Annotated in this window: 109 protein-coding genes (2 of these 109 only partly in view); 43 read left to right on the top strand and 66 right to left on the bottom strand. The window is 59.3% G+C overall.

All coding sequences use genetic code 11. The features are described 5' to 3' along the window. The 3 genes in view from QP965_RS01330 to dut are tightly spaced (at most 48 nt apart) and all read right to left on the bottom strand, a layout consistent with a single transcriptional unit that may run on beyond the window. Positions 1-494, bottom strand: the 5' portion of a protein-coding gene (locus QP965_RS01330) for a DUF3159 domain-containing protein (RefSeq protein ID WP_502869225.1). 229 nt of this gene lie to the left of the window's left edge; 494 of the gene's 723 nt are visible here — the first part of the coding sequence; the start codon lies at positions 492-494; its stop codon lies off the left edge, out of view. 17 nt (positions 495-511) lie between these two features. Further along, positions 512-1,459: a DUF3710 domain-containing protein gene (locus QP965_RS01325; protein WP_284843878.1), complete on the bottom strand. Its 948-nt coding sequence runs from the start codon at positions 1,457-1,459 to the stop codon at positions 512-514. A 48-nt stretch (positions 1,460-1,507) separates the two neighbouring features. Then, entirely contained in the window at positions 1,508-1,981 is a 474-nt protein-coding gene (gene dut, locus QP965_RS01320; RefSeq protein ID WP_200435696.1) for a dUTP diphosphatase, read from the bottom strand. Positions 1,982-2,045: 64 nt separating this feature from the next. Here dut and QP965_RS01315 point away from each other — a divergent pair, with 64 nt between their 5' ends. Next, entirely contained in the window at positions 2,046-2,582 is a 537-nt protein-coding gene (locus QP965_RS01315) for a DUF3093 domain-containing protein (protein ID WP_479953223.1), read from the top strand. Positions 2,583-2,694: 112 nt separating this feature from the next. Here QP965_RS01315 and QP965_RS01310 read toward each other — a convergent pair whose 3' ends face one another. Both QP965_RS01310 and QP965_RS01305 read right to left on the bottom strand, forming a co-directional pair. Continuing rightward, positions 2,695-2,985 carry a DUF4193 domain-containing protein gene (locus QP965_RS01310; RefSeq protein ID WP_005325023.1) on the bottom strand — a complete coding sequence of 97 codons (291 nt, stop codon included), beginning with the start codon at positions 2,983-2,985 and terminating at the stop codon, positions 2,695-2,697. Positions 2,986-3,097: 112 nt separating this feature from the next. Next, complete coding sequence (locus QP965_RS01305; RefSeq protein ID WP_239277567.1) at positions 3,098-3,985, bottom strand: inositol monophosphatase family protein; 888 nt, start codon at positions 3,983-3,985, stop codon at positions 3,098-3,100. Between QP965_RS01305 and ppgK the strand changes: the two genes are divergently transcribed. Together ppgK and QP965_RS01295 are read left to right on the top strand one after the other, a co-directional pair. Further along, positions 3,984-4,742, top strand: a complete 759-nt coding sequence (ppgK, locus tag QP965_RS01300; RefSeq protein ID WP_239277565.1) for a polyphosphate--glucose phosphotransferase — start codon at positions 3,984-3,986, stop codon at positions 4,740-4,742. The two genes, QP965_RS01305 and ppgK, sit on opposite strands and share 2 nt — an antisense overlap. A 200-nt stretch (positions 4,743-4,942) precedes the next feature. Then, positions 4,943-6,415 (top strand): RNA polymerase sigma factor, encoded by a 1,473-nt coding sequence (locus tag QP965_RS01295; RefSeq protein ID WP_239454579.1) that lies wholly within the window; start codon positions 4,943-4,945, stop codon positions 6,413-6,415. Between the two features lie 90 nt (positions 6,416-6,505). Here QP965_RS01295 and QP965_RS01290 read toward each other — a convergent pair whose 3' ends face one another. After that, positions 6,506-8,272 (bottom strand): DEAD/DEAH box helicase, encoded by a 1,767-nt coding sequence (locus QP965_RS01290; RefSeq protein ID WP_225746858.1) that lies wholly within the window; start codon positions 8,270-8,272, stop codon positions 6,506-6,508. Continuing rightward, the gene (locus QP965_RS01285) at positions 8,269-8,520 is read right to left on the bottom strand and encodes a DUF3039 domain-containing protein (protein ID WP_005325062.1); all 252 of its coding nucleotides are present in this window, start codon (positions 8,518-8,520) and stop codon (positions 8,269-8,271) included. Before QP965_RS01285 ends, QP965_RS01290 begins: the two co-directional genes overlap by 4 nt. Before the next feature lie 137 nt (positions 8,521-8,657). On the opposite strand from QP965_RS01285, the gene QP965_RS01280 reads away from it, so the two are divergent. The 9 genes from QP965_RS01280 (at position 8,658) to galE (ending at position 18,321) form a co-directional block, all read left to right on the top strand. After that, on the top strand, positions 8,658-9,032 hold the full coding sequence (locus QP965_RS01280) for a DUF3099 domain-containing protein (RefSeq protein ID WP_284765907.1): 375 nt from the start codon (positions 8,658-8,660) through the stop codon (positions 9,030-9,032). Positions 9,033-9,047: 15 nt separating this feature from the next. Next, positions 9,048-10,619, top strand: coding sequence for a DUF7782 domain-containing protein (locus QP965_RS01275; RefSeq protein WP_284843877.1), 1,572 nt, complete (start codon positions 9,048-9,050; stop codon positions 10,617-10,619). Between the two features lie 42 nt (positions 10,620-10,661). Further along, a complete protein-coding gene (gene dtd / locus QP965_RS01270; RefSeq protein WP_239277560.1) occupies positions 10,662-11,105 on the top strand; it encodes a D-aminoacyl-tRNA deacylase in 444 nt (147 codons plus the stop codon). 358 nt (positions 11,106-11,463) lie between these two features. Further along, positions 11,464-12,879 (top strand): SLC5/6 family protein, encoded by a 1,416-nt coding sequence (locus tag QP965_RS01265; RefSeq protein ID WP_239277558.1) that lies wholly within the window; start codon positions 11,464-11,466, stop codon positions 12,877-12,879. Between the two features lie 46 nt (positions 12,880-12,925). Next, a complete protein-coding gene (locus tag QP965_RS01260; RefSeq protein ID WP_284843876.1) occupies positions 12,926-14,299 on the top strand; it encodes an L-serine ammonia-lyase in 1,374 nt (457 codons plus the stop codon). A gap of 144 nt (positions 14,300-14,443) precedes the next feature. Then, entirely contained in the window at positions 14,444-15,235 is a 792-nt protein-coding gene (locus tag QP965_RS01255; protein ID WP_370658817.1) for a helix-turn-helix transcriptional regulator, read from the top strand. 182 nt (positions 15,236-15,417) lie between these two features. Further along, positions 15,418-16,431 (top strand): sigma-70 family RNA polymerase sigma factor, encoded by a 1,014-nt coding sequence (locus QP965_RS01250; RefSeq protein ID WP_005325073.1) that lies wholly within the window; start codon positions 15,418-15,420, stop codon positions 16,429-16,431. A 222-nt stretch (positions 16,432-16,653) separates the two neighbouring features. Further along, positions 16,654-17,331 carry a metal-dependent transcriptional regulator gene (locus tag QP965_RS01245; protein WP_239277554.1) on the top strand — a complete coding sequence of 226 codons (678 nt, stop codon included), beginning with the start codon at positions 16,654-16,656 and terminating at the stop codon, positions 17,329-17,331. A 3-nt stretch (positions 17,332-17,334) separates the two neighbouring features. Then, a complete protein-coding gene (gene galE, locus QP965_RS01240) occupies positions 17,335-18,321 on the top strand; it encodes a UDP-glucose 4-epimerase GalE (protein WP_284843875.1) in 987 nt (328 codons plus the stop codon). A gap of 12 nt (positions 18,322-18,333) precedes the next feature. Here the strand turns inward: galE and QP965_RS01235 are convergent, their stop codons facing one another. Then, positions 18,334-19,437, bottom strand: a complete 1,104-nt coding sequence (locus QP965_RS01235) for a DUF4192 domain-containing protein (protein WP_284843874.1) — start codon at positions 19,435-19,437, stop codon at positions 18,334-18,336. Between the two features lie 224 nt (positions 19,438-19,661). Here QP965_RS01235 and QP965_RS01230 point away from each other — a divergent pair, with 224 nt between their 5' ends. Together QP965_RS01230 and QP965_RS01225 are read left to right on the top strand one after the other, a co-directional pair. Beyond that, a complete protein-coding gene (locus tag QP965_RS01230) occupies positions 19,662-20,726 on the top strand; it encodes a PAC2 family protein (protein ID WP_284843873.1) in 1,065 nt (354 codons plus the stop codon). A 34-nt stretch (positions 20,727-20,760) separates the two neighbouring features. Then, on the top strand, positions 20,761-23,304 hold the full coding sequence (locus tag QP965_RS01225) for a DEAD/DEAH box helicase (protein ID WP_284843872.1): 2,544 nt from the start codon (positions 20,761-20,763) through the stop codon (positions 23,302-23,304). On the opposite strand, the gene QP965_RS01220 is transcribed toward QP965_RS01225, so the two are convergent. Continuing rightward, positions 23,301-24,248 (bottom strand): SulP family inorganic anion transporter, encoded by a 948-nt coding sequence (locus QP965_RS01220; protein ID WP_350309230.1) that lies wholly within the window; start codon positions 24,246-24,248, stop codon positions 23,301-23,303. The genes QP965_RS01225 and QP965_RS01220 overlap by 4 nt on opposite strands. Positions 24,249-24,259: 11 nt before the next feature. Continuing rightward, positions 24,260-24,388, bottom strand: coding sequence for a hypothetical protein (locus QP965_RS11510; protein WP_350309228.1), 129 nt, complete (start codon positions 24,386-24,388; stop codon positions 24,260-24,262). A gap of 225 nt (positions 24,389-24,613) precedes the next feature. On the opposite strand from QP965_RS11510, the gene QP965_RS01215 reads away from it, so the two are divergent. Next, positions 24,614-25,510, top strand: a complete 897-nt coding sequence (locus tag QP965_RS01215; RefSeq protein ID WP_284843871.1) for an NAD(P)/FAD-dependent oxidoreductase — start codon at positions 24,614-24,616, stop codon at positions 25,508-25,510. 108 nt (positions 25,511-25,618) lie between these two features. Here the strand turns inward: QP965_RS01215 and ahpD are convergent, their stop codons facing one another. Both ahpD and QP965_RS01205 read right to left on the bottom strand, forming a co-directional pair. After that, positions 25,619-26,143, bottom strand: coding sequence for an alkylhydroperoxidase, AhpD family (gene ahpD, locus QP965_RS01210; protein WP_284814138.1), 525 nt, complete (start codon positions 26,141-26,143; stop codon positions 25,619-25,621). A gap of 97 nt (positions 26,144-26,240) precedes the next feature. Further along, positions 26,241-26,834 carry a peroxiredoxin gene (locus tag QP965_RS01205; protein ID WP_023021385.1) on the bottom strand — a complete coding sequence of 198 codons (594 nt, stop codon included), beginning with the start codon at positions 26,832-26,834 and terminating at the stop codon, positions 26,241-26,243. A gap of 160 nt (positions 26,835-26,994) precedes the next feature. Between QP965_RS01205 and QP965_RS01200 the strand changes: the two genes are divergently transcribed. After that, positions 26,995-27,939, top strand: a complete 945-nt coding sequence (locus tag QP965_RS01200; protein ID WP_284843870.1) for a hydrogen peroxide-inducible genes activator — start codon at positions 26,995-26,997, stop codon at positions 27,937-27,939. 87 nt (positions 27,940-28,026) lie between these two features. On the opposite strand, the gene QP965_RS01195 is transcribed toward QP965_RS01200, so the two are convergent. After that, positions 28,027-28,935 (bottom strand): hypothetical protein, encoded by a 909-nt coding sequence (locus QP965_RS01195; protein WP_284843869.1) that lies wholly within the window; start codon positions 28,933-28,935, stop codon positions 28,027-28,029. A 106-nt stretch (positions 28,936-29,041) separates the two neighbouring features. Between QP965_RS01195 and hrpA the strand changes: the two genes are divergently transcribed. Then, positions 29,042-32,929 (top strand): ATP-dependent RNA helicase HrpA, encoded by a 3,888-nt coding sequence (gene hrpA, locus QP965_RS01190; protein ID WP_284843868.1) that lies wholly within the window; start codon positions 29,042-29,044, stop codon positions 32,927-32,929. Here hrpA and nrdR read toward each other — a convergent pair. Next, a complete protein-coding gene (gene nrdR, locus QP965_RS01185; RefSeq protein ID WP_005328590.1) occupies positions 32,926-33,384 on the bottom strand; it encodes a transcriptional regulator NrdR in 459 nt (152 codons plus the stop codon). The two genes, hrpA and nrdR, sit on opposite strands and share 4 nt — an antisense overlap. Positions 33,385-34,114: 730 nt before the next feature. Here nrdR and lexA point away from each other — a divergent pair. After that, a complete protein-coding gene (gene lexA / locus QP965_RS01180; RefSeq protein WP_239277543.1) occupies positions 34,115-34,819 on the top strand; it encodes a transcriptional repressor LexA in 705 nt (234 codons plus the stop codon). Between the two features lie 359 nt (positions 34,820-35,178). Further along, positions 35,179-35,961, top strand: a complete 783-nt coding sequence (gene sugR, locus QP965_RS01175; RefSeq protein WP_239277540.1) for a transcriptional regulator SugR — start codon at positions 35,179-35,181, stop codon at positions 35,959-35,961. Positions 35,962-35,982: 21 nt separating this feature from the next. Here sugR and ptsP read toward each other — a convergent pair whose 3' ends face one another. Continuing rightward, positions 35,983-37,671 (bottom strand): phosphoenolpyruvate--protein phosphotransferase, encoded by a 1,689-nt coding sequence (gene ptsP / locus QP965_RS01170; RefSeq protein ID WP_284843867.1) that lies wholly within the window; start codon positions 37,669-37,671, stop codon positions 35,983-35,985. Between the two features lie 198 nt (positions 37,672-37,869). Here ptsP and QP965_RS01165 point away from each other — a divergent pair, with 198 nt between their 5' ends. The 3 genes from QP965_RS01165 to QP965_RS01155 are packed head-to-tail and all read left to right on the top strand — an operon-like array spanning position 37,870 to position 41,296. Next, positions 37,870-38,835, top strand: coding sequence for a 1-phosphofructokinase family hexose kinase (locus tag QP965_RS01165; protein WP_284843866.1), 966 nt, complete (start codon positions 37,870-37,872; stop codon positions 38,833-38,835). 13 nt (positions 38,836-38,848) lie between these two features. Beyond that, complete coding sequence (locus QP965_RS01160) at positions 38,849-40,972, top strand: PTS fructose transporter subunit IIABC (RefSeq protein WP_284843865.1); 2,124 nt, start codon at positions 38,849-38,851, stop codon at positions 40,970-40,972. Positions 40,973-41,026: 54 nt separating this feature from the next. Further along, complete coding sequence (locus QP965_RS01155; RefSeq protein WP_005325102.1) at positions 41,027-41,296, top strand: HPr family phosphocarrier protein; 270 nt, start codon at positions 41,027-41,029, stop codon at positions 41,294-41,296. A gap of 68 nt (positions 41,297-41,364) precedes the next feature. Here QP965_RS01155 and QP965_RS01150 read toward each other — a convergent pair whose 3' ends face one another. From QP965_RS01150 to hflX, 3 genes are all read right to left on the bottom strand, one after another. Beyond that, positions 41,365-42,354: an HNH endonuclease signature motif containing protein gene (locus QP965_RS01150; protein WP_284843864.1), complete on the bottom strand. Its 990-nt coding sequence runs from the start codon at positions 42,352-42,354 to the stop codon at positions 41,365-41,367. Positions 42,355-42,485: 131 nt separating this feature from the next. After that, positions 42,486-43,766 (bottom strand): uracil-xanthine permease family protein, encoded by a 1,281-nt coding sequence (locus tag QP965_RS01145; RefSeq protein WP_284843863.1) that lies wholly within the window; start codon positions 43,764-43,766, stop codon positions 42,486-42,488. Between the two features lie 31 nt (positions 43,767-43,797). After that, on the bottom strand, positions 43,798-45,291 hold the full coding sequence (hflX, locus tag QP965_RS01140) for a GTPase HflX (protein WP_284843862.1): 1,494 nt from the start codon (positions 45,289-45,291) through the stop codon (positions 43,798-43,800). A 75-nt stretch (positions 45,292-45,366) separates the two neighbouring features. Here hflX and QP965_RS01135 point away from each other — a divergent pair, with 75 nt between their 5' ends. Next, the gene (locus tag QP965_RS01135) at positions 45,367-46,164 is read left to right on the top strand and encodes a hypothetical protein (RefSeq protein ID WP_284814122.1); all 798 of its coding nucleotides are present in this window, start codon (positions 45,367-45,369) and stop codon (positions 46,162-46,164) included. Positions 46,165-46,200: 36 nt separating this feature from the next. Then, on the top strand, positions 46,201-46,812 hold the full coding sequence (locus tag QP965_RS01130) for a hypothetical protein (protein ID WP_502869223.1): 612 nt from the start codon (positions 46,201-46,203) through the stop codon (positions 46,810-46,812). A 46-nt stretch (positions 46,813-46,858) separates the two neighbouring features. Here QP965_RS01130 and dapF read toward each other — a convergent pair whose 3' ends face one another. From dapF to QP965_RS01115, 3 genes are read right to left on the bottom strand one after another with little or no spacing between them, the layout of a single operon-like run. Continuing rightward, positions 46,859-47,719 carry a diaminopimelate epimerase gene (gene dapF, locus QP965_RS01125; protein WP_284843860.1) on the bottom strand — a complete coding sequence of 287 codons (861 nt, stop codon included), beginning with the start codon at positions 47,717-47,719 and terminating at the stop codon, positions 46,859-46,861. Positions 47,720-47,724: 5 nt separating this feature from the next. Next, positions 47,725-48,621 (bottom strand): tRNA (adenosine(37)-N6)-dimethylallyltransferase MiaA, encoded by an 897-nt coding sequence (miaA, locus tag QP965_RS01120; protein WP_284843859.1) that lies wholly within the window; start codon positions 48,619-48,621, stop codon positions 47,725-47,727. Next, the gene (locus tag QP965_RS01115) at positions 48,621-49,220 is read right to left on the bottom strand and encodes a hypothetical protein (protein ID WP_284843858.1); all 600 of its coding nucleotides are present in this window, start codon (positions 49,218-49,220) and stop codon (positions 48,621-48,623) included. Before QP965_RS01115 ends, miaA begins: the two co-directional genes overlap by 1 nt. A gap of 136 nt (positions 49,221-49,356) precedes the next feature. On the opposite strand from QP965_RS01115, the gene QP965_RS01110 reads away from it, so the two are divergent. Continuing rightward, on the top strand, positions 49,357-50,661 hold the full coding sequence (locus QP965_RS01110) for a DUF349 domain-containing protein (RefSeq protein WP_284843857.1): 1,305 nt from the start codon (positions 49,357-49,359) through the stop codon (positions 50,659-50,661). Beyond that, positions 50,661-51,791: a GNAT family N-acetyltransferase gene (locus tag QP965_RS01105; protein ID WP_284843856.1), complete on the top strand. Its 1,131-nt coding sequence runs from the start codon at positions 50,661-50,663 to the stop codon at positions 51,789-51,791. The genes QP965_RS01110 and QP965_RS01105 overlap by 1 nt, the downstream gene beginning before the upstream one ends. Before the next feature lie 11 nt (positions 51,792-51,802). Here the strand turns inward: QP965_RS01105 and QP965_RS01100 are convergent, their stop codons facing one another. The 5 genes from QP965_RS01100 to QP965_RS01080 all read right to left on the bottom strand — a co-directional run bounded on the left by QP965_RS01100 (position 51,803) and on the right by QP965_RS01080 (position 56,249). After that, a complete protein-coding gene (locus QP965_RS01100) occupies positions 51,803-52,432 on the bottom strand; it encodes an Rv2732c family membrane protein (RefSeq protein WP_284843855.1) in 630 nt (209 codons plus the stop codon). Between the two features lie 22 nt (positions 52,433-52,454). Continuing rightward, entirely contained in the window at positions 52,455-54,017 is a 1,563-nt protein-coding gene (miaB, locus tag QP965_RS01095) for a tRNA (N6-isopentenyl adenosine(37)-C2)-methylthiotransferase MiaB (protein ID WP_284843854.1), read from the bottom strand. A gap of 45 nt (positions 54,018-54,062) precedes the next feature. Further along, complete coding sequence (recX, locus tag QP965_RS01090) at positions 54,063-54,665, bottom strand: recombination regulator RecX (protein WP_284843853.1); 603 nt, start codon at positions 54,663-54,665, stop codon at positions 54,063-54,065. 49 nt (positions 54,666-54,714) lie between these two features. Continuing rightward, complete coding sequence (recA, locus tag QP965_RS01085) at positions 54,715-55,851, bottom strand: recombinase RecA (RefSeq protein WP_005328639.1); 1,137 nt, start codon at positions 55,849-55,851, stop codon at positions 54,715-54,717. A 182-nt stretch (positions 55,852-56,033) separates the two neighbouring features. Then, on the bottom strand, positions 56,034-56,249 hold the full coding sequence (locus QP965_RS01080) for a DUF3046 domain-containing protein (RefSeq protein WP_005325117.1): 216 nt from the start codon (positions 56,247-56,249) through the stop codon (positions 56,034-56,036). A gap of 163 nt (positions 56,250-56,412) precedes the next feature. Here QP965_RS01080 and QP965_RS01075 point away from each other — a divergent pair, with 163 nt between their 5' ends. From QP965_RS01075 to QP965_RS01065, 3 genes are read left to right on the top strand one after another with little or no spacing between them, the layout of a single operon-like run. Then, positions 56,413-56,976 carry a biotin transporter BioY gene (locus QP965_RS01075; RefSeq protein ID WP_284843852.1) on the top strand — a complete coding sequence of 188 codons (564 nt, stop codon included), beginning with the start codon at positions 56,413-56,415 and terminating at the stop codon, positions 56,974-56,976. Continuing rightward, on the top strand, positions 56,976-57,668 hold the full coding sequence (locus tag QP965_RS01070) for an energy-coupling factor ABC transporter ATP-binding protein (protein ID WP_284843851.1): 693 nt from the start codon (positions 56,976-56,978) through the stop codon (positions 57,666-57,668). The genes QP965_RS01075 and QP965_RS01070 overlap by 1 nt, the downstream gene beginning before the upstream one ends. A gap of 11 nt (positions 57,669-57,679) precedes the next feature. Then, positions 57,680-58,300 carry an energy-coupling factor transporter transmembrane component T family protein gene (locus tag QP965_RS01065; RefSeq protein ID WP_005325123.1) on the top strand — a complete coding sequence of 207 codons (621 nt, stop codon included), beginning with the start codon at positions 57,680-57,682 and terminating at the stop codon, positions 58,298-58,300. Between the two features lie 78 nt (positions 58,301-58,378). Here the strand turns inward: QP965_RS01065 and QP965_RS01060 are convergent, their stop codons facing one another. The 4 genes from QP965_RS01060 to pgsA all read right to left on the bottom strand — a co-directional run bounded on the left by QP965_RS01060 (position 58,379) and on the right by pgsA (position 60,900). After that, positions 58,379-59,239 (bottom strand): PspA/IM30 family protein, encoded by an 861-nt coding sequence (locus tag QP965_RS01060; RefSeq protein WP_284843850.1) that lies wholly within the window; start codon positions 59,237-59,239, stop codon positions 58,379-58,381. A 182-nt stretch (positions 59,240-59,421) separates the two neighbouring features. Continuing rightward, positions 59,422-59,784: a helix-turn-helix domain-containing protein gene (locus QP965_RS01055; RefSeq protein ID WP_284843849.1), complete on the bottom strand. Its 363-nt coding sequence runs from the start codon at positions 59,782-59,784 to the stop codon at positions 59,422-59,424. A gap of 26 nt (positions 59,785-59,810) precedes the next feature. Next, positions 59,811-60,308: a CinA family protein gene (locus tag QP965_RS01050; RefSeq protein ID WP_284843848.1), complete on the bottom strand. Its 498-nt coding sequence runs from the start codon at positions 60,306-60,308 to the stop codon at positions 59,811-59,813. Positions 60,309-60,315: 7 nt separating this feature from the next. Next, positions 60,316-60,900, bottom strand: coding sequence for a CDP-diacylglycerol--glycerol-3-phosphate 3-phosphatidyltransferase (gene pgsA, locus QP965_RS01045; protein ID WP_284843847.1), 585 nt, complete (start codon positions 60,898-60,900; stop codon positions 60,316-60,318). Positions 60,901-60,959: 59 nt separating this feature from the next. Here pgsA and QP965_RS01040 point away from each other — a divergent pair, with 59 nt between their 5' ends. Further along, complete coding sequence (locus tag QP965_RS01040; RefSeq protein WP_204608652.1) at positions 60,960-61,247, top strand: YciI family protein; 288 nt, start codon at positions 60,960-60,962, stop codon at positions 61,245-61,247. Here the strand turns inward: QP965_RS01040 and QP965_RS01035 are convergent. The 7 genes from QP965_RS01035 to dapB all read right to left on the bottom strand — a co-directional run bounded on the left by QP965_RS01035 (position 61,244) and on the right by dapB (position 71,369). Continuing rightward, complete coding sequence (locus QP965_RS01035) at positions 61,244-62,365, bottom strand: TerC family protein (RefSeq protein WP_284843846.1); 1,122 nt, start codon at positions 62,363-62,365, stop codon at positions 61,244-61,246. The two genes, QP965_RS01040 and QP965_RS01035, sit on opposite strands and share 4 nt — an antisense overlap. A 169-nt stretch (positions 62,366-62,534) precedes the next feature. After that, positions 62,535-65,849 (bottom strand): FtsK/SpoIIIE family DNA translocase, encoded by a 3,315-nt coding sequence (locus QP965_RS01030; protein WP_502869230.1) that lies wholly within the window; start codon positions 65,847-65,849, stop codon positions 62,535-62,537. Positions 65,850-66,066: 217 nt separating this feature from the next. Next, complete coding sequence (locus tag QP965_RS01025; protein WP_284843844.1) at positions 66,067-66,702, bottom strand: TIGR03085 family metal-binding protein; 636 nt, start codon at positions 66,700-66,702, stop codon at positions 66,067-66,069. A gap of 58 nt (positions 66,703-66,760) precedes the next feature. Continuing rightward, positions 66,761-68,905 carry a ribonuclease J gene (locus tag QP965_RS01020; RefSeq protein WP_284843843.1) on the bottom strand — a complete coding sequence of 715 codons (2,145 nt, stop codon included), beginning with the start codon at positions 68,903-68,905 and terminating at the stop codon, positions 66,761-66,763. Between the two features lie 2 nt (positions 68,906-68,907). Then, positions 68,908-69,816, bottom strand: a complete 909-nt coding sequence (gene dapA / locus QP965_RS01015; protein ID WP_284768118.1) for a 4-hydroxy-tetrahydrodipicolinate synthase — start codon at positions 69,814-69,816, stop codon at positions 68,908-68,910. Between the two features lie 56 nt (positions 69,817-69,872). Continuing rightward, entirely contained in the window at positions 69,873-70,619 is a 747-nt protein-coding gene (gene thyX, locus QP965_RS01010; protein ID WP_284843842.1) for an FAD-dependent thymidylate synthase, read from the bottom strand. Positions 70,620-70,622: 3 nt separating this feature from the next. After that, positions 70,623-71,369 carry a 4-hydroxy-tetrahydrodipicolinate reductase gene (gene dapB, locus QP965_RS01005; RefSeq protein ID WP_284843841.1) on the bottom strand — a complete coding sequence of 249 codons (747 nt, stop codon included), beginning with the start codon at positions 71,367-71,369 and terminating at the stop codon, positions 70,623-70,625. A gap of 140 nt (positions 71,370-71,509) precedes the next feature. On the opposite strand from dapB, the gene QP965_RS01000 reads away from it, so the two are divergent. Further along, positions 71,510-71,899, top strand: coding sequence for a VOC family protein (locus tag QP965_RS01000; protein ID WP_284843840.1), 390 nt, complete (start codon positions 71,510-71,512; stop codon positions 71,897-71,899). Between the two features lie 115 nt (positions 71,900-72,014). Then, entirely contained in the window at positions 72,015-72,713 is a 699-nt protein-coding gene (locus QP965_RS00995; protein WP_284843839.1) for an AMIN-like domain-containing (lipo)protein, read from the top strand. A gap of 96 nt (positions 72,714-72,809) precedes the next feature. On the opposite strand, the gene QP965_RS00990 is transcribed toward QP965_RS00995, so the two are convergent. From QP965_RS00990 to QP965_RS00975, 4 genes are all read right to left on the bottom strand, one after another. Then, positions 72,810-75,056 carry a polyribonucleotide nucleotidyltransferase gene (locus QP965_RS00990; RefSeq protein ID WP_284843838.1) on the bottom strand — a complete coding sequence of 749 codons (2,247 nt, stop codon included), beginning with the start codon at positions 75,054-75,056 and terminating at the stop codon, positions 72,810-72,812. Positions 75,057-75,199: 143 nt separating this feature from the next. Then, entirely contained in the window at positions 75,200-75,469 is a 270-nt protein-coding gene (rpsO, locus tag QP965_RS00985; protein WP_005278802.1) for a 30S ribosomal protein S15, read from the bottom strand. Between the two features lie 168 nt (positions 75,470-75,637). Beyond that, complete coding sequence (locus tag QP965_RS00980) at positions 75,638-76,570, bottom strand: nucleoside hydrolase (protein ID WP_284843837.1); 933 nt, start codon at positions 76,568-76,570, stop codon at positions 75,638-75,640. Further along, positions 76,571-77,593, bottom strand: a complete 1,023-nt coding sequence (locus QP965_RS00975; RefSeq protein WP_284843836.1) for a bifunctional riboflavin kinase/FAD synthetase — start codon at positions 77,591-77,593, stop codon at positions 76,571-76,573. Positions 77,594-77,616: 23 nt separating this feature from the next. On the opposite strand from QP965_RS00975, the gene truB reads away from it, so the two are divergent. Beyond that, positions 77,617-78,510 carry a tRNA pseudouridine(55) synthase TruB gene (gene truB, locus QP965_RS00970; protein WP_284843835.1) on the top strand — a complete coding sequence of 298 codons (894 nt, stop codon included), beginning with the start codon at positions 77,617-77,619 and terminating at the stop codon, positions 78,508-78,510. On the opposite strand, the gene QP965_RS00965 is transcribed toward truB, so the two are convergent. The 9 genes from QP965_RS00965 to rimP all read right to left on the bottom strand — a co-directional run bounded on the left by QP965_RS00965 (position 78,507) and on the right by rimP (position 88,033). Beyond that, entirely contained in the window at positions 78,507-79,181 is a 675-nt protein-coding gene (locus QP965_RS00965; RefSeq protein WP_284843834.1) for a 4'-phosphopantetheinyl transferase family protein, read from the bottom strand. The genes truB and QP965_RS00965 overlap by 4 nt on opposite strands. Continuing rightward, complete coding sequence (locus QP965_RS00960) at positions 79,178-79,990, bottom strand: metallophosphoesterase family protein (RefSeq protein ID WP_284843833.1); 813 nt, start codon at positions 79,988-79,990, stop codon at positions 79,178-79,180. Before QP965_RS00960 ends, QP965_RS00965 begins: the two co-directional genes overlap by 4 nt. 86 nt (positions 79,991-80,076) lie before the next feature. Then, positions 80,077-81,393 carry an MATE family efflux transporter gene (locus QP965_RS00955; RefSeq protein WP_284814077.1) on the bottom strand — a complete coding sequence of 439 codons (1,317 nt, stop codon included), beginning with the start codon at positions 81,391-81,393 and terminating at the stop codon, positions 80,077-80,079. 20 nt (positions 81,394-81,413) lie between these two features. Next, positions 81,414-82,376: a DHH family phosphoesterase gene (locus QP965_RS00950; protein WP_284843832.1), complete on the bottom strand. Its 963-nt coding sequence runs from the start codon at positions 82,374-82,376 to the stop codon at positions 81,414-81,416. Further along, on the bottom strand, positions 82,377-82,820 hold the full coding sequence (gene rbfA / locus QP965_RS00945) for a 30S ribosome-binding factor RbfA (protein WP_239194447.1): 444 nt from the start codon (positions 82,818-82,820) through the stop codon (positions 82,377-82,379). It abuts the gene before it with no gap. Between the two features lie 263 nt (positions 82,821-83,083). Next, positions 83,084-85,915 carry a translation initiation factor IF-2 gene (gene infB / locus QP965_RS00940; RefSeq protein ID WP_284843831.1) on the bottom strand — a complete coding sequence of 944 codons (2,832 nt, stop codon included), beginning with the start codon at positions 85,913-85,915 and terminating at the stop codon, positions 83,084-83,086. Between the two features lie 106 nt (positions 85,916-86,021). Further along, positions 86,022-86,369: a YlxR family protein gene (locus tag QP965_RS00935; RefSeq protein ID WP_284843830.1), complete on the bottom strand. Its 348-nt coding sequence runs from the start codon at positions 86,367-86,369 to the stop codon at positions 86,022-86,024. Between the two features lie 84 nt (positions 86,370-86,453). Next, positions 86,454-87,470 (bottom strand): transcription termination factor NusA, encoded by a 1,017-nt coding sequence (gene nusA / locus QP965_RS00930; protein ID WP_239277484.1) that lies wholly within the window; start codon positions 87,468-87,470, stop codon positions 86,454-86,456. Positions 87,471-87,493: 23 nt separating this feature from the next. Continuing rightward, the gene (gene rimP / locus QP965_RS00925; protein ID WP_284843829.1) at positions 87,494-88,033 is read right to left on the bottom strand and encodes a ribosome maturation factor RimP; all 540 of its coding nucleotides are present in this window, start codon (positions 88,031-88,033) and stop codon (positions 87,494-87,496) included. A gap of 38 nt (positions 88,034-88,071) precedes the next feature. On the opposite strand from rimP, the gene QP965_RS00920 reads away from it, so the two are divergent. Both QP965_RS00920 and QP965_RS00915 read left to right on the top strand, forming a co-directional pair. Then, entirely contained in the window at positions 88,072-88,923 is an 852-nt protein-coding gene (locus QP965_RS00920; protein WP_239277481.1) for a DUF4439 domain-containing protein, read from the top strand. Between the two features lie 168 nt (positions 88,924-89,091). After that, positions 89,092-89,421, top strand: coding sequence for a transglycosylase family protein (locus QP965_RS00915; RefSeq protein WP_239277479.1), 330 nt, complete (start codon positions 89,092-89,094; stop codon positions 89,419-89,421). Between the two features lie 120 nt (positions 89,422-89,541). Here QP965_RS00915 and QP965_RS00910 read toward each other — a convergent pair whose 3' ends face one another. Next, a complete protein-coding gene (locus QP965_RS00910) occupies positions 89,542-89,904 on the bottom strand; it encodes a DoxX family protein (RefSeq protein ID WP_034668463.1) in 363 nt (120 codons plus the stop codon). A 39-nt stretch (positions 89,905-89,943) separates the two neighbouring features. Continuing rightward, positions 89,944-91,713 (bottom strand): proline--tRNA ligase, encoded by a 1,770-nt coding sequence (locus tag QP965_RS00905; RefSeq protein ID WP_239277478.1) that lies wholly within the window; start codon positions 91,711-91,713, stop codon positions 89,944-89,946. Between the two features lie 31 nt (positions 91,714-91,744). Between QP965_RS00905 and yaaA the strand changes: the two genes are divergently transcribed. Continuing rightward, positions 91,745-92,467, top strand: coding sequence for a peroxide stress protein YaaA (gene yaaA, locus QP965_RS00900; protein ID WP_034668531.1), 723 nt, complete (start codon positions 91,745-91,747; stop codon positions 92,465-92,467). A gap of 16 nt (positions 92,468-92,483) precedes the next feature. Here yaaA and QP965_RS00895 read toward each other — a convergent pair whose 3' ends face one another. From QP965_RS00895 to QP965_RS00875, 5 genes are all read right to left on the bottom strand, one after another. After that, positions 92,484-93,797, bottom strand: a complete 1,314-nt coding sequence (locus tag QP965_RS00895) for a DUF4921 family protein (RefSeq protein WP_239277477.1) — start codon at positions 93,795-93,797, stop codon at positions 92,484-92,486. 27 nt (positions 93,798-93,824) lie between these two features. Next, positions 93,825-94,577 (bottom strand): ABC transporter permease, encoded by a 753-nt coding sequence (locus QP965_RS00890; RefSeq protein ID WP_005325189.1) that lies wholly within the window; start codon positions 94,575-94,577, stop codon positions 93,825-93,827. Positions 94,578-94,609: 32 nt separating this feature from the next. Then, positions 94,610-95,509, bottom strand: a complete 900-nt coding sequence (locus QP965_RS00885) for an ABC transporter ATP-binding protein (protein WP_040425320.1) — start codon at positions 95,507-95,509, stop codon at positions 94,610-94,612. Between the two features lie 66 nt (positions 95,510-95,575). After that, complete coding sequence (locus QP965_RS00880) at positions 95,576-96,319, bottom strand: response regulator (protein WP_239277475.1); 744 nt, start codon at positions 96,317-96,319, stop codon at positions 95,576-95,578. Beyond that, entirely contained in the window at positions 96,312-97,340 is a 1,029-nt protein-coding gene (locus QP965_RS00875; RefSeq protein ID WP_284843828.1) for a sensor histidine kinase, read from the bottom strand. The genes QP965_RS00880 and QP965_RS00875 overlap by 8 nt, the downstream gene beginning before the upstream one ends. 223 nt (positions 97,341-97,563) lie before the next feature. Here QP965_RS00875 and QP965_RS00870 point away from each other — a divergent pair, with 223 nt between their 5' ends. Then, a complete protein-coding gene (locus QP965_RS00870; protein ID WP_284814063.1) occupies positions 97,564-98,385 on the top strand; it encodes a PhzF family phenazine biosynthesis protein in 822 nt (273 codons plus the stop codon). Beyond that, a complete protein-coding gene (locus QP965_RS00865; RefSeq protein ID WP_284843827.1) occupies positions 98,386-99,741 on the top strand; it encodes a protein adenylyltransferase SelO in 1,356 nt (451 codons plus the stop codon). A gap of 85 nt (positions 99,742-99,826) precedes the next feature. On the opposite strand, the gene mqo is transcribed toward QP965_RS00865, so the two are convergent. Next, entirely contained in the window at positions 99,827-101,323 is a 1,497-nt protein-coding gene (mqo, locus tag QP965_RS00860; RefSeq protein WP_005325195.1) for a malate dehydrogenase (quinone), read from the bottom strand. A 264-nt stretch (positions 101,324-101,587) separates the two neighbouring features. Here mqo and QP965_RS00855 point away from each other — a divergent pair, with 264 nt between their 5' ends. The 4 genes from QP965_RS00855 to QP965_RS00840 all read left to right on the top strand — a co-directional run bounded on the left by QP965_RS00855 (position 101,588) and on the right by QP965_RS00840 (position 105,203). Then, positions 101,588-102,616: an alpha/beta hydrolase gene (locus QP965_RS00855; RefSeq protein WP_239277466.1), complete on the top strand. Its 1,029-nt coding sequence runs from the start codon at positions 101,588-101,590 to the stop codon at positions 102,614-102,616. A gap of 27 nt (positions 102,617-102,643) precedes the next feature. Then, the gene (mtr, locus tag QP965_RS00850; protein WP_284843826.1) at positions 102,644-104,047 is read left to right on the top strand and encodes a mycothione reductase; all 1,404 of its coding nucleotides are present in this window, start codon (positions 102,644-102,646) and stop codon (positions 104,045-104,047) included. Between the two features lie 316 nt (positions 104,048-104,363). Next, positions 104,364-104,756, top strand: a complete 393-nt coding sequence (locus QP965_RS00845) for a hypothetical protein (protein WP_005328705.1) — start codon at positions 104,364-104,366, stop codon at positions 104,754-104,756. Positions 104,757-104,804: 48 nt separating this feature from the next. Continuing rightward, positions 104,805-105,203 carry a hypothetical protein gene (locus tag QP965_RS00840; RefSeq protein ID WP_005328707.1) on the top strand — a complete coding sequence of 133 codons (399 nt, stop codon included), beginning with the start codon at positions 104,805-104,807 and terminating at the stop codon, positions 105,201-105,203. Between the two features lie 194 nt (positions 105,204-105,397). Here the strand turns inward: QP965_RS00840 and map are convergent, their stop codons facing one another. From map to dxr, 5 genes are all read right to left on the bottom strand, one after another. Further along, positions 105,398-106,267: a type I methionyl aminopeptidase gene (gene map / locus QP965_RS00835; RefSeq protein WP_005325202.1), complete on the bottom strand. Its 870-nt coding sequence runs from the start codon at positions 106,265-106,267 to the stop codon at positions 105,398-105,400. Positions 106,268-106,333: 66 nt separating this feature from the next. Continuing rightward, positions 106,334-108,187 (bottom strand): penicillin-binding transpeptidase domain-containing protein, encoded by a 1,854-nt coding sequence (locus tag QP965_RS00830; protein WP_284843825.1) that lies wholly within the window; start codon positions 108,185-108,187, stop codon positions 106,334-106,336. An 81-nt stretch (positions 108,188-108,268) separates the two neighbouring features. Continuing rightward, entirely contained in the window at positions 108,269-109,432 is a 1,164-nt protein-coding gene (ispG, locus tag QP965_RS00825) for a flavodoxin-dependent (E)-4-hydroxy-3-methylbut-2-enyl-diphosphate synthase (RefSeq protein WP_179386645.1), read from the bottom strand. Between the two features lie 109 nt (positions 109,433-109,541). Beyond that, complete coding sequence (locus tag QP965_RS00820) at positions 109,542-110,750, bottom strand: M50 family metallopeptidase (protein WP_284843824.1); 1,209 nt, start codon at positions 110,748-110,750, stop codon at positions 109,542-109,544. Between the two features lie 14 nt (positions 110,751-110,764). After that, positions 110,765-111,925, bottom strand: coding sequence for a 1-deoxy-D-xylulose-5-phosphate reductoisomerase (gene dxr, locus QP965_RS00815; RefSeq protein ID WP_284836270.1), 1,161 nt, complete (start codon positions 111,923-111,925; stop codon positions 110,765-110,767). 132 nt (positions 111,926-112,057) lie between these two features. On the opposite strand from dxr, the gene QP965_RS00810 reads away from it, so the two are divergent. Beyond that, positions 112,058-112,564 carry a DUF2631 domain-containing protein gene (locus QP965_RS00810; RefSeq protein ID WP_284814048.1) on the top strand — a complete coding sequence of 169 codons (507 nt, stop codon included), beginning with the start codon at positions 112,058-112,060 and terminating at the stop codon, positions 112,562-112,564. 188 nt (positions 112,565-112,752) lie between these two features. Here QP965_RS00810 and QP965_RS00805 read toward each other — a convergent pair whose 3' ends face one another. The 3 genes in view from QP965_RS00805 to rlmN are tightly spaced (at most 18 nt apart) and all read right to left on the bottom strand, a layout consistent with a single transcriptional unit that may run on beyond the window. Continuing rightward, the gene (locus QP965_RS00805; RefSeq protein ID WP_284843823.1) at positions 112,753-114,345 is read right to left on the bottom strand and encodes a hypothetical protein; all 1,593 of its coding nucleotides are present in this window, start codon (positions 114,343-114,345) and stop codon (positions 112,753-112,755) included. 5 nt (positions 114,346-114,350) lie between these two features. Further along, positions 114,351-115,181 carry an ABC transporter ATP-binding protein gene (locus tag QP965_RS00800; RefSeq protein ID WP_284814044.1) on the bottom strand — a complete coding sequence of 277 codons (831 nt, stop codon included), beginning with the start codon at positions 115,179-115,181 and terminating at the stop codon, positions 114,351-114,353. Positions 115,182-115,199: 18 nt separating this feature from the next. Further along, positions 115,200-115,343, bottom strand: the 3' end of a protein-coding gene (gene rlmN / locus QP965_RS00795) for a dual-specificity RNA methyltransferase RlmN (RefSeq protein WP_034668468.1). It continues 969 nt past the right edge of the window; the window shows 144 of its 1,113 coding nt (coding positions 970-1,113); its start codon lies off the right edge, out of view; it ends in the stop codon at positions 115,200-115,202.

Raw genomic sequence — 115,343 nt, 5'->3', positions numbered from 1 at the left:
GCCCACCCACCAGTAGCGATGGCATAGGCCCGGCGCGCCTGGGCAACCTTTTGCCACTGCATTTCCTCGCCATTAATCCCCTTCCAGATGACACCCACAGCGGGCCACCGAAAGAGGATTGATAGTACCGCGGCAATACACAGCGCCAACGACATCCAGATGCCGTACAAGAAATACCCTTTGGCATCACCGGTAAACCAGGCGATGGCTGCGCAAAGGGCCACTCCCAGCAGACCCGATATGGCTGGCTGCAGGGTCTCTTTACGGATTACCCTCCAGAGTGCAATAACAACGGCCACGCCGAGCGCCGCCGTCAAGGCTGGCCCCAGCCCAAAGAAGTTATTGATGGGAATCAGCACAATGACTGGCAAGGTGGCCGAGATGAGCCCTGATAAGCCTCCCATTTGCTCCAGCAGGGTCGGCTCGGCAGCAGACTCCTCGGAGTCCAGGTTCTTAGCGTCCGGGGAAGGTTGCGGCGAGGAAGAATGTGTCACGTGGTTTACTGCTTTGCCTAGTTCTTGGAATTAGGTGCAGATCCCTCATCGGGATTCTGCGGGGACGATCCATTCTCCCCCTGTTGTGGGCTGCCACCCAAATCGCGCAAGTGTTGTTCCGCCTCTGCTTCTGCCGCAGGGTCAGGGCCGCCCACGCCGTTTTCTGGGTGGTCTTGAGCATTAGCGGCTGCCTGCTGTTCTTGCTGGCGCTGGTCCATAGCCTGCTTGACCTGCTCTACGAGCTGCTCAGGCATGATGACCGGCAAAGCATTTCCCGCCAAGATGGGGTCTTCCCCGCGGTAGACGAAGGTACGGGCGGCAACCTCGCGGGCCATGTCAGCGAGGTCGGCTTCCATACCGGCCGGCGCGGCCAGGGTCATGCGCAGCATCCAGCGCGGACCATCTGCACCGATGACGCGGACCTGGCCGTTGTCGTTCTTGCCTACGACCTCGGCACCCCAAGGCCCTGGCTCGGTAGTTACGGTAAGACCATCGCGGCTCATGCCCTCCTTAATTTCCTCCACGGATTCTGCCCACTGGCCTGGCTTACGTGGGGCGGCAAAGGCTACGGGAGTAATTCGGCCTACCTTGGTCACGATGTGCAGCATTCGTGGGCCTTGTTCGCCCATTTCCACCTGTACCTGGGATTCCTTTGGCAGTGGGATGCGCAGGGACCCCAGGTCTAATACGCCAATGGAAAAGTCGCTGAAATCAAAGGTCTCGATATCGACGGAGTCGCCATCAAAGGGGCCGGTCTGGCCATTGATGGCATCATGAGCGAATTCGCGAGGTTCATTGCCAGAAGCCGCCGCGGCATCTGCCGCGGTGTCGCCTACTGGAGCATAGGTCTCCTGCGCCTCCGCATCCGCGGACGTGGGGTGCGCCGCCTTTTCGCTTTGGGCTGCAGGCTTGTCCTGAGCCTTCTTTTCTTCGTCGTTCTTCTTGCCAAAGGGCCAGATTCCCATGGGTGCTACGTCCTTTCTAAAAGTTTCGTTGAGTCTCTACTGCTTTAACTACACACCGGTAGAGCCATAACCACCGGCTCCGCGGACGGTGTCATCCAATTCTTCAACCTCAGCAAACCCCACCAGCTCTACGCGCTGGACCACGAGCTGAGCGATGCGCATGCCGCGTTCGATCTCAATGGGTGTATGCCGGTCGTGGTTGATGAGGCAGACCTTGATCTCCCCGCGGTAATCGGCATCTACCGTGCCCGGGGTATTGACAATGGAAAGCCCTTGCTTGGCGGCTAGTCCGGAGCGCGGGTGAATTAAGCCGACCGTTCCTAGTGGCAGCGCAATGGCAATCCCGGTGCCGACGAGGGCGCGCTCGCCGGGTTGCAGGGTAAGAGCTTCGGCTGCGTAAAGGTCTGCACCGGCGTCACCACGGTGGGCACGGTGCGGTAATGGAAGCTCCTTATCCAGGCGCTTGACTTTAACGTCCCCAAAGGGGCTTTCTGGCTGAGAATGCGGAATCGAGTCAGTCACCTGGCCAATCCTACCTTCCTTGGGAGGTTCATTCTGCGGCACGTGTGGTCTAGACTGACTAGACGTGTCTGATACATCTGCTACTTCCGCAACTCCGGCACCGTCAAGCGCCGCTTCGGCACAGGGCACGGTGACCCCTCAGGTGCTCTACCGCGAACGCCAATGGGTCCCTTGGTACTTTTGGCTTTTTGCAGCCGCCATCGTGGGGCTTACTTCCGCTACCGCCGGCCTTAACCGCTCCATGTGGTGGACCATTATTCCCGCGATCCTCCTTGGTGCTATCGCCGTATGGGTACTTATTACCTGGTCCAATACAGTCATCAAGGTAGAGCGGGACCCGGATGGAACGCGTTGGCTCACGGTCAAAGATGCCCAATTGCCTAACGACGTCGTCTCGCGGTCTATCACCGTTCCCAAATCTGCGCGGCGCAATGCGCTGGGTCCGCAGTTCGATCCCGCGGCGTTTTTGGTTTCCCACGCTTGGGTGGATGAGCACGCCATGATGGTGCTTAACGATCCAGAGGACGATACTCCTTATTGGCTCATCGCCTCGAAGGATCCGGAGGCTTTGCTCCACGCTTTCGTTCCGGAACAGCACTAATCTTTAATAGCTTTGCACACCACCGAAAGTTTGGTGGCTGCAATAGCAAACCCCGCATTCGGCAGGTGAAAAGTTGCCGAGTGCGGGGTTTCGTTTCTGGTGCGTATTCCTTTTAGGCGCAATCCTTGCAGATTGGCTGGCCGTCCTCTTCGTGGGAGTAGCGCTTATTGGACTGCACTAGGAAACACGAACCGCAGGTAAACTCATTTTCCTGACGTGGAACTACCTCAACATTAAGCTCCTCGCCCGTGAGGTCTACTGATGGCGGCTGGAAGGCTTCGACGATTTCTCCGTCATCGTCCATGCCGTTGTTATCGCTCTCAGCGGCTTTGAGTCCTTCTAGGGAGTCAGTTTCGAGTTCATCTTCCGCGCGCCGGCGCGGTGCGTCATAATCGGTGGCCATAATGCACGCCCCTAATGGTCAAGTTGCTTTAAGGAATGGGTATTTATCGATCGCGCATAGTAAAGCACAAATGGCTAGATGTCATCTCACCGCTCGCCGGCGTGGAAAACTATTACCCCCGCAGCGCGTCCGTGGCCCCGTGCGCTGCTAAAAGCTTTTCGAATGCGGGGGCCAAATCTGCCCCCGCGGCCCAGGTAAGTTCACCGTCAGCCGAGCCTTTATCAAAGCCTGGATGGCGCACCACCGCACCCGCTTCGCGGGCAATGATTGCCCCTGCGGCGAAGTCCCAGGCATTGATACCGTGCTCAAAGTAGGCATCAACGGTTCCCTCTGCCACACGGCACAGGTCGAGCGCAGCAGCGCCGATGCGGCGAATATCACGCACATTAGGCAGGAGCTTGGTAAGAAGCTCGGCTTGGGCTGCTCGCCGGTCAGCTTCGTATCCAAAGCCGGTAGCTACCAAGGCCAACGCAGGATCTTGTGTCTGGTTGCACCGCAGTGCGTGCTCAATTCCGTCTGATCCGGTGACCGTGGCGCCCTGCCCGGCTGCGGCCGCATAGGTGCGCCCGCGCGCCACGTTGAGCACCGAGCCAGCGACGAGGTGACCTTGGTATTCCGCACCAATGGATACGGCGTAGTCCGGCACCCCGTAGAGGAAATTCACGGTGCCATCAATCGGATCCACAATCCAGGTAACGCCACTGGTCGATTCCTCATTGGCGCCTTCTTCGCCGAAAATTCCGTCCCCGGGGCGCTGGGTGCGAATGGTGGTGGCAATGAACTCCTCTGTCGCGGTATCGACCTCCGTTACGGGATCTACGTCGCTGGACTTGGTGTGGGTATGCGCCGCAATGCCGTCACCGGCTACGAGTTCTGCACGCCGCGTAGTAATTAATTCCGCAGCGCGCGTGGCGGTGGAAACGGCAAAATCCCGCAATTGGAGAAAATCGATCTGCTCAGTCATGCCAACTATTGTGCCTTCTTCTAGACTGTCGGGCATGACTACTCTTTCTGGCCATTCCTTTGGCATCGATATCGGCGGCTCCGGCATTAAAGGCGCTGAGGTGGACCTCGCCACCGGCGAATTCGTGGGTGAACGCATGAAGATCGCCACCCCACAGCCGTCTACGCCGCATGATGTTGCCAAGGTGGTAGCTCACATCGTGCAGGAAAAGCAGTGGGACGGCCCCGTTGGCATCACCCTGCCGTCCGTGGTTCGCAACCAGGAAGTCGAGACTGCGGCAAATATTTCCAAGGACTGGATTGGGGTCAACGCCACAGAACTCTTTGCGGACTACCTGGATTCGGATTTTGCTGTGCTTAACGACGCCGACGCGGCGGGACTAGCCGAGGTTGCCTACGGAGAGGACATCGCCAAGCAAGGATCCGTAATCTTCCTAACCCTGGGCACCGGTATCGGTTCGGCCTTCTTCCTAGACGGCCAGTTGTTCCCGAATACCGAACTGGGGCACCTCACGGTGGGCGATGACGAGGCTGAGAAAATTGCGTCCTCGGCCGTAAAGGACCGCGAGGGACTCAAGTACAAGCAGTGGACTAAACGACTCAACAAGGTCCTCGCGGAATATGAAAAGCTCTTTAACCCGCAGGCCTTCCTCATTGGGGGTGGGATTTCCCGCAAGTTTGAAAAGTGGGGCCCACACCTTGATATTGAAACCCCCGTCATGCCTGCACAACTGCGCAATCGCGCGGGAATTGTCGGAGCTGCGATGGCGGCGGTAGACGGTTTGAAACCGTAGTATTTACGCACTGCAGGTGACCCTATCCACCGGCAGATTGGAAAGATCCTCTATACTGGGCGGTCGATCCTAAGTTAAATAGCTCTAGGGCGTGTCTGGCCTGCATAAGGCCACAACGCGTTAACATCACACTGATGCACGAGCGCCCGATTAGGGCGCTCTGAGCTGTTTCAATCAAGAAGTTAGTCGAAAGGGCGTACGTGGCAGCCACTGAATCTTCAGACCAGGCACTCGGCGAGGGCGAAAACGCCGCTGAGGCATCTACTCCTGCAAAGAAGACCGCCAAGAAGACGGCAAAGAAAACCGCGAAAAAGACGGCTAAGAAGACGGCCAAAAAGACCGCTAAGAAAACAGCCAAGAAGACTGCGAAGAAGACCGCAAAAAAGTCGGCCAAGAAGACCACTAAGAAGTCAGCCAAAAAGGCCACTAAGAAGACGGTCCGCAAATCCGCGGCAAAGAAGCAGGAATCCCCAGCCGAGTCCGAAAAGCAGGCACAGCCGGAAGCAGAAGAGGAGCTCGAGGAGGACGAGCACGACGAAGACGTCGACTTCGATCCCACCAATGCGGACATCGAAGACGATGATGACTTCGACGCCGGCGAAGACCTCGAGGACGATGACCTCGAAGAGGACTTGGACGACGACGATGAGGAAGAAGAGGAAGACACCTCTTCCGTCTGGGACGAGGAAGAGTCCGCTGCGCTGCGCCAAGCACGCAAGGATGCGCAGTTAACCGCCTCTGCTGACTCCGTCCGCGCCTACCTCAAGCAGATTGGTAAGGTCGCCCTGCTCAACGCCGAGCAAGAGGTTTCCCTAGCTAAGCGCATCGAGGCTGGCCTGTACGCACAGCACCGCATGGATGAGATGGAAAAGGCCCGCGCCGAAGGCGATAAGGCCGCCAAGCTCTCCCCCATGGAAAAGCGCGACCTGCGCAGCATCGCCCGCGATGGCCGCAAGGCCAAGAACCACCTACTGGAGGCCAACCTGCGTCTGGTGGTTTCCTTGGCCAAACGCTACACCGGCCGTGGCATGGCTTTCTTGGACCTCATTCAGGAAGGAAACTTGGGTCTTATCCGCGCGGTGGAGAAGTTCGACTACACCAAGGGCTATAAGTTCTCCACTTACGCCACCTGGTGGATCCGCCAGGCCATTACCCGCGCCATGGCTGACCAGGCTCGTACCATCCGCATCCCAGTGCACATGGTGGAGGTCATCAACAAGCTGGGCCGCATCCAGCGCGAACTCTTGCAGGACTTGGGCCGCGAGCCTACCCCGCAGGAGCTGGCGAAGGAGATGGATATCACCGAGGAAAAGGTGCTCGAAATCCAGCAATATGCCCGCGAGCCCATTTCCTTGGATCAGACCATCGGTGACGAAGGCGATTCCCAGTTGGGTGACTTCATCGAGGACTCCGAGGCCGTCATTGCGGTCGATGCCGTATCCTTCACCTTGCTACAGGATCAGCTCCAAGACGTGCTGACTACGCTGTCCGAGCGTGAAGCCGGCGTGGTTCGCCTCCGCTTTGGCTTGACCGACGGTATGCCGCGCACTTTAGACGAGATTGGCCAGGTCTACGGAGTTACCCGCGAGCGCATTCGCCAGATCGAGTCCAAGACGATGTCGAAGCTGCGCCACCCCTCTCGTTCGCAGGTTCTGCGCGATTACCTCGACTAATCGCTGCAGCTGCAGGAGCGCAGAAAGCCCGCACCAATTTTTTCGGTGCGGGCTTTCTGCGTAACTACTCTCTAGCTACCGTGGGCTGTTCTACCACTTGCGCAGGTATTCGATGCGCTCGCGCAGCTGCTCGGCATTGCACAGCGCGGTGGGCGGGCCGCCACAGGCCTTGCGCACCTCAGTATGGATAGCACCGTGCGGGCGGCCCGAGCGCTGGGCAGCGATGGAGACTACCGTGTTGAGTTCTTTGCGCAGCTGGCCTAGCTCATCGACGACTCCGGTGTCGCTGGACTCAGACTCCATAGACTTCTTCCGTGAGGCCGGCGCATAGTCCATGCCGTAGAGCTTGCGGCGGTGGGCTTCCTCCGCCTCAGCCGCGCGTCGCGCTTTTTCCTCCGCTTCGCGGCGATCCATTTCCTCGGATTGCTTCTTGCGCAGCAAATCTTTTACCTGGTCCGCATCAAGTAGCCCGGGAATGCCAAGGAAGTCCGCTTCCTCATCAGTGGTCATATCCCCAGTATTGAACTGAGAACCGTTGTAGAGCAGTCCCGAAAACTCTGCTTCGGCACCAAGCGACTCATATGACTTCTCCAGCATGTCTGGTTCGGTCTTCTTCTGATTCGCCTGCTCTAGCAGGTCGTCATCCCAACCTTCCTTGTCGGGCTTTTCTTCACCCAAGACGTGGTCGCGGGACTTTTCCATATTTTCGGCCAAGCCCAGCAGGACAGGAACCGATGGAAGGAAAACCGATGCCGTCTCGCCCGGCATGCGCGAGCGCACGAAGCGGCCGATGGCCTGGGCGAAAAAGAGAGGAGTCGACGCCGAGGTAGCATAAACGCCCACCGCAAGGCGCGGGACGTCGACGCCCTCGGACACCATGCGGACCGCCACCATCCACTCATCGGTGGACTCAGAAAATTCCTGAATGCGGTCCGAGGAGCCGGGATCATCAGACAAAATCACCGACACTGGCGTATTAGAAAGCTGTTTGAGGATCTTGGCATACGCGCGTGCGGTCGTCGTGTCCGAAGCCAGCACGAGGCCGCCTGCATCCGGCATATTGCGCCGCATTTGCATCAGGCGGGTATGCGCCGCCTGCAGCACCGCAGGAATCCACTCGCCCTTGGGGTCCAAAGCGGTGCGCCACGCTCGGGCGGTTTGCTCCGCATTCATAATGTCGCCCAAACGAGCTGCATGTTCCTCACCGGCCGAATCGCGCCAGCGGGCTTCGCCAGAGTAAGAAAGAAAGACAACGGGGCGCACGACGCCGTCGGCAAGCGCATCGCCATAGCCATAGGTATGGTCCGAGCGGGATACCTTGTGCCCCTCCCCATCGTCCACGTACTGGACGAATGGAATGGGCGAGTCGTCGGAGCGGAAAGGCGTACCGGTCAAAGCCAGGCGGTGATTGACATCGTCATAAGCTTCCTTGACGCCATCTCCCCAGCTCTTGGCGTCGCCTGCATGGTGAATCTCGTCAAGAATCACCAAAGTGCGCCGGGCAGAGGCCACAGCGCGGTGCTTAAAGGGGTGCATACCCACCTGCGCGTAAGTCACCACAATGCCGTCCATCGAGGGATTAACGGCGGAGGAATTGCTAAACGCCGGATCTAGAGCCAGACCTACGCGTGCGGCAGCGCTAGACCACTGGGTCTTGAGGTGTTCGGTAGGCACCACCACGATTACGCGCTCGACCGTACGGTCTTCCATGAGCTCGGTGGCAATGCGCAGGGCGAAGGTAGTCTTTCCGGCGCCTGGGGTCGCCACCGCCATGAAGTCTTGCGGCTTAGTAGCGAGGAATTTATCGAGGGCGGATTGCTGCCAGGCGCGAAGGTTAGTCTTCTTAAAAGTCCTCACTTGCGGCGCAGACCCTTATACACACGCTCACAATCGGGGCACACCGGAGAACCCGGCTTTGCCTGCTTGGTCACCGGGAATGTTTCGCCGCACAGCGCAACGACATACTTGCCGTTCACCGCGGAATCGAGGATGTGATCCTTTTTGACGTAGTGGAAGAACTTCGGCGTGTCATTATCCGTCGTCGAAGTGTCTTCACGAATATCTGGCCGTTCAATTGTCTTCGTAGTCGTAGTCACGCACTCCATTTTGCCGCATCGGCATCGAACTTTGCGAGTCAGGCGGCTACCCTTGGAGAACATGTACACGTCATGCACGCCAGCCACTGCGCCCCTCTCCCCTTATCGAGGGAACGCCGACGCGCACGAGGGGAGCCGAATCTAGGTTGTTTGGCAAAAAAGAGCGCTATCTCATCACAGATGCCAAGCTCACGCCTGGCCAGGACCGCAAGCGCCGCGAAATTCAGTACGGAATCTTCCAGTTTTTGCGCGTTCCTTCCCTGCTCATCGCCGGCTTTTTCCTCTATATGCATTGGTGGCTTCTAGCCGCCATCATTGTGGGCGTGACGTTTCCCCTCCCCTGGATAGCAGTGGTGATTGGCAACGGCCGAGGTGAAAAGAAGGATAAGCGCGAGAAAAACGTGTACAAGCCAGCCATGAACCGGCAGCTTTATAACCAAGCCCACGCCCCACAGGTATCCGGCGGCACCGCCCGACCTATTGAGGCACACCACGACATCATCGATCACGAAGAAAAGTAAAGGATTCCTGCTTTCATGACGACCGCTTTTGGCCCCGACTTTGATGCCACCGCGCTAGCCAAGCTGGCCGAAGAGCTTTCCGATGTCTTTACCGCCGCCGGTTTTACTACCGATGGCATAGCCGGGCACCTAGGGCCGGAAGTTACCGAGGCCCTCTTCCGCGGCGAACCCGCACCAGTTGCGCTCGCCGCGCACAGCGAATCTCAATTGGATCTATTGATCCGCTTCTTCCTCCTGCATGAACACCTACCGGCGACCCTTTTAGGCGAGGCGGTAGGTGCGCGCCTGGCTACCCAGTTGCTGGATGCCAATGTTGCGCTTGCCGACGCCCATGGCAAGGCCTACATTGCCCTCGATATCCGCCCCCACATCATCGTTGGCGCCAATCGTCTCGTCTTCTCCGACGTCGACGCCTCCTTGGTCGACCACGTACCCGGCCCAGACCATGTGCTTGGCGTTGGTGCGGCAAGCCTTTCGCTGCTGCAATCCACGCCAGTAAGCCCAGTGGGCAGCGTCTTAGATCTAGGCACTGGCTCAGGCGTCCAATTGCTGGGGCAGCTCGATTGCGCTGAAAAGATTACCGCCACCGACGTGCATGAGCGTGCATTGGAGTTGGCCGAGGCTACCATTGCCGCTACTGGCGATAGCGAGAAAGTGGAATTGCTGCAAGGTTCGTGGTTCGACCCCGTAGCCGGCCGCCGCTTTGACCGCCTTGTAGCTAACCCACCTTTTGTTGTTGGCCTTCCTGAAGTTGGACACGTCTACCGCGACTCCGGGTTAAATCTGGACGGTGCTAGCGAGCTGGTTGTCTCTCGGGCCACCGATCACCTAACCCCTGGCGGAACGGCTCACCTTCTGGCCGCTTGGGTACACACCAGCGGCGAAACCTGGCAGCAACGCGTTGCCTCCTGGCTGCCGGACAAGGGAATTGCCGCCTGGATCATCCAGCGCGACGTAGCCGATCCCGCACTCTATGTGTCTACCTGGCTCGAGGACGAATCTCTGGATGTACGCTCCCCTGAAGGCCAAGAGCGCTCTCGCGCCTGGCTGGAACATTTCCAGCAGCATGAGGTCAATGGCATTGGCTTTGGCTTTGTCGCTATCCAACGCATCGGCGACGATGAACCTGCCGATATCTTGGCCGAAGAAATGCCCCAGGCCTTTAGCGACCCACTTGGCCCTGAAGTAGAAGAATACTTTGCCCGTGTGGCGTGGTTGCGCGACCTAGTACCCGGGGAACTACAGGGAAAGCATTTCCACGTACGCCCGGGGCTGGCACGCGAAGATATCAGCACCCCAGACGGGGAATTGGGCCAGGGCTTTACACGGGCCGCTCAACGTCTTACTCGCACCGACGGTCCGCGCTGGAGCCACGAAGTAGATGAACACATCGCTGCCATTGTCGCCGGACTCAACCCACAGGGCTTGAACCTGGAAGAAACCATCGGCTTGTATGCGGCGGCGCACGGATTCGACGAAGAAGAACTCACCGCAGCCGCTCTACCTGCCGTCATCGATATGGTCCGACATGGACTGCTTATCCCAGCCGACCTCCTCTTGGATACCGATTCGCCGGACCTCAGCTAGATCCACACTGTCCCCCACTCGTTATATAAGGAGAAGTAAACCATGCGCGCAGTTTTGACTCGGGTATCAGAGGCCACAGTAACCGTCGATGGAGAAACCGTAGGAGCCATCGATTGCCCCGAAACCGGTGGTCTTCTCGCTCTAGTTGGGGTCTCGCGCGAGGATATGGATGATTGGCAGCCCCGCGCCGAGAAAATGGCACGCAAGATTGCCGAACTGCGCATTCTTGATGGCGAAGTGTCAGTCATTGATGCCGGAGCGCCCGTGCTTGTGGTGAGCCAATTTACTTTGTACGGCCGCACTGCCAAGGGACGGCGCCCTTCGTGGGCGGATGCTGCCCCAGGACCCGAGGCCGAACCGGTCATCGAGGAGATTATTGCGAACCTTAGGGAACGCGGCGTGTCAGTAGAAACAGGCCAATTCGGGGCTAAAATGCGCGTTTCCTCTGTGAACGAAGGACCTTTCACCGTCTTAGTAGAGACCTAGCCCGCACCCTCTATTTCCGCCCCACGAGAACTGAAAATCGTGTTAAGCAGGCCCTTTTACAAACGATTTCGTGACTTAAAACACTTTTCCAGATTTTATGTAGAGCAAGCCATAAAGCGCTACGGAATGCAAATCCTCAGAGAGTGATAAATACCCTACCCACAGTGCAATAATTTATTATCACCCTGCAAGATTTTGTTCTATACTGAAGGCACAGCGAAGCAAAAGGGCTGGATATGCAGGATGAGAGACAGTTTCTCAAAGTCCTACAAACGCAAAATTGAGTGAGAAAGATTTTCTCAATCATGGTTGCAGAAGCCCAAACGCTTCGGCCGACCAACTAGATGTAGGAAAGAAAATGTCCCACTCAATCAAGCGGCGTAACAAAGCCCAGCACCCAGAAAACCAGGCTGAGATGCCTGAGGACCTCAAGACCTCCAAGGCAGCTCCCTCCTCCAAAGAATCCGCACCAGCCCCTGGCATTGACACTCCGTTTGATGGCCAGAAGGGTGCACCGAAGTGGAATAAGGAAGACACCGTATGGATGCTCTCCTTGTTCGGAACCGCAATCGGCGCCGGTGTCCTCTTCCTCCCCATCAACGCCGGCATCGGCGGCATCATCCCACTGATCATCATGACGGTGGTAGCACTGCCCATGACCTACTGGGCCCACCGCGGAATGACTCGCTTGGTCCTGTCCAGCTCCAAGCCAGACGGTGACCTCACGGACGTCGTCGAGGAACACTTTGGCATGAAGGCCGGCGTTCTGATGAACATCCTGTACTTCCTGTCGGTCTACCCCATCCTGCTGGTCTACTCGGTAACCATCACCAACACGGTCAACTCCTTCTTGGAGCACCAGCTCGGAATCACCCCACCGGACCGCTGGCTTACCTCGCTACTGCTGGTAGGCGGCCTTATCCTAATTGTCCGCATGGGCAAGGACGTCGTAGTTCACGTCATGTCCTATTTGGTATACCCATTCATCGGCATCCTGGTTCTACTTTCCCTCTACCTCATCCCGAAGTGGAATACCGCACTCTTTGATTCCTTCGACCTCAACGTTGCTCGCGAGGCTTCTGGCCACAGCATGGGCGTTACCCTGATGCTGCTGGTTCCGGTTATGGTCTTCTCCTTCAACCACTCCCCGATGATTTCCTCCTTCGCCGTTGACCGCCGCCAGACCTACGGCAAGTTCGCCGAGGCCAAGTCCCGTAAGACCTTGCTCCGCGCAGAAATCCTCATGGTCGTCGTGGTCATGTTCTTCGTCTTCTCCTGCGCTCTGAGCCTCTCCCCGGCTGACATGGCAGACGCTAAGGCACAAAACATCACCATCCTGTCCTACCTGGCCAACCACTTCGATAACCCACTTATCCAGTGGATTGCCCCAATCATCGCCATGATTGCAGTTGCTAAGTCCTTCCTCGGCCACTACCTCGGCGCAGCCGAAGGCTTCGAAGGTCTCGTCATCAAGGGCAGCAAGAACGCAAGCAAGGACGACGCAGAGTCCGCCCACAAGCTCGATACCATCACCCTCATCTTCATGCTGGTCACCGCTTGGCTCGTCGCCTGGGCTGACCCATCCATCCTGGGCATGATTGAAACCCTGTGTGGCCCGACGATTGCCATCATGCTCTTCATCATCCCAATGGTCGCCATCCACAAGGTTCCAGCACTGAAGCGCTACAAGGGCAAGGCTTCCAACTACTTCGTCTTCTTCATGGGCCTCGTCGCCCTAGCAACCATCATCTACTCCATCGTCCAGGCCTTCTAGGCACCGCCGCAGACGAGAAAATCGCAGAGGATTCAAGGAAAGAACAATGTTCATCAGCATCTTCGATATGTTCAAGATTGGCATCGGCCCCTCAAGCTCACACACCCTTGGCCCAATGAAAGCCGGCAAAGCTTTCGTGGACGAGCTCAAGGAAAAAGACCTCTTTGACAAGGTCACTCGAGTTCAGGCAAATGTCTACGGCTCCCTCTCCCTCACGGGCATCGGCCACTCCACCGACAAGGCCATCCTCCTCGGTCTCGCTGGTGAAGAGCCAGAGACGGTTGATATCGACGGCATCTCCGAATTCATGAAGAATGTCCGCAGCAGCGAGAAGCTCATGCTGGGCGGCTCCCACGAGGTGAAGTTCCCTAAGGACGGCGGCTTCTTCTTCCACGACGAGTACCTCCCGATGCACGAGAACGGCATGTGTCTTATCGCCTTCGCCGGCGAGGAAGACATCCTGCACAAGACTTACTACTCGGTCGGCGGCGGTTTCATCGTCAAGCAGGAAGACTTTGCCACGCGCACAGACGCCAAGGTTGATATCCCCTTCCCGTACGCCAGCGCCGCAGAGATGCTCGAGCTATGCGAGAAGAACAACATGACCCTCCCGGAGCTAGGCCTTGCCAATGAGTTGGCACTTCGTTCCGAAGAAGAGGTCAACGAGCACCTGCGCAAGGTTCGCGATGTCATGTACACCGGCATCAAGCGCGGCTCCGCTACTGATGGCCCACTCCCAGGCTCCCTGCTTGTCCCCCGCCGCGCCGCTGCCCTCAGGCGCCGCCTGGAGCAGTCTGAACCGCACGATGGTCTGAACATCCTCAGCTGGGTCAATATGTTCGCACTGGCTATCTCTGAAGAGAATGCATCCTGCGGCCGCGTTGTCACCGCACCTACGAACGGCGCCTGCGGCGTTGTCCCGGCAGTACTGGCTTACTACGACAAGTTCGTTGAGCCCGTTACCACCGAGATGTTTGCTGATTACATCTTCGCCTGCAACCAGATTGCTTCCCTGTACAAGATGAACGCTTCCATCTCTGGCGCTGAGGTCGGCTGCCAGGGTGAGGTTGGTGTAGCGTGCTCCATGGCTGCTGGCGGTCTCGCCCAGCTCATGGGCGCTACCCCAGAGCAGGTTTGCATTGCAGCCGAGATTGGCATGGAGCACAAGCTAGGCCTGACCTGTGACCCAGTCCTTGGACAGGTTCAGGTACCCTGCATTGAGCGCAACGCTGTCGCTGCCGTTGACTCCATCACCAGCGCTCGCATGGCGCTGGAGCGCGAGAGCAAGCCATGCGTTTCTTTGGACGAAGTCATCTGGACCATGTATAAGACTGGTAAGGATATGAACGCCAAGTACAGGGAAACCTCACAAGGTGGCCTGGCCCTAGCAGTTCACCCGCCAGTTCCGGTGTGTGGATAGAGACCACCCTGTAAAGAAGCGATGAGCCGGGTGAGCACAGCGCTAAGCCGCTTGTGTTCATCCGGCTTTCTTGGCGCTACTCCCCCTTCCGCCTATTCGCTTCCGTGTGATATCTTCTCTATAACCTGACAGGAATTAAAGGACATGCTTCAGCTAATGAACTTCCCTAGCGGCAGTGCCTCCGAAGAAAATTTCCTCGAGCAGTACATTCCCCTCGTCGAATTCCTCGGTAAGGCAATGGGCCCAAACACCGAAATCGTACTCCACGATCTCGACGTTCCCGATAAATCCATCATGGCCATCGCCAACGGCCACATCTCCGGCCGGCAGCTAGGCGGCCCCGTGACCGACTTCGCACTGTGGTTTATGAAACAAGGCGATGCCGCAGCAATCCCCATGATGACCGGCTACCGCGCCGTCAATGCGGAAGGCAAGATTTGCCGCTCTTCAAGCTACTTCATCCGCGACGACTCCGGCCATATGCGCGGCATGCTGTGCATCAATGTTGATGTCTCCGAGTTGGTACACATTCGCGATGCTGCCGCCGCACTTATCGGCAACGCAGATGATCCCGCATTTGATAAGTCCAAGGCTTTCGGCGGCTACCCCGGCACGGAGGAGCAACCGCAGCGCCCCGTAGCGGTACCAGACCCAGTTCCAGAAGACGAGGCTGCAGAAGAGGAACCAAAGAAGGAAGAAGTCAGCGAGTCTTTGCGTTCTAACGTGGAGCACCTTCTCGATTCCATGTTGAACTCTGCGATTTCCAACCAGAGCACGCCAGTTCCTCGCATGCAGCGCGAAGAGCGCCTCGAGGTGGTTTCTGACCTCGAGGATGCAGGATTTTTCCTCCTTAAAGGAGGAATCGCCGCGGCAGCGACGCGCCTAGGCGTATCTGAACCGACTATCTACCGCTACCTCGTCCAGGTGCGTGGATAGTAGTTCCACATTCCTAGCTATTCGCAGCTCGTAACCGTTCCCCGTGGTACCTCTCCCCCGAAAAGGTGGAGTTGTACCACGGGGAACAACTGTTTTTAATATTTCTCTCCGCACCGGGAACTAAATCGCTTAAGACTCCGTTGTACTTTGTGAAACCGGCGACAAATTCAGGAGGCTTCACTATGACGAAGACATCTGCCACCACCGCCAAGGGCACTTCAAGTGCCACTACTGATGAAGAACAGGAAGTAGACCGCGGATCTCGCCGCAACCAAACCAACGATAATCCTTCAGCCGACCTCGTCCGCGTTTATCTCAACGGCATCGGCAAGACCGCACTGCTCAGCGCGGAAGATGAGGTAGAACTCGCTCAGGCCATCGAGGTTGGACTGTACGCGGAGTACAAGCTCAATAACGCAGAAAAGCTCACCCGCGCAGAAAAGCGCGACCTTAAGATCCTCGCCCGCGAAGGCAAGAAGGCACGCTCCCACCTGCTCGAAGCCAACCTGCGCCTCGTCGTCTCGCTGGCAAAGCGCTACACCGGCCGCGGTATGCCACTGCTGGATCTCATCCAAGAGGGCAACCTAGGCCTTATCCGCGCAATGGAGAAGTTCGATTACGCCAAGGGCTTCAAGTTCTCCACTTATGCCACTTGGTGGATCCGTCAGGCGATTACCCGCGGCATGGCTGACCAGTCCCGCACCATTCGCCTCCCAGTCCACTTGGTTGAGCAGGTTAACAAGCTTTCCCGCATTAAGCGCGAGATGTATCAATCCTTGGGCCGCGAAGCTACTAACGAGGAACTTTCGGAAGAATCCGGTATTGACGAGAACAAGATTGAAATGCTGCTGCGCCAGTCACGCGATCCGGTCTCTCTCGATATGCCGGTAGGCACCGATGAAGAAGCTCCTTTGGGCGATTTCATTGAAGATGCAGAAGCTACCGATGCTGAAACTGCGGTCGTCGCATCTATGCGCCACTCTGATATCCGCGGCGTGATTGACACCTTGGAAAAGCGCGAGCAGGATGTCATCCGCCTGCGTTATGGCCTCGATGATGGTGTTCCGCGCACCTTGGATCAGATTGGTCGCCGCTTCGGTCTTTCGCGCGAGCGTGTACGCCAGATTGAGCGCGAAGTTATGGCAAAGCTGCGCGATGGCAATCGCGCCGATCGCCTGCGCGAGTACGCTTTGTAATCCACGCCTACCGCATTCGGCAACTCATCCTCTCCCCGGGCCCATTTGGCAACGTACCGCCATGGGCTCGGGGTTTGGCGTTGATAAGGCATCGGCTTGGTTCTTAGCGGCGAGCCAAGCCTCGGGTAGGCTAATCTGGACTGCAGAGTCTAGAAAGCGCTTTCCCGTTCTTGGGCGGGACAATAGCCGCGTAACCGTATTCACACAGAAAGGTATGCCCACGTGAGGGACCTAGTTGATACAACGGAGATGTATCTGCGGACCATCTACGAGCTAGAGGAAGAAGGCATCACTCCCCTGCGCGCCCGCATTGCGGAGCGTTTGGAGCAGTCCGGGCCAACGGTTTCTCAGACCGTGGCTCGCATGGAGCGCGATGGCCTTTTGCACGTGCGCACCGACCGCAGTTTGGATCTCACGGACAAGGGCCGCGACTTAGCAACCGCAGTCATGCGCAAGCACCGTTTGGCAGAGCGTTTGCTTACCGACGTCCTGGGGCTCGACATTGCCAAGGTCCACGACGAGGCCTGCCGGTGGGAGCATGTGATGAGCGAAGAGGTGGAAAAGCGCATGGTCGCTGTTCTCGATGATCCGACGCGGTCGCCCTTTGGCAATCCTATTCCGGCGCTATCTGCACTTGGCTTCGATGTTCCACAGCCGGATCAGGGCACCCGCGCGGTCGATCTCCCCAATGGCGAGCAGGTCTCTGCGACCGTCATCCAGGTCAATGAAATCCTGCAGGTTGATGATGGCACCTTCCAAGAACTCACCGATGCTGGAATCCGAGTGGGCGCCAAGGTGTCTGTGGTCAATAACAGCGGCACGATTACACTGTCGACACCGGAAGGCAGAAGCGTCGTGCTTTCCGACGATTTGGCGCACGCAGTGCGCGTGGAGGTATAACCCATGAAGCTTCTCGTCACAGGTGGCGCGGGCTATGTAGGCAGCGTTTGCGCTGCTGTATTGGTCGAACAGGGCCATGACGTAACCATTATTGATAATTTCTCCACCGGCAATCGCGAGGCCGTTCCGGAAGCCGCCCGCGTCATCGAGGGCGACGTCGCGGACAAGGCTACCGATGTCCTGAGCGAAGGTGGCTTCGAAGGCGTCATTCACTTCGCTGCGCGCTCCTTGGTGGGCGAATCCGTGAAAAAGCCAGATGAGTACTGGCAGCACAACGTCGTTACTACCCTGACGCTGCTTAATGCCATGCGGGATAACGACGTCAAAAACCTCGTCTTTTCCTCCACCGCTGCAACCTACGGTGAGCCCGACCAGGTCCCGATTACGGAAGACATGCCAACCCAGCCCACCAATCCGTATGGTGCGACCAAGCTGGCCATCGACTACATGATCACGTCCTTTGCCCACGCCTACGGCCTAGGCGCTACCTCGCTGCGCTATTTCAATGTGGCTGGCGCCTACGGAAATATTGGCGAAAACCGCGAGGTAGAATCCCACCTCATCCCCATCGTGCTGCAAGTTGCTTTGGGCCACCGGGATAAGATTTTCATGTTCGGTGATGACTGGGATACCGCAGACGGCACCCCAGTGCGTGACTACATCCATATCCGCGATCTAGCTGACGCCCACGTGCTTGCTCTCGAGTCCAATGAACCTGGCACCCACCGCATTTACAACTTGGGTTCTGGCGATGGTTACTCCGTCAAGCAGGTCATCGAGATGTGTCGCAAGGTCACCGGCCACGATATTCCGGCTGAGGTGGCCCCGCGCCGCGCGGGCGACCCAGCTACGCTCATCGCTTCCTCTGAGAAGATTCAGCGGGAGCTCGGGTGGAATCCCACCCGTACGGACCTGGAAACCATCGTCACCGACGCGTGGAACTTCACCCGACAGCTCGGCGATAAGGCACATTCGGCGAAGCGGTCCTAGATGCCGCGCATGTTAGGCGGGGCTGTCAACGCGGAGCCCCGCCGCTTCGCGGGCTAGCTCGCAACCATGGCATAGGCTGGAGACCAACCGCTTTCCCATGCCGCTGCGATACCCCTGCGCTATGAGACGCCCCAAATTGTGATGGGGCGCCTCTTCTACTACTACGGAAAGCGCTGGACCGGCATAAATTCCGAATTCGTGGGACACCTGGCTAGCAGCATACAAAGCTAGGGCGTTATAGCGAATAGACCCCTGGAATGTACGCGCTACCGCCAATAACAGGTCTCCTGCTTCCTGCGGCGCGGAGACGAGCTCCGTAATGACTAGGTCGCGGGTCCAGGTGGTAGACATCCACATGGCTGCCACGCACAACAATTCTTCATTTTCTAGGGTTTCCTCCAGCGATTCGACCTCGCTGAGCACATAGCGCACATCGGCAATGAGGTGCTTGACCACCTGCACTGGTTCTGTGGTGCCGTACCCGTGCCCGGCGCGCAATTGGCGGGCAATCTCTTCGGCGCATCGCTCCATGGCCCTAATCTCTTCTTCCCCAAAGTATGGGTTCGGGTCCTTAAAGCGCTGGACCAAGTCATGACGGCTAAGTTCCGGAAGCATGCCATTATTCACGCAGGCGCGCATCGTGTGGCTCGTCGAGATGGCGGGTATGGTTCCTTCCATCCAATTCTGGAGCGGGCCCTCGCCGCTTTCTGTGGCGTGGCCAAAGATGAGGTCATAGGAGGTATCGGTGGATAGTTCTTCGGCCAGCCAGCAGGCATCGATGCCCATACCTGTTCGGTCGTGGAAATGGTAAAGAGACTGCAGAATATCCCAGAGCTCTCCTTCCTCGCGCTGAGAGAGGACGAAGCAGAAAATGATTTCGGGATTTCCGCAATGAAACGCCTCCATCACCTCGTGCAGGGCACCAGGCACATCGTACAGATCGAGGCGGGCTACTGGCCCAATGCTGTATCCGCGTGGGCTGGGCTGGATGGAGATGAGGATCACTGATTCAGTGGGAAAGAATCCGAGGATTCCTGGGATATTGGCGAGGATATCGCCGGGCGTACGGATGGGCTGAGTTGGTGTTGTGATGTCCATGGCCCCAGCTTCAACCATGCGCGCAACTCTGCATAGGCCACCAGGGGCTAGGTGGTGGGGATCTGTGGATAGGTGGGGTGAAGGGGGCGTCGGCAAGCGGCTTTCCACACCCCGCCCGGGATTGCGCTGGCAATGCGCAGCGGTTTGGGGCACAATTGTTTATTTAACCTCGCAGTGCGCGCGGGAATAGTAAGCACGCACGCGGCGTTGGGGTAGGTAAGAAAGCAAGGAGGTAACACAACATGCACGAAGAAGATCGCCGCATGTATGAGCTGGAATATCCGGCTCCGGTGATTAGGGATGATTCCGGTGACGGACAAGGCCCCACCATGATTGTTGCCATGCACGGCTATGCTGACGCTGGCCAGGCCATTGAGGCAAGTGCTGACCACCTGAAAGCCGCTTTGGAAGGCCGTCAGCTGGCGTCATTTAACTCTGATGAGCTGATTGATTACCGCTCGCGCCGCCCAGCCATCACGATTGATAAGGATCGGGCGCTGGAAATCGAGTCCATGGATCTTGGTATTAAGGTGCTGCGCGATAATTCCGGCAAGACCTTCCTACTGCTGTCTGGCCCTGAACCGGACATGCGCTGGGAGGCGTTTACTACCGCCGTGGTGAAGCTGGTGGAAAAGTTCAACATCGAAGACACCATCATGCTCTATGCCGCGCCGATGCCGGTGCCGCACACCCGCCCCACGGTGGTCACGGCCCATGGCACCTCCTCCCGCTTGACCGAGCACATGCTCTCGATGGATTCCACCATGATGGTCCCAGGCTCCGCCGCACTTTATCTGGAAAAGGCTCTAGCGGATAAGCACCGCACGGTGGCTGGATATACCGTCCACGTGCCACATTATCTGGCAGCTTCGCCATATCCGCAGGCCACGTTCCAGTTGCTGGATTCGGTGGCTCGGGCGGCGCGCCTCAATATTCCTTTAGGCAGCATTGAGGCCGATATTTCTCGCGTGGAAAACCAACTGGAGGAGCAAGTTGGTGGCTCGGAGGAGATTGAAGGCGTAGTCCAACAACTCGAGCAGCAGTATGACGCTTATATGGAGCGCTACCGCGAGGAGCATCCGCAGGCGATCATGCCCGGCGAGGAGCCTATGCCTACCGGTGAGGAAATCAGCGAGGAATTCCAGGCATTTTTGGCTTCCTTGGATGAAGAAGAAAGCCAGCAGATCATCAATACCGAGATCGATGACCGCGAAGATTCCACCGAGGAAGAAGGCCCGAGGTCCGATGAAGGGAAGAATGGCCCTGATTCTGCTTCGGGTGAGGGCGACTTAGGTGACGATATCTAACTAACCCGCCCCCATCGCCGCTAAGGTGGTGGGGGTGAACTTATCTCAGCTGCTGCCAGATTTGACGGAAGTACCCGAGTCCCTCGTTGACGAGGCGATCTGGGATACCTTTACCTCGTGGACCACCAGCCGGGGTATTAATTTGTACCCGGCTCAGGAGGAAGCCTCGCTCGGCATTTTGGCCGGCGATAATGTCATCCTCGCTACGCCTACGGGCTCGGGAAAGTCCATGGTGGCTAATGCTGCACACTTCATCGCCCTAGCTCGTGGCCAGCGCAGTTTCTATACCGCGCCGATTAAGGCCCTTGTGAGCGAGAAGTTCTTTGCCCTTTGCGATATCTTCGGCGCCGAGAATGTGGGCATGATGACTGGCGACGCCACCGTTAATGGCAATGCCCCCATCATCGCCGCCACCGCCGAGATTGTGGCCAATATTGCGCTGCGCGATGGTGCCGAGGCCAATATCGACCAGGTAGTTATGGACGAGTTCCACTACTACTCCGAACCAGATCGCGGATGGGCCTGGCAGGTGCCGTTGCTGGAGTTGTCCAAGGCACAGTTCCTGCTCATGTCCGCCACTTTGGGCGATACCCAGTGGCTAGAAGAAGATCTCACCCGCCGCACCGGCCGCGCCACCAACCTCGTCGCCGGCACCACGCGGCCCGTGCCGCTGGATTTCTCCTATGTCTTTAGTGCGGTGCACGAGACCATCGAGGAGCTCTTGGCCGATAAGAAGGCTCCCATCTACGTGGTGCACTTCTCGCAGCGTGAAGCGGCCGAGCGCGCCCAGGCGCTCACCTCTCTATCGGGGATCATCACTAAAGAAGAAAAGGAAGCGATTGCCCAGGAAATCGGTGGTTTCCGCTTCACCACTGCCTTTGGCAAAGATTTGTCCAAGCTCCTGCGCAAGGGAATCGGCATTCACCACGCGGGAATGCTGCCCAAATACCGCCGTCTAGTAGAGCGCTTGGCACAAAAGGGCCTGCTTAAGGTCATTTGCGGCACCGATACCTTGGGTGTGGGCATTAACGTGCCCATCCGCACCGTGCTGATGACTGGGCTTGCCAAGTTCGACGGCCAGCGCCAACGCATCCTCAAGTCGCGCGAATTCCACCAGATTGCCGGCCGCGCCGGCCGCGCCGGCTATGACACCGAGGGCACTGTGGTGGTCGAGGCCCCCGAGCACGAGATTGAAAATGCCAAGGAGCGCCGCCGCATCGGCGACGACCCCAAGCGCTTGAAGAAGCTGAAGAAGAAGTCCGCCCGAGAGGGCGAGGTGTCCTGGTCCGAGAAGACCTTCGCGCGCCTTACTGAGGCGGAACCGGAACAGCTTACCTCTCAGTTCCGCGTTTCAAATTCCATGCTGCTCAACGTCTTGGCGCGCCATGGCAATGGCTATGACCACATGCGCCACCTGCTGCGAGACAATCACGATAACCGCAGCAAGCAGAATAAGGACATCCTCACCGCCCTCGATCTCTTCCGCGGGCTGGTGGATTCCGGCGTGGTGCAAAAATCGACCAAGGGATTGGATATCTACGGCCGCCCCTACCACTTGGTGCGAGAGCTGCCGCGTGACTTTGCGCTCAACCAGCCACTGGGTCCATTCGCGCTGGCGGCGCTCTCGCTGCTGGATCCGGAGGCGGAGACTTATAACCTTGACGTCATTTCCGTGTTCGAGGCCATTCTGGATGACCCGCGCCAGGTGCTCATCGCCCAGCAGAAGCAGCGCCGCGGCGAAGAAATTGCCGCGCTGAAAGCGGACGGTGTGGACTACACCGACCGCATGAATATCGTAGAAGACATCACCTGGCCGAAGCCGCTCGAAGAGCTATTGGAGCAGGCCTACGATACTTTCGCTGAGACCAATGCGTGGGTCAAGGAGTTTGAGCTGCGGCCCAAGTCCGTGGTGCGCGACATGCTCGAGAACGCCATGACCTTCTCCGACCTGGTCGCAACCTACGGCTTGGCCCGCTCCGAGGGCGTGATTTTGCGCTACCTGACCGACGCCTGGCGTACCCTGAAGCAATCCATTCCCGATGAGTACAACACTCCGGAGCTCGAGGACATCGTTGTCTGGCTGGGAGAGCTTATCCGCCAGGTGGATTCCTCGCTTGTCGACGAATGGGCGCAAATGGCCGGCGAAGACTCCCCCATCGACCAAGACACGGTGGACCGCGAGCTGGCCTTTGGCGTGGAGGACCCCACCGCGCTCACGGCCAATCGCCGCGCCTTTACCATTATGGTGCGCAATTACATGTTCCGCTTGGTGCAGCTCTTTGCTTTGGAAAAGGAAGACCGCTTGGCAGAGCTGCTTGATTACTTGGACGAGGTGCCAGACTTCGGCGCTATCCTAGATGATTACTTCGATGAATATGATGACATCGATTCCGGCCCCGAGGCCCGTGGCCCGGAGTTTTTCCGCCTAGGCGATACTGACTCGCGTGCGTGGTCCGTGCGCCAGATCATCAAGGACCCAGACGGCGACCACGCCTACCAGTTCGTCGCTACGGTAGATCTCGATGCCTCCGATGAAGCCGGCGAAGTCCGCCTAGCGGACCTGCGCGTGGAGTATTAGCCAGCGAAAACGACAAAGCCACCCTGGTTGCCTCGCCCCGGGGTAAGGGGGGCCGCAACGAGTACGGCGACGAGCAGGAGCAGCGAATGGAACACCGCTGCCAGGCGTGTGCCCGCGCCTGCCCGCACGTTGACAGCAGTTCGGGCGATCGCGGCTGTTGCGGGGATCCCGCCGAACAGGGGCGCGACGACGTTGGCCACGCCCTGCCCAAAGAGCTCGCGGTCAGGATCGTGCCGGTCGCCGACAGTCTTTGCGTCGGCAACCGTCGCTGACAGCAACGATTCCAACGCACCGAGCGCTGCGACGGCGACCGCTACCAACAGCAAGGAATCCAGGTGCTCCCACGGGATCTGCGGCCAGCGCGGGGCAGGCAACGTCGACGGGATGTAGCCGATAGTCTTCAGACCGCTGTCTGCCAGCATGTTGATGGCCGTCGCAGCAGCTACCAACACCAGCGCCGCGGGAAAGCCACTACGAATGCGGGCAGCAACCACGATTCCGGCCGCCACCGCGAGGGTCATAACGGGCGCCTGCCATACCGGAGCATCTAGCCAAGCTTTGATTGCGTCCCACGCCAACCCGAGGACTTTCTCGCCATCTACGTCAACACCGAGTGCTGCAGGTAGCTGTTGGAGGGCGATGATCACCGCAATACCGGCTGTGAAACCTTCGATGACAGGCAACGGCATGTATTTCATCGCGCGGCCAGCGCCGGTGAATGCCAGCAAGAGCAGCATGAGCCCCGCCAGCACGCCAACGACGAGCACCCCATCGGCACCATGGTCGGCCACGATGGGGATGAGCACCACGGTCATTGCGCCGGTCGGGCCGCTTACCTGGACGTTGCTACCGCCGAAGACTGCGGACAGGATGCCCGCGACCATGGCCATCGTAATTCCAGCTGCCGCGCCGACACCAGAAGCAACGCCGAAGCCGAGCGCCAGGGGGAGTGCGACTAGGGCCCCATAAGGCCGGCCGAAAGGTCGCGCCCGATAGTCACGCGGGACCAGTCCGAGCGGCGCGGTGCGAATCGCAGGGCACGGGATCGGATGCCCACCTTAGAGACGGTGGAGGGGTGGGTCATGCTACTTTCTTGCTCCTTAAAGGCTCAACGACACCAAAAGGATACACAAGGCGCCTTCCTTCGACGGCCGGATTCCCGATTCTGGCCGATGCCTCATGTTGACGAATTCCCACCACACCCCAACCCTTCGGCACTAACTTGGCCAAGTCAGGGTTGGGTGTGACGCCTGCCACAAACTACTGAAAACCATTGCCATTTAAACCCTCCTCTGGTTTACTCGGGGCCATGCAGACAGTAGATACCCTCATCATCGGCGGTGGCGCGGCCGGCCTGCAGGCAGCCCTAGTCATGGTCCGCGCCCGCCGCAGCGTGCTCATTGTTGATTCCGCCACTCCCCGCAACCGTTTCGCCCATGAAATTCATGGAGTCATTGCCCTCGAGGGCACGCCACCCCTTGAGTTTCAAGAGCGCGGCAAGGAGCAGCTGCGCAGCTATGGCGCGCAGATCGTGAACGCCACCGTGGATTCCGTCACCGATAATGACCGCACGCTCACCGCCACGTTGAGCAACGGTGAGACCATCGCTGCCCGCTCTATCATCGTCGCCAGCGGCGTGGACGACGAGCACCCAGCTATCCCGGGCCTGCAAGAAAACTGGGGAAATACGGTCCTCCACTGCCCCTACTGCCACGGATACGAGGTGGCGGACAAGAAGCTCGGCGTGCTCTACATCGGCGAGTTCTCCTTCCACCATGCCGCGGTTCTGCGCCAGTGGTCGAAGGACATCACCTTCTTCACCAATGGAATGGAATTCACCGACGAGCAGCGCGCGGACCTGACTCGGCGGGGCATTGCGCTTATCGACGGCCCCGTCACCGCCTTCCAAGACGGAAAAGTCCTGCTGGAAAGCGACGAGCATGCCGTCGATGCACTGTTTTACATGCCCATTCCCCGCCCTCACGATGAGTTCCTCGCTGACCTCAATCTTCAGCGCCACAGTCTGCCGTCGGGCATGGGCGGCAGCCTGATCAAAACGGGCCTCGCCGGTGCCACCAGCCACCCGCGCATCTGGGCCGTAGGCAACGTGGTCAACCCACCGGCGCAGGTAGCGATGGCGATGGGCGAGGCCAACGCCGCCGCCATTGCGGTCAATGCCTTCCTCGTCGAGGACGATTGGATTTAAATACGGTGGTGTGGCATGAAAGCCATCATCCAGACCAATCCGGAAGACCCACACTCGCTGGAGCTGGGGGGACGTCGGCAAGCGCGAGGGCGGCTATAAGCCAGACTTTTAGCGTGCGGCCTCGATCTGGACAGCCTGTGCCACAGCCTGGACAACAGCCGCTACCTTGACGGCCTCCCAGACCTGCTCCTTGCTCAGGCCAGCCTCGTTGAGCTCGTGCGCGTGGGCACCCAGGCAGTGCTCGCAGCCATTGATGGCGGAAACTGCGGTATTCCACAGCTCGAAGTTGGCCTTGTCTACGCCTGGCTTCGAGATGATGTTCATGCGCAGGCCGAACTTAACCTGTGCGTAGTCATCGCCCAACCAGCCCTTGGCACGGTAGGCAACATTGTTCATAGCCATAACGGTGGCTGCGCCGTAGGCTGCCTCGATAGCTTCCTCGGAGAGGTGTTCCTTTGCTTCTTCCGCAATTTCAGACAGCACGGTGTCATTGCGGGTTGCAGCAGCCGATGCCAGCAGGCAGCCCCAAAGCTGCTCCTCATTGAGGTCCTTGGAACGGGTCAGGGCGCCCAGGTTGAGCTTCTGGTCCTTGGCGTACTCCGGCAGGGAAGACTTCAGATTATCAATAGACATTGCTTTTCTCCTTTGAGGTTTTGATAGGAATTTGCTGTGCTGGATTTAAAAGGAAACCCCGCCACGAAAGCGGGGTGAACCTGCATCTCAGTGAGATTTAGAGCGCGGACTGAACGACGTCCATCTTGTTGATGTTCTTGGTTGGGTCGTTCTTCTCCCAGTTACAAGCGCAGACCTCTTCGGACTGCAGGGCGTCGAGCACGCGCAGAACCTCGTCTACGTTACGGCCGACGGCATCCGGGGTAACGGATACGAACTGGATAACGCCATCCGGGTCGATGATGAAGGTGGCGCGGTCAGCAACGCCATCAGCGTTTTCGACGCCCAGTGCACGAATGAGGTCGTGACGTACGTCAGAGAACATCGGGAAAGGAACTTCCTTCAGCTCTGGGTGGGTTGCACGCCAGTTGAAGTGAGCGAACTCGTTATCGGTGGAGCCGCCGAGGATCTGGGTATCACGGTCCTGGAATTCCTCGTCCAGCTTGCCAAAGGCAGCGATCTCGGTCGGGCAGACGAAGGTGAAGTCCTTCGGGTAGAAGAAGACGACCTTCCACTTGCCCTCGTACTTGTCCAGGGATACCTGCTCGAAGTAGTCCTCCGGCTGGTTAGCGTTGACGTCGTGCAGATCGCCACCGGTCAGGGCGGTGAGGTTGAACTCTGGGAACTTTTCGCCGACGGTCAAAATAGGCATAGTCTTCAACTCCTTTAGCAAAGGCTTTTCCTCTAAGTTTCCTGCCGCTTGACGTACAAGCAGCGGGGCCGGACCGTGTCCGGCCCAACACGATCAGTTATACCATCTTTTCCGCTCGCGTCAATAGCAAATCCTATAGGTAAGTGTTAGAGTGATAGGCATGCATAATAAAGAGTATCGCCCTACACTTGCTCAGCTGCGTACCTTTGTCACCGTTGCGGAAAATAAGCACTTTGGCACCGCGGCCGCCAAACTCGAAATTTCCCAGCCCTCCCTCTCCCAAGGCCTCGTTGCGCTCGAGCAGGGCTTGGGCCTGCAGCTTATCGAGCGCTCCACTCGCAAGGTCATCGTCACCTCGGCCGGTGAGACCCTCCTCCCCTACGCCAAAGCCACCCTCGAGGCCGCCGATACCTTCCTCGCCCATGCCCGCGGCGCCAACGGCACCCTTGCCGGCCCGCTGACCATCGGCGTTATCCCCACCATTGCCCCCTACATCCTTCCCGATCTGCTCTCCATGCTTGCAGAGGCCTACCCGGACCTCGAGCCACGCTTCGTCGAGGAGCAAACCCAGCACCTCATCACTCGCCTGCGCAATGGCAACTTGGATCTTGCCATCATGGCCCTTCCATCCGAGGCCACCGGCATGGTCGATAGCCCGCTCTACACGGAGAAATTCTCCATTGTCTGCCCGCCCGATCACCCCATCGCCGGCCGCGAGGATGTCGAGCTTGCGGAACTCAAGGACCTAGATTTGCTACTGCTTGACGACGGCCACTGCTTGCGCGACCAAGTAGTCGACCTCTGTCGCCATGCCAATATCAACCCAGCCGAGGCCACCAATTCCGTCACCCGCGCCTCTTCCCTGACCACCATCATGCAGCTGGTCATGGGCGGCCTGGGCTGCACCCTCGTTCCCGAATCCGCACTGGCCACCGAGTGCCATGGCAAGGACGTCGCGATCGCCCACTTTGCCTCCGATGTCACCGCCGAACGCGAGGTTGGCCTCGTCTTCCGGTCTTCTGCCGCCCGCAGCGAGGAATTCCGCGAGTTCGGCACGCTCATCACCTCCGCCTATAACAAGGCGATTGAGCGCTCCCGGCAGTAATTGCTCACTGCGGCCCCACGGGGGCGTCGCCAAGCACGGCAAAGGCCACCGCCCCTGAGAGGGACGGTGGCCTTTAACTATGGTGCGCTACGCCTGCGGAAGAGTATTGCGCCCCGCGCACTGGCGGAACATATGCGCCTGTGCCAGAAGCGTAACCGGATACGCCACGATGAGGCCGATGCCCAAAAACAAGAAGCCACCGATGATGATGAAAAAGTTCAAAATTGCCAGCAGCAACATTTGGCCGTAGTTATTCTTACCTGCCTGAAAGCCCTTCTTCACGGCGTCACCAACGCTATCGCCATCGGCCGCGAACCACTGCATCAGCGAGAAGAATGGTTGGATAAAGAAGCTAATCAGCGAAATCACAGCCATGACACCGAGCATGCCCATGACGGCGGCGAACGCTTCTTCATCGGAAAGCTGCTCGGCATTGCCGGCCAGCCCCTCCGCAGAACCGCGCACAGCGACGAAAGAAATCAGTCCCGCCACAACACCGATGACGACCATAATGACTAGTGGCTGCCACCAGCGCACATTCTTAAACAGGTAGCCCCACCCGGTGCGAGAATCATCAATCTGGAAAAGCGCCAGGCGCATAAGCGCCAGAGTTAGCACGATGCCAATCACCCAGGAAATGATTTGCATGATCGTGGAACTAGCAGTGAGATCACCGTCGGCACTCGCCGTCGCAGCGCCTACTCCGCCAGAAATGGCGAAAAAGACCACGCCGAGGAAGCCTGCAAGCAACGTTCCCAAAATCCACAGCTTCCAGTTGCTAAAGACAGCCCGAAAAGCCCAAGAAACGGCATCTATGGCCGAAACCCTTCCGGTGTGCTGAGGTTGGCCCGCGTGGTAGCCGGCATAGCCTTGGGCGTTGCCTTCGTGGGCGCCACCATACGATGGAAGCTGACCGTAGTCCGGCCGATCCTCAGGATGGTTGGTCGGCTCATAGCGAGGAAAATCGTCATTTCCACCCGAATACGGGTTCGTCATAGGCGGTGCTCCTCCTTCAGGAATGCACATAGAAAAATGGATAAGTATTTTAACTTTAACAACTTTTTCCTCATTTCAGGTGGACGGGTAAACTCGTTGCCTAGTCATGACTAAGAACGAATCCCCTTCTCGCGAGGACCTCTTCGCCGCACTCGAAAATGTCTCTTTGGCCGAGGCCCGCTCCTTCCGTCGCCGCCTCAAGAAGGCTCGCGCCCCTAAAGCGCTGCAAGAAATCGGCGCTGAAATCCATGCCGCTGCCGAGCGCGTCGCGCTTACCGACGCCGCTGTTCCCACCATCACCTACCCCGAAGCCCTCCCCGTCACCGCCCGCAAGGACGATATCGCCGAGGCCATTCGAGACAACCAGGTCGTCATCATCGCTGGTGAGACCGGTTCTGGTAAGACAACTCAGATCCCAAAGATCTGCCTCGAGCTGGGCCGCGGCCGGCGGGGGTTCATCGGCCATACCCAGCCGCGCCGCATTGCAGCGCGCACCGTGGCCGAACGCATCGCCTCGGAATTGGACCAGAAAATCGGGGAGTCCGTTGGCTACGCCATCCGCTTTGACGATCGCGTGTCTGAGACCACCGCCGTCAAGCTGATGACCGACGGCATCCTGCTCGCCGAGATGCAGCGCGACCGCTTTCTCAATAAGTACGACACCATCATCATCGACGAGGCCCACGAACGCTCGCTCAATATCGACTTCCTCTTGGGCTACTTGAAGCGCCTATTACCTAAGCGCCCAGACCTCAAGGTGATCATCACCTCCGCAACCATTGACCCAGAAAGCTTTGCCGCCCACTTTGCCGACGCCGACGGCAACCCCGCCCCCATTATCGAGGTCTCCGGACGCACCTACCCCGTAGAAATCCGCTACCGGCCACTCGAGTTCGAGGCCGGCGGAAAAGTAGTGGACCAAGACCCGCTCGACGGCTTGACCGAGGCCATCGAAGAGCTCATGCACGAAGGCGACGGCGATATCCTGTGCTTCTTCCCTGGCGAGCGAGACATCCGCGATGCCTTGGAAGCCATCGAAGGCAAGAAGTGGAAAAACGTCGAGGTCACTCCCCTCTTCGGCCGCTTGTCCAACCAGGAACAGCACCGCGTGTTTAGCGAGCACCGCGGCCGCCGCATCGTCTTGGCCACAAATATCGCCGAAACCTCGCTTACCGTGCCCGGCATCCGCTATGTCGTCGATACCGGCACCGCCCGTATCTCGCGGTATTCCACGCGCACCAAGGTCCAGCGGTTGCCTATCGAGCCCATCTCGCAGGCCTCCGCCAACCAGCGCTCCGGCCGTTGCGGCCGCGTCGCCGACGGCATCGCCATCCGCCTGTACAGCGAACAGGACTTTGAAAGCCGACCCGAGTTCACCGACCCGGAAATCCTGCGCACCAACCTTGCCAGCGTCATCCTGCAAATGGTTTCGCTCAAGCTCGGCGACATCGAACAATTCCCCTTCATCCAACCTCCCGAGCACAAGGCCATCCGCGATGGCCTCACACTCCTCCACGAGCTCGGCGCCCTCCACGACAAGCAGGACAAGCCCTCTCTCACCACCATCGGCCGCGATCTTGCCCGCATCCCACTGGATCCGCGCATGGCTCGCATGCTCATTGAGGCCAATACTAACGGCTGCCTCGATGATGTCATGGTCATCGTTGCCGCCATGACCATCCAAGATGTGCGCGAGCGCCCCCTCGACTTCCAAGCCCAGGCCGACCAAGCCCACGCCCGCTTCAAGGACAAGACCTCGGATTTCTTGTCCATGCTCAAGCTATGGGATTACATCAAGCAAACCCGCAACGAGCAATCCGGCAATAAGTTCCGCAAGCGCATGAAACAGGAGTTCCTGCACTACATGCGCATCCGGGAGTGGTTTGACTTGGTGCGCCAGCTCAAGGACGTCGCCAAGCAGCTGGGCTGGACCTACCAGGAAGGCACCGAGCGCCGCTCCGATGACATCCACATGTCCCTCCTTTCGGGCCTGCTCTCCAATATCGGCGCCCGCGATGGCAATTCCAAGGAGTTCCAAGGCGCGCGCAACACCCGCTTCCTGGTATTCCCCGGCTCCGCCCTGGCTAAAAAGCCTCCCGAGTTCCTCATGGCTGCCGAGCTGGTGGAAACGTCCCGTCTCTGGGCGCGCGATGTCGCCGCCATCGATCCCGCTTGGGTGGAAAAGCTCGGTGGGGACCTGCTCAAGCACAACTACTCCGAGCCCAGCTGGTCTCGCAAGCGCGCCGCCGCCATCGCGCACCAAAAATCCACGCTCTACGGCGTGCCCATCGTGGCTGACCGCACCGTGCCCTACCACCGCGTCAATCCCGCCGCTGCCCGCGATATGTTCATCCGCAATGCCCTTATCGCCGGCGACTGGAACACCCACCACGCCTTCTTCAAGGCCAACGCCCAAGCGCTTGACGACGCCGCCGCATACGAAGAAAAGGCCCGCCGCCGCGGCCTCATCGTGGACGAAGATACACTCTTCGACTTCTACGACCAGCGCATTCCGGCGAAGGTAACCACCGGCCGCCACTTCGACTCATGGTGGAAAAAGGAGCGCCGCCGCACCCCGGATCTGCTGGATTTCGATCCGGCTAAGCTCATAGACGACTCCCACGACGTCACTGAAGAGTCCTTCCCCGACCACTGGCGCAAGGGCACTATCGATTACGAACTGACTTACAAGTTCGAGCCCGGCGATCCACTCGACGGCGTCACCGTAATGGTTCCCATTCCTATGCTCGCCGGCTTGGATACCGAAGGATTCGATTGGCTCGTTCCAGGTCTTCGCCTCGAGCTCGTCACCGAGCTCATCCGCAGCCTGCCCAAGGCTCTGCGCCGCACCGTTGTACCCGCGCCCGAATTTGCCGAGCGCGCCATCGACCTCCTCATCCCTTATGAAGGCCCCATCACCCAGCAACTTGCCGACGTCCTCCGCGAACTCGGCGGTCAAGGAATCAACGCCACCGACTTCCAGGCCAGCAAGCTACCCGCCCACCTGCGGATGAACTACGGAGCCATTGATAAGCGCGGCAACATCGTCGACTCCGACCGCGACCTCGCGGCGCTCGTCCGACGTCAGGCCGGACACATCAAGTCCTCCGTATCCCGCGTCTCGCGCACCTCCGAGTCCACCGCCGTCAGCGAATGGACCGACGACACCCTCGGCACCATCGATGACACGGTCAAGACCACAGTGGACGGCCACGAAGTCACCGCCTACCCTGCCCTTGTCGCTACCAAGGACGGCGTCGAACTCAAGGTCCATCCCACCAAGGCCGCCGCAGATGCCGCCATGGTCACGACAACTCTTACGCTCCTCATGCGTGAGATATCCGTCAACGCCTCACAAATGGTCAAGGGCCTGCCCTTGCAACAGCGCGTCGCCGTCGATTCCTATCCGCACGGCGGCGCCGACGGCCTTGTCAATGACGGCCGCGTCGCCGCGATCCGCGACCTGATGCTCGAAGCCGGCGGACCCGTCCGCACCCCCGCGGCGTTCCAGAAGCTTAAAGACACCGTCAAACCCCAGGTCCCAGGACGCGTACGCCAGGCAGTGGTAGCTATTGCACCGGGACTCGCCGAGTACTCCAACCTGCGAGCGGAGCTCGCTCATTGGGACGGCCCAGCAATAGATGACATGCGCGCACAATTGGACTTCCTCCTACCCCAAAACGCCATCACTGTCCATGGAATGTCCCATCTGCGTCATCTACCACGATATATCCAAGCCATGCGAATTCGTCTAGAGGACATGAACCTTGACCCGGACCGCGATGCGGACCGCCAAGCCGAGGTAGACAACGCCAAGGCTTACCTATCTAACCGCCTTCGCAACCTCCCGGCAGGCCGCGAAAAGACGCGCGAGGTCAAGGACGTACGCTGGATGATTGAAGAACTTCGAGTTTCTCTTTTCGCTCAGCGCCTTGGCACAGCCCATGCCGTTTCACTCCGCCGTATCCAAAAGGCGGTGGACAAACTGCGCTAAAAGTCCTCGCGATCTCGCCTTCGCATCAGGCGAATCTCGGATTCAAAGTCATCTGCGCTTTCAAAGGATTTATATACAGAGGCGAAGCGCAGATAGGCCACTTCATCAAGGTCCCGCAGTGGTTCTAGGATGGCCAAGCCAATCTCGTTCGCGTTGACCTGCGAGGAGCCATGACTGCGCACGGTCTCCTCCACTTCTTGCGCCAGCTTCTTCAGGGCATCGTCGCTGACATCTCGCCCCTGGCAGGCACGGCGCACACCGCGAATCAATTTATCTCTGCTGAAAGGCTCGGCCAGACCGTTTCTCTTCACCACAAGCAGCACGGCCTTCTCAACCGTGGTAAAGCGGCCCTTGCACGAAGCACACTCGCGCCGGCGACGAATCGACGCTCCAGCATCGACCACACGCGAGTCGATGACGCGGGATTGCTCATTGTGACAAAAAGGGCAATACACGGTGGTCCTTTCACTGACGTTGTTACGCCAGTAGTTTACTCACCTTCGATTTCGTGCGACCACCGACCTTCGCCCCACCATTCCCCCTATCGTGTTACTGCAGCCTCTACTTGTTGCACATTAGAAGCTGGCGGTTGCGGTGTACTGCTTCCTTCAGCGCCAGCTAGTCCACCTAACAAAGTGCCCACAAAGACCGCTACACCAAACACTGCGCCCAATGCGTAGTTACCTGTGTTCGACTCACCCACGCTGTTTCGGCCCCTATTCGATCTATCCCCAGAGCCTCCGGGCGACGTACGGTTCGAACGATAGGACGTGCAATCTTCCACACGTAGAGTTCGAACATACCGAGAGTTTGCGGTACCGCGAACCGCAGAACCGTAGCCACGCTCCACATCCCACACGGATGCAGAAGGCACCACTACAGGATCAGCAGCATTGCGTGTTACCAGGTTATTGCGAGAATTGATCAGCAGAGACATGATTTTCCTTTCGACGACTGAAACCACCTTAGGCGCCTCATTCGACACGCCATGACACCTAGTCGCCATAATGTTCGATTTAGTTGGTACGTTCGATTTATAGCATCGCTTCGAATACTTGTCCACCCCAACGCGCAAATCTCGAACATCTGTACTTTTCGTGCTACAAATGACGTGTGGCAACTTTTCAGCGCCGCCAGCTAACAGACCACCGATAAATCCACCCGACCCCCTCCGAGGAGCCAGCAATGGGCCGCAAGCCAAAGAAGACTACCGAGAAGACCGACTACGCTTCCCTATCCGACCGCCAGCGACGCATTCTCAACGTCATTAGTGACGCCGTTATGTTGCGTGGCTACCCACCAAGCATTCGCGAAATTGGTGACGCAGCAGGCCTGCAGTCCACATCATCGGTTGCCTACCAGCTAAAACAATTGGAAGAGAAGGGGTTTTTGCGCCGGGACCCTAATAAGCCGCGTGCTGTAGATGTTCGTCACCTTAATACGGATGAAGGCGCCAAAAAGCCGGGCCGCAAGCCGGCCAAGTCTGAGCAGCAAGTTCCCGAGGATGCAGGTGCCGTTTCCTATATTCCTGTGGTCGGCCGTATCGCTGCGGGAGCACCCATTACCGCAGAGGAAAACGTGGACACATACTTCCCCATGCCTGACGAGGTGGTCGGTAGCGGCGACCTTTATATGCTGCAAGTAGTCGGCGACTCGATGCAGGATGCCGGCATCCTTGACGGCGACTGGGTAATCATTCGTTCCCAGTCAGTTGCAGAGGAGGGCGAGTTCGTCGCCGCCCTGCTCGAAGGTTCTGAAGCTACCGTCAAGGAGTTCCACCGTGATTCGTCCGGCGTGTGGCTGCTTCCCCACAATGATGCCTACGCTCCCATCAACGGCGATGATGCGGAAATCATGGGCAAGGTTGTATCGGTATTCCGTAAGCTTTAACCACTCACCTGACGCAGATTCCATTACCCCGCAAGGGCCGAGCGTGGCCCTCGCGGGGTCTATCTATGTACACCCTTCGTTGACGCAGCCCGTATCCTGCCACCCCCATTTTGGCTCTATTTCGGACCCGGACACCAAAAGAGACGAAAATCCCACTTTCCCACTTTTCCTGATAACCAGGCATTTCAAGGTACCGGCTCTAAAATGCAGCTGTGCAAGTTTTTGCTTTAGTCCGTTTATTCCCGATTTTTGAGACAATAGACTAAGCAAAACAATATCGCCGGATTTTCACTTCCGCATAAAATGGCAATTTTTACCCCCGCGCCATGACGCGATGTCTCTAGATTCAAGGAGGAATCATGTACGCAGAAGAGCGGCGTCGCCAAATTGCTTCCCTCACCGCCGTTGAAGGCCGCGTCAACGTCACTGAGCTCTCAGAACGCTTCGAAGTTACGGCCGAGACCATTCGCCGCGACCTTGCGGTGCTTGACCGTGAGGGTGTCGTCCATCGCGTGCATGGCGGCGCAGTAGCCTCCCAAACCTTCCAGACCGCGGAGCTTACCCTGGATACCCGCCAGAGGTCCGCCTCCGGCGCAAAAGCGGCTATCGCCCGCGCGGCCCTTGATTTTCTCCCCCACGGCGGCGGCAGTGTTTTCTTGGACGCAGGCACCACCATCAATGCATTCGCGGAGCTCATTGGACAGCAATACCCGCAGGCGCAGTTCAATATTGTCTCCAATAGCTTGCCTATTGCCCTGTCGCTAGCGGGCAATGGCGTGCCTGACGTCCAGCTACTTGGCGGTACGGTCCGCGCGATTACCCAGGCCGTCGTTGGCGATACCGCACTGCGCACCCTAGCTTTGATGCGTGCCGACGTCGCCTTTATCGGCACCAATGCCCTCACCCTAGACCATGGCTTGTCGACGGCCGACTCCCAAGAGGCAGCCATCAAATCCGCCTTCGTCACCAATGCCCACAAGGTAGTGGTCATGTGTGACTCCAGCAAGCTGGGCAATGACTACCTTGTAAGTTTCGCCTCTGCCGCCGATATCGACGTCGTCATTACTGACGCTGCTGCCCCCGATTCCTTCGTGGAAGCGTTGCGCGAGCGCGAAATTGAGGTCGTGCTCGCCAGCGAATAATCCCCCGATCCTTCGCCTACTTTAGGCGAAGGACTCCATGCGTTCGACCACTGCGGTACGGGCAGCGTCAGGGCTTTCCGCATCCAATGCCACCTCGGCAAGCTGCTGGCACTGTTCCAAGGTAACTTCTGCCAGCTGTGCACCGACGCCCGCTACCGCCGTCGACGCTGCGGATAGCGAATTTACGCCCAAGCCGGTAAGCACGCAGGCCAACATCGGGTCGGCTGCCGCCTCACCGCAGACGCCAACCGCAACGTTATTAGCTTGGCCCACGATGCAAGTGTGCTGAATGAGTCGCAGGACAGCCGGCTGCCACGGGTCGGTCAGGTAGGCCAGCTGTGGAGACAAGCGGTCCGCAGCCATCGTGTACTGAGTCAGGTCATTGGTGCCGATGGACACGAAATCAAGGTGCGGCATGATTTTATCCGCCATAAGCGCTGCGGCCGGAACCTCAATCATGGCGCCAGCAGTCAGGCCGCGCTCGCGGCACAGGCTAGCAAACCACTGGGCCTCGGTAGAGGTGGCAACCATAGGAGCCATCACCCAAGTCGATGCTTTGTCATCGCGAGCCGCAGCCGCCTGCGCAATCGCATCCAGCTGGCGGGTCAGCAAAGCCTCATTATCGCGTGCAATACGCAGGCCACGAACACCCAATGCTGGGTTTTCCTCGGAGCTTAGCGTGGCATAAGAGATAGGCTTATCGGATCCGGCATCCAGCGTACGCACGACAACCTTTGACTCAGGAAAGGCATTAAAAACCTTGCCGTAAATCTTTGCCTGCTCGTCCACGCTCGGCTCTTCACTAGCCGAGAGGAAGGACAGCTCCGTGCGGTAGAGACCAATGCCCTCTGCTTGGGAATCCGAAGCAATGCGGGCGGCGTTGCCATCAGCGACGTTGGCAAGCAGCTGCACGCGATGGCCGTCCTTGGTTTCAGCCGGGCCGCGCCACTGGGCAACGCGTGCTGCACGCTCGCGATATTCGGCCACAGCCTTTGTGGAAGCCTCTGCGTCGGCCCCAAGAGTGACGGCACCCACTGCACCATCGACGAATACCAGCGTGCCGCTTTCAATATCGCTAAGCGCGGCGCCCACAGCAACGATGCATGGAATATCCAGCTGGCGGGCGATAATGGCCGTATGGCTGGTAGGTCCCCCCAGCTCGGTGACAAGGGCCTTGATGTGCTTGGTATCCAGCGTCGCGGTATCGGCCGGGGCCAAGTCATCCGCGAAGAGCACGGCCTCGCCGTCTACGAGCGGCAGCCCCGGCTCGTCCTCGCCGCGCAGCTCTGCGATTACGCGGTCGCGCACGTCCTTTAAGTCAGTGGTGCGCTCGGCCATCACGCCGCCGGCGGCCTCGAACATGGTGACAAACTTATCGGTGGCGCCGACAGTAGCGAACTCCGCATCCTGGCCGGTGCGGATGTTTTTGCGCACGGCTTTGTGCCAGCCACGGTCCTTGACCATGCCGGCCGTTGCGGTCAGAACTTCCGCAGCCTGGCCTTCTGCGGCAGCAGCTCGCTGCTCCAAACGGCCAGCGACAGTATCTACGGCCGCAAGGAAGCGGTCGTATTCAACATCACTCGCTTGCTCTGGGTCGATGCTTCCCTCGGTAGGCAGGGCGGGGCGAGGGCGGACCCACACGGCTTCGGCGTAGGCGACTCCGGCAACGACACCGGTTCCTTTGATTGTGGACTCAGACGCGTTTTCCATGAGCGTACTTCCTTCGAAGATAGCGGTTTATTAACTTCCAGAACACCACAAATCGGATAGAAAAGCAATGTATACCACAGGAATTCTGTTGACTTTCGGACACAATCGGACAAGAATCAACATTAAGGGCGGGCCATGCCCGTACCGTTCTCTCCAACGGCGTTCGGCCCCCAATATACAACCTGCGAAAGGGACGACTTGATTCTCACGCTGACCCCCAATCCCAGTATCGACGCCACCCTTGTGCTCAGAGAGCCATTGACCTCCGGTGATGTCCACCGCGCCAGCGAGGTCACACAGGTTGCTGGCGGCAAGGGTGTCAACGTCACCCATGCCGTGCACTTGGCCGGCGAGCAATCCTTGGCTCTTTTCCCAGCCCACGACTCCGATTCTTTCCTGAATCTCATTCACTCGGCTGGGCTGCCTTCCTCTGCTATCCCCATGGACGGCGCAGTTCGCGTCAATACCACCATCACTGAGCCTGATGGCACCACCACCAAGGTCAACGGTCCAGGCCCTGCGCTTTCCGACGCCGACTCCCACGCCATTACCTCCGAGCTCACCGCCCGCGCCCTTGCCTCCGACTGGGTGGTTCTAGCCGGCTCGCTGCCGCGTGGCGTAGATACCGATTGGTATTGCGACCTCATCTCCGCGGTTCGCTCGGCCGCACCACAGGCCCGCATTGCCGTCGATACATCCGATGCTCCAATGCAGGCCATTGGCGAAAACCTCAATTCTGCTGCGCCGGATCTCATTAAGCCGAACGGCCTAGAGCTCGGCCAGCTCACCGGAACCGACGGCCGCGAACTGGAAGACCAGGCCGCGCGCGGCGAGTACTCAGGGGTTGTTCGGGCGGCCCGAGACGTCGTCAAGCAGGGCATCGCAGAAGTACTCGTCACCCTTGGCGGTGCCGGCGCGGTGCTGGTTACCGCGGACGGCGCTTGGGCTGCAACTCCCCCGCCAGCAACGGTGAAATCCACCGTAGGCGCCGGTGACGCCGCGCTCGCCGGATACCTCCTCGGCCGCACCGCCGGTAAGTCGCCGGCCGATAGCCTTGCGCAGTCGGTGGCCTACGGAACTGCGGCTGCATCCAAACAAGGCACCCAATTCCCTCGCCCAGAAGAACTCGATATCGCACATACCCCCGTACAATCGCTAGCCTAAGGAGTGCCTAATCATGGCTTCCGACCTCATCACTACCGACCTAGTCGCGCTCGACGCCGACTTCGGCGACAGCGTTGACTCCGTTATTACCAACCTGGCCACGCTAGTCCATGACACCGGCCGAGCCACCGACATCGCCGGCTTGGCCCAGCCCGCCATCGACCGCGAGGCCAAGGCCGGTACCGGCGTCCCTGGCGGAGTCGCCATTCCGCACTGCCGCTCCGAGGCAGTGACCGAACCCACCCTCGCATTCGCCCGCCTGAGCCGTGGCGTGGATTTCTCCGGCCCTGACGGTGACGCCCAGCTGGTCTTCCTCATCGCTGCTCCGGCCGGCGGCGGCAAAGCCCACTTGAAGATTTTGTCCAAGTTGGCCCGCGCTCTAGTGCGCAAGGACTTCCTCGAGTCCCTGCGCAACGCGCCCACCAAGGAAGAAATCGTTCGGCTTGTGCTGGAGGTAGTTAATGCCGAAAAGCCGAAGAAGAAGCCAGCCGAGGAACCGGCCACCCAAGGCGCTGCTGCCGGCACTGCCGCAACCGGTGCCGCCGCCGGCACCGCCGGCTCCTCCGCCACCGCGTCCTCGGCCGCAACCCCTACCAACGCAGAACCTTCGACCGATGTCACCCGCATCGTGGCCATCACTGCCTGCCCCACCGGCATCGCCCACACCTACATGGCGGCCGACGCCCTCACCCAAACCGCGGCCGAGCGTGATGACGTATCTCTGACTGTTGAGACGCAGGGCTCGTCTAATAATGAGTCTGTCTCCCAATCCACGATCGACGCGGCCGATGCGGTCATCTTCGCCACGGACGTCGGCGTGCGCGACCGCGAACGCTTCGCCGGCAAGCCGGTTATCGAGTCTGGAGTCAAACGCGCCATCAATGAACCTGGCACGATGCTCGACGAGGCGATCGCAGCCGCGCACAACCCCCACGCGCACAAGGTCTCCGGCACTGCTACCCGCGCCGATGCGGAAGAAGAAGACAAGTCTCTTGGTTGGGGCAAGCGCATCCAGCAAGCCATTATGACCGGCGTGTCTTATATGGTCCCGTTCGTTGCGGCCGGTGGTCTGCTGCTCGCCCTCGGCTTCCTTTTCGGTGGCGCCGATATGGCAAATGGTTGGCAGACACTATCGACGGAGTTTTCGCTCGGCAACCTCCCCGGCCATGACGTGACCGTTGACGGCGAACTCATGCACTTCGAGCGCTCCGGGTTCTTGCTCTATCTCGGCGCTGTTCTCTTCGCCGTAGGCCAAGCGGCAATGGGCTTCATCGTCGCTGCGCTGTCGGGCTACATCGCCTTTGCGCTGGCTGGCCGTCCGGGCATTGCTCCGGGCTTCACAGGCGGAGCGATCGCAGTTACCTTGGGCGCTGGATTCATCGGCGGCCTAGTTACTGGCCTGCTGGCAGGCTTCATCGCGATGTGGATTGGCAACTGGAAGGTACCGCGTTGGCTAGGCTCGCTCATGCCGGTTGTCATTATTCCGCTGCTGACATCGTTGGTTGTCGGTCTCGCCATGTACCTGGCACTCGGCATACCGCTGGCAAACCTCATGGAAGGCCTGCAAAATTGGCTATCGTCCATGTCCGGTTCTTCGGCTGTATTGCTGGGTATCATTCTCGGCCTGATGATGTGCTTCGACTTGGGCGGCCCAGTTAATAAGGCGGCCTACCTCTTCGCCACGGCCGGACTGTCTACCGGCGACGAATCCTCCATGCAGATCATGGCCGCCGTCATGGCGTCCGGCATGGTCGCACCAATTGCGCTGTCGCTGGCTACGTTTATCCGCAAGTCGCTGTTTACACCGGCCGAGCAGGAGAACGGCAAGTCCGCCTGGCTGCTGGGTCTGTCCTTCGTCTCGGAGGGTGCCATCCCGTTTGCGGCGGCCGATCCTTTCCGCGTCATCCCTTCGATGATGGCCGGCGGCGCGGTGACGGGCGCGATTTCGATGGCCCTGTCGGTCGGTTCCCGTGCCCCGCACGGCGGCGTGTTCGTCTTCTTCGCCATCGACCCGTTCTGGGGCTACCTCGTGGCCATCGCAGCCGGCGTGGTTGTCTCCACTGCGGCGGTGCTGGCGATGAAGCAGTTCTGGCCTAATAAGGCCGTCGAAGAAGCCGCCCAGAACGTGGCAGTATAAACCAAACACTCGTACACTGGATTGTAAAAATCCCCGTAAGAAAGGATATTTTCCATGGCTTCCAAGACTGTAAAGGTTGGCTCCTCTGTAGGCCTGCACGCACGTCCTGCATCTATTATCGCGGACGCTGCCGGCGAGTTCGATGAGGATATCTTCCTCAACCTGGTCGGCGATGATGATGAGGATGAGACCGATGCGGCCTCTTCCCTGATGATCATGGCTCTTGGCGCAGAACAGGGCGATGAGGTTACCGTTACCTCCGAAAACGAAGAAGCAGTGGAAAAGATTGCTGCTCTCATCGAGAAGGACCTGGACGCTTCCTAAGCCCTAAAACGGTTCGGCTCTAGGCTCCCCACCCTTGCGGTGGGGAGCTTTTCGCTTGCCGACGCCACCTATCCCCACGGTGGCACCCACGTCACCTGCCCGCGCACGCGGGCTAGCCGGCCACGGCGCGGCGGGGCGTTGGGGTCATCGTCATTGACGCCGTTGTGATAGGGACAGCATGTTGCAAGGTTCGCAGCGTTGGTCTCGCCGCCATGCTTCCAGGCTTTGAGGTGGTGAATCTGGCACTTGTCGGCGGGATAGTTACAGCTCTCCCACGGGCATACCGGGTTGACCGCAGCCGCCATGAGCCGCTGCTTGTCGTTGGCCAAGCGCGAGGTCCGGTAGAGGTTGACCGGCCCCTCGTGAGGATGGACGAGCGTGACATAGCCGTGGTCGCTCAGTGTCCGCGCGACAAGCTCCGCTCCGGTGATTCGAGCGCCGTTGGTGAGTTGGAGGGTGATTTCCTCGCCGCCTCCGTCTACTACGCGGTCGAGCTCGTCGAGGGTGAGAACCACCTGAGTCGTCACCGTCGCCCGCGTCGCATTCGCCTTGCCAAAGAAGAGGTCTTTGGCAGATTCCAGGGGCTTATTGGCATCCAATGCAGCGTGCATATCCGCCACATCGGCTGAATCCCCGGTAATAGTCAGTGACCACGGACCGCCGGAGCGGCGGGTAAGGCGCACTCCCTTTTCGGGCGCGCGGCGAGGTCGCAGTTCGCGTACCAAAGCGCGGGCACGCTTTTCCAAGGCGGTGGCGCTGCCGCGAAAGGCACACAGCTCGGTGCGTAGGGTCCAGGCGTCGCGCTGCGTCGGCAAGCGCAAGGCGTATTTTTCAATCAGCAATAGCACGTCAAGGGAATGCCTAGTCTGCCGCGCCGCTCGCTGTTTGGCAGCAAAGCCGCACCGGCCGAAGTAGGTATCGCATAGACGCAGCAGGTCGCGCGCGGCTATGTCAGAGGCACCCCGCGCGATGAGCTCGCGATCGCTAAGCCCTTGAACGGCGGCGACAATGTCCATGCCGGCGTTCACTGCGTTTAGATATGCATCCAATGCGGTCATGCTGCTAAGTTAAATAGACCCCGCACGCCTAAGCGAGCCGCATACCGGCGCGCTGTGGATAACCCGCGTTGCTCCGTCAACAACGCTGCCCGCCGCGGGCGCGCGACGGGCAGTTATCCACAGGTGGAAAATTAGTACTTGGCGCCGTGCCCCTCGCCGACGGAATCGTAAAGCTTTTTCATAATCGGATAGGCCACGATGATGCCTACGGAGCCCCACGCAATGCCCTCGAGGGAAACCCCACCCACGGTGAGGGTCAGGTTGCCGATGCCCGCGATAAGCGCCACCGCGGCCGCAGTCAGGTTGACCGGGTTATTGAAATTAACCTTATTATCCATCCAGATGCGCACACCCAGCATGCCGATGAGTCCATACAGCACGATACAGGCGCCGCCCAGAACGCCGGTCGGGATGGTGAAAATCAGCGCACCAAACTTCGGCACGAAGGCCAAAAGGATGGCGGTAAAGGCCGCCACCCAGTAGGCGGCGGTGGAATATACACGGGTTGCGGCCATCACGCCGATATTCTCGGCGTAGGTCGTGGTACCGGAGCCGCCGAAGCCGCCAGCAAGGGTGGACGCAAGGCCATCGGCGATCAGCGCGTCACCGGCCAGGTCATCGATATCGCGCTTGGTCATCTCGGAGACGGCCTTGACGTGGCCGACGTTTTCCGCGATGAGTACCACCAGCACGGGAAGCGCCACGGCAATGGCGGAGACGTTGAAAGAAGGCGCGTGGAATTCCGGCAGGCCTACCCACGGGGCGGCATCGATGGCCGCGACGGCGTCATCGCCGAGGTTGCCGGTCAGCGCAGCGAAGACCCAGCCGACGACCACGCCGAGCAAGATGGATAGGCGCGAGACCATACCGCGGCCGGCGACGGTGGCCAGCAGGATGACGAGCAGCGTCACCGCGGCCACGAGCGGTTGGGAGGCGAAGTTCTCGGCCGCATTCGGCGCTAGGTTCAGGCCGATGAGGGCCACGATTGCACCGGTGACGGCCGGCGGCATGACGGCATCAAGCACGCGGCGGCCGGCGATTTTGACTGCCACACCCACCGCAGCCAAGACGAGGCCGGTGACCAAAATGGAGCCCGCCTGCGCGGCGATTCCGTACTGCTGCGACGCCGAAAGCGGCGCGATGAACGCGAACGAGGAGCCGAGGTAGGACGGCAACCGGTTGCGCGTGATAAGCAGGAACAAAATGGTGCCGAGGCCGGAAAAGAGCAGCGTCGTATTGACGGGGAATCCGGTCAGGGTAGGAACCAACAGCGTAGCGCCGAACATGGCCACCACGTGCTGCATTCCGATGCCGATGGTTCGGCCCCAGCTGAGTCGTTCTTCCGGCGCTACGACCGCGCCCGGTGCAATCCTTTTACCGTCTCCGTGGACGGTCCAACCTTTTAAGCTCACGAGCCTTAATTATGGATCACCCAGGCTGGTTTTAGGAAACTTCCTCCACGATGAATTCGGCAAGTTCGCGGGCGGTGGGTGCGGGAAGGCGGACGTCGACAAGCGTGCCATCGGCCGTGTACTCCTCGTGGCGCACCGTGCCCTCGGCGTGTACGCGGGCCACCACATCGCCGCGGGTGAAGGGAACCTGCAGCTTGACGTGGCTATCGCGGGAGTTGAGGAAAAGCTCCACGCGCGCGGTAAGCTCGTCGATTCCCTCGCCCGTGCGCGCGGATACGTAGACGACGTCCTCGTGGTCGAGTACGTGACGCAGCTCGGCGAGCACTAGCGGGTCGGCTTGGTCGATCTTATTGATCACGATGATCTCGGGCGGGGCCTGCTCCCCAGTTTCCGCGACAATGTCATAGATGACCTGGTTGACGGCCTCAATCTGCTTGAGCGGGAATGGGTCAGAGCCATCGACCACGTGCAACATGATATCGGCGGCCAGCACCTCTTCCAGGGTGGATTTGAAGGCTTCGACCAGCTGCGTGGGCAGGTGGCGGACAAAGCCGACGGTGTCGGTGAATACGACCTGGCGGCCGTCGGCAAGCGTGGCACGGCGAGTGGTGGGGTCCAAGGTGGCAAAGAGTGCGTCCTCCACCAGCACGCCGGCGCCGGTCATGGCGTTAATGAGCGAGGACTTTCCGGCGTTGGTGTAGCCGGCAATGGCTATCTGCGCGATGGTCGAGCGCTGACGCTTGGAACGCTTGACCTCACGGGCGGTCTTCATAGCGCGCAGCTCCTTGCGCAGCCGGGCCATCTCCGTGCGGATGCGGCGGCGGTCCGTCTCAATCTTGGTCTCACCGGGACCGCGCAGGCCAACGCCACCGTTGGAGCCGGCGCGGCCGCCCGCCTGGCGCGAAAGGTTGCCGCCCCAACCACGGGTATGGGTGTAGAGGTATTCCAGCTGTGCCAAGGAGACCTGCGCCTTGCCCTCTTTGGACTTGGCGTGCTGGGCAAAGATGTCAAGGATGAGCATCGTGCGGTCAATGACCTTGGTGTTAAGCGCGCGCTCGAGAGCGGTGAGCTGGCCAGGATTGAGCTCGCCATCGCATACCACGGTATCGGCGCCGGTGGCCTCGACGATGTCGCGCAATTCCTTGACCTTGCCGGAGCCGATGAAGGTGCCGGAATCCGGCTTATCGCGCTTTTGGTAGATCATCTCCACTACTTCGGCGCCGGCGGTCTCGGTCAGCGCCGCGAGCTCGTCCATGGTGGCTTCGACTTCGGCCACGGTGCCTTCGGTCCACACGCCAACCAGGATGACGCGCTCGAGGCGCAGCTTTCGATACTCCACCTCATAGCCATCGGTGGTGTCTTCGGCGCGGATGGTGGTCTCACGGGTGACGCGGCGGAAGGCGTTGCGCTCTGCCAGGTCAAGGTCACCGGTGGTGGGCGTCGCCTCTGGTACGGCCGGGGCGTCATTATCGCGGAACGCGCGGGCGAGGAGATCGTCGTTATTGTGCTGGGAAAATTCGGTCATACTACCTTTCATTTTGGCATGTTGCGGCCGAAAGCGGGAATTGCGGATTCTTAGCTGGCTGCGCAAGGCGATACAATGGCGGGCATGAACGTTAAGGACACTGGGGCTAAGCAGAATACCGAGATGCAGGCCATTGGCCTCAATTTCGAACGATGGCAGGATGCCGTCGAGGCCGCTATCGCTAGCGATCGCTTAGCCGTTACCGGCGAGGTACGCGGTGGTCAGCTGATTCAGTTCACCGATCCATCGGGCGCGCAGCTCAATATCCTCGCGGTGGAACCTTTTGCTACTTTCATTGGCTTCAATGCCGTTACGCAGGGGTTCGCCCACGTGGAAATGGTCAACGATGTTCTCGCGCTGCTGGAGATTATCGATCCTTTCGGCACCACCATCGCCCAAGCCACCGCGAACTTGGCGCAGGGGCCTTTGCTTGCCGACGAACCCTTGCAACAGTGGCAGCAAATCTCCCTCACCGCCATGGGCCTCGATATCCGCACCTACGAGTCTGCCGATGCCTATGAGGCGGCCGAGGGCGAATTCCCGGCGCTCTTTGAGTCCGCGGGGGCGAAGGTAATTTCCTCCGGGTCTGGCGCGGAGGTTCCTACCCCGGCCGCTACCTTTGCGGCCCGCGTCATGGAATCCGAGTGGCGTACCAATGAGCTCACCGGCGAGAAATTCGCCCACCTCGTCATGGATGGCCTCTTCCCCTTCGATCTCTGCCTGCCTGCAGGCAGAGATGAGCTGCCTGCCAAGGACTCTATCGTGGCCGGCACCGCCCTGCTGACGGCTTCTATTGAAATGCCCAGCGGTGGCTGCGGCGACGGCGCTGGCTGCGGTTGTGGTTCCGGAGGCTGTGGCTGCGGCGGCCACTAAGAGTTGACGCAAAGGTCTGGTGGAATAGCTGTGTGGATGCCTTTCCCGGAAAATGCGAGGAACCGGCGCGTGCTGGTTCTCGCGCTAATCCTGGTGGGATCAGTGGCGGTTGTGGCAACCCTGAAACTTCCCGGGGTTTTCATCGCGGCACTACTTATCGCGGCGGCACTGCTTATGCTCCACGCACGGCCGGATGCCTCGGAGCAGGCGGCGCTGCGCAGCTCTATTCGGCTCTCTGCCGAAGATATTGAGGACGTCTTGGCGGAGTACGAAGACTTCCGGTCCTCCGAGGCGGCCGAGAAGATCGCGGACCGCACGCTCTACCGGCCGGCGCTTTTAGATCTGGATTGCTCCGACCCCACCATCGAAGCCTTCCACTATGAAATTTCGGGCGCCCGACGGTTCCTGCGCCGGTTGAACCTGCGCGTCAACGCGGAAGAGGTCAGCACCAACGAGCTGGAGTCCTTGCTGAAGGTGACCGATGGACGGGCTCGCGAGCTCAAGGAAACATGGCTATCGGCCCGCCGCGCCGCTTTTGCGCTCGGGCCGAAGTATGAAAAGAACGAAGTAAAAAATCGCGCCCTGCGCCGCCAAGCCCTCGAAGAGCAAGCATTCGAGGAAGAGGAAGGCGAAGGACGCAGCGCCTAAGCACTCACCGTGTACCGCGCACCGCGCGCGTCGGGCCCGACGCGGTCTAAAGGGAGGTCTCACCGGTGGCGACGATCGCGGACGGGCCGGTCAAGCGCGAGCCGCCCTCGTAGATGTCCACTGTTACTTCCCCACCGGGGACGTGTACGTGCACGGTACCGTGAGGGGTGGTGGTGTGGTCAACGGCGGCGTCGGCAAGCGCGGCGGTCGCGGCCGCCACAGTGCCGGTGCCGCAGGAGCGGGTCTCTCCTACCCCGCGCTCAAAGACGCGCATGTGCACGTGGCCATCACGCAGCGGGGTCACGACCTCAACATTCACGCCGGCGGGGAAGAAAGAATCATCAATGATGGGCTGCTCGAAAGTCTTGGCTGCAAGGCCCTCGGCGTCCAGTCCCGGCACCACGGCCGCGAGGTGCGGATTGCCCATGTCAACGCCTAGACCGGCGTAGCTCTCCCCGGCCATAGACGCGGTGGATACACCCGTTACTTCGGCCGGTCCCATCTCCACGGTGACCTCAGCCGCATGCGCATCACACGAGTGCACCGTCACGCGCTTGGCGCCGGCGCGGGTACCGATGGTGAACTCGTCTTCTTCCACGAGGCCGCGCGAGCGCAGCCAGTGGGCGAAAACGCGGGTACCGTTGCCGCACATTTCGGCCACGGAACCGTCAGCGTTGCGATAGTCCATGAACCAGTCAGTGGGCGCGATGCCCTCGGCCAGCGACTCGATTTCCCCAGCCGCGAGCAAGGCCTCGGCGCGCACGACGCGCAGCAATCCGTCGCCGCCGATACCGGCGCGGCGATTACACAGCGCCGCTACGCGCTCGGGGGCAAGCGGCGTGGTGGCCGCGTGGTCTTCGACGATGACGAAGTCGTTCTCAGTTCCATGACCCTTGGCAAATTTCATGCTCCCTACCCTAGCGCGCGCAGCGCCTGGGCGGTCGTATCGCCCGCGGCATCCAACCACATGATGCGCTTATCGCGGTTGAACCAGGAACGTTGGCGGCGCACGTAGCGCCGTGTCCCGGTAATAGTGCGCTCGACGGCCTCATCCCACGTAAGTTCGCCACGCTGGGCTTGGAATACCTGCGCATAGCCAATGGCGCGCCCGGCCGTGGAATCGGCCACCAAGCCCTGGGATTGGAGGCGCTCGACTTCCTCGATGAGCCCGCGCTCAAACATCTGGCGCGTGCGCAGCTCGATGCGCGGATTAAGCCAATCTGCGGTAGTGCGCAGGCCGAGCAAACGGGTGCCCCACCGCGGCGGGGCGTCCTTCGGCGGCTGACTAGCCTTATAAGGTTTACCGGTCAGTTCGATGACCTCCAAGGCACGCACGGTGCGCCGTGGGTCCTTATCTTCAATGATGGCGGCCGCGGCCGGATCCACCTGCGCCAGCTCCTCATGCAGGGCATCGGTACCGATTTCTACGCGCCGGGCCTCATACTTGGCGCGGACGGCGGGGTCGGTGGGTGGGAACTGCCAGTCGTCGACCAGCGCTTGGGCATAAAGCATGGAGCCGCCGACTAGGATTGGCGTCTTGCCGCGGGCCATGATGCCTTTTACGTCCGCGATGGCATCGCGCTGGTAGCGCGCCACAGAAGCGGTCTCGGTCACGTCCCACACATCGAGCTGGTGGTGCGGGATTCCCTCGCGCTCGGCCGCGGTGAGCTTGGCGGTGCCAATGTCCATACCGCGGTAGAGCTGCATGGAATCGACGTTGACCACCTCACCGTCCAGCTCCTGCGCCAGCGCTAAGCCCAGCGCAGATTTGCCGGAGGCGGTGGGGCCAAACACTGCTATCGGGCGCATTAGACCTCCCACCCTGCAACGTAACGGCCGACACCCAGGGTGGCGTCGGTGGCCAGCAACTGCGCCTTCTTTGGTTGCAGTCCTGCTAACTCCTCCCACAGCGCGGGCTCTACCACACCGCGCTGGCAAAGCCACTCGCCTGCCTTGCTTGCCGACGCCCCCATGAGCACCTCCTCGCACCACTCATGCGCTTCCTGGGCACCGGGAACGAGCGCCAAGGGGGCGCGCTCGGCCAGGCCCGCGCTGCCATCTGCCACGACGATGGTCAGAGCCGCCGGATCCGGCTGGCCGATGTGCTCCCGGCTAGCGCGGGCGTGAAGCTGCGGCACGCTGTGCAGCACGTACCGGGCCATGATCTCCGGAAGGAAGTTGCCGCCGCCCAGGTCCGTGGCCGCGCCCCAGGCCCGTAAGCTTCCGGTATGGGCGGTATACCAGCGCTTATCCTGGCTGCCGACGATATCTACTTCCACTATTCCAGCGGCTGCAGCCTCCACTGCGAGCGTACGGGCAGCGGCAAGCAGTGCGCGAGAAGCAGCGTCATTGGTGGAAAGCTCCACGGCCAGCGCCGGTGACGCAGGCATTACCATGAGATTGAACATTATTCCTCCATACTATCTACCCAAGTGGAGGTAATTAAATAGAATCTGGGCACGCGCGGGATATTCGCGGTAATGTATCCAGTGATTTTATTCGGCAGCCGTGACGCGCGGCGATCTATGCATAGGAGGGCTTGTCATGTCTCCCATCCCTACCCCAGGTTCCATGCCCAAGAAGGGCCCTCGTCCCACCGCAAAGCCTGTTCCCGTGCAGGCACCAAGCAAGAATGACCCGGCTAAATGGGGCCGCGTCGACGCGGATGGTTCCGTCTTCGTCTCTGCTCCGGAGGGCGAACGCAAGATCGGCGAATGGCAGGCCGGCACCCCCGAGGAGGGCCTACAGCACTACGGCGCGCGCTACGACGACCTCTCCACCGAAATTGAATTGCTCGAGGCTCGCCTGCGCGCCAACCCCAGCGAGGCCGCTGGCATCAAGAAGACCGCAGCGCAATTGCGCGAGACCCTGCCAACCGCTGCGGTCATCGGAGACATCGCAGCACTTGACCGCCGCCTTGTTGCCGTCATTGAGCACTCGGTAGAAGCCGGCGAGCAGGCGCAGGCCGATAAGGAGCGCCGCCGCGAGGAAGCTATTGCTGCCAAGGAAAAACTGGCAGCTGAGGCAGAAGAAATTGCCGAAAACTCCACCGAATGGAAGGCTGCCGGCGACCGCATCCGCGCCATCTTAGAAGAGTGGAAGCAGATTAAGGGCATTGATCGCAAGACCGATGATGCCCTGTGGAAGCGCTACTCCCGCGCCCGCGACTCCTTCAACCGCCGTCGCGGCTCCCACTTTGCCGAGCTGGACCGCGCCCGTGCGGTTGCCCGCAAGAAGAAGGAAGAACTCGTCGAGCGCGCCGAGGCCATCCAGGATTCCACCGAGTGGGGCCCCACCGCCCGCGCCTACCGCGATTTGATGACCGAGTGGAAGGCCGCCGGCCGCGCCCCGCGCGACGTGGACGATAAGCTCTGGGCCCGCTTCCGCGCCGCCCAAGACAAATTCTTCAATGCCCGCAATGCCGTCAATGACGAGCGCGACCGCGAATTTGCAGAGAATGCCAAGGCCAAGGACGCCTTGATTGCGGAGTACGACGGCCAGATCGACCCGTCCAAGGGAATCGAAGGAGCTAAGGCCAAGCTGCGCGAGCTGCAGGAAAAGTGGGAAGAAATTGGCTTCGTTCCCCGCAAGCAGGTGCGCGAGTACGAGTCCAAGATTGAGGCGCTGGAGCAGCGCGTCACCGAGGCAGAAAAGTCCGAGTGGCGCCGCACCGACCCAGAGGCGCAAGCACGCGTGGCGCAGTTCCAGGCTAAGGTCGATGAGTTTAACTCTCAGGCCGAGGCAGCTGAGGCCAAGGGCAATGCGAAAAAGGCCGCTGATCTGCGTGCGCAGGCCGAGCAGTGGCAGGCTTTTGCCGACGCCGCCGCTAACGCCGTCAATGACAAGTAGTGCACCTCGTCCACATTGCGCGGCCACCGCGGCCGGCGCACTCGCCTACCGCTCACGCCCAGCCCAGCGAACCTGCGGACTGTATTCGCAGCTTCGTCTTTTGGGCCAACTTGGCGGCCCAAGAAGCCAGCGGCGATGCCGCGGCATCGACGTCGCCGGGCCGTGTGGTCCAGCGTCTGCAGGGTTCTAGCGAATCACAGACCTATCTCTTTGCCGTAGTGGACGGCGACTCCACCCTTGGTGAGGTTTCTGATCTTGGCCTGCCGCTTATCCCCTCGGTGGAACCGAGCCCGGAGCTGGATTACCTCGGGTTCATCCACATTAGCCTGCCGCTGTTGGAAGAGCGCGAGGCAGCAGAGATTGAATGCGTGCTGTGTGATTTGCCCCTTCCTGGCGAGCAACTGGATGAAGAAGGGCGCAAGGTTGCCGAGTGGATGGGTGCAAAGGCGCTGGAGCTGGCCCGGAAACTCGGCCGCACCGTAGCGCACGTGGGACTATTGCACCCGCCGGGCGCGGACCCAGACTACGACGCTATGGGCAGCATCTACCGCGAGCTGGGATTTACGCAAAGGCATGCGGAGCACCAGCTGGTGATGGACATCCCCGAAAGCCCTGTCGCAGCACTGCTCCCGGCGGGAATCACGGCCCGAGTCTGGCCGGATTACGACATCCCTGAGGGCTACCTCGACGAGGTCATGCGGCTGCTTAGCCTAGCGTCCACAGACGCGGAAACTGGTGATCTGACGGTGGAGCCCATCGTGTGGACGCGTGCCCGATTGCGCGAAGCGCACAGCCGGCTGCGCTCTCGTCGCGGGCACACACTTCTTATCGCACTTACCGCCGAGGACGGGAGCATTCTCGCACTGACCGAGATGGCTCGGCACGAGGACGCGAATCCTGAAGTTTGCGAGTGGACTCTGACTGTGACCGATCGCCCGCACCGGCGCCGGGGACTTGCGCAGCTAGCCAAGCTCACTGCGCTGCATGAGGTGGCGCGCTATTGGCCGCGGGTACGGCGCTGCTACTGCTCCGTTGCCGCCAAGGACGCGGCCATGAATGCCATTTACCGCAGCCTGGGCGCCCGGGAACTCTCCCGCTCTTCTGCGTGGGAGTTGCGGCTGCGGGATTAGTGGCGGTAGGCCTACTGCTCGCCGCGCTGGGCGCGGTGGCGTTCGGCGGCTTGCTTGCGGCGATTGTCCTCCAGTGGCTCCCGCTGCGGTGCCGCGTCTATCCTGGATTGGAATTCGCCCACCTCATCGAGCTGTCCGGCGGTGGCGCGCACGCGGGCTTCGGCAGCCTTCTGCTCTGGACTGCGGCGCAGCGCCACCATGCTATAGGCCAAAAATGCTAGGAAAGTAGCCAGCATTCCTACCCACATTCCCAGCGACGCCCCGTCGGCAGTAGAGCCACGGAACCAGAAGCCCCATAGGTTGGCGAAAAAGGACACCGTCACCAACATCCACGCGATGAGCCCCGGCGTAGCGCGACGGGTGAACAGCGTCACCGGAGTAAGAATGCCCAACCCAATGAGCGCGAGCCACGCGGAGACGGTTTCCATGATGGAAATCCTCACGCCACTCGACGTGGTGCCGAACGTCAATGCCTCCCAACCATGGGCTGGACCGGCGTAGGGCAAAATCAGGTAGAGGATATAGACCACCACTGCAATACTCAGCGTCACCTTGTGACCGCCGAGGTCCATTGTTTGTGCTGCTCTACGCTCAGCGTTAGCTGCATTGTGGGCTGCGGTGGTCGAATGTTCCTCAGTCATGGCTCCCTAGCCTACTCCCCTGCTAGCAACCGCAAGAATCGCCGGATTCGGCCGCCGCGGGCTTGCCAATCGACGGCAAACCCAGACCGACGCCGATGGGTGCGGTGGTAGGCGTTTCGCCGGCAGCAGACATGTCGCCGGCCTTGGTGCGGGTGTGGGAGGTCACGGCGGCGTCGGCAAGCAAGAAGAAGGAGCCCGCACCGGTGACCTGGGTATGCACCACATCACCCGGGCGGATCTCCGCCGAAATATCCGTGCCGTCCGAATCAACCGGGGTAAAGTGCACCAGGCGGCCATCGCGCGCGCGGCCGGTCATGCGGTGGGTTTCATCGTTCTTGCGGCCACCTTCGGCCTGCACCAAAAGCTCCACATCCGTGCCGATGAGCTTCTTGTTTTCCTCTGCCTGAATGCTATCTTGCAGGGCAACGAGACGCTCGAAACGATCCTGGACGACCTCCTTGGGAATCTGGTCCTCCATTTCCGCAGCCGGGGTTCCCGGACGCGGTGAATACTGGAAGGTAAAGGCCGAGGCAAAGCGAGCGCGGCGCACAAGCTCCATGGTGTCTTGGAAGTCTTCCTCGGTCTCGCCTGGGAAGCCCACGATGATATCGGTCGTGATTGCGGCGTGCGGAATTTTCTCCCGTACTTCGTCCAAAATCCGCAGGAACTTCTTAGTGCGGTAGGAACGGCGCATGTCCTTAAGGACCTTGTCGGAGCCGGACTGCAGCGGCATATGCAACTGCGGGCACACGGCCGGGGTCTCAGCCATGGCATCGATGACGTCGGAAGTAAACTCCGCCGGGTGCGGGGAGGTAAAGCGCAATCGCTCAAGGCCATCGATCTTGCCCACCTCGCGCAGCAGCTTAGAAAAGGCGAAACGGTCGCGTGGCATGTCGGGATCGGCAAAATTAACGCCATAAGCATTGACGTTTTGCCCCAACAGGGTGACCTCAGATACGCCCTGGTCCACCAAGGCTTTAACCTCGGCCAAGATATCGCCAGGCCGGCGATCCTCTTCCTTACCGCGCAAGGAAGGAACAATACAGAAGGTGCAGGTGTTATTGCAGCCTACAGAAACAGAAACCCAGCCGGCATAGGCAGACTCACGCTTGGCTGGCAAGACCGACGGAAAAGCCTCGAGGGAATCAACGATTTCCACCTGGGCTTCATCGTTGTGGCGGGCGCGCTCCAGCAGCGTCGGCAGGGCCGCCATATTGTGAGTGCCAAAGACAGCATCAACCCACGGGGCATTATCTAGGACGGTGTCCTTGTCTTTCTGCGCCAAGCAACCGCCCACGGCAATTTGCATGCCGGGATGGTTTTCTTTTGTCTTCTTCAAGGCACCCAACGTGCCGTAGAGCCGCTTATCGGCATTTTCGCGCACGGCGCAGGTATTAAAGACGATGAGATCTGGCTCCACGCCCTCGCCGGCGGCCGCGTAGCCGGCCTCCTCCAAGAGGCCAGAGATGCGCTCTGAATCGTGCACATTCATCTGGCAGCCGAAAGTTCGGACTTCATAAGTACGGTTATCTGCGATTGTCTGCTCCACGTCGGCATAGTTTAGCCATGAAGCTAGGCATCTCATAACTGCCGCGTCTTTGTCATTTCGGCGCAACCGTGGCCCGCCGAATCAGTCCTCTGCGCGCAATTCCGCGCACCGCGCGTCAAGGGCTGCGATTGCAATCTGCAGCGACATCCCTTCATTGAAGCCACGGCGTGCCAACACACCCACGATGCGGCGTAGGGCCTTGTCGCGCTCCTTGCGATCCGAGGGGACAGCTTTAATGGAGCGAGCCTTCTTTTCCGCAAGGGCCTGTGCCATGGCTTGTTCATCGGCAGGGTCGATTTGCTCGAGGGCCTCAGCACGGTCAGCCTCGCTCACGCCCTTTTCCCGCAATTCCCTGTTGAGAACCGAGCTGGACTTGCCGCGCCGCTTATGCCGTTGGCGCACCCACTCGTGTGCAAAAGCGGCGTCATTCACCAGGCCAGCGTGGGCTAAATCATCTAACACGTTCTCAACGACATCTGGCTCAAACTCGGCTTTTACTAGACGATCATAGAGTTCTTTCCGGGACCTAGAGCGCTGATCCAAAAGACCCAGTGCCCGAGAGCGGACTTTGGCCTTGGCCTCTTCTGCCTCTCGATCGAAGAGCCCGCCCCCAGCTGCTCCATTCTCATAGGCCTCGAGGGCCTGACGGAGTTGGGCGAGCTTTTCGGGGGCGGGCTGATTCATGATGCAGATTCAAATGGTACGCGGAGTGTGTGGGGACGGGTTAGACGTTTTAGTCGTCATCAAAATCGACGTTTGGAACGAGATCAACGGACTCATCGGTCAATGGATCATCGGCTCCAGGAACGTCCATCGCGGCACCCTCTTCACCTTCAGCCGCGGCCTCGCCGATACCGAGCTTCTGGAAAATCTTCTGCTCGATTTCATTGGCCAGATCCGGGTTATCCTTCAGGAAATTACGCGCTTTCTCCTTACCCTGGCCCAGCTGGTCGCCTTCGTAGGTAAACCAGGAGCCGGACTTGCGGATGAAACCGTTTTCGACGCCAAGATCAATGATGGACGACTCGCGAGAAATGCCCTCGCCATACATGATGTCGAACTCGGCAATCTTAAATGGTGGCGAGACCTTATTCTTTACTACCTTGAGCTTGGTGCGGTTACCGATGGCATCCTGGCCATCTTTTAAGGTCTGGATGCGGCGGATATCGCAGCGCACCGAAGAGTAGAACTTGAGCGCCTTACCACCGGTGGTGGTCTCTGGCGAGCCGAACATCACGCCAATCTTTTCGCGCAGCTGGTTAATGAAGATAGCGGTGGTACCGGAGTTGTACAGGGCACCGGTCATCTTACGCAGCGCCTGCGACATCAGGCGGGCCTGAAGGCCGACGTGACTATCTCCCATCTCACCTTCAATTTCCGCCTTCGGGGTAAGGGCAGCTACGGAGTCAACGACGATGATGTCGATTGCGCCGGAGCGTACCAGCATATCGGCAATCTCCAAGGCCTGTTCGCCGGTATCTGGCTGGGACACCAAGAGGTTATCGGTATCCACGCCAAGCAGGCGAGCATACTGCGGGTCGAGCGCGTGCTCGGCGTCAATAAACGCGGCAATGCCGCCATCCTTTTGCGCGGATGCAATAGCGTGCAGCGCAACAGTGGTCTTACCAGAAGACTCCGGGCCATAAATCTCTACGATGCGCCCGCGCGGGAAACCGCCAATACCAAGAGCGACATCGATTGCGGTATTACCGGAAGAAATGGCCTTAATCGGTGGGCGGTTGTCATCGCCCAGGCGCATCACAGCGCCTTTGCCGTAATCCTTCTCAATCATGGCCATTGCGGCATCGAGGGCCTTTTGGCGGTCATCTCCCTTAGAGGCAGCAGAAGAAGACTTCTTTTTGGTTGCCATTAACTTTCATCCTTATCTTTAACGACGATGTACTAACGCATTATTAGACTGCCGTGGAACTCAAACGGTTCCCTCCGTCAACGCCATCCCACTGTAGACGACTGCATCGACACTTCCGCCATCTTACATACATCTGTTCGAATTTTGAAAGTGAACACGCCAGTCCGTCCAATTCGACCGCTCTATAAAGTTGGGTAATCGACTCCCAACCTGCGCTCCTTCGGTACATCAAAGTCATCGCACAGGCTCAGCCAGACGCGACGCGGATCGACGCCGCGTTCGATAAGCTCATCGGGCGTTGCCCCGAGGTCGGGCAAGACATGGGAGTGGCTAATCCACTTTCCCTTAGACTCGCCAAATTCGTCCACAATGAGCTGGTGATACTCGGTCAATCGCATGCGCGCTATCCTACCCAGCGCTTAAGCACGGGCGCCAGCGGTCCAGAAAGCCTCGATTGGAAGCCCGCCACAATAGCTCCGGCTCACAATGATCAGCCTCGAATGAACACCGTTCAAAACCCTCAATTGTCTGCAGTTTTCATGCAGTGCTAACCTCTTGAGCATGAAAAAGAACTCTCTGGCAACCACCATTGCCTATGTTGCCGTGTTTACCGCTCTCGTCATTGTCCTTGCCTTCGTATCCATCCCCGTCGGTTCGGCCGGCGTGCCCATTGTGCTGCAAAACGCAGCGCTGATCCTCGCCGGCCTAATTTTGGGCAGCAAGCGCGGCGGTTACGTGGGACTACTCTTCTTGTTCCTGGGTCTCGCCCTCCCAGTTCTGGCAGGTGGCGGTACCACGCTGCGCGCGCTGGCAGGCCCAACCGCGGGCTACATCATCGGCTATGTTCTCTCGCCAGCAGTCGCAGGTGCAATTGCCTACCGCTCCCCTAAGAGCAAGGGCGGCATGGCGGTCATGCTTGCCATCGCTGCCGTTGCCGGCCTTGCCGTCCAATACATCTGCGGCGCCTTTGGTCTCATGATCCGCTCTGGCTTGGACATTGGTCCAGCCTTCGCCGCCCAATTGCCCTTCATCCCTGTCGATGCCGGAAAGCTTGTCGTTGCCGTCATCATCGCTATCGGTGTTCACTCAGCCTTCCCCGATCTGATGGGACGAAAGGCTGCCTAGTGCCCACGATCGACTTTTCCTCGGTCTCGGTGGCTTTTGATGACACCGTGGTGCTCGAGGACATCAACCTCACCCTCACTGAACAGCGCATTGGCATTATCGGCCAGAATGGTGGCGGGAAATCCACCTTGACCCGGCTCATTAATGGGTTGGGCGAGCCTAGTGAAGGTACGGTGACGGTGGACCAGATGGACGTCGCCAAGCAGGGCAAAAAGGTGCGCGAAAAGGTGGGGTTCGTCTTTTCGGATGCCGAAAACCAGATTGTCATGCCCAATGTGCGCGATGACGTCGCCTTTTCGCTCCGCCGCTTTAAGCTGCCCAAACACGAGCGCCTTGCCCGCGTAGATGCTGCCCTCGAGCGCTTCGGACTCGCCGAATTTGCTGAGCGCTCACCGCATACGCTCTCCGGCGGACAAAAGCAGCTCCTCGCGCTGGCAGCGGTCATGGTCATCGACCCGATTCTCATCATCGCTGATGAGCCCACTACCCTGCTGGATCTACGCAACCGCGATCGGATCAAAAGAGAATTCGCGCGACTGGAACAGCAACTGATTGTGGTCACGCACGACCTGGAATTTCTGCGCGATTTTGATCGGGTCATTTGCATCGATAACCACCGCATCGCCGCGGATGGCCGGCCGGCCGAGGTCATAGATTTTTACCAAGACCTCATGGCCCAGCGGCCGCTGTAGGGAGAATTCTCATGCAACGACGCACGAATCTCCCACTTTCCGTCTATGTTGATGGCACCAGCTTTGTTCATCGCATCAAACCTAGCTGGAAGATCGCATTCCTCTTAGTCTTTATCCTGGTCACCAGCATCTTTTTCAAGTCCATTCCGTGGGCAGCAGGCGGTGTCATTTTCGTCGTCTTTCTCTATGCTTGCGCCCGGATTCCACTAGGCATTGCCTGGAGTCAGATCTGGCCGCCCCTCTTTTTCCTAGTCCCCTTGGCAGGCTTTCAATGGTGGGCAAAGGACTTCGACTATGCGGCGGTGATGTTCCTCAATGTCTTTGCCGCTATGATGGCTGCCTTCTTGCTCACGCTGACCTCCACGGTAGATGAAATCATGGAGTCGCTGGAAGAATCGCTGCAGCCCCTAAAGCGACTGGGAATACCGGTAGAAAACATCAGCTTAGCTATGTCACTGACTATTCGGCTCATCCCGCTGATGTTTGAAACCGTCTATGAAGTCCTAGATGCCCGCAAAGCGCGCGGTGCCGGGATGTCCCCGCTCGCATTTGGCACCCCGGTTATCATTCGCTCCATCCGGCGAGCGCGCGCGATGGGTGAAGCGTTACAGGCCCGCGGCGTCGGCGACTAGCAGCAAAAGTTATCGCCTCCCTTGCACCACCACATGATGGCCGAGGGAGGCGATAACTATTTAAAAGACAGTCGGGGTTTACTCCCCACGCAGCTCACGCAGCCGGGCCTGCACAGCATCGTTGTTGGCATTGCCTGGCTGAGCAGCGTTGTCGGCAGCAGAGCCGGACGCTTTATTGCCCTCAATGGCCTGAGCCTTATTGCCTTCCACGGACTTGGAGGAATTCATTTCATTGCGAATCTGCTCTAAGCGGGAGTGGCCGGCCATCTGAATACCGGCTTGTTGTACCTCGGCCATGCGGTTTTCCACGGAGTTCTCAGCAAGCTCAGCCTGGCCCAGCGCCTTGGAGTAACGGCGCTCAATCTTATCGCGCACAGCATCCAGAGACGGCGTATTGCCATTGGCAGTCAGCTCGTTCATGGAGTTCAAAGACTCAGAAACCTTTTCCTGCATCTTTGCCTGCTCCAGCTGGGAAAGCAGCTTGGAGCGCTCATTGACCTTTTCGCGCAGCGCGGCGTTATTACGCTGAACCGCATTCTTGGCCTTTTCTGCCTGCTGCAGTGCTTGGTCGTGCAGCTTCTTGGTATCCTCCACGGACTCCTCAGCCGTAACCAGCTGGGCGGCGAAGGCCTCGGCCGCGTTCTCGTACTCCACGGCCTTATTTTCATCGCCCTTGGCACGAGCCTGATCAGCCAATTCCAGAGCCTGGCGAGCATTGCCTTGCAGCTTTTCTACCTCTGCCAAACGGCGGTTAAGCTGCATTTCCAGCTGACGCTGGTTACCAATCACGGCGGCCGCCTGCTGAGACAGCTCCTGGTGCTGGCGCTGAGCATCCTCAATAGCCTGCTCGATCTGCACCTTCGGATCGGCGTTTTCCTCGATCTTATTATCGAAGAGTGCCATCAGGTACTTCCAGCCCTTAACAAATGGGTTCGCCATGGTGTGCTTCAACCTTTCTAGGTTAAAAATGTGCGTAATGTTCTGCTGTTTATACTAGCGAAGCGCTGTTTCCACCGCTTGCACTCCCCGCGGTCGCGGGCGCTTGCCGACGCCCCCTTAACCATCACAGCCGACCTTCCTCGCAAGAGAATAGGCCGGCTGTTGACATAGACCGCTATGGGCTAAAGCTCTGATGCGGCAGGTGCCGTATGGGCTAGCTCCTCATCCATGGAGGGCAGGGCCATGTAACCGGCCGCTTCAATCAATACGTCCGAGACTGAGCAATCCAGCGCGTGGCACACAGACGCAAGAAGCTCAGACGAGACTTCCTTGCGGCCGCGTTCGAGCTCTGAAAGGTAACCCGGCGATACGCGGGCCACTCCGGCCAATTCGCGCAGGGTCACTCCTTTGTCCGCGCGGAAGGCGCGCAGCGTCAACCCAAGAGCCTCACGCAAAAGCGGCTCAGGGGTACGAGCAGTGGCGGGCGCCGCTGGTGCAGCAGCGCCGTTTACCGGGTGTTCGAGGACTGCAGTAGAAGTGTTCATCACTATGGTCAACGCTCCTTGTCTCGTTATTGTTCCCGCAGTGCCGGATTTTCTTCCAAAGTTGAGCCCAGGAGCCGCAAGGCGGCTGCGACCGTGGCCTCTCTGATTTCGTTTCGCTCCTTGCCCAATCCGGAGAGCAACTGGGAGAATGCCACTCTGCCAGGAGAATAGATGCCGATATATACGGTGCCCGCCGGCTTGCCTTCCTGTAGGTCTGGTCCCGCCACCCCGGTAAGGCCTATCCCCCAGTCCGCGGCGGTTTCTGCCACCGCCGCGCGCGCCATTGCAAGGGCGGTCTCACCAGAAACCACACCGGCTGCTTCGATATCGGCTACCGGTTGGTGCAAAAAGTGGGATTTCACCTCGGTGGCATATGTTACAAGCCCTCCGCGCAACACAGCCGAAGCTCCAGGGACGGAAGCCACCGTGGCGCTGGCCAACCCAGCAGTAAGTGACTCGCAAAAGGACAAAGTTTCGCCGCGCTCGGTGAGTTCAGATACGAGGCGGGCCGCCATGGAGCTCATGAACTACCTAGCTATTCTGCTTCTTGCCGTCGATGAGGTACTGAACGCCGGTAACCACGGTCACCACTGCGGCCAAGAGCATCACTAGGAAAATAGGAACGTTCATCCACTCCGGCAAGGGCCACAGATACAGCCCGACTGCCACGGATTGCAATACAGTCTTCAGCTTGCCGCCCTTCGAAGCAGGAACGACCTTGCCGCGGCGCAACAAAACCATACGCCAGATGGTGATACCGAACTCACGGATGAGAATGACCACGGTAATCCACACTGGCAGTACCCCAATGATGTTGAGGCATACCAATGCGGTAGTCATAAGCGCTTTATCCGCGATGGGATCAGCGATTTTACCAAAATTGGTGATAAGGCCACGGGCACGTGCGATGTCCCCGTCGAGCTTATCTGTGAGCATCAAGACCGCGAATAGGCCAAAAGCCCACCAGTCATGGCAGGCAATCACCAGCCATGCGAAAACCGGAATGAAAAGAATGCGCAGGCTGGTGAGAATATTTGGCAGGTTCCAATTGGATACCTGTGGATTCACATCCGAGGATTGCGCTGACTGTGTTCCGGGTTGATTCACGTTATACATACTACCTGTTAGCACCAAGCACCTGCGCTTGGATGCCCCTGCATTTTAAAATGCGAATCATGAAGTATTTTGCTGTTAGCTACGACTACAACCCCAATAATCCTGAGATTGCTAAGGCCCGCCCCGCACACCGCGAGTTTACCGCGCAACTTTTTGAGGAGGGCACCATCATTGCCACCGGCCCCTTGACGGATTCCAAGGGCGGCGCACTCATCATCGTGGGGCTTGCCGACGACGCCGTGGTCGCCGACGCCATCGCTCTCATGGACAAAGACCCCTTCTACCAAGCCGGCTGCATCACTGGCCGCAGCTTCCGCGAATGGAATCCCGTAAACGCCCGCTTCTAGTGTGGTAGCTCTTCCTTGGGCAGGTCTTTGGCCTTGCCCAAGAAATCGCCCCTCTTGTTCCGGACGATCTTATTGCCTTCCTCGTCCCAGTCGAAGTGATTGTGCGATACCGGCACTCCGCCTTGGTTCTCATCGCGCTTGTTTTTGATAATCGAGGCGATAACCGTAATAACCAGGACGCCCACGATCACGATAAGTGAGGTAATGGTGGAAAATTCTGGGATAGACTCCACGTTCTCGCCGCCGTTTACAAACGGCAAGTTATTCTCATGCAGCGCATGGAACATGAGCTTTACACCGATGAAACCCAAGATGATGCCCAAACCATAGGGCAGGTACACCAAGCGATCCAGGAGGCCATCCAGCAGGAAGTACATCTGGCGCAAGCCCATGAGGGAGAAGGCATTGGTGGTAAAGACCAAGAACGCTTCTGAGGTAATGCCGTAGATGGCTGGGATGGAGTCAAAGGCAAACATCACGTCGATAAGACCAATGGACACCAACGCGATAAATAGCGGGGTGAACGCGAATTTACGCTTGCCCGAAGAATCTTCTACGCGGTGCGTGAGCTTATCGCCGTGGTAGCGCGGGGTGACGTGGACTACCTTGCGGATCAGCTTGATGATGCCCATGTCATTGGGATCGGTTTCGGGGGCGTCCCGAATCTCATCGACGATGAGCTTGATCGCTGTGTAGATGAGGAATATCGCGAACAGGTAGAAGATATCGGACCATGCCGCGATGACCGCAGCACCCAAAAGGATAAACACCAAGCGGCATGCCAAGGCAATAACGATACCGATGAGCAAGACCTTTTGCTGGTACTTCCGCGGGATCTTGAAGGCGCCCATGATAAGCGCGAAAACAAAGAGGTTATCTACGGAGAGCGCCTTCTCTGTCACGTAACCCGTGAGGTATTGGATGCCGTGCTCATGGTCCCATATGGCCCACACGCCGGCACCAAAAAGTAAAGCGATACCGACATAGAATAGGGTCCAGAACCCGGACTCCTTCAGCGTCGGCTCGTGCGGGGTGCGCACGTGGGAGTAGAAATCAAAAACAAAGAATCCAAGAATGACGACGATAGAAATCGCCCAAATCCACAATGGCACATGCATTGGTACATCCCTCCGGTCGAAGATACAACAAATTGACCGGAGGTCTCCCCCGCCCGGCGAACTAAATTCCGCCGGGCCGGCACGACCGGGAGCGTAATGCTACCGTGCTGACGATCGATGCCGAAGGATGGGGTACTCCCCTCCAAGACCCGTCCAACCTTACACGATCTTAGAAGGCGCCTGCCGAAGGGTTATACGTCGCCTGAACGGTACGGGTGTCGCCGGCATCGCCCTGCGGGGAGGAATCGGAACCTGCGGAAGGGGCGGCGTCGGAAGTAGCGGCAGCTTCCTCCTGCTCCTGCTGCTGCATCTCCTCCTGAATCTCCTTCGGGGCTTCGGCAGGGTCGGCGCCCTTGATCATCCAGATGATGGTATCGAGCTCTTCCGGCTTCACCAGAACCTCGCGGGCCTTGGAACCCTCGGACGGTCCGACGACGCCACGAGATTCCATCAGGTCCATGAGGCGGCCGGCCTTGGCAAAACCGATGCGCAGCTTTCGCTGCAACATCGAGGTCGAGCCCAACTGGGCGGTGACCACCAGCTCGACGGCCTCGAGGAGGTCGTCCATGTCCTTGCCAATTTCCTCATCGATTTCCTGCTTGGCCTCGGATTGCTTCTCTTCAGTCACACCCTCGGTGTAGTTCGGCGCGGCCTGCGACTTGGCGGCATCGACAACCGCCATGACTTCATCATCCGAGACGAATGCGCCCTGCATACGCACAGGACGCTTGCCCTGCGGAATGAAGAGGCCATCGCCCATACCAATGAGCTTTTCCGCGCCGCCCTGATCCAAGATAACGCGGGAGTCCGTCAGTGAGGACGTCGCAAAGGCCAAGCGTGAAGGCACGTTGGTCTTAATCAGACCGGTCACCACGTCAACGGACGGGCGCTGGGTTGCCAGCACCAGGTGAATTCCGGCGGCACGCGCCTTCTGGGTGATGCGGACGATGGAGTCCTCAATCTCCTTTGGCGCGGTCATCATCAGGTCCGCCAGCTCGTCGACGACACAGACGATGTACGGGTACGGGCGTACCTCCCGCTCGGATCCTGCCGGTGCCTGGTATTCGCCGGAGATAACCTTGCGGTTATAGTCCTCAATCTTGCGCACGCGAGCAGCCTTCATATCCATGTAGCGCTGCTCCATCTCCTCCACCAGCCACTGCAAAGCTGCTGCGGCCTTCTTCGGCTGGGTAATGATGGGCGTGATCAAGTGCGGAATGCCCTCGTACGGGGTAAGTTCCACCATCTTCGGGTCCACCAAGATGAGGCGAACCTGCTCAGGGGTGGCTCGGGTAAGCAGCGAGACCAACATGGAGTTGACGAAAGCGGACTTACCGGAACCGGTAGCACCGGCGACGAGCAAGTGCGGCATCTTTTGCACCGAGAACGAGGTGTATTCGCCTTCGATATCCTTGCCCAAACCGATGAGCATGGGATCCGGTGAGCTGGTCATGCTTGGCGCATCAAGCACCTCGCGCAGGTGCACCATCTCGCGGTCTGGGTTCGGAACCTCAATGCCGACGGCCGACTTGCCGGGGATAGGCGTGAGCAAGCGTAGATTGTCCGTGGCCACGGCGTAGGCCAGATTGGACTGCAGGTTCGTAATTTTCGATACCTTGACGCCTGGTCCCAGCTCGATTTCATAGCGGGTCACTGTTGGCCCACGGCTAAAGCCGGTTACCTGGGCATCGACCTTGAACTCTTCGAAGACATCGGTGATGGCCTCGATGATGCGGTCATTAATCTCCGTGCGCTCCTTGGCCGGAGTGCCCGGGGTCAGCAGGTCCGTAGTGGGAACCGCGTAATTCTCGTTGCCAAACTGTGCGGACGGCGCAGGAGCAGCAGAAGTACCCGTTTCCGCTGCGGCCTCGGCCGCAGGCTCGGTGGAGTCCACCTGTGCACCGGTCGTAGCGTCGCGTCCGGAGCGCTCGCGGAAGAGTTGGCGGGCCTTCTCGTGCGCGGACGAGACCGCATCAGCGCCTCCTTCCACCGCAGATCCAGCAGCGCCTGCAGCTACACCGGCCGCTGCAGCGCCAGCGGCACCGGCAGCACCCGCAGCAGCAGTCTTTGCTGCGCCACTTGCTGCTCCCGCAGCACCCGCGGCGCCCGCAGCCGCACCAGCGGCCGAGCCAATTGCGCTACCAGCATTAGCACCCGCTGCCGTAGCCGATCGAGTAGAAGGAGAAGTGGAACGTTGACGAGTAGTGCCCAGCACTTGGGTCGGTTCCGGATCCCCAGAGTCCGATTGTGCTGGCGATGACGAAGCGGCGTCTTCCACTACCGGGATCTCATCGGTATCCCCAATATCGCGGGAGACAGGCTTTTCAGCCGCGTTAGACACGGGCTGGAAGCCGCCACGCGTTGGTGCACTAAAGGCGCGGGTGGCATGTTCCTCCTCTGCTGCAGCAGGGGAATCCACCGGGTAAGAAGAACCACGCGGGGCGGGGTCTTCAGTGGGGCGTCGGAAAGCGCGCAGGCTTCCACCACGCTCAGAGGAACGACGCTTGGCCACAGGTCGTGCTGGGCGCTCGCTGCGCTCGCGCCCTTCCGCGATGTCATCAATATCGCCAGTCACGTGGCCGTAGAGGTCATCGCCCTCTTCGTCGTAATAGTCTTCATCCGCACCACCGAAGCGGGAGAAGGCCGCAGCAATGGCATCAGCCACCAGCTCATAGGCCTCGCGGATAGTAATGCCGGTGACTAACAAGGCGCCGTAAATAATGACGAGGAAAAGCAACGGCACTGCGACGAAAGAGGTAAAGGCCGTCTCCAGAAGGCCGCCGATAGCGTAGCCGATTACACCGCCAGCACCACCGGCGCTGTCCGGGGTAAAGCCAAGCTCAGGGGTGCCAGCAAAGATGTGGATCAAGCTGAGCATGGCAAGGACGATGATGCTGATACCGCCCACAATGCGCGGCTTAAAGTGCCCCGCTGGGCCGGAGATATCCATCATCAAGGAAATGGCCAAGGCCACCAGTGCCACCGGCAGCACCCAGGCGCCTGCACCAATGACATAGCGGACGATATTGCCCACCCAGGCGCCAACCTGGCCGGCAACGCCAAACCAGACGGTAGCGGCAAGCACGATGGCGATGCCGATTAGAACGAGTGCCACCGCATCAGGATTTTTCACCTGAATACCGCGTGATTCTTCCTCGCTTGCTTCCATCGTAGAAAGCTCTTCTTCCGCGGCTACATCGCGCGCCCGAGTAACCTTGCTCTTCTTCTTTTTCTCCCCGCGTGCAGAAATTTCTTCCGGCTCCCTCGTCGTCTCGTACTCCTCGGTGTCATATACGTCTTCGCTGGGCTTGAGCCCGGCCACGCCATGGCTTACACCCCGCGCCATATTTCCCATGCCGCGGGCCGTGGCACCAAAGGCAACGCCCAAGCCCTTGCCGACGGCCCGGAACGCACTACCCGTACGCTCCTGCGAGGTCGCCGCAGCGCGCCGATGCGAAGACGTCATAGCCAGGTTTTCCGGCATGCCAGCACCGGACCGGCTGCGGCCCGACGGCCGGGAACGATTCGACTTTCGGCGCGTTCCGCGCGAAGAGGCATTTTTGACAGACATGCCTCTACTCTAACCGGGTTACCCCACAAATCACATTAGCCACACGCGTTTCCCTAACACCTGGACCCACAATCTCACGACGAACGCTTCCCACGCACCCCACAGCTTAGAAACTGGGATTAAATCAAGATTAGAGCGTTGACTTTACGATGGATTCGGCGTCACCTTCAATCTTGACTTCAGCAGAATCTCGCCCGAAGGCCCAGAGGATGAGCTCGCCTACCTCTCCTGAAACGCGGACCACGGCATCGCCCTTCTCCGCCACGCCATGCGTATCTGCGGCAACGATTCGCGGCAATCCTTCCGGCTGCACAATGACCGGACGTTCAGATCTGCGCAGGGCCACCTTAACTAAAGGCTTTAGGTAGCCATGCATCTGCTGCTTGATGCGCGCCGAAAAGTCGCGTGGGCCCATGCCATTAGCCCGGCGAATATCCTCGTGATGAACAAAGTGCTCCACAAAGTTTTGCTGTGCATCGACAAACCGAACAGGGTTATAGGAAGCAGGTCCCCTCCCCCAGTCATCAACCAACTCATCAAAGTCGCGCTCGGCCACCTTGCGTGATTCCTTTTCCAGACGGCCGGAAAGTGCGTTGACGAAGATGCCGGCGGCCGCATCGGGGCGGTTTTCTCGCACCCATAAATGTACGGCTAGGTCGCGGGTTGTCCAGCCCTCGCACAAGGTGGGGGCATCGGGACCAAGCTTATGAAATAGCGCTACCATCTTGGCACGCTCAGCAGAAGAAAACGACATAAGCCCCAGCATACCGAGCTAGCTGGCATGCTGGGGCTTGCTTTCGCTTAGCGCGAGGAACCCGTGCTATTTACAGGGACTCGCGAGAAGCGTCAACGTCTTCTTCATCGGTAACCAAAGGACCGGAATTCGTCGGCACGATAGTCGGCAGAATGACTGGCTCGCGCTTGTACTTGGAATCCATGAGCTTGGATACCTTACGGCGCAGCTTCTGCACCATGCGGTAGGTATCGTTCTCGCCCTCTGCGGCAAGATCGTTCATGGTGTTTTCCACCATCTCCGCAACCTCCGGCACAATGCCGCGGTCATCATCGGAGAAGCCTGTAGTAGATACCGTTGGGTGCTCCAGCAGGCGCGAGGTGCGGTTATCAATCACGCAGGTGATAGAAACCACGCCGCCGGTACCCAGGTTGGTGCGATCAGCCAAAGTGTCAGCATCCACATCGCCCATGGAAACGCCGTCGACGTACAGGTTACCCACCTGCATCTGGCCTACGACCTCGGCGCGACCCTTACGCAGGTCCACGACGACGCCGTTTTGTGCCAGCACCGTACGGTCGCGGTCCACACCGGTGGAGATAGCCAGTTCCTTATTGGCACGCAGGTGGCGCCACTCGCCGTGCACCGGCATCGCGTTGCGCGGGCGCGCTGCGTTGTACAGGAAGAGGAGCTCGCCAGCGTAACCGTGACCGGAAGCGTGCACCTTTACATCCTGGTTGGTAATGACGTTGGCACCAATCTGAGACAGCATGTTGATAACGCCGTAGACGGCCTCCTCGTTACCCGGAATGAGCGAGGAAGAGAAGATGATGGTATCGCCATCGCGGACGGTAATCTGGCGGTGCTCACGGCGGGCCATACGCGACAGTGCTGCCATGGGCTCACCCTGCGTACCGGTGGTAATCAGCATGGTCTTATGCGGAGCCATCTTGGCGGCCTCATCGATCGGAATGATGGTGCCGCGTGGAACCTTCAAGAAGCCCATCTTCTCCGCGATTTCCATGTTGCGCATCATCGAACGGCCATTGAAAGCCACCTTGCGGCCGTTGGCCACAGCGGCGTCGATAGCGGCCTGGACACGGTAAACGTTGGAGGCGAAGGACGCCAAGATTACGCGCTGCTTAGCGCCGGCGACGAGCCGCTTGAAGTTGGCAGGAATATCACCCTCAGATGCCGAAACACCGGGGACGGTGGCATTGGTGGAATCACACAGCATGAGGTCAACGCCCTCATCGCCATAGCGGGACAGGGCTGGGAGGTCCGTTGGACGGTTATCCAGCGGGGTCTGGTCCAACTTGATGTCACCGGTGTGGATGATATTGCCGGCTGGGGTGCCCAGCATGATGCCCAAGGCATCCGGTACGGAGTGGTTGACTGCCCAGAAGCGTACGCGGAACGGACCGTAGGTTACGTCGGACTTTTCATTAACCTCGACGAACTTCGGCTTCTGGCGGTGCTCCTTACACTTTGCAGCAATAAGCGCAATGGTGAAGCGGGAAGCAACGATGGGGATATCCGGACGCAGCTTGAGCAGCCACGGGATTGCACCAATGTGGTCCTCGTGCGCGTGGGTAACGACGAGGGCTTTGACCTTGTGGATCTTCTTCTCAATCGGGCCAAAGTCAGGCAGGATGAGGTCCACGCCTGGCTCACCGGAGGATGGGAAGAGCACACCGCAGTCAATGATGATGAGGTCGTCGCCGTACTCGAAGACGGTCATATTGCGGCCGATCTCCGAGATGCCACCCAGAGCGTAAATGCGCAGGGCATCCTTCGGCTGCTTCGGTGGCTCCGGCAGGCGCTTGGTCAGATCCGCACCCTGCATAGACTTGGGCACGTTGCGGCGGCCACGGTTGTTGCGGCCGCGGCCCTTACCATTGCCGTTGCCGTTCTTTCCGTTGCCGTTCTTGCCGCCGTGGTTATTGTTTCCACCGTGGTTATTGCCATTGCCGTTGCCACCACGGCCACGGCCGCGGCTGCCACGGGAACGGGAGCGACGATTGTTGCTGCCGCCATCATTGTTGTTGTCGGAAGAATTCTTCTTGCCAGAATTGCCTTTGTCGCCCTTCGCGGAATTATCCTGTGCGGAATTGCCCGCATCAGTTGCTGGGGCTTGGAAAACTGGCGAAGCCGCCTCGTTGGAGGCGGTTTCGTTTTCCGCCGGTGGGCCCGCCTTGCGGGTCACCTTGCGGGAACGGTTACGGGGTTCATTCATTCTTAGAGGACTCCAGATTGTTCCAGATCACGGCGAAGTACCTCGCGTTCCTCCTCGCTCGCAGCGGTGACAGGAAGACGGGTATCGCCAACTTCGATGCCCTGCAGGCGCAGGGCTTCCTTTGCAAACGTCGCTCCGCCCAACCGAGCTTGCGCATGGGTGAGCGGAAGGAGCGTAGTGACATTGATTTCTCGGGCGCGGGCCATATCGCCCGCGTCGAAAGCTTCATAAAGTTCTACCAAGGCACGCGGTGCAACATGGCCGATGACGGAGATGAAACCAGAAGCGCCGAGGGAAAGCCACGGCAGGTTAATCGGATCATCACCGGAATACCAGGCCAAACCGGTTTCTTGGATGAGTTCTGCGGCCGCAGGAAGGTCGCCCTTAGCGTCCTTTACGGCTTGGATGGTCGGCAAATCCGCAAGGCGGCGGAGGGTATCCGGCGCCACTGGGATGCCCGAGCGGCCAGGGATGTCATAGACACAGATCGGCAGATCCGTGGCTTGCGCGACTGCGGCAAAGTGCTCGTAAACGCCCTTTTGAGATGGCTTGGAGTAGTACGGAGTTACCACCAGCAAGCTGTCTGCCCCCGCGTCAGCGGTGGCCTGAGCCAACTTAATGGAGGCTGCGGTGTCATTCGTTCCGGCACCGGCGCAAAGTTTTGCGCGGTCTCCTACTTCTTCCTTTACGGCTTTGAGCAGCTCCAGCTTCTCTTCAACTGAAGTGGTCGGTGATTCGCCGGTAGTTCCACCTAAGATGAGCGAATCAACGCCATTGTCGACGAGATGAGCTGCTAGGCGGCGACCTGCTGCAACGTCCAGCGCACCGTCACGGTCAAACGGGGTGACCATGGCGACGCCGATGCGTCCAAAGGTGTCGACGCCAGTCTTTGCTGTCATACCTGTGCTCATAGCCGTCAAGATTACCCTTTTGGCTTGCAATTAGCCGCATCGGGGTCACGCGCGTGTTAGGCGTAGGGGCTTGCTGCCATCTGGGTTCCATCAGCCAGAGTGGTGATGTTGAAATCATCAAACAGCACTGGGGCTTTGCTTTGCAGCAGTTTCAGGCACTCCACCGCAACGTGGCGAAGCTCCTCATCGGCCTGCTCGGCGGCACGAGCACCAATGAAGTGACGCCAGGCGCGATAGTTGCCAGTGACAACAATGCGCGTTTCTGTGGCGTTGGGGAGAACGGCACGCGCCGCCTGACGCGCCTGCTTCTTGCGCAGAAGAGCGTTGGGTTCATCCAGCTTCTCTTCCAGCGCGTTAAGCAGTTCATCGTAGACAAAGCGAGTCTCATCTACCGCTTGCATTACCAATCGACTAAGTTGCTCGTCCTCAGCCACCAATTTTGGCAGGACCACCTCGGTCTCCTCCGGGTGGACGAAGCGCTGGGAGAGCTGCGAGAAGGAAAAGTGCCGGTGGCGCACGAGCTCATGGCTCGCCGAACGCGACAGCCCTGTGATGTACATCGTGGCCGTAGCGTGCTCGAGCAACGCAGTATGGCCTACCTCCATGATGTGGTGCAGGTAGGCTTCATTGGTTGCCGTCCGGGGATTTGGCTTATCAAAGGACTCGTAGCAAGCCCGTCCAGCAAACTCGACAAGTGCTTCCCCATCAGAGGCCGAGTCATCCGCGTGCCACTCCACGCCCTGCGGGGCGTGGAACTGTGTTGCGGCAATGAGCTGAATGTCTAGCTCACTTGCTTTAGCCATGGCTTAAAGCCCCAGGTACTTATCGAGGCCTACGACTAGGCCCGGGTGATCTGCAATCTGGCGCACGCCCACCAGCACGCCCGGAGTAAAGGAAGCGCGGTCATAAGAATCCTGGCGGATGGTCAGCGACTGACCTTGAGCACCAAAGATGACCTCCTCGTGTGCCACCATGCCACGGGTGCGTACTGCGTGAACCGGAATACCGTCGACGGTGGCGCCGCGGGCACCATCGAGCTGCTTTTCCGTAGCATCCGGCATTTCACCCAGACCAGCCTCCTTGCGGGCGGCGGCAATTCCCTCAGCGGTATGGATCGCAGTACCGGACGGCGCATCCAACTTGGTTGGGTGGTGGAACTCAATAACCTCTGCAGTCTCAAAGAACTTGGCAGCCTGCTTAGCTAGCACCATGGTGAGGACTGCGGAAATGGCAAAGTTCGGCGCAATGAGAACATTGCCGGCACCGTCCTGCTTGGTCCACTCCTCTACTTGAGCCAAGCGCTCCTTATCAAAGCCGGTGGTTCCCACCACGCAGTGGATTCCGTGGGCGATGCAGAATTCCAGGTTGCCCATTACGGAATCTGGCTGGGTAAAGTCCACGATGACCTCAGCGTGGGCGTCGATAAGCTGCTGCAGATCATCACCGCGGCCGATTTCTGCCACCAGCTCTAGGTCATCTTCCGCGTTGACGCCTTCAACGATTGCCTGGCCTACGCGTCCGTGCGCGCCTAGTACGCCAACCTTGATAGCCATGGTGTGTTCTCCTTCTTCAGCCACATCGGTAGTACTTTTCTCCCCATCCTAACGCGCATGGGGGATGCACATTACCTCGCCTTCCTGGAAAGGGTTTGCGCTCTTCGACGATGCCCCTCATTCTCCCTAGGATGGCAGGCATGCAGATATATATCGCTTCCGTTCCTGTAGACGACGTTGCCCGCGCTCACGATTTTTACGTCAATACCCTTGGCTTCCGAGTTAAGGATGATGTAACTCACGGCGATTTTCGGTGGCTCACCGTCACCAATGCTGAAGGTGAGGGAAATACCGAGCTGCTTCTGGAACCGAAGGGCCACCCCGCCGCCAAAGACTACGCCGCAGCACTCAAGGCCGACGGCATTCCAGCCACCCAGTTCCTGTCCGCCGATGTGGAAAAGGAATACAAGGAGCTCAGTGACAAGGGCGTGAAGTTCACCATGGAGCCCACCGATGTTGGGCCGTCCATCATCGCTGTTTTTGATGACACCGTGGGCAACCTAATTCAGCTCGTCGAACTGAAGAAGTAGTCGCACCCCTCCCCTCATCACACGGGTTAACAATTGCATCACTTCCTAATGCTTGTCCCATCTGCCCCAGTAGAATGGGTGTAACAACACGGTAAGCACCAAGGAAGTGATGAATATGTCTCTCTCAATTTTCTCTCGCACTATCGCCGTGGCCATCAGCGCAGGATGTGTGTTAGCACTTGCCGCTTGTTCCGATGAAGAAACTACGCAGGCAGGCGCACCAACTTTCAGTGAGGTTCAGTCAGCTACCGACACCGCTGAAGTTCAGGCCTCCTCCGCTACCCCCGCCGCTACTTCTGCCCCGCGCAGTACCTCTGCAGCGGATGCAGAAAAGCAGAAGCTCCCCCAGGACTCAGCCCCACTGGCATTCGCCGGTATGGGCACGGCCTCGCTCGAGGACCGTCAGCACATGCCGGAGAGACTCGGAAACCTCGTTCCCACAGGTGTGCGAGTGGGGGCGCACGATGGGTTCACCCGCGTCGTCATTGACTTGGAGGGCGAAGGTGAACCGGGCTGGTTTACGTCCTATACCGATAGCCCTGCCCAACAGGCATCCGGCAAGCCGGTTGAGGTCCAAGGAAATACCTTCCTCAACCTCGGCATTGAGGGAACACCGTGGCCTTCTACCCCAGAGCTAAAAGAAAAGTACATGCAACCGGGCACTACCCCTGGTGCCGGGGTGGTCAGCGCAGTCAACTACACCACCACCTTTGAGGCGCAAACACAGCTCATTATTGGACTAGAGAAGAAGACCGCTTACTCCGTGACGTATCTAAAGGACCCGTCCCGCGTGGTCATTGACTTCCAGAACTAACGTATAGCGGCGCCTCTAAATGGTGCACACCTACGAAGAAAGGCTCTGCCTTCCAGCGAGTGAACTGGAAGGCAGAGCCTTCTTTGGGCTTAGGGATTAGTCCTCAACCGGAACTAGGGAAATCTTGCCGCGGTTATCGATATCCGCGATTTCTACCTGAACCTTATCGCCAACGTTGATGACATCTTCTACCTTCTCGATGCGCTCGTCGCCACCCAGGTTAGAAATGTGGATCAGACCATCGCGACCCGGGGTCAAGGAAACGAATGCGCCGAACGGAACGGTCTTCACCACGGTGCCCAGGAAGCGTTCTCCAACCTTCGGCAGCTGTGGGTTTGCAATGGAGTTCACCTTATCGATGGCAGCATCCGCAGCCTCACCGGTAGCAGCGGAAACGTAGACGGTTCCGTCATCCTCGATGGAGACATCGGCGCCGGTTTCCTCGGTAATCTGGTTGATGGTCTTGCCCTTTGGCCCGATAAGCTCACCGATCTTATTAACCGGGATCTTCACGGAGGTGATCTTCGGAGCAAGGCCAGACATCTCATCTGGGGTATCGATGACCTCAGCCATGGTTTCCAGGATGGTAGAGCGGGCATCGCGAGCCTGCTCCAGGGCCTGGGCCAGGACCTTAGACGGGATGCCATCCAACTTGGTGTCCAGCTGCAGGGCGGTGATGTACTCAGAGGTACCGGCGACCTTGAAGTCCATATCGCCAAAGGCATCCTCGGCACCGAGGATATCCGTCAGGGCGACGAACTTTTCCTTGCCATTTACCTCGCCAGAGACCAAGCCCATAGCGATGCCAGCTACCGGAGCCTTCAGCGGGACACCGGCATTGTAGAGGGACAAGGTGGAGGCACACACGGAGCCCATAGAGGTGGAGCCATTGGAGCCCAAGGCCTCAGAGACCTGACGGATGGCGTATGGGAAGTCCTCACGGGATGGGATGACCGGAAGCAGAGCGCGCTCGGCCAAAGCACCGTGGCCGATCTCGCGGCGCTTCGGGGAGCCCACGCGGCCAGTCTCGCCAGTGGAGAATGGCGGGAAGTTGTAGTGGTGCATGTAACGCTTGGATTCTACCGGGGTCAGGGAATCAATCTGCTGCTCCATCTTGAGCATGTCCAGGGTGGTAACACCCAGAATCTGGGTCTCACCGCGCTCGAACAGGGAAGAACCGTGGGCACGCGGAACCAGGTCCACCTCAACGGAGAGGTCGCGGATATCGGTAACGCCGCGGCCATCGATACGGAAGCCCTCGGAGAGGATCTTGTGGCGCACGATCTGCTTCATCAGGGCGTTATAAGCACCGCGGATCTGCTTGGAGGCATCGGCCTCATCCAAGTCCTCGAACTGGTCCAAGAGCTCTTCTTCGACCTGCTCCATGTATTCATTGGTGGCATCGTCGCGTTCCTGCTTACCCGGAATGGTCAGCAGCTTCTCTAGCTTCTTTGCAGCAGCCTTCTCCACTGCCACGAAGACATCATCGCCGTATGCCGGGAAGAGTGGGAACTCCTGGGTTTCCTTGGCGGCACGCTCGGCCAGACCGTTCTGGGCCTCGCACAAGGTCTTAATGAATGGCTTTGCTGCCTCCAAGCCTTCAGCAACGGTTGCTTCCTGCGGTGCAGGAGCGCCGTCGGCAATGCGCTCAGCAACGTTGGTGCCGGCACCGGCCTCGACCATCATGATGGCTACGTCGTCCTTACGGCCCTTTTTGACAATGCGGCCGGCAACGACCATCTCAAAGAGAGCGCGCTCGTGCTGCTCGTGATTCGGGAAGGCCACCCACTGGCCCTCGGGGTGCTTATCATCAGCGATCAGTGCCATGCGGACACCGCCGACAGCGCCGGAAACGGGCAAGCCGGACAGCTGGGTGGCGGCGGAAGCGCCGTTGATAGCAACGACGTCGTAGTACTCTTCCGGATCCTGGGACATCACGGTAACAACGACCTGGACCTCGTTGCGCAGACCCTTGACAAAGGTTGGACGCAGCGGGCGGTCGATAAGGCGGCATGCCAGGATGGCCTCAGAGGAAGGGCGGCCCTCACGGCGGAAGAAGGAGCCCGGAATCTTGCCGGCGGCGTACATACGCTCTTCTACGTCCACAGTCAGCGGGAAGAAGTCGAATCCCTCGCGCGGCTGGTTGGACGCAGTAGTCGTGGCCAGCAACATGGTCTCATCGTCCAAGTAGGTGGTCACGGAGCCGTCTGCCTGGCGAGCCAACTGGCCGGTTTCGAAGCGCAGGGTGCGGGTGCCAAAGTCACCATTGTCTAGCGTGGCAATGGCCTCGGTAATGCCAAAGTCCTCGTCAATATTGAACTCGACGGAGTTCTGAACGCTCATTAAAAAATGTCTCCTTGAGTGGTTTAGGCGATCGTCGATGCCGCCTGGTCGATTTTGTCTATGACAACGGTGTCAAATTCTAACAGAAAAACCACAAAAGCCCCGCCAAAGGGCGGGGCGAGGTGGCCGAAGCTGGGCCGAAATTAACGGCGCAGACCCAGGCGAGAGATCAGATCACGGTAGCGATCGACGTTGTTCTCAGCCAGGTACTTCAGCAGGCCACGACGGCGACCAACCATCAGCAGCAGACCACGACGGGAGTGGTGATCGTGCTTGTGGAACTTCAGGTGCTCGGTCAAAGTATTGATGCGGGAGGTCAGCAGGGCAACCTGTGCCTCAGGGGAACCGGTATCGGTTTCGTGCAGGCCGTACTCCTTGAGGATTTCGGCCTTCTTCTCAGTGGTCAATGCCATGAGTATTTCTCCTTTATTTCAGTCCACATTATCGTGACGCATAAGCCTGCGCTGCGCGCGTGACTTGTGCATGCCGCAACTGCTGTGAACCGCAGTCGCTAAGCCAAACAAACACCTTACAGCGCCCAGGCAGAAAAAATCAAAACCCGTGGCGCCTAGGCTGTGCTTTTAAAGCTCGCTGAAGAACGTCTCAAGGCGTTCGACAAACTCTCGCACAAAACGATCACTATCCACACCCACAGCTACCCGGGCGGTGGGTGGCGCATCCAATCGCTTTTCATCCGCGATTGTCCGCCCACGGGTAGGGCCGGTGGTGTCAGTCTTGAGGTTTATCGAAAGGACGTCGACAAGCGAGGCATCTGCTGCCACCGCAACGGCCAATGGATCGTGCAGGCCGCACCCGCCTAAGTGCGGCGATGTGGTGGCGTAAGCACGAATGTAATAGTCCACCATATCCGCAAAAATGCGGCCGGCGCGGGTTCCGGTAGCGCGCCAACGCGCAGACTCCGCCGTGGTCAAAAGCGTGCGCAAGGTGACGTCCAAGCCCACCAAGGTGGTATCACTTGTGTGGCGGAACAGGTAATCGGTAGCTTCCGGATCCTGGGAGATATTGGCCTCAGACCACGGCGTGACGTTGCCCGGAACGGTGAGAGCCCCGCCCATCATCACCAGGTGTGCGGCCGTGGCAAAGGAAGGGTCCTGCTGCATGGCGGCAGCAATCGTGGTGGACGGGCCGGTCGGAATGATTACTAGATCATCGCTGTGCTCGTGCACGGCCTCGATGAGGAACTCAGCCGCTGGTTGGGACTGCGCCTGGGTGGTTGCCGGCGGAAGCAGGACCTCCCCCACGCCGTTGTGGCCGTGGATAAAAGAAGAAATCTCGCTTGGCCGAAAACCATCCGGGCTAGGTCCGGCAAAGACCGGAATATCGTCTTGGCCCAGTAGTTCTAGAAGGGCCAGTGTATTGCGCACGGCTAAGGGCACGGTCACGTTGCCGTACGTGCAGGTCACGCCGATTAAGTCCAGGTCCGGACGGGCGATGGCATACGCCAGCGCTAGGGCATCATCAATGCCGGTATCAAGATCGAGAATCGCCTTCATTTATTTCTCCCGCAGGAAGTAGTCCTTCGCGGTCCAGCCCTGCGCCTTAGCATCGGCGGCTAGCACCTGGCGGGCCTTGGCTACGTCATTGGCCATCGCTTCTAGCAGCTCGTCTACGGAATTGAACTTCACCATATCGCGGAGGTGGCCTACAAAGTGCACCGTAGCCTCGTAGCCGTACAGGTCAGCATCGCGGTCGAGCACGAAGGACTCGATAGAGCGCTCCTCGTCGCCAAAGGTGGGGTTGGTGCCTACGGAAATCGCGGCCGCATAGGCCACGCCAGGGCGCATATCCCCGTCGATAGAGGAGTCAGAGTGGACGATGAACCAGCCCGCGTACACACCATCGGCCGGGATGGCGACCGTATCCGGGAAATACTGATTGGCCGTGGGGAATCCGAGCTCCTTGCCACCACGTCCTGCACCGCGCACTACAGGCCCGGTCACGGTGAAATGGCGACCAAGCGCCCAATTGGCGGATTCGATGTCCCCCTGCGCAAGGCATTCACGAATGTGGGTGGAACAAATGCGCACGCCCTCATCATCCAGCAATGGGACGATTTCGACGCTAAAGCCAAACTCGGCACCAAAGTCCTGCATAGCCTGGGCGGTTCCGGTCGCGCCGGCGCCAAAGGTGAAGTTCTCTCCTACCACGATGTGCTGGGCTGCGAGCTTTCCTACCAATAAATCTTCTACGTAGGGCCGTGGCTCCACCCCAGCAAGGTCGCGGGTGAAGTCAATAACGAGCACGGCAGCAATGCCCATCTCTTCGGCCAATTCCAGTCGGCGTTCAAAGCTCAGCACCGCCAACGGTGCACGTTCCGGGAGAAATACCGACACCGGGTGCGGGTCAAAGGTCACCATGACAGGGCGCTCACCATGAGCGCGTGCATGCTCCACGCAGGCGGAGATGAGCTGCTGATGGCCGCGGTGCAGGCCGTCAAACACGCCGATGGTTACTGACGTTGGGCCCAATTCCGCGGGGATGTCATCGATTCCGTACCAAATATCCACGCAGACCATCGTAGAGCATAGACTTAGAGGCTATGACTGATGCGCTCGCAAACTCCGGACTCGTCATCGTAGACAAACCCGCCGGCATGACCTCCCACGATGTCGTCGGCCGCCTACGCAGGTACTTTCACACCAAGAAGGTAGGCCACGCCGGCACCCTCGACCCCATGGCCACCGGCGTACTTGTCCTAGGCATGGAGCGTGGCACCAAGTTCTTGGCCCACATGGTTGCCTCCACTAAGTCCTATGACGCCACCATTCGCCTCGGCGCCGCCACCACAACCGATGACGCCGAGGGAGAGTACTCTTGGGGCGCTAGCGCTGCAGCCATTGACCGCACCGCAATCGTGGCAGAGATTGCCAAGCTCACCGGCGACATCATGCAAAAGCCCGCGGCCGTATCCGCTATTAAAATTAACGGCCGCCGCGCCCATGAGCTAGTACGCGAGGGCCAGGAAGTAGACATTCCCGCCCGCCCAGTAACGGTAGATAGGTTTGACGTTCTGGCAGAGCGCCGCGAGGGCGACTACATCGATCTAGACGTCACGGTGGATTGTTCTTCCGGTACCTATATTCGTTCCCTGGCCCGCGATTTGGGCGAGGCGCTGCAGGTTGGAGGGCACCTGACAGCCTTGCGCCGCACTGAGGTGGGCCCTTTTGCACTTGCCGACACCCTCTCGCTCGACGCCCTTGCCGAATCCCCTCGCCTGTCCCTCAGCCTGGATGAGGCCTTGGCTCGCTGCTTCCCCGTCCTTTCCGTCACAGAGGAGGAGGCAGCCGCCCTCGCTATGGGCAAGTGGCTAGAGCCCCGCGGGCTCAAGGGCGTCCACGCTGCTGTGGCCCCTAATGGCCAAGCGGTGGCGCTCATTAAAGAAAAAGGCAAGCGCCTGGCCACCGTATTTGTGGCACGGCCCTCTACCCTTTAGTGGCTAAAGTCTAAGGCTGGAACCGAGGTGGAGACGATAACGTAGCCGTCTCGAATTACCCAACGCCCGGTGATAAAAGGCACTGGTGTGGGCCTAGCCAAAATATAGGAAATTAGCGTGCCGTCCTCGCGCAGGTCGATTTCTGCTTGGTCAAAGTCCAGCCAGCGGAAGGTCATGGGAAACCATGACTTGTACGTGGCCTCTTTGGCGCAGAAGAGCAATCGGTCCGGGCAGGTAATCCCCGCCTCACGAAGTCGCAAAAGCTGCGGCATCTCCCCTGCCCGGGCGATCATGGTGAGCACATGATCCGGCAGCGGTTCGGCGGGTTCTGCATCCAAGCCTACGGATTTTAAGGCAGAGGTAGGGGCAACCACCGCAGCCCGCATGCCCTCGGTATGCGTCATCGAACCTACAAAGCCCTTGGGCCACAGCGGCATGCCGCGCTCGCCGCGCAAAATCGGCGTCGCCGGGCTGGCCCCCAATTCCTGCAAGGCTCGGTGCGCACACCACCGAGCATCTCCGAACTCGGCCTTGCGCACATCAACTGCCTGGGAAACCAGAGACTTTTCTTCAGCCGCGAGGCCTTCAAAATTAGCCAAATCCGCGTAACCCGAATCCGTGCACACGTAGCAATAGCGCGCACTTTCAGGAAATAGATCCGGATACATCATCGTGCCTCCTCCCCTTCAAAAGATCGCAGTACCGGATACGGCCACGCCTGGGTGCTGTCGCGCCCCTGCCATTCGCGTGGATACCCCAATGACGTTTCGATGTGGTCAACGCCGTCCACATTCATGCGAGACGGCATATGCAGGTGCCCATAAATGACGGACTCCGCGTTGTAGCGCCGCGGCCACGACCGCGTATGCCTAGTTCCGCACCATAAGGCAATTTCCGGAAAGCGCAACAGCATGGTTGGTTCTTGGACCAAGGGCCAATGGTTAACCAACACGGTAGGACCATGTACTCGAGAAAGGCGCTTGATGGAATAAGCCAACCTATCCCAACACCACGCCCGCACGTCTACGAAGGGGGCGATAGCGAACTCATCGGTCATCATGAGTTGTTTCGCGCGCGCCGCGTCAATGGCTTCGTCCACGCTAAGGCCATGCGGACGGAAACTGTAATCATACAAAGTAAAGAGCGGAACGATGGTAGTTCCGTGAAATACCGGATACGGGTCTTCGGGAGTAATAACTCCAATCTCCCTGCACCTTTCCACTAGGTGCGCATACTTTTCTCGGCCTTGATACCGGTCCTGGGAACGGGAGAATAGCTCATGGTTGCCCGGCACCCAGATGACCCTGGCATAGCGATCATTGAGCTGGCGCAAAATGCGAATAATGAGATCGGTGCGCTCTGCAACGTCCCCGGCCACAATGAGCCAATCCGCGGGATCGGGCGGAGTAAGCTGATCAATGCGCTCGCTATTAGCGTTGACCGCTCCATGCAGGTCAGAAACCGCCCACACTGTTGGCATAGGTTTCTCACCTGCCTTCCTGGAATCTGCGCGCTGCACGGAGCCGCACACCGCGCGAGAGTATCAACACGCCCACTTTAGCGCAGCTAGCGCTCCTGTACTACGGCCCATTTCATCGATCGGAACCGGTAGACCACACCCACCATACGGAAAGCAATGAAGGCGGCGAGACCACACCACACGCCGGTTAAGCCTGTACCCATAAAGTGCGCCAAGATTACACCCGGCAAAAATCCCACTAGGACCGAAGAAATGGTCAGCGTACGCAGGAAGGCAGCATCGCCGGCCCCCAGCAAGACACCATCGAAGGCGAAGACCACGCCGCCGCCGATAACCATGGCTACCAGGATCCACCACGGCTTAGAGATGGCATCGAGCACCTCCGGAGCGGAGGTAAAAATGCGCGGAATAATCCCTGCACCAGCAGCAAATACGGCAGCCAAGAGGCCAGAGAAAATCGTAGAGTACAACGCCACCTTGCTGCCCACACTGCGTGCGTGCCGCGCAGAGCCAGCACCAAGGGCCGCACCAGTCAACGATTGCGCGGCAATGGCCAACGAATCCAAGATAAGGGACATGAAGTTCCACAGCTGCATCATGATCTGGTGACCGGCCAAAGAAGCGGTACCAACGCGGGAAACCACAGCCGTGGCAGTAAGAAAGGCCACCTGGAAGCTAGCCGAACGCAAAATAAGATCGCGGCCTAAGATGAGCTGTTCGCGTACCACATGCCACTGAAATTGCCAGGAGCCGGTATGTTCCTTATGCAATTCGCGGACAAATAGCGCTGCAATAATGCTCATGCCCAAAACCGTAGCAATGGCCGAGCCTGCCAGCCCCCAGAAATGGACGAAGATGGGCACCGCAATAGCGCCGGGAATCATGCCAGACAAAGTGAAGTACAGCGGCTTCTTCGTATCTTGGACGCCGCGCATCCAGCCGTTTCCGGCCATCTCCACCAAAGTAACGGGAATAGCCAGAGCTGCGATGCGCAGCCACAAGGCCGTACCGGCGGCCGTGGTGGGATCACCGGTTAAGGCGCGGGCAAATACGCCGCCGAAAATCCACATGATCACGGCGAGCAGCGCGCCTACACCTAGGGCCACATAGGTGGCTTGCACGCCTTCAGCAACCGCAGCTTCGCGCTTTCCGGAGCCAAAGAGACGGGCAGAGCGAGCGGTCGTGCCGTAGGACAAGAAAGTCAACTGCGTCGTCACCACGGAGTGAATTGTGGTGGCTGCAGCCAGCGAGGCGAGCTCTTGGGCGCCAAGGCGTCCGACTACCGCGGTATCCAGCAAGAGGTAGAGCGGCATGGCCGCAAGTACGCCAAGCGCGGGAAACGCGAGGCCAAAGACCTCGCGTGCGGTTACCGTGCCAGCGGTGGAGCGATCCTGAGCGTTCATTCCATCCGTCTGCCTATTTCTCATTGGATAGCGGCCACCAATTCCTTAATAATCTTTTCCGGAGCCCCATGGGCGGTATAGCCCGCGGCCGGTACATGTCCGCCGCCCCCGAAGGTAAGCGCTACCGAAGAACAATCAATGCGAGAAGAACGCAAGGAAACCGCCCACACCTCCGGAGCTTGTTCCTTAAACACCACGCCGACGGTGGTTCCTTCAAGCGCGCGAACGAACTCCACCAAAGATTCAACGGCCGAATCAGAGTGTCCCTGGATATCTTCCAGCCGCGCGACGAGAATGCCTAGGGTGTGCTCCCCTGCTTCTTCGAGGCGCAAACCGGCCAATACCCTACCGATCATCTGAAGATCGTCCGGCGTGGTGGAATCTAAAAGGTCAGCTGCGATCTGCTTGGTATCGAGTTCGTAGTGCATGAGGCGGGTGGCAATATCGTGCATAGCCGGCCTGCCCCAGCGGAAGCTGCCAGTATCGGTCATCAAACCGGCATATAAGCAGTGCGCAATATGACGGTCAATCTGAATCTCCAGTGAATCCAGGATGCTCAGCAACACCACGGTGGTGGATTCACATTCAGTGTCCACCACATTGATGGCACCAAACCCTGGATTAGAAGAATGATGGTCAATGCACAGAACTCGGCCCTGCTGGGCTAGCTGCTCAATCCGGTCCGCAAAAAAGCCCGTCCGGTCTAAAGAACCACAATCAACGGTGACGTAGAGGTCATAGCCTTCCGGCAGCTCACGACTAGTGGTGACGTCGTCGGCGGCAGGAATGGTGTAAAGATTACGGGAAATCTCCCGCTCCTGGCCCACAACGGCACACACGTCTTTGCCCCGTTGGCGCAGCGCGAGCAGCAACGCCGCAGCAGAGCCGATGGCATCGGCATCCGGCCGCAGGTGCGTCACAATGCAGATGCTATGTGCATCATGCAAAGCGGCAACTGCCGGCTGGTATTGCTTCTTAGTCACTTAAGCCTCGTCTTCATCGGAGGTCTTATACGGGTTCGCATCCCCTGCCGGCTGGGCGTTTTCCTTCAGCTTTGCCAGTTCTTCATCGCGGGCGCGAGCACGAGCCAGAAGCTCTTCCATATGAGCAGAGGCCTCCGGAACGGTATCAACCTCGAAGGTTAGCGTCGGGGTAAACCGCACCGAGAGCTGATCGCCCACAATCTTGCGCAGCTGACCTTTAGCGCGCTTGAGGGCTTCTTCTGCTTGTGCAAAGTCCGGCTCTGAATCAATGTCCTTTCCGCGCACGGTATAAAACACGGTGGCATCGTGCAGGTCGCCCGTGACTCGAGTATCCGTAATGGTCACCAGCTCGAGGCGGCGATCCTTAATCTGGCGTTCGATGGCGCTCGCCACGATTTCCTGAATGCGCTTGGCCATGCGCGCTGCGCGTGCGTGATCGACCATGTGAACCTCCCAGCTCGAAAAGAATCTATCTCTAAAATTACCGCCAACCGGTACAAGAAACCACCAGTTTAGTGCCGAATCCCGGACAATGAAAACCCGTCGCGGCAGCGCCTGTAGGCAGCGGCGCTCACGGCGCCCTTGACTTACAGACGCCGGAATAGCACAAGGCCCGCTTCCAATCTCCCCGGGCCTTCCCTACTGAGTGCTGGCAGCACATTCAGTGGGGACGGCGGGAGCGGAAGCGGGCCTTGAGACGGCGACGTTTAGTCGCGCGGAACCTCGACCTCTTCGTAGGCCTGGATGATGTCGCCTACCTGGATATCCGGGTAAGAGAGCACCATACCGCACTCGTAGCCGGCCTTGATCTCGGTTGCGTCGTCTTTTTCGTGACGCAGGGACTCAATCTTGGCGTCGGCAGTGATGACGTTGTTATCGCGCAGCAGGCGAACCTTGCCGTTGCGGACAACCTTGCCCTCGGTAACCATGCAGCCGGCGATGGTACCCACCGCGGAGGACTTGAACAGGGCGCGGATTTCGGCCGCACCGGTGTCGCGCTCCTCGTAAATCGGCTTGAGCATGCCCTTGAGCGCAGCCTCGACCTCTTCGATGGCCTTGTAGATGATCGTGTAGTAACGAATATCCACGCCCTCTTGGGTGGCCATCTCCGTCGCCTTGCCTTCCGCACGGGTGTTGAAGGCAATGATGACGGCGTCGGAAGCCGCTGCGAGAGAGACGTTGGTCTCGGTCACAGCGCCCACACCACGGTCGATGATGTTGAGCTCGACTTCGTCCTCGGTCTTGATATCCAGCAGGGCATCTTCCAGTGCCTCGACGGAACCGGCATTGTCGCCCTTGAGGATGAGGTTGAGGGTCGAAGTCTCCTGCAATACCTTGTCCAGATCCTCCAGGGAGACGCGCTTGCGCTGCTTTGCCTGCAGGGCAGAGCGCTTGCGAGCATCACGCTGGTTAGCAATCTGGCGGGCAACGCGATCATCTTCCACCACGAGCAGATTATCGCCTGCACCCGGCACACCGGACAGACCCTGGACCTGCACCGGACGGGATGGGCCCGCCTCTTCGACGTCTTCGCCGAACTCATCGAGCATGCGGCGGACACGGCCGTGCGCATCGCCAACGACGATGGAGTCACCCACGTGCAAGGTACCGCGCTGAACGATGACCGTTGCCACCGGACCGCGTCCGCGGTCCAGGTGAGCCTCAATGGCCACGCCCTGTGCGTCCATGTCTGGGTTAGCGGTCAGCTCCAAGGCCGCATCCGCGGTGAGGATGACCGACTCAAGCAGCTGGTCAATGTTCTTGCCCTGCTTCGCGGAGATATCCACGAACATGGTGTCGCCGCCGTACTCTTCCGGAACCAGGCCGTACTCGGTGAGCTGGCCACGGATCTTATCCGGCTGAGCTTCCGGCTTATCCACCTTGTTCACGGCCACGACGACCGGAATATCGGCAGCCTTGGCGTGGTTGATGGCCTCCACGGTCTGTGGCATAACGCCGTCATCGGCGGCAACCACGAGGATGGCCAAGTCGGTTGACTTAGCACCGCGGGCACGCATGGCGGTAAAGGCCTCGTGACCCGGGGTATCCAGGAAGGTGATGGTGCGCTCGCCGTCCACGTCCACCGTGGTCTGGTAGGCACCAATGCCCTGGGTGATGCCGCCTTCCTCGCGGGCGCCCTCGTTGGTCTTACGAATGGCGTCCAACAGGCGGGTCTTACCGTGGTCAACGTGACCCATAACGGAGACGACTGGAGGACGATTCTCCAGTGCTTCCTCGCCGCCTTCGTCCTCGCCGAACTTCAAGTCGAAGGACTCGAGCAGCTCGCGGTCCTCGTCCTCAGGGGAGACAACCTCGACGTTGTAGTTGATCTCGGAGCCGAGCAGCTGCAGCGTATCTTCCGATACGGAAGCGGTTGCCGTCACCATTTCACCGAGATTGAACAGTGCCTGCACCAACGATGCTGGATCCGAACCGATCTTCTCGGCGAAGTCAGACAGGGATGCACCACGACGCAGGCGGACGGTTTGGCCCTTGCCGTCTGGCAAGCGCACGCCGCCTACTACATGCTTCTGCTGCTCCTCGTACTCATGGCGCTTCTGACGCTTGGACTTCTTGCCCTTACGTGGAGCGCCACCTGGACGGCCGAATGCACCCGCGGTGCCGCCGCGACGTCCGCCGCGTCCACCGCCGCGGAAACCGCCTGGACGGCCGCCACCTGGGCCACCGTGGCCTGGCCCGCCGTGACCGCCGCGACCGCGGCCGCCACGTCCACCACCGCTCGGTGCCTTAGACGGCATCGACGCAGGGTTCGGGTGGGACGGCATCATGGCCGGGGATGGACGGCGACCGCCGCCACCCTGGTTATTGCCACCCTGGCGGTTATTTCCGCCCTCGTTCTGGCCACCGCGCTTACCGCGGTTATCGCCTGGCTTATTGCCGCCACGCTGACCCTTGGAGCCACCTGGGCGAGGGCCCGGACGGTTGTCGCCGCCACCCGTGGAGAACGGGTTATTAGCTACGCGACGGGAACCGCCTGGCTTCGGCATTGGACGAGGCATGGAATTGCCTGGGGTCGGACGCTCGCCCGACTTCTTGCCGCCAGCCTGGCCTGGCTTCGGTGCGCCCTGGCCGGGCTTCGGTGCGGCAGACTTTGCACCCGGCTTCGGGGCCTGTGCGCCCGGCTTCGGGGCAGCTGGCTTTGCACCGGGCTTAGCAGCACCCTGTCCCGGCTTCGGTGCGCCCTGGCCTGGCTTCGGGGCAGCAGCCTTCGCGCCTGGCTTTGGCGCCTCTGCGCCCGGCTTGGGGGCAGCAGATTTCGCACCCGGCTTAGGGGCACTCGCCTTTGCGGTGCTCTTAGCGGCACCCTTGGCAGGCTTATTGTCTTGCTTCTTCTCGGCGGCGTCATCGCCGCCGGACTGTGCTTCATAATGAGCTCGCATCTTCTTAACCACCGGCGGTTCGATGGTGGAAGAAGCAGTCTTTACAAACTCACCCTGTTCCTTCAGGGTGGCGAGCAGTTCCTTGCTGGTTACTCCGAGCTGCTTTGCGAGCTCGTGAACACGTAGCTTTCCGGGCACTTGTCTCCTCTTGGTATCGACTAGGAGTCAAGGCCGCGGAAACTGGCCTGACCCCTAGTTAGGTGTGTAGGACTTTCATCGCTGATGCTTCATCGTTGTGCGCTCATCAGTGTTCGGTCTTCCTTTGTAACTCTGGTTCGTACGAATCTAACGCGGCATCTTCCACGCTAGGTACTTGTCCGCCATGCGCTTCCAAGTACTGCCGTACCTGACCTGTGTCCACGGGTGCGGACGTGCGAAGCGCGCGCTTGAAGGCGCGTTTGCGCTCCGCTAGCTCGAGTGCAGAAAGTGTGGGGCTAATCCACGCCCCGCGGCCGGGAAGCCGGCGGTGTGGATCTGCTACCAGATGGCGGCCGTGCGGATCATCGCGGTCGATGACCACCCGTAACAAGTTCGTATCTGGCAGGCGGCGGCGAGTGGCGATACAAGTCCGGAGTCTTTGCCTCTCAGACATTCAACTCCTTACTTTTCGCGTCGCCAATATGCCCCAATCTGCAACTGGGCCGTTTACTAGCCTACGCTACAAAAGCGCAGATCCTTAATTAGCGTCAGCGTCCGAGTGAATATCAATCTTCCAGCCGGTCAAACGGGCAGCTAGACGGGCATTCTGCCCCTCTTTACCAATAGCCAGGGACAGCTGGTAATCCGGCACCACCACGCGCGCGATTTGCGCCTCGTTGTCTACAACGGTGACCTTGACCACCTTCGAGGGGGCCAGTGCGTTGCCTACATAGACCGTCGGATCCTCGCTGAAGTCAATGATGTCAATCTTTTCACCGCCGAGCTGGCGCATGATGTTATTGACGCGCTGACCGCGCGGGCCGATGCAGGCTCCCTTAGCGTTCAGGCCCTTGGCATGGCCCACAACGGCCACCTTGGAACGGTGGCCTGCCTCACGGGCGATGGCAATCATTTCTACGGTGCCATCGGCAACTTCTGGAACTTCGAGCTCAAAAAGGCCACGCACCAGTTCCGGGTGGGTGCGGGAGAGATTGATCTGTACTTGGGCGCCGTTGCGATTAACGCCTACGACATAGGCCTTGATGCGGTCACCGTGCTCGAGCTTTTCTCCCGGAATCTGCTCAGCAGGCAGCAAGATGCCGTCTTGGGACTCCAGCTCAGAGCCCAGCTGGACCACGACGATTCCGCGGGCATTAGCGCGCGCATCGCGCTGAACGATGCCGCTGACAACGCGGCCGGTAAGCTCCGAGTAGGAATCGTAGGTGCGCTCTGCCTCGGCCTCGCGCAACTTGCGCAGGATGGCCTCGCGCACGGCCTGCGCGCCCACACGTCCAAAGTTGTCCGGGGTGTCATCGTATTCGGTGGTTACTTCCCCAGTTTCTGGGTCGCGCTCCGAGACAATGACGCTGACCGCACCGGTGGTGGCGTCGATATCGACGCGGGACTTGGCGCCTTCTACCTTGCCGCCAGCATTGGACTCGCGGTAATCCAGGTAGGAATACAACAAGGCACCCGCAATCGCTTCCAGCAAGTCCTTTACGGGGACATTGCGCTCGGATTCGATGGTACGAAGTGCCTGTAGATCAATATTCACTTGTCATTCCTCTCGGTTGCCGGTTAGTTCTCGGCTTCTTCAAACGTCTTTCGCACTGCCTCTAGCTCCTGTTCGGACGGCTGTGCAAACTCAATTTCTACCACTGCCCGGGCAATGTTTTCCAATCGTTCGGCGCGCGCCTGCACGTCCTTTTTGCTTGCCGTGATGAGGATTACGGCATCGGCGGCGTCGTTAAGCGCGCCAATGCGCGCCGATTGAGTCTTGCCATCGCCAAGGTCAAAGGAGACCTTGCGCCCCCGATTGCGGCGCCAGTGGCGCGGGGCGGTTAGCGGCAAGTCCACGCCGGGGGTGGAGACCTCCAAGGTATAGCCGGCGCCGAAGTTCAGCTCTCCCTGCGCTTCCTTGTCATCAAAGAAGGCAGAAAGCTCGTTGGATACTTCCTCCAGCACATCGGAGCTAGGGCGCTTATCACCATCAATACGGATAATGACCTGGGATTTCTTTCCCGCCTTGGTGGTTTTAATGTCTTCTACGTCCAATCCCCGCTCAGCCAATTTGGGTTGCAAGAGATCGGTCAATTGTTGTGCATCTGGGAAAGCCATGCCCACTAGCCTACGTGCTACGGGGTACAGTCTTTTGCGTGAACCGCCGACGTATAGCTTTGACCCTCGTAGCCACAACCGCCACCCTGCCCGGCTTGGCTGGGTGCCAAGCGGTTGATTCCGTCGTCGACTATTTTGGCCCGCGGCCAGAGAACAGGCTGCTGGCGCTTGCCGACGCCGCCGCCACCGACGCCTTGTCCCTCAGCGGCGTCGATGACCATGCCGCAGGGCTGCGCAGCTCCCAGGCGGATGCCCTTTATGCCGAAATTACGCGGCTATGCGGCACGGATGATGCTGGCAATCCCCCACGCTCCTGCGAGGTAGAGCGCCCTACCGAGGCCAATCACGCCGCAGACTCTGGCGAAATTATGGAAAATGCCGCTTCCGCTACCACCGAGGCCACCGATGAGGTCACCGTTGAATCGCGCACCCTAGTTACCGAGCAGGCCATCGCGCTCAATGCTTGGTTGCCTGGCGATGCCCCCGATATTCCCGAGCTTTCCCAACCAGAGCAAAAAAGCGCTGCTGATCTCCTGAGCTGGGAGTATGAGCAGGTATACGGTCTAGATTTCGCCCGCGCCTACGTTGGCCCCGAGCACGAGGACAAGGTGGATCATCGCCTCGCTGTTCATCATCGCCGCATCGACGCCCTCCAGGGCGCACTTGCCCGCTACGGCAACACTCCGCAGCCGGAGCCGGCTTATACCTCCGGAGAGCAAGAACTGCCCCACGATTCTGATTCCGCCCTGGCCTTTATCGATGGCCTTGCCGCACACGACGGCCGCAAGTGGTCCGCTGCCGCCACGGGTGCAGCGCAAGAAGAATCCCCGGATCAGGAATGGGTTACTTGGCTCATTGGCATCGCGGCGGAGTCCCACGGAATGCGATAAGACAGGCTGACCGCCTGTAAATCCCCTGAACACCAGTCAGCGAAATTGCAGCGACCTTTACGGCATAATGCATTGCTTTCGCTCCGCAAGCGTGCGTAGGTTGGGTCACCATGAGCTTGCAGGAGATTCCGCAAGCTAAAAGACACAAAGAGAAGGAGTTTCCTCTCAATGCGTTTTAAGAAGACCATGTTGACCGCATCCGCCGCAGCACTCGGCCTTGCTGGCTTGGCCGCGCCTGCTGCTACCGCCGCACCGGCTAGCGCCTGGGATCAGGTAGCCGCCTGCGAGTCCGGCGGTGATTGGCACATCAATACCGGAAACGGTTACCAGGGCGGCCTGCAGTTCAACCCGCAGACTTGGGCCGCCAATGGCGGCACCCAGTACGCCCCGACGGCTGACCAGGCGACCCGCGAGCAGCAGATTGCCGTGGCCGAAAGCGTCCTAGCCACCCAGGGTGCTGGCGCTTGGCCCAACTGCGGCGGCCCCGTCGCCGGCTAGTTTTTGCCTCGGCAGTTAATACGAAGCCGGCCTCCTCCCCATCCCGCGAAACCCCGCGGAGTAAGGGAGGAGGCCGGTTCTGTGCTTGACCTAGCTGGCTAGCATGCAGCCAAGGCGGCTTTAGGCCTCATGCTTGGCGATATTCCAGGCATACATCATCAACAGCACCTGCAGCGGCTGGCGGATGATGTGGTAGAGCTTCTTTGGCCACCCTGCCTTGCGTTCAATCCAGGCGTGGTACATATTGGCCGGCCACACCGCTGCAAAGAGCGCGAGTGCGGAAGCACCGCCGAAGCCGCGGGTGGCGCGGCGGCGAAGCAAAGCACCGGTGGCAATCTCCCACAGGCCCGAAGCAAAGTTATAGAAGCGCGCAGGGCCTGGCAGTTGCGGCGGGACAATGGATTCGAAAGTCTTCGGCTTCACAAAGTGCAATACGCCCATTGCTGAAAGCACCGTGGAAAGCCCATTCTTTTGAAAGTTCATGCCTTCCACGGTACCCCGCCGCGCAGAGTTGAGTCCTATTTAGCCACGCACGAGCTCGAGGATCTTGTCCACGATGTCTTCGGCTGGAACCTCAAGGGTCTCTCCACCGCGGATGCGCAGTTCAATCTTGCCTTCCTTGAAGGCACGGCCCAGAATTGCCACGAAGGGCATGCCAAGGAGCTCTGCATCCTTGAACTTCACGCCTGGGGAGACCTTTGGGCGGTCATCGAAGAGCACCTCGAGCCCCTTGGAGGATAGCTCCTCTACCAGCTTATCGCCGGCCTCCATGGCGGCGGCGTCCTTATTAGCCACGGCTACGTGTACCTGGTACGGCGCAACAGCTACTGGCCAATTGAGGCCCTTGTCATCATGGCGCTGCTCGGCCAAGACGGCCAGCATGCGGGTGATACCAATGCCATAGGATCCCATGGTGGGAACGGCGCGCTTGCCGTTCTCATCCAAGATTTGCACGTCAAAGGCCTCGGTGTATTTGCGGCCCAGCTGGAAGATATGGCCAAGCTCAATGCCGCGCTCCAAGGTCAAGGTGCCCTGGTTATTGGGAGCCAGGTCGCCTTCTTTAACCTCTGCGGCCTCAATGAACTCATCCACGGTGAAATCGCGACCGGCCACGCAGCCAACCACGTGGCGCTCGCTCGCATCGGCGCCGGTAATCCACGCCGTGCCCTTGACCACGCGCGGATCGGCCAGGACCTTGATGCCATTGGCATTTAGAGCGCGCGGGCCCACATAGCCCTTGACCAAGAAGTCATTGTCTGCAAAGTCCTTGTCCCCGGCCAACTCAAACTCCACTGGCTCGAGTGCGGCCTCAAGGCGCTTTTCATCTAACTCGCGATCGCCAGGGATGAGAACGGCAGCCAATTCAGACTCGCGCTCTTCGCTCTCCACGGCCGGGTGGTAGAGCTTGACCATCATGCACTTGAGGGTGTCTGCAGCGGTGGCCTCGCGGCCGTCGACAGTAATGCCTGCGCCCTGGGCCCATTCGACCAGCTTCTCAATGGTCTCTGCTCCCGGGGTGTCATGCTCCTGTGCCTCTGGCTGGCCCTCAATATCCTTCTCCGCCGGTGCTGGGGTCACCACGGCCTCGACGTTGGCTGCGTAGTCGCCCTCGGTGGAGCGCACAAAGGTATCCTCGCCTACCTCAGATACGGCGAGGAATTCCTCGGAGGCGGAGCCGCCCATGGCACCAGAGGTGGCCTTACAGATGGCGTAATCGATCTCTAGGCGGTTGAAGATATTCTGATACGCCTTGCGGTGGCGGCCGTAGGACTCGTCCAAGCCCTCATCGGTCATGTCGAAGGAATAGGAATCCTTCATCGTGAATTCGCGGCCACGCAGCACACCAGCACGAGGGCGCTCCTCATCGCGGTACTTGGTCTGAATCTGATACAGCGTAACCGGGAAATCCTTATAGGAGGAGTACATATCCTTGACCGCACTGGCAAACATTTCCTCGTGGGTAGGGCCAAGCAGCATATCTGCGTTCTTGCGGTCCTTGAGGCGGAAGAGGTTATCGCCGTATTCCACCCAGCGGTTGGTCTTCTCATAAGGCTCGCGCGGCAGCAAAGCAGGAAACAGCATTTCCTGGCCGCCGATGGCGTCCATTTCCTGACGGACTACATCTTCAATCTTGCGCAGGGTGCGCAGACCCAACGGCAGCCAGGTATACACGCCCGGCGCGACGCGGCGTACATAACCGGCGCGTACGAGCAGCTTGTGGCTGGGGACCTCGGCATCGGCGGGGTCCTCACGAAGGGTACGGAGAAATAGTTCAGAAAGGCGGGTAATCATGCACAAAAATATACCCCGCTACCCTGTATATATGCTCATTATCCTCCCTCCTTCAGAAACTAAGGCCCATGGCGGTACGGGACAGCCCCTTGACTTCAGCCAACTGTCCTTTCCGCAATTGCATGCCACCCGGCAAGAAATTGCCGCTGAGCTGCAGTCTCTTCCGGTAGACGAGGCCATGGAGGTACTCAAGCTTTCGGAAAAGCTGCGTGGTGAGGCCGAATCCAACCAGGGGCTTTTTACCACCCCCACCATGCCGGCCGTGTTGCGTTATACCGGCGTGCTTTTTGATGCCTTGGATGCCCCTTCCCTACCCACGTGGGATCGTCTTGCTATTGGCGACGCCCTCTTTGGCGTCCTCCGCGCCAGCGACCCCATTCCGCATTACCGGCTTTCGGGTGGCTCCAAGCTTGGTGGCCGCACCATGAAGTCGCGCTGGGGCAAGCAGATTACGCAGGCGCTCGAGGGAGTGGACGAGCTTATTGTCGATCTGCGCTCGGGCACTTACCAGCAGCTCGGCCGTGTAAAGGATGCGGTAACGGTACGGGTGGAAAGCCTGCAGGACGATGGTTCGCGCAAGGTGGTCAGCCACTTCAATAAGCACTTCAAGGGCCTGTTAGCCCGCGAGTTAGCGCTCTCGCCTGCTGACGCCTACAGCGCCGCCGACGTTGCCGCCATCGCGCGCGCCGCGGGTATGACCGTTGAGGAGCCGGGGCCTGGGTCGAGTGAGCTTACGCTCGTCGTCAAGCGCTGAGCCCAACGCTGCCCGCTTAGCGCAGCTGCGGGTTATACAGCAGGCTATTGCGCTGCACCGAGCATTCGGTGGCCACGCGGACCGAGCGGGCAACATGCCCGGACTCGCGCAAGGGATAAAGCTGGCTTACTACCCTATCGCGCAGGTCCCAGGGCGAGATGGTGTTGAGGTAAATCTTGGTGCCGCCTTCGAATCCGGCAAGGGTAGAAATGCGGAGCTTGATGAGAATGCGCCATGGCTGAGCGACGTCGACATCGGCAGGCTTGTGGTGCCACTCCTCATTGCAGGGAACCTCGCGGCCGACAGCAGCGTGGGCAGCATGGACGAGGTCGCTCATGGCGCGGATTTCTTCTTCCGACTGCCGCCACGGCTCGCAGGTCGCGGACTTGGAGTAGACCTCCAAGGTGGGATAGCGGTGCCCAAAGCCGGCGAAGAGGACGGCATGGTCGTTTTCCGCAATGATGAGGTTGCGGCTAGCGGCAAAGTCCACCGCCCACTCGTTGTACATATTCATATTGCTGCGCAGCATCTGTACCTCCCGGTGGGAGGCCATGCCGCGGTCATCGATGGCAACGAGTTGCTTGTGCAGGTGCTCAAAGGAGGCGCCGGCTGGCTGCAGCCAATTTTGGAAGGCCACCACATAGGGTGCGTAGCGGTTGCGTTCGTAGAGGTCGCGCATGGCGTCAATAGTCAGCTGCATAAAGAGCAGGTGCTCTTCGGCGCTGAGGGTGCCGGAAGATACCACTTGGGAATCATCCTGTGCACCGCGCTCAAAATGGCGGCCCGCCACGATGACGTCGTGGCCACCTGCGAAAAAGCCCGCCGCCTGTTCTATAAGTTCCTCGTCGCTTGCCTCGGGCAGGTGCGCTGCCTTTCGCTTCGTGCGCACGATATTGAGCACATGTTCACGGCCGGCAGGATCTGCAAGGTAGTTGTCCATGCGTTGGCGGGTCTCAGCATCCATGTCGAAGCCGTAGTTGGCGTGCCAATAGTCAAAGGAGACGATTTCAAACAGATTTGGAATGCGGCGAAAGGCCGGGACGGTGTGGCCGTATTCGCTCAAGGGCAATCCACGCACAATCCCGCCGGACGGCAGGATGCGGGCCTTTTCCGGCGGGGTATCAGTCATGCGCCCTGAACAAAAGGCGCAGCGGTGGGTGAAGTCTTCTTCCTGCAGTGGCTGCGGGTTAGCCACTGGCGTGGACAGCGGGCGGTTGCCGCGGCCCGGCACGGTCCACACTTCGGTCCCGGAGAACGGGTTGACCTGCTTGACCGTGCCATCCCGCATGGTCTGGATAGGTTCTATGCGGGCAAAAAGTGCATCACTCATGCCCACCAGCGTAGTTAGTTCTGGGAGTTATTTGGCGACGGACCGACGGCGGGACACTGCGCACGCACCGCCGACGCAGACTGCCAGCGTGACGCCCAGAATCAAAGCAGACACACCGCGGGAATGGTCCAAGGGGCCCAAATCGCTACCCAGGACCAAGGTCTGCATATTGGCGAAGGGCAGGCAGCTCAACAACGCTTCTGCCCACGAAGCGTCAAATGCCATAAGCGCAGTTTCAAGAACAAAGAACTCCACCACGAGGATCATCGCCGCAAATGTGCCGCTACGCAAGAGATAAGCCAACCCCATAGCCAGCAGGCTAAAGCCGGCCCATTCCAGGTAAGCAAACACCACTCGGTTGCAATCCGGCCACTGGTGAAAGCTTGTGAAGTCAATATCGCCGCCGAGTGCCGCAATCAGCAAGGTTCCCACAGCTATACCCAGCGTGGCAGCGAGCAAGAGTGATACCAGGATGACTAAGAATTGGCTGAGCACTATGCCAACGCGGCGGTTGGAGGAAAGATAAGACCATGCAACGGTTCCCTTTCCTAGGTCACCTCCGACCATCATCGCAGATGCAAAGATCATCACCACCATGGCGAGGTCACTAGCTGCCAAGACATCACTGGATTGAAACTTGCCGTCCGCGGTGCCGTTGAAGTCATAGCCCCAAGCCGTAAGCACGCCGCCGGCGGTCATGCCGAGTGCCACGATGGCGAGGTAGACCCAGGTAGAGCGAAGAGAAAAGAGCTTGCGGGATTCTGAAACCACAGTATTCATAGAAATCTGTCCTTAAAGGTTGGGTTGTGCGTTTAGGCGGAGCGGTAGGCCACGTGGTCGGCGGTCGCGCCGAGGTAGGCCTCTTCCAGGGAGGGCTGTTTGCGTTCCAAGCTGGAGATAAGAATGCGGTTATCCAGGCAGATGCGGCCGATGTCGGAGCCTTCGAGGCCGCGCACGCGCAGGACCTCACCGTCAAAGGAGGTTTCCGCATCGGTGCCGTGCAATAGGCGCAAGAGTTCATCGGGCTGGTCAACGATGACTTCGAGGCTTGCGCCACCAGTTCCGTTGACGAATTCATCCATGGTGCCCTCGCCCAGCAGCTTGCCTTTGCCGATGACTACGAGGCGGTCTGCGGTGAGCTGCATTTCCGAAAGCAGGTGGGAAGATACGAGGACCGAGCAACCGGCCTCGGCGAATTCGCGGATGCGGGCACGCATCCAGTGCACGCCTTCGGGGTCGAGACCGTTGACGGGTTCGTCGAGAAGCAAGTGCTTCGGCTCGCCGATGAGCGCACAAGCAAGGCCCAGGCGCTGCTTCATGCCTAGCGAATAGCCGCCCACGCGCTTGGTGGCTACCTGAGTTAGGCCGACGCGGTCCAAGGTGTCATCCACGTGGTTCATAGACACGCCCTGCAACGCGGCCATGTAGCCCAGGTGAGCACGGGCGCTGCGGCCCGGGTGGAACCAGTTCGCATCCAGCAAGGTGCCCACCATGGTGGCGGGATTGGACAGTTCACGGAAAGGCGTGCCATCAAAAGTCGCGGTGCCGGAAGTCGGAGTCTCCAGACCCACGCACATGCGCATGGTGGTGGACTTGCCGGAACCATTCGGTCCGAGGAAGCCGGTGACTTGACCGTCTGGAACCTCGAAGGAGAGGTCATCTACTGCTTTAAAGGAGCGGAAATTCTTGGAAAGGTGTGAAACTTTGAGCATGGTTCCCATCGTGCCGCCTGACCGGCACAGAGTAACCATCCTTGGGAGTGATTTAGCAGGTCATACCTAGGGATGAGAGAGCAGTTCCTCCACCGAAACCACGCCATGAGTAAGCGCGTAGAGCACGGCATGCACGCGGTCACGCGAGCCGGTTTTCGTCAAGATGTGGCGCACGTGAGTCTTGACCGTGGCCATGGAGACGAACTCGCACTCCGCGATTTCGGTATTCGAATACCCCAGTGCCATCAGCTTGAGGACGTCTAGCTCGCGTGGCGTGAGATCTTCTGCCGGAGGGGCGGTAGCCGCTGCCGCAACGGGGGTGGCATGTGAATTAGGCTGTGACGCGGACTGCTCGCTGCGCAGTTGCTGCAGCACCTGGGCGGTAATGCGCGGTGAAAGGACGGCCTCGCCGGAATGTACGGTGCGAATGGCGGCGAGGAGATTTTCCGGTTCGACGTCTTTGAGCAGGAATCCGGAAGCCCCGGCGGAAATGGCGCCATGGACAAAGTTCTGGTCATCGAAGGTGGTAAGCATAATGACTTGGGTATCCGGGAATTCCGGCAGCAGCCTTTCGGTGGCGGCGATGCCATTGACGCGGGCCATCTGGACATCCATGAGCACAATATCGGCAGGCTGCGCGCGGGCGAGGTCGAGGACTTCATCGCCATCGGATGCCTGCCAGGCAACGTCTAAATCCTCTTGGGAGCCAAGGAGCATGGCGAACCCGGCGCGCACGAGGGGCTGGTCATCTACTAGGCCAATGCGGATGGGAGCGGCATGCGATCTTGCTGGCTGCTCAGAGTTAGTCATTGGGTACCTCCACGGTGATAAAGAAGTGTCCGTCCTCTGTGCGGGTAGCAACGCTGCCGCCATAGGCCCTAACGCGCTCGCTCATCCCGATGAGCCCGTAACCGGGCTCGTGATTGTCCGGCGTGCGTGCGGCCGGGTTATCGGCGCTCAATACTAGGCCGCTTCCAGTAGAGCGAAAGCGCAGCACTCCCCTTTTATCGCGGGAATGCTTGAGCATATTGGTCAAAATCTCTTGCACCACGCGGTAGACGGTGAACTGATAGAGCTCGTCGCTTTCGGTCGGCAAGTCCTCCAGCCCGTGCACGATGATATCGAAACCGCTGCGGCGGGCTTCCGAGATGAGTCCTGCGATATCACTCGCGCCGGGCGCCTTGGTATCGGCGCGGGAATCTCCATCTCGCAGCACAGAGAGCAATCCGCGCATCTGTTTGAGGGAATCGCGGGAGGTAGAGGCTATGGTTTCTAAGGCTTCTGTGGCCGCTGCGGGATTTTTGGCGGCGGCGAACCGGGCGCCGTCGGCAAGCGCGATAACGCCCGCTAAATTATGCGCCACAATGTCATGCATTTCGCGGGCAATGCGGTTGCGCTCTACCGCGCCGGCCATCTCCGCACGTTCAATCAGCAGCTGCTGGTCCTCGCGCTTTTTGCGGTCATTGGTGCCCAGCAAGAAGAAAAAGCCCATGACCGGCCACGCGATGATAACAACGGAGGCTAAGGACACTAGGGGATCAATCTGTGCTCCCTCGAGCCCAAAATCAATATCACTAAAGATAAGGTTTCCAAAATGCTGTGCCCACACAGAGAAAAGGGTGCCTACGCCTATCCAGGCAATCCATACACGGCGCATGCGCTTCGGGGAATGCGCCCCAATGAGAAAAACGCAATACGCCAAGGGAAAAGCATGGACGTTACTCAGCGCGGCCAAAGGGGTAAAAAGACACAGGGTAAAGACAATAGCGATTGCGCCTATCGCCTTTTCCTTCAACTTAGGATGCAGCCACAACGCCAATGGCAGAACCACGCAATAAAGAATTAAAACGCCCCTGTGAAAGAGGGAATCCCCGTCCACTACATCAGCAGCATAAGAAACCGAAGAAACCCAGAAAAACAGCGGAATGAGAATTCTCCACGGTGGGCCTACCCACGCGCGAAGTGCATCGGGCCATAGCTTCTTCATGGCTTTCTAGGCTAGCGCAGGCTCTAAGCCTTAGTCCTCATCCCTGGGGCTGACTAGACTGGCGGGCATGCGCCACGAGTTCTTTGAGGTTGATGTTTTTGCCACGGGTGCCTTTAACGGCAATGCCTTGGCGGTGATTGCGGGCGCCGATGGCCTAAGTACCGAGCAGATGCAGGCAATCGCGAACTGGACCAACTTTTCTGAAACCACCTTCTTGCTCGAGCCTAGCGACGCCCGCGCGGACTACCGCGTCCGCATTTTCACCCCGTACGAAGAGTTTGATTTCGCCGGCCACCCCACGCTGGGTAGCGCTGCCGCGTGGCGGGCGCTGGGCAATAGCCCGCAGTCGGAGGGAACTATCGTCCAAGAATGCGGCGTGGGCTTGGTAACCGTCCGCCAAGAGGGCGAAGTCTTTTCCTTTGCTACCCCGCCGCTGCGCCGCGAAGAACCGCTGAGCCCGGCGGAGCTGAAGGAGGCCTGCGCTGGGTTGGGGCTAGATAGCGCGGATATTGTGGACCATGGCTGGGTGGACAATGGCCCGGGCTGGCGCCTGCTTCAATTGCGCGACGCCGCGGCGGTGCGCGCGGTTGAGCCCCGGGCCGAGCGCCCCAAGGTCGGCGTTGTGGGTCTTAATCCCAACGCCGCAGAGAGCAAGCCGGCCTATGAGGTGCGGGCCTTTACCACCCAATTCGAAGACCCAGTCACCGGTTCTTTCAACGGCGGCGCCGCGCAGTTTATGCGCTCACGCAACCTCGTCCCGCCACTCTATACCGCAACACAAGGCAGCCAGATTGGCCGGGCGGGAGAAGTATTTATCAACGATGACGGCACGGATATTTGGGTGGGCGGTCGCGCCCAGATTCGCGTGCGCGGAACACTGGAGGTCTAGATGCAGCTCCACCACGATTTTGCCCAAAAGCTTCCCCACTTGGTTCGCCCCACCGAGGGTGAGGAGCAGCCGAACCCACAGATGGTCATCCTCAACGAGGAACTGGCCACCAAGTTGGGCCTCGACCCAGACTGGCTGCGATCCTCCGAGGGCGTAGATTTCCTTACCGGCCGCGCGTGCGGCCACGCCATGGCCTATTCCGGCTTCCAATTCGGTGCGTTTAACCCGCAAATGGGAGACGGCCGGGCCATGCTCTTGGGCGAGGTGGAAAAGGACGGCCGGTTATGGGATCTCCATGCCAAGGGAACTGGGCTTACTCCCTTTTCCCGCCTCGGGTCCGATGGCCGCGGAACGCTGTCTTCCATGCTGCGCGAGTACCTAGTCTCTGAGGCTATGCATGCCTTGGGGGTTCCCACCACCCGGGCGCTGGCGGTTATTTCCACCGGACAGCCCATTCAGCGCGGGCACGTGCAACCGGCCGGCATTGTGGTACGCGTAGCGGCCAGCCATATCCGCGTCGGCACTTTCCATCTTGCCGCGCAGACGGATTACACCCGACAGTTGGCCGACTATGCCATTGCGCGCCACTACCCTGGAGCGGACTACCAGGAGTTTTTCACCCAGGTGATGGATGCGCAGATCCGCACAGTGTCCCACTGGATGCGCTTGGGCTTTATTCACGGCGTGATGAATACGGATAACACCACCATCTCTGGCGAGACCATTGACTATGGCCCCTGTGCCTTTATGGAGGCCTATTCGCCATCAACGGTCTTTTCCAGCATCGATAGGCAGGGCCGTTATGCCTTTGGCAATCAGCCCTCCATTCTGGGATGGAACCTGGCCCGCTTGGCGGAATCCCTCCTGCCGCTTTTTGATATGAACATGAATAAGGCCATGGACTTTGCCCAAGAATCCATCAACGGCTTTACCGACCGCTTTGAGCACCAGCACAGGGCAGATTTGGCACAGGCTTTGGATACCTCTCGAGAGGTCGCTTCTTCTTATGCGGCTGCCATGCAGCTCAACGGCCCAGATATCACGCTCGCTCACCGCGCTCTTGCCGACGCCGCCGCGGGCCACCCCACCCACGCCCGCGAGCTCTTTGCCGAGGGTGACTTCTTGGATGACTACCTTGCGTCCTCGCCCGATCCTTCCCGCGTCGATAATGCCATGCCGCGGGTGATCCCGCGCAACCTCGCCGTAGAATCCGCGCTGGATGCTGCCGAACGCGGGGAGATGGGCCCGTATCAGGAGCTCCTCCACGCGGTCACCCACCCGTGGGAGCCCAACCCAGCGTTCGAATCGCCGGATCCTAATGGTCTCGAGGGCTACCTGACCTACTGCGGCACCTAGGGCCGCCATTACCGGCCTAGGACGCACGAATCCCTCGCACCGTCACAAAGGCGGTGCGAGGGTTTGTGAGGCCGAAAGCTAGCTCTTAGCGGTCCAACTTCAGGGTCTTCTGGGTGTACTCCCACATTTCGTCATACAGCTTCTCATCGTTGCGCAGCTTGATGCCATAAGACGGAACCATCTCGCGGATCTTGTCTGCCCAATCAATCATGTGCTCGCCGAAGCAACGCTCCAGCAGCTCCAGCATGACGGCTGGGGCAATGGATGCACCCGGGGAAGCGCCAAGCAGGCCGGCGATATTGCCCTCCTGGTTGTTCACCAAGGTGGTGCCGAACTCGAGGGAGCCGAACTGCGGAGCACCGGCAGGCTTAATCACCTGGACGCGCTGGCCAGCGATGACGGTCTCCCAGTCGCTTTCCTTTGCTTCCGGTACGTACTCGCGCAGGGCTTCCACGCGGTCCGAGAAGCTCTTGCGCACCTCATCCACCAGGTACTTGGTCAGGCCGAACTCTTGCACGGCAACGCCGAGGTAGGAGGTGATGTTGTCTGGGCGAATAGACTTGAACAAGTCCAGGTAGGTGCCCTTCTTCAGGAACTTCGGGCTCCAGCCACCGTAAGGACCGAACAGCAGACCCTTCTCACCGTCGATAACGCGGGTATCCAGGTGCGGCACGGACATTGGCGGGGCGCCCACAGCAGCCTTGCCGTAGACCTTTGCCTGGTGCTGCTCGATAAGCTCCGGGTTCTTGGAGCGCAGCCACAGACCAGATACCGGGAAGCCTGCGTAACCAGCAACTTCCTTCACCTTTGCCTTGCGCAGCAGGTCCAGGGCGTAACCGCCGGCACCCACGAAGACGAACTTTGCCTTAACTACGGTGATGTCGCCGGTGTGCTTGTTCTTGGAGTACACCTTCCACGCGGAACCATCACGCTTGATATCGATGACCTCATGCCCGTAGCGGATCTCGGTGCCGGAGGCCTTAGCTGCGGTCAGGAACTGCTTGGTCAGCGCGCCAAAGTTGACGTCGGTACCAGCGTCGGTCCAAGAAATGGCCACCTTATTGGAGAAGTCACGGCCCTTCGCCATCAGCGGCAGCTTCTCAGCAAAATCGGAATCGTCCGCGGAGAACTGCATGCCCGGGAACATGTGCTTCTCGCTCAGCACATCATAACGGCGCTTGAGGTAATCCACCTGGATTTCGCCCTGTGCGAAGGACACGTGCGGAACCGGATTAATGAATTCGCTCGGGTCGGTGAGAATACCGTTGTTGAGCTGGTGGGACCAGAACTGGCGAGACTTCTGGAACTTCTCGTTGATGCCCAGAGCCTTGGAGATATCAATGCGGCCGTTCTTCTCCGGGGTGTAGTTCAGCTCGCACAGTGCGGAGTGGCCGGTACCGGCGTTATTCCACGGGGAGGAGGACTCCAATGCGGGGCCATCGAGGCGCTCAAAGACCATTTGGGTCCAGCTGGGCTCCAACTCGCGGAGCATAGCACCCAGGGTGGCGCTCATGATGCCAGCACCGATTAGTGCTACATCGACCTCGTCTACAACCTGTGCTGTCTTCTTAGCGGAGGACACTGTGTTATTACCTCTTCGAATTGAAAATAGATATCCATCGGCGCGGTCTACGCCTTGATTTTTAGCGCTTAGCGCCCCGCGCCACCATCGCTGCACTATGACAACCTGGCAGTGCGTCACGCATTAAGGCCTTACTCTACGCTTTTCTCATCCAATTTGGGATTTCTCCCCCAGACCAGTGGCGAAAATGTGGGAATTTCCGCCCCCACTATTTACACCCCACCGGCAGCACCATAAATTCTTCGTTGCACCTAGAATCGAGGCATGGTTACACACTCCCCGGTATGGGGCCCAGACAAGCTTGGCCCTGACTATGAAGCTGCCACCATTGACTTGGGTACAGACCCCGATGGCGAGGGCGACGTGGTCACCACCCTGGTGCACTACGCGCCGGAGCATGCGGGCGATACTGCACGTGAGTCAGCCGCCCCGTCTCGCCCGGCACTGGTGTGGCTACACGGCATGACCGATTATTTCTTCCACACCCACGTAGCCGAGCACTTTGCCGCCGAGGGTTATGACTTTTATGCCATCGATCTGCGCAAGTGCGGCCGCTCGCGCCGCTCGGGCCAGTCGTGGCACTATGCTTCGGACCTGGCGCTGTACTTTACAGACCTCACCGCCGCTCTTGATGCGATCCCCAATGATGAAGTCATCTTCATCGCCCACTCCACCGGTGGCTTGATCGCCCCGCTGTGGATGGATCATCTGCGCCGAACCGACCAAGAACGCCACCAACGCTTGGCGGGCCTCATCCTTAATAGTCCATGGCTGGACATGATGGGCGTGCCCGGCCAGGTCCTCACTCCCCTCAAGCCGCTGCTCTACACATTGGGCCGCATCGCCCCCATGACTCCCCTGCCTGGTGGCAACCTCACTGCTTACGGCGAGTCCGTGCATAAGGATTTCTACGGCGAATGGAATTTTGACCTCCGCTTTAAGCCACTGGCGGGCCATAAGAAATATGTCGGTTGGATAGCCGCGGTATTCCACGGCTTTGATGCTATTCACAGCGGCCGCGTTGATGCCGGTGTCCCCATCTTGACGCTGCAGTCCACTCGCACCCAATTGGGTCAGCCTTACTCCGACAGCGTGAACCACGCAGATGTCATCATCGACGTTGCGCAAACGCGGCGCTGGGCAAAGGAACTTAGTGCCCACTACACCTTGCATCCCATCAAGGGGGCTAGGCACGATGTGTTCCTATCGCTTCCGGACCCGCTCCAAGAAGCTTTTGACGCCTGTGACAAGTGGCTGCTCACCGTCCTAGAAACCCCACAATCTACTCAGTAATTAAGCCCCTATATATAAGGAATAAACGTGACTACTTCACACCAGTCCCACACGCCCGCTGCCGAGGAACATTTCGACCTCATCATCATCGGCACTGGCTCCGGAAACTCCATCCCTAGCCCGGATTTTGATGACCGGAAAATCGCCATCATTGAAAAGGGCACCTTTGGCGGGACCTGCCTCAACGTAGGCTGCATTCCCACCAAGATGTATGTCTACGCCGCCGATATTGCCCTAGCGGCGCGCGAGGCCGGCCGGCTCGGCCTTGATGCTCAGGTCACTAGCGTGGATTGGGATTCCATCGTGGACCGGGTCTTTACCAACCGCATCGACCAGATTGCCCAGGGCGGCGAACAGTACCGTCGCGGCGAAGAAACCCCGAACATTACCGTGTTTGATGAGCACGCCCGTTTCGTCGGCCCGAAGACCATTCAGACCGGCGAGCATGTCATCAGCGGCGACCAGATCGTCATTGCCGCCGGCTCCCGTCCGGTCATTCCGGAGGTCTATGCCAACTCGGGCGTGAAGTACTACACCAATGAAGACATCATGCGCATGGACCACCAGCCAGAAAGCCTCATCGTGGTAGGCGGTGGCTATATCGCCATGGAGTTTGCTCATGTCTTTGACGGCCTCGGCACCAAGGTGACCGTGGTCAATCGCTCCGAGACCTTGCTGCGTCACTTGGATGATGACCTATCCAGCCGCTTCAACCAGATTGCGCGCGATCGCTTCGACGTGCGCATAGCCAATGGCACCAAGCTCGAGGAGACTGACACGGGCGTGCGGTTGGAGCTCGACAATGGTGAACCCGTGGAAGCAGAAGCGATTCTAGTTGCTACTGGGCGCACCCCCAATGGCGACCAGATGGATGTGGACAAGGCTGGCATTGAGCTACTTGCCGACGGCCGAATTGCCACCAATGAATTTGGCCGCACCGCCGCCGAGGGTGTTTGGGCGCTTGGCGATGTCTCTTCGTCATACATGCTCAAGCACGTAGCCAATGCGGAGACCCGCGCAGTGCAGCATAACCTGCTCCACCCAGAAGATCTCCGCCCACTGCCCCACGACAATGTCCCCGCCGCCATCTTTACCCACCCACAAATCGCCACAGTGGGCCTAACTGAGAAGCAGGCGCAACAGAAGGGCTTCGACGTCACCGTCAAGGTACAGAACTTTGGCGACGTTGCCTACGGCTGGGCTATGGAAGATCACACCGGAATCTGCAAGCTGGTAGCAGACCGCTCCACTGGGCAGCTTCTCGGCGCGCACCTGATGGGCCCGCAGGCCTCAACCTTGATCCAGCAATTGATTACCGCGATGGCCTACAAGTTGGACATGCGGGAATTCACTCGCAACCAATATTGGATCCACCCTGCGCTGCCAGAAGTAGTGGAAAATACCCTTTTGGGACTGGAGTGGAATAAGTGAACTGTTACGTGATCCTTCTCACACTCCTCCAGTTTCTTCCCAGGGTTTAGGACGTTTTCCCACTTCACGCCAAGGAAGTCCCATTCACAATTTCAGGAAATTCACCACCATAAAGGGGCCCAAATTAATTTAATCGCTGAAATTCCGGTCTTTGACGTGCAAAAGGACGGGAGTTTTACTAAATTCACTTGGGACACCGGCTCGAGCCGATACGAACACGGCTACCGCGTGTTTATGAATACCGCCTGTGTATTCAATAACACTTTGGTTTCCCAGTGCGGAAGCCTTGCAAGTACGACTTTTAAGGAATTTTGATATGCGTATCCGCAATGCAGCAATCGCTGGCGCAACCGCTCTCGCCGTTGCCTTCGGCGGCACCACCGTCGCTTCCGCTGCCGACACCGTCAACCAGAACGGCAACAACGTCACCGTAGAGCAGGCTAACCCTTCCAAGACTGGTAAAGGCCAGGCCGAGGACCAGACTCCAGAGGACTACACCCCTTCCCTGTCCTCCAAGCTTGGCCACAAGCTCGAGGGCGACAAGGCAGCTAACGGCGTTGCCATCTTTGGTTCTTCCAAGGACTTCTCCGGCCAGCCAGCATGGGCAAAGGTCTTCTACGGTGCAACCGTTGTAGCAGGCGTTGGTGCCCTGCTCGGCGGCATCATCGGCCCTGTTTACAACTTCTTCGTACACGGCCCGTCCTTCTAAGCAACAGCCACACGGCTCAATCAAAACTTCCGAAAGGTAATTTTCACAATGCGTAACTTCCGCACCGCAGCCGTTGCTGCTGCTACCGCTGTCACCGTAGCTTTCGGCGGCGTTGCCGTCGCTTCTGCAGAGTCCTCCACCGCCAACGAGAGCACCGGTTCCTCCCTGTCCTCCAGCTCCTTCACCCAGAAGGGCAAGGAGTGGGGCGCATGGACTCCGGGCGAGGACGGCAAGCCGGTAGTAACTGCAGACAACCAGGTCACCGGCGAGGACATGTTCGGCAAGGAAACCTCCGAAACCATCCCGGAGTGGGCTTCCAACTGGAAGAAGGGTGCTACCGCACTGGGCATCACCTCCGTTATCGGCGCAATCATCGGCGCTTACAACTACGCTGTTTACAACGGCATCATCCCGCAGCACATCCTGGACCCAATCTTCCGCCGCTAATTGTTAGCCGCAGATTGGCTCTAGATAGCTAGGGCTTGCACGGGCCTCGTTCTTGTAACGAGGCCCTTTTTGCTATATATAGTCGCTCCGATACGGCCGACTGCTCCGTGGGAAGTCGGCAAGAATACAAAGGCCGCCTCCACTCCCCTTCTCTGGAAATGGAGGCGGCCTTCAGTTTGTTCTGAGACTAAGTACTAGTCCTCATCTGGAATGGTAAGGATTTCATTGCCGTCTTCGGTGATGACGAGGGTGTGCTCAAACTGGGCAGTGAACTTGCCGTCGGTGTTTTGGACGGTCCAGTCATCATCCCAGATCTCGTAATCCAAGGAGCCGAGGTTAATCATCGGCTCAACAGTTAGGGTCATGCCAGGCTCAAGGATGTCGCGGTACACGGTCGAGTCATGGTGTAGGACCACAAGACCGTTGTGGAAGGTTGGTCCGACGCCGTGGCCGGTGAAATCGCGCACGACGTTGTAGCCGAAGCGCTTGGCATAAGACTCAATAACGCGGCCAATGACGTTAATCTCACGGCCGGGCTTTGCGGCCTTGATGCCGCGCATGGTGGCCTCCTTGGTGCGCTCTACCAGCAGGCGGTGTTCCTCGGAGACATTACCGGCGAGGAAGGTGGCGTTATTGTCGCCGTGGACGCCGTTCTTATAAGCGGTGATATCGATATTGACGATGTCGCCATCCTCAATCACGGTGGTATCCGGGATGCCGTGGCAGACAATCTCGTTGAGGGACACGCAGCTGGACTTGGGGAAGCCGCGGTAGCCCAGCGTGGACGGGTAAGCGCCGTGGTCGCACATGTACTCGTGCGCCACGCGGTCCACGTAATCAGTGGTTACGCCCGGCTGCACGGCCTTTCCGGCCTCCTTGAGGGCGTTGGCTGCGATCTTGCAGGCCTCACGCATCTTCTCAATGACCTCTGGGGACTGGACGTAGGGCTCGCCTACGGCCTCCTGCACCTCGTCTTTCCACACGTACTCGGGGCGCTCGATGCTCTCCGGCACGGTGAGGATCGGAGTGGGCTTGCCTGGCTTTAGCTTTCCTCGATTACTCATGGTTTCCCATGGTAGTCCTCTGCGCCCATAATGCAGCAGCCGGGGTCACGAGGGCAGGCGGGGTTTCTACCCTTCGGCCGGCGGAGCCGCACCCTCGTGCGGTCCGGACCGGTAGTCATCGACCTTCTGCAAGAAGTTGCTAGTGATATTGACCGAGACATCGGAGCCGCCGCCCAAAACCACGAGGGTGGCAAAGGCGATATCGTCTTCTTCCCGGTAACCGGTAAACCAGGCGTGCGAGCCCTCGTTAATCTCGGCCTCACCGGTCTTGCCGTAAATCGTGCCACCCGCCGCCATGCTGCGTGCGGTACCGCTAGTAACCACTTGGCGCATCATGGCGCGGACGTTATCTAGCACAGGCTTCGAAATCTGCTGCGGCTTATCGGAGGCTTTGGTTTCGTGGCCTTCGATAAGCGTGGGCGTAGGCGTCTTGCCATTGGCAACCGTTGCGGAGACAAGCGCCATGCCGAAAGGGCTAGCCAAGTCGTAACCCTGTCCATAGCCAGCTTCAGTGCGCTCGAGTGGTTCTTTGCCCTCCGGAATGGAACCGGTAATGGTAGTAAGGCCTGGGATTTCGTATTCCACGCCGAAGCCAAACTTTTTGCCCATATCCTTCAACTCACCAGGCTTAAGCTTGGTGGAGATATCCGCGAAGGTAGTGTTGCACGATTGTGCAAAGGCTTGGCTGAGCGGAACGCTACCTAGGGCGAAAGCGTTGTAGTTGGTCACCACGCGGCCAAAGATATCCATGGTGCCAGGGCACGGAACGATGGTATCGGTATTAAGCCCCTGCTTTTCTACGCCGGCCGCCGCGGTGAGAATCTTGAACACCGAGCCCGGCGGGTACTGACCTTGGAGGGCTACGTCGCCATCTTCATCGGCCTTCTCGGTTTGGGCCACGGCCAAGATATCGCCATTGGAGGGCCGGATGGCTACAAGCATGGCCTGGGAATCGGCACGCTCATTGACCGCCTCTTGTGCGGCACGCTGCACATCGTAGTCCAGACCTACCTTGATCGACGGCGCCGCATCAGGGTCGTGCTTTTCCACATCAGAGAGCGCCGCACCATTCTCATTGACCACAGAAATGGACCAGCCGGTTTGGCCATCGACCTCATCCTGGACCGCGGATCGCACGCGCGACATCAGATCGGGTGCCAGGCCACGGTCGCGGGTGACCAGAGCCGGCTCTTCATTGAGGCGCACACCGTCCATGCCTTCCACCTTGGGGCGCACAGCCTTGGCTTGATCCTCCGTAAACATGGTGACGGAAAAGGAGCCGTCTGCATCCTCCAATTTTTTCGCCAGATCCTTGGCATCCATCTCCGCAATGGAGTCATCCTGGCGGTGGGCGGCAGCCAGTGCGCCGCTGACCTTGGAAGCGGTGGGCCGCACATCATCCAGCGAGCTGGTATCTACCACCAGCCGGTAATTCAACCCCGGGCTCATCAATTCCACCCCGTTGGAAGAAACCACGCTGGCGCGCTCTGCTTCCAGCGCACGCAGTTCCAAGTGCTGATTTGCTCCCAGGTCTGGGTGGATAAGGCTCGGTTTCCACCGCACCGTCCACTCATCCTCAGTCTTGGTCAGCGTCATCTGCGTGTCATAGCTCAAGGTACGATCCTTGGGCAGGTCCCAGGTGACCTTGTAGTTCGCCGTGGCGAGGTTCTCATCCTGGTCCACGCCTTCAAGCTCAATGTCGAGCCCCTCGGCCTGCAAGCCGGAGTAGGTGGCATCGAGGGCGGAGGTGGCGTCCGAGGGGGCGTCGGTAAGCGCGGCTAAACCGTCATTATTGCGGGACTCCATCCCCTGGAGGAATTCTTCCGCCACCGGTTCCGCAGAAACCGGCTTCGGAGTACAGGAAACCACGCTGGTGGAGGCGAGCGTGATAGTTGCAACCAGCGCGACCAACTTCTTCATGTCTTGGCACTCTAGCAGCGCAAGCGCCAAAAAAGACTGCCCCACACCGAAGTGCGGGGCAGTCTGCTCAAAGTGGGTGAATTACTGGGTTACGCGAACCTCAGCCTTGGCGCCTTCCACGGCTTCCATACCCTGCTCATCGGCAATGCGCATGGCCTCTTCAATGAGGGTCTCCACGATCTTGTCTTCCGGCACGGTGCGAACAACCTCGCCCTTAACAAAGATCTGACCCTTGCCATTGCCAGAAGCAACACCGAGATCGGCATCGCGGGCCTCGCCTGGGCCGTTGACAACACAGCCCATCACGGCAACGCGCAGCGGGAACTCCATGCCGTCCAAGCCGGCGGTAACTTCTTCTGCCAGCTTGTAAACGTCCACCTGGGCGCGGCCGCAGGACGGGCAGGAGACGATTTCCAACTTGCGCGGGCGCAGGTTGAGCGACTGCAGAATCTGGTCGCCCACCTTGATTTCCTCTACCGGCGGGGCGGACAGGGACACGCGAATGGTATCGCCAATGCCCTCTGCCAGCAGTGCACCGAAGGCCACGGAAGACTTGATGGTGCCCATGAACTTCGGACCGGCCTCGGTCACGCCAAGGTGCAGCGGGTAATCAGTCTTTTCCGCCAGCTGGCGGTAGGCCTCCACCATCAGAACCGGATCGGAGTGCTTAACGGAAATAGCGATATCGCCATAACCGTGCTCCTCAAAGAGGCCAGCCTCCCAAATAGCGGACTCGACGAGTGCCTCCGGGGTGGCCTTGCCGTACTTTTCCAGCAGGCGCTTGTCCAAAGAACCACCATTCACGCCGATGCGGATGGGAATGCCGGCATCGCCTGCGGCCTTAGCAACTTCCTTCACGCGGCCATCAAACTCGCGGATATTGCCCGGGTTTACGCGGATGGCGGCGCAACCAGCGTCGATGGCCTGGAAGATGTACTTCGGCTGGAAGTGGATATCCGCAATCACCGGGATCGGAGACTTCTTGGCAATGGCCGGAAGTGCCTCCGCGTCGATGGGCTTAGGGCAAGCCACGCGCACGATATCGCAGCCGGAAGCGGTCAGCTGCGCGATCTGCTGCAGCGTGCCGTTAATGTCGTGCGTCTTGGTATTGGTCATTGACTGCACCGAGATGGGCGAGTCAGAGCCGACGCCGACCGGGCCCACCTGCAGCTGACGAGTCTTGCGGCGCGGGTGCAGGACTGGTGGTGGGCCGTCTGGGATTCCTAGACCGATGGGGGTCGACATGAATTCTCCTTGCTGAAGCACAGTAAATACATACGGTGGGTGATTAACGCCCCCACTCTAGCACTGCTTGCTTTATGCCTGAAGTGCACGCAGCGGGGGGCTGCGGCGGCTAGCCAAATAGCCGAATGGGGTTGACCACATCGGCGACGATCACGATGGCCCCAACGCCCATTAGCAGCGCGGCCATGACATAGGTCACCGGCATCAACTTGGTGTAATCGGCCGGCCCCAGAGCTGGCTTGCCCGCCATTTTGCGGATGCCATCGCGCAGCTTTTCATAGATGATGACGGCGATATGTCCGCCGTCAAAAGGCGGCAGCGGAATCAGGTTAAAGAGCGCGAGGAAGAAGTTCAGCGTGGCCAGCATCATAAAGAACATCGACCACAGGGAGCGCTCCGCCAATTCGCCGCCCACGCGGGAAGCGCCGACGACGGACATCGGGCCATCGGCCTCGCGTTCGTGGCCGAAGATGGAGGCCACCACACCCGGAATTTTGCCGGGGAATTGCTTGAGACCGTCAACCGTGGCTTCCAGCGAGTAGGTGCTGAAGCGCCAGGTTGCTGGCAGGGCGTCGACGGCGCCGTGCTTTTCGACGACATCGATAAGCTGATTGCTCAGCCCGATTGAGCCAGCATCCACCAGCTCGCCGTCTTGGTTCAATCGCTTGACCGTATCGAGGTGGACCGAGAAGTCCCTATCTTCCCCACCGCGCTCAACCGTCAGCGTGATGGTCTCGCCGGGGCGCTGCATTACCTCATCGCGCAGCTGGGTAAAAGAATCCAGCTTCTGGCCATCGAGGGCCACGATGATATCGCCCTCCTGCACGCCGGCCTTTCCAGCGGGGCCTTTACCCGTGCACGTCTCTAGCTCTTGGTTCGGTTTCTGATTGGCCGAGCACGTCACCTCACCCACGCGCGGGCGCACGTCAGCATCTGGGTTGGGCAGACCAGCCGTCATCGCCACAAAGTAGAGGATGACAAAGCCCAGAATCAGGTTGACACCGATGCCGCCAGCCATCACGATTATGCGCTGCCACCACGGCTTTTTATACATCGCATGGGGCTCTTCTTCCTCGGTGAGGAATTCATCCTGGGCCGTCATGCCAGCGATATCGCAAAACCCGCCTACCGGGAAGGCCGCAAGCCCATATTCCGTGTGGCCCTTCCGGAAGGAAAATAAGCGCGGCCCAAAGCCAATAAAATAACGGCGCACGCGCATGCCAAAGGCACGCGCGGTGAGCATATGGCCTGCTTCATGCAGCGCTACGGTAAGCCCGATACCAAGGGCGAAAAACACAATGCCCAGCAAGTTTGCCATGATGTGAAAGCTTTCTAGTCAGCCAGCGAATCAATCAGCGCATTCGCGCGCCTGCGCGCCTCGCCTTCTACCGCGAGGATTTCATCGAGGCTAGAGACTACACCAGCAAACTCGGATGCGGAATCAAGGATCGTGCCCACGACGTCCACGATCTCCGGGAAATGGATGCGCCCAGACAAGAACGCGGCCGCAGCTTCCTCATTAGCGGCATTATAAATGACCCCTGTTCCCTCGGCCGCGGCCCGGCGGGCGAGGTTGACAGCGGGAAAGGCGGCATCGTCAAGCGGCTCAAAACGCCAGTCATGCGCCTGCGCAAAGTCCAAGGCCGGCTGGGCGCCTGGTACGCGGTGCGGCCAGTTCAGCGCCAGCGAAATGGGCAGCTTCATTGACGGCGGCGAGACCTGAGCGATAGTGCAGCCGTCTTTGAAGGTGGCCATGGAGTGAATGATGGACTGCGGGTGCACGGTGACGTCGATGCGCTCCGGGGCGATGTCAAAGAGCAGGGTGGCTTCAATCAGCTCCAGGCCCTTATTAATGAGGGTGGCGGAGTTGAGGGTATTCATCTGCCCCATGGACCAGGTTGGGTGCTGCGCTGCCTGCTCAGGGGTCACGTCCCACATCTCTTCGCGCGACCAACCGCGGAAGGGGCCACCAGAGGCGGTAAGGACGAGCTTATCCAGCTCCCCCTCCTCGCCGGCACGCAGGCACTGTGCCATGGCGGAATGTTCCGAGTCAACAGGGATAATCTGGCCAGGGCGCGCCTTCTGCGTAACCAGCGTGCCACCCGCCACGAGGGATTCCTTATTGGCCAAGGCTAAATACTCGCCCATCTCCAGGGTGGCCAAGGTGGCCTTGAGCCCCAAAGACCCCACCAAGGCATTGAGTACCGTATCGGCCGGGGCCGAGCGCACTAGGTGCTCTGCAGCGTCGGCGCCGCTCAAGACCGAACCGCCTAAAGCGGCCGACACCTCGGCGGCGGCGGCCTCGTTGGCCACAGCAACGTGGTCAAACGAAAGGTTGAGGCTACGGGCTTGTTCGATGATGAGCTGCGGGTTGGAGCCACCCGCAGCGATTCCCACGACGTCGAATTTATCGGGATTATCCGCAATGACTTCCAGAGCCTGCGTGCCGATTGAACCGGTGGAACCAAGAATGAGTATTCGCTGAGTAGTCACGCCTCCACCCTAGCGCCCACCACCATTGGGCGTGCGCGGCAGGTACGCCGCACTGCGACGGGGGTGTTTAATCGCCATCTCAGGTGCGATGTTTTAGAATGTGTAGCAGACAAATGGCATTGGTGTTCCCGCATGCCCATCGCGCAGACGGACACACGCAGAAGCGAAGGAGAGCAAGTGTCTTCCCACAAGCCGGTACCGCAGGTATTTGACGGTGTTTCTACTGAGGACGTTCCATCCGCAGGATTCGGTTGGTCCCGCATCAGCCGCTCTGGCGTGCAGATCGCTGGTTGGATCTCTGTCCTGTTCCTGCTTGCCTACAACTTTGGTAACCACAAGGGCCACGTTGAGACCATCTGGCTCATTGCCTTGGCTATCTTGATCGCTGTTGGCTTGCTCATCCACGCTTTCCAGCCGAAGCTGCACCAGGTCCGCACCGTGACCGCCCGCAACCAGCCGGTGGGCCACCAGGAGCCGGACTGGGTCTACGACCAGAAGACCAACACCGGTGTATACGCCGAGCTGACCGATTCCCAGCTGCGCGCGCTCAACATTGAGCCTTCCCGCGTTTCTCACCTGCGCGTTGAGCCAGGCACCAACAACGCCACCCCGGTTACCTCCGGCAAGCACACGCTCTAAGCTTTAGTACGCTTTAGCTACCGCCGCCCTTCCCTGCGAAGGCCGGCGGTTTCTTTATGCCTCCGCTTGGCGACGCCCCCTCCTACTCACCAACATATTCGGTCGTTTAGGCCCCACTCCCAGCCCCCACGGACCCAACCGCGCCCTGGGAGGGCAGCGATGCGGCCACTGTCGCGGGGGCCGGAGGATTAAGACACCCAGTGCCCCACCTTGGCGTAAATCTCAGGCAGGGAGTTGTCCACGCGTTTTCCGCTTACCCGTAGGGCGACGATATAACACGCAACGGGAACCGCGATGACGAGGATATACCCCAGTGCAACCAGCGCCATATTCGAGCCGTAGCCGATGGCCATTGGAATGACGCCAGGGATAATCGGCGTCCAGCCAATAAACAAATTCAAAATGGCGCTTAAGAAGGCACTGGCCGAGTAGCCGGATTTATCTGCCCACATACTGCCACCGGGACGCGCGGTGGCAAAGGGATTAAAGGTGGATAGCAGCAATGACAATCCTGCAGAAGAAATGAAAATTCCCAGTGCGACCACCATCAAGCACCCCGTGAGCGCTTTGTCGGCGCTCACCGCGAAAAGCACCGCCGCCGAGAGGACGAAGATTGTGACTGTGGGCGCCAAGTGCGCCCAGTGCCGGGCGTAGAGAAACGTGCGCGGACGAACTGGGGCAGCCATCTTTACCCACAGGCTTGGACCGTCATAGCCAAAATCATTTGTGGCTACAATTCCGCCGAAAAGTCCCAGAAATAGCACTCCTATAGACGGCATGACGGAATCAGTAGTAAAGCCTTGAATGATAAAGACGATTGCCAGAATCGGCTGCATGATGATGGTTCCGATAAGGCGGGAGTCACGGAAGATGTAGCGCAACGAGCGCGTAAATTCCATCGCAGCTGGTCCGCGATAGGAAAAGGAGCCCAAGGAAAAGCGGTTAATCCCTTTGGCCTTTTCGCGGCGTTGGTGCGCCGGAGACAAGAGTGTGCGGCGCTCGAATTGCAAGCGCAGCAACCGGTGCCACGCCCACACGGCTGCGCCCAGCGACGCCGCGGCGATGAGGACCTGTGCTAGTGCCACCGCCAGTTGGCCTTGGGCGAGCGCGAGCGCCCAGCCCACCGGTGCGCCTACGGGCGTCCACGCCAGCCCCTCGCCCACCGTTCCCAATGGGAAGTCAGAGCCAGCGAGGGAAGCAAGCCGATTAGAACCAAAGATGAGCAAGAACACCGCCAGCGCACCCAAAACTTTGAGGGTGGTCGAGCTTAGCTCCGCGACAGTAACCCCGGCATAGACCGCGAGGTCCACTAAAACCAGCGTCAGAACTAGGGCAAAGAGCATGCCTAGGCAGAAGGGCACGATGAACAATGCCTTACCATTGGCCGCCAAGATCACGCTTCCCGCCACCGCGTAGGCGATGGAGAGCAGGACAGATACTGGAGCGCGCAAATTGAGCACTGAGGCAATAGCTAGTGCCGGTGTGATGTCTTTTAACCGCACCGGCAAGGCGGAGAGCTCACGGGCAGAAAGCTGATTCTCCCCGCTGGGTATGATGAGGGTGATAACGATAAAGGCCAGCGTGCCTACAGCGGGGGCCACGGTAAGGGCTTGCACGTTCCCAGTTCCGATGGAGATATCTGCCGCAGCAAGAGCTCCTAGCGACGCAAGGCCGATGAGTCCATAGAGCAAGAGGCAGATAGGGATCATGACCGCCGCGGCATTCGCTTTGAGATTGCGGACCCACAGTGTGCGGTGCAGCTTGAGGAGCGTCGAAGTCATTGCGCCTACGCCTCCCCTTCCCCGCGCTGCGGATCGCCGCCTCCACGGCGCAGCCAATCGAAAGAGTCCGCGTCAAAGTCACTCCCACCGGCAAAGTGGATGAAGGCATCCGTCAGGCTACCGCCCTGGCGCACCTCTTCGACGTGGCCAGCAGATAGCACCTGTCCTCCCGCGATGATGGCTACATGATCACACAAGCCCTCCACCAGTTGCATAACGTGTGAAGACAGGATTACGGTGCCACCGCGGGCGGCATAGGCGCGCAAGAGCTCCTGAATGAGCTGGCCGGAGACTGGGTCCACCGCTTCCAAAGGCTCGTCGAGGATCACTACCTCTGGGTTATGCAGGAGCGCACCTGCCAAAAGGATCTTCTTAGTCATGCCGGCGGAATAGTCCGCGATGGGTTTATCGGCGGCGTCGGCAAGCTGCAAGGCATCTAGCAGCTGTGCACTGCGGCGCTCCACTTCGGCTTGGTTCATGCTGCGCAAAGCGCCGAGATAAAACAGGTACTCTGGGCCCGATAAACGGTCAAAGACGGGAGCGCCATCAATGAGCAGGCCCATCGCCGCCTTAGCCGCAATCGGTTCCTGCCACGTATTGTGCCCAGCGATGAACGCCTCACCGCTATCTGGGCGCAGCAGACCGCACGCCATGGTCAGCATGGTGGTCTTGCCAGCGCCGTTAGGGCCGACGATGCCATAAATAGAGCCCCGCGGGATGTCGAGGCTCAAATTCGACACCGCGGGGCGTCCAGCGAAAGATTTATTCAGACCGCGCACGGCAAAGGCCTGCGCGGTGGGGTCATCTGCAAGCGGTGGATAATTCGGAATAATCATATCCGCCAATGTTATCAGTTAGGCGGACTTATCTTCCCGTTCATCCGCTGCGAGCTGACCACACGCTGCCGCAATCTCATCGCCCTTGGTATCGCGCACCGTGCAAGGAACGCCTTGGGCCTGTACGCGGCGCACGAACTCGTCCTGGCGGTCCTGCGGGGC

Origin of the sequence: Corynebacterium sp. MSK074 (assembly GCF_030229735.1) — a bacterium.
Taxonomy (GTDB): Bacteria; Actinomycetota; Actinomycetes; order Mycobacteriales; family Mycobacteriaceae; genus Corynebacterium.
The sequence above is the reverse complement of the archived record's forward strand: the minus strand, read 5'-3'. Positions and strand labels throughout refer to the sequence as shown.

Bases quoted from the DNA above. Each gene is read 5' to 3' on its own strand.
- map (WP_005325202.1), bottom strand. From the start codon at position 106,267: ATGAGTAATCGAGGAAAGCTAAAGCCAGGCAAGCCCACTCCGATCCTC.
- QP965_RS00805 (WP_284843823.1), bottom strand. From the start codon at position 114,345: ATGACTTCGACGCTCCTCAAGCTGCACCGCACACTGTGGGTCCGCAAT.
- ispG (WP_179386645.1), bottom strand. From the start codon at position 109,432: ATGTCGACCCCCATCGGTCTAGGAATCCCAGACGGCCCACCACCAGTC.
- QP965_RS00800 (WP_284814044.1), bottom strand. From the start codon at position 115,181: ATGATTATTCCGAATTATCCACCGCTTGCAGATGACCCCACCGCGCAG.
- QP965_RS01100 (WP_284843855.1), bottom strand. From the start codon at position 52,432: ATGACTGAGGAACATTCGACCACCGCAGCCCACAATGCAGCTAACGCT.
- QP965_RS01110 (WP_284843857.1), top strand. From the start codon at position 49,357: ATGTCTCCCATCCCTACCCCAGGTTCCATGCCCAAGAAGGGCCCTCGT.
- QP965_RS01200 (WP_284843870.1), top strand. From the start codon at position 26,995: ATGCATAATAAAGAGTATCGCCCTACACTTGCTCAGCTGCGTACCTTT.
- QP965_RS01135 (WP_284814122.1), top strand. From the start codon at position 45,367: ATGGCGGGCATGAACGTTAAGGACACTGGGGCTAAGCAGAATACCGAG.
- pgsA (WP_284843847.1), bottom strand. From the start codon at position 60,900: ATGTATAACGTGAATCAACCCGGAACACAGTCAGCGCAATCCTCGGAT.
- QP965_RS00870 (WP_284814063.1), top strand. From the start codon at position 97,564: ATGCGCCACGAGTTCTTTGAGGTTGATGTTTTTGCCACGGGTGCCTTT.
- QP965_RS01020 (WP_284843843.1), bottom strand. From the start codon at position 68,905: ATGAATGAACCCCGTAACCGTTCCCGCAAGGTGACCCGCAAGGCGGGC.
- QP965_RS01130 (WP_502869223.1), top strand. From the start codon at position 46,201: ATGCCTTTCCCGGAAAATGCGAGGAACCGGCGCGTGCTGGTTCTCGCG.
- dapF (WP_284843860.1), bottom strand. From the start codon at position 47,719: ATGAAATTTGCCAAGGGTCATGGAACTGAGAACGACTTCGTCATCGTC.
- QP965_RS00895 (WP_239277477.1), bottom strand. From the start codon at position 93,797: ATGAGTGATGCACTTTTTGCCCGCATAGAACCTATCCAGACCATGCGG.
- QP965_RS01195 (WP_284843869.1), bottom strand. From the start codon at position 28,935: ATGACGAACCCGTATTCGGGTGGAAATGACGATTTTCCTCGCTATGAG.
- QP965_RS01285 (WP_005325062.1), bottom strand. From the start codon at position 8,520: ATGGAGTGCGTGACTACGACTACGAAGACAATTGAACGGCCAGATATT.
- QP965_RS00965 (WP_284843834.1), bottom strand. From the start codon at position 79,181: ATGATGTATCCGGATCTATTTCCTGAAAGTGCGCGCTATTGCTACGTG.
- QP965_RS01325 (WP_284843878.1), bottom strand. From the start codon at position 1,459: ATGGGAATCTGGCCCTTTGGCAAGAAGAACGACGAAGAAAAGAAGGCT.
- QP965_RS01050 (WP_284843848.1), bottom strand. From the start codon at position 60,308: ATGAGCTCCATGGCGGCCCGCCTCGTATCTGAACTCACCGAGCGCGGC.
- QP965_RS00885 (WP_040425320.1), bottom strand. From the start codon at position 95,509: ATGCTCAAAGTTTCACACCTTTCCAAGAATTTCCGCTCCTTTAAAGCA.
- QP965_RS01260 (WP_284843876.1), top strand. From the start codon at position 12,926: ATGTTCATCAGCATCTTCGATATGTTCAAGATTGGCATCGGCCCCTCA.
- rpsO (WP_005278802.1), bottom strand. From the start codon at position 75,469: ATGGCATTGACCACTGAGAAGAAGGCCGAAATCCTCAAGGAGTACGGC.
- QP965_RS00845 (WP_005328705.1), top strand. From the start codon at position 104,364: ATGCGTATCCGCAATGCAGCAATCGCTGGCGCAACCGCTCTCGCCGTT.
- QP965_RS01000 (WP_284843840.1), top strand. From the start codon at position 71,510: ATGCAGATATATATCGCTTCCGTTCCTGTAGACGACGTTGCCCGCGCT.
- QP965_RS00820 (WP_284843824.1), bottom strand. From the start codon at position 110,750: ATGGCAAACTTGCTGGGCATTGTGTTTTTCGCCCTTGGTATCGGGCTT.
- QP965_RS01065 (WP_005325123.1), top strand. From the start codon at position 57,680: ATGCAACGACGCACGAATCTCCCACTTTCCGTCTATGTTGATGGCACC.
- QP965_RS01235 (WP_284843874.1), bottom strand. From the start codon at position 19,437: ATGGTTGAAGCTGGGGCCATGGACATCACAACACCAACTCAGCCCATC.
- QP965_RS00840 (WP_005328707.1), top strand. From the start codon at position 104,805: ATGCGTAACTTCCGCACCGCAGCCGTTGCTGCTGCTACCGCTGTCACC.
- QP965_RS11510 (WP_350309228.1), bottom strand. From the start codon at position 24,388: ATGACCCACCCCTCCACCGTCTCTAAGGTGGGCATCCGATCCCGTGCC.
- thyX (WP_284843842.1), bottom strand. From the start codon at position 70,619: ATGGCTAAAGCAAGTGAGCTAGACATTCAGCTCATTGCCGCAACACAG.
- QP965_RS01055 (WP_284843849.1), bottom strand. From the start codon at position 59,784: ATGAACACTTCTACTGCAGTCCTCGAACACCCGGTAAACGGCGCTGCT.
- ptsP (WP_284843867.1), bottom strand. From the start codon at position 37,671: ATGGAAAACGCGTCTGAGTCCACAATCAAAGGAACCGGTGTCGTTGCC.
- dtd (WP_239277560.1), top strand. From the start codon at position 10,662: ATGCGCGCAGTTTTGACTCGGGTATCAGAGGCCACAGTAACCGTCGAT.
- dapA (WP_284768118.1), bottom strand. From the start codon at position 69,816: ATGAGCACAGGTATGACAGCAAAGACTGGCGTCGACACCTTTGGACGC.
- QP965_RS00955 (WP_284814077.1), bottom strand. From the start codon at position 81,393: ATGAACGCTCAGGATCGCTCCACCGCTGGCACGGTAACCGCACGCGAG.
- recX (WP_284843853.1), bottom strand. From the start codon at position 54,665: ATGAATCAGCCCGCCCCCGAAAAGCTCGCCCAACTCCGTCAGGCCCTC.
- QP965_RS01080 (WP_005325117.1), bottom strand. From the start codon at position 56,249: ATGCGATTGACCGAGTATCACCAGCTCATTGTGGACGAATTTGGCGAG.
- QP965_RS01040 (WP_204608652.1), top strand. From the start codon at position 60,960: ATGAAGTATTTTGCTGTTAGCTACGACTACAACCCCAATAATCCTGAG.
- QP965_RS00810 (WP_284814048.1), top strand. From the start codon at position 112,058: ATGCCCATCGCGCAGACGGACACACGCAGAAGCGAAGGAGAGCAAGTG.
- QP965_RS01060 (WP_284843850.1), bottom strand. From the start codon at position 59,239: ATGGCGAACCCATTTGTTAAGGGCTGGAAGTACCTGATGGCACTCTTC.
- QP965_RS00890 (WP_005325189.1), bottom strand. From the start codon at position 94,577: ATGAATACTGTGGTTTCAGAATCCCGCAAGCTCTTTTCTCTTCGCTCT.
- QP965_RS01275 (WP_284843877.1), top strand. From the start codon at position 9,048: ATGACGACCGCTTTTGGCCCCGACTTTGATGCCACCGCGCTAGCCAAG.
- QP965_RS00865 (WP_284843827.1), top strand. From the start codon at position 98,386: ATGCAGCTCCACCACGATTTTGCCCAAAAGCTTCCCCACTTGGTTCGC.
- QP965_RS01305 (WP_239277567.1), bottom strand. From the start codon at position 3,985: ATGCCCGACAGTCTAGAAGAAGGCACAATAGTTGGCATGACTGAGCAG.
- QP965_RS00975 (WP_284843836.1), bottom strand. From the start codon at position 77,593: ATGGTCTGCGTGGATATTTGGTACGGAATCGATGACATCCCCGCGGAA.
- QP965_RS00990 (WP_284843838.1), bottom strand. From the start codon at position 75,056: ATGAGCGTTCAGAACTCCGTCGAGTTCAATATTGACGAGGACTTTGGC.
- sugR (WP_239277540.1), top strand. From the start codon at position 35,179: ATGTACGCAGAAGAGCGGCGTCGCCAAATTGCTTCCCTCACCGCCGTT.
- QP965_RS00830 (WP_284843825.1), bottom strand. From the start codon at position 108,187: ATGAAGAAGTTGGTCGCGCTGGTTGCAACTATCACGCTCGCCTCCACC.
- QP965_RS01265 (WP_239277558.1), top strand. From the start codon at position 11,464: ATGTCCCACTCAATCAAGCGGCGTAACAAAGCCCAGCACCCAGAAAAC.
- dapB (WP_284843841.1), bottom strand. From the start codon at position 71,369: ATGGCTATCAAGGTTGGCGTACTAGGCGCGCACGGACGCGTAGGCCAG.
- galE (WP_284843875.1), top strand. From the start codon at position 17,335: ATGAAGCTTCTCGTCACAGGTGGCGCGGGCTATGTAGGCAGCGTTTGC.
- QP965_RS01035 (WP_284843846.1), bottom strand. From the start codon at position 62,365: ATGCATGTGCCATTGTGGATTTGGGCGATTTCTATCGTCGTCATTCTT.
- truB (WP_284843835.1), top strand. From the start codon at position 77,617: ATGACTGATGCGCTCGCAAACTCCGGACTCGTCATCGTAGACAAACCC.
- QP965_RS01150 (WP_284843864.1), bottom strand. From the start codon at position 42,354: ATGACCGCATTGGATGCATATCTAAACGCAGTGAACGCCGGCATGGAC.
- ppgK (WP_239277565.1), top strand. From the start codon at position 3,984: ATGACTACTCTTTCTGGCCATTCCTTTGGCATCGATATCGGCGGCTCC.
- lexA (WP_239277543.1), top strand. From the start codon at position 34,115: ATGGGCCGCAAGCCAAAGAAGACTACCGAGAAGACCGACTACGCTTCC.
- recA (WP_005328639.1), bottom strand. From the start codon at position 55,851: ATGGCAACCAAAAAGAAGTCTTCTTCTGCTGCCTCTAAGGGAGATGAC.
- hrpA (WP_284843868.1), top strand. From the start codon at position 29,042: ATGACTAAGAACGAATCCCCTTCTCGCGAGGACCTCTTCGCCGCACTC.
- rbfA (WP_239194447.1), bottom strand. From the start codon at position 82,820: ATGGTCGATCACGCACGCGCAGCGCGCATGGCCAAGCGCATTCAGGAA.
- QP965_RS00960 (WP_284843833.1), bottom strand. From the start codon at position 79,990: ATGCCAACAGTGTGGGCGGTTTCTGACCTGCATGGAGCGGTCAACGCT.
- QP965_RS01230 (WP_284843873.1), top strand. From the start codon at position 19,662: ATGCACGAAGAAGATCGCCGCATGTATGAGCTGGAATATCCGGCTCCG.
- QP965_RS01310 (WP_005325023.1), bottom strand. From the start codon at position 2,985: ATGGCCACCGATTATGACGCACCGCGCCGGCGCGCGGAAGATGAACTC.
- miaA (WP_284843859.1), bottom strand. From the start codon at position 48,621: ATGCGCCCGATAGCAGTGTTTGGCCCCACCGCCTCCGGCAAATCTGCG.
- QP965_RS01075 (WP_284843852.1), top strand. From the start codon at position 56,413: ATGAAAAAGAACTCTCTGGCAACCACCATTGCCTATGTTGCCGTGTTT.
- QP965_RS00980 (WP_284843837.1), bottom strand. From the start codon at position 76,570: ATGAAGGCGATTCTCGATCTTGATACCGGCATTGATGATGCCCTAGCG.
- QP965_RS00905 (WP_239277478.1), bottom strand. From the start codon at position 91,713: ATGATTACCCGCCTTTCTGAACTATTTCTCCGTACCCTTCGTGAGGAC.
- rimP (WP_284843829.1), bottom strand. From the start codon at position 88,033: ATGGCTTTCCCAGATGCACAACAATTGACCGATCTCTTGCAACCCAAA.
- QP965_RS00935 (WP_284843830.1), bottom strand. From the start codon at position 86,369: ATGTCTGAGAGGCAAAGACTCCGGACTTGTATCGCCACTCGCCGCCGC.
- QP965_RS01255 (WP_370658817.1), top strand. From the start codon at position 14,444: ATGCTTCAGCTAATGAACTTCCCTAGCGGCAGTGCCTCCGAAGAAAAT.
- yaaA (WP_034668531.1), top strand. From the start codon at position 91,745: ATGCTCATTATCCTCCCTCCTTCAGAAACTAAGGCCCATGGCGGTACG.
- QP965_RS00915 (WP_239277479.1), top strand. From the start codon at position 89,092: ATGCGTTTTAAGAAGACCATGTTGACCGCATCCGCCGCAGCACTCGGC.
- QP965_RS01215 (WP_284843871.1), top strand. From the start codon at position 24,614: ATGCAGACAGTAGATACCCTCATCATCGGCGGTGGCGCGGCCGGCCTG.
- QP965_RS01205 (WP_023021385.1), bottom strand. From the start codon at position 26,834: ATGCCTATTTTGACCGTCGGCGAAAAGTTCCCAGAGTTCAACCTCACC.
- QP965_RS01025 (WP_284843844.1), bottom strand. From the start codon at position 66,702: ATGCTGGGGCTTATGTCGTTTTCTTCTGCTGAGCGTGCCAAGATGGTA.
- QP965_RS01030 (WP_502869230.1), bottom strand. From the start codon at position 65,849: ATGCCGGAAAACCTGGCTATGACGTCTTCGCATCGGCGCGCTGCGGCG.
- QP965_RS00880 (WP_239277475.1), bottom strand. From the start codon at position 96,319: ATGACTAACTCTGAGCAGCCAGCAAGATCGCATGCCGCTCCCATCCGC.
- miaB (WP_284843854.1), bottom strand. From the start codon at position 54,017: ATGAGATGCCTAGCTTCATGGCTAAACTATGCCGACGTGGAGCAGACA.
- ahpD (WP_284814138.1), bottom strand. From the start codon at position 26,143: ATGTCTATTGATAATCTGAAGTCTTCCCTGCCGGAGTACGCCAAGGAC.
- QP965_RS00855 (WP_239277466.1), top strand. From the start codon at position 101,588: ATGGTTACACACTCCCCGGTATGGGGCCCAGACAAGCTTGGCCCTGAC.
- QP965_RS00995 (WP_284843839.1), top strand. From the start codon at position 72,015: ATGTCTCTCTCAATTTTCTCTCGCACTATCGCCGTGGCCATCAGCGCA.
- QP965_RS01160 (WP_284843865.1), top strand. From the start codon at position 38,849: ATGGCTTCCGACCTCATCACTACCGACCTAGTCGCGCTCGACGCCGAC.
- QP965_RS01155 (WP_005325102.1), top strand. From the start codon at position 41,027: ATGGCTTCCAAGACTGTAAAGGTTGGCTCCTCTGTAGGCCTGCACGCA.
- QP965_RS01115 (WP_284843858.1), bottom strand. From the start codon at position 49,220: ATGTTCAATCTCATGGTAATGCCTGCGTCACCGGCGCTGGCCGTGGAG.
- QP965_RS00910 (WP_034668463.1), bottom strand. From the start codon at position 89,904: ATGAACTTTCAAAAGAATGGGCTTTCCACGGTGCTTTCAGCAATGGGC.
- QP965_RS01250 (WP_005325073.1), top strand. From the start codon at position 15,418: ATGACGAAGACATCTGCCACCACCGCCAAGGGCACTTCAAGTGCCACT.
- hflX (WP_284843862.1), bottom strand. From the start codon at position 45,291: ATGACCGAATTTTCCCAGCACAATAACGACGATCTCCTCGCCCGCGCG.